Raw genomic sequence first — 115343 nt, 5'->3', positions numbered from 1 at the left:
CCAACCGGGCTGGTCGGCGCTGGCTGGCCCTAGTGCCAGCCGTCACCGGCTATCTCCCCTTGATCGTTCCGCCTCTGGTACTGGGGACCGGGCTTTTTATTCTGTTAAGGCCGCAATTGGGGAACACCATGCAGGGCTGGTTCCTGGTGGCACTGATCAACGGGCTGATGGCCGTGCCGTTTGTGCTACAGATACTGCGCGGACCTCTCGCAAGCCTGGACGCCGGATCACTCAAACAGGCAGACCAACTGGGCCTCCTGGGCTGGTATCGATGGCGATGGCTGTATTGGCCGCATCTGCGCCGTCCAGTTGCTCTGGCCCTGGCGTATGGTGTGGCATTATCTCTGGGTGACTTCGGTGTTATCGCCCTGTTCGGCAGCCCGGGCAAACCCACGCTCCCGGTTTTGCTTTATCAGCAACTGGGCAGTTACCGGTTGGCGGAAGCTGCAGGTACCGGGCTCTGGCTGTTGGCGCTACTGGTACTGATCTTTGTATCGCTCTCCCGTGTTCCCGGCGTTAAGTCCGGAACAACTTCCGCTGCGAGCCAACCACTGCCGGAGCCTGAACATGCTTGAGATCAAAGATCTGGCCTTCGAGTATGGGCCTGACGGCCGTCTCTGGCGATTCGATTTTTCCGTGCCTGCCGGCGAATGTCTGGCCATCCAGGGCCCCAGCGGTTCCGGCAAATCAACCCTGCTCAGTCTGATTGCAGGTTTTCTCCCGCCAGCCAGCGGCCGGATTCTCTGGTGGGACAAGCCGATCCACTTGCTAAAGCCCTGGCAGCGCCCGGTCACGAGCGTGTTCCAGGAACACAACCTGTTCGAGCACCTGGATGTATTTACCAATATTGGCCTTGGCATTCACCCCGGCCTCAAGCTGGATGAATCTCAACGCCACGCCATTGAAGCCGGACTGGAACGCACCGGGTTAGCAGGTTTCGGTCCCAGAATGCCTGGCGAGCTTTCCGGTGGCCAACGCCAGCGCGTTGCCTTGCTGCGAGCCATCCTGCGGCGCCAACCATTGCTCTTGCTGGATGAGCCGATGACTGGCCTGGACACCGAGACCCGGAAGATTCTGTACGCCATGCTGCTGGAAGAGAAAGCCCGGGGCATCACCATGCTACTGGCCAGTCACGATGAAGAAGAACGCAGAATACTGGCAGACAGCCACTGGAATCTTTAAGCTTTCAGAGAACTCAAACAGGGACTCCGTGACTCCGTGGCAAATGAACCAGGCCTATCTCAGCCACTTGGCGCCCACACTCCCGGTAACGCCGAATTCGGTGGCCATACGCTGAAGTTTTCCGGCGACTGGACTTTGTCCCACTATTCCGTCCTGAATCGGCAAACAACTGCCCTGAAACCTCGCGCAGCAGGCTGCAATCCGGATTTTTCCGGCCTGGGCCGCCTGGACACCGCCGGCGCCTCGTTGATGGTGAAATTGCTTGGCAGCGACGCTCTGATCAGCGCTCTGGAACGAGCCGAATTACCGGATGAACAGCGTGCCCTGATACACGCCGTCGCAGAAGCCATGAATCAGCCATCGGCGGATGTCGCAACCGTTAACCCTGCCGTGGCGTTCCTGGCGGAGATCGGAAAGAAGGTGACCACGCTGTGGCAACTTGTCTGGTTGCTGGCGGGGTTTATTGGTCAGACGCTGGGCACCCTGTTCTACATCCTGCCCCGGCCTACTCGCTGGCGTATAACACCCTTTGTGGCGGCACTACACGACACCGGCCTGAACGCCCTGCCCATTGTTGCCCTGCTTACCTTTCTCGTTGGCGCCGTGGTTGCGTTTCTTGGCGCGACAGTTCTTGAAGACTTTGGCGCGACCATTTACACAGTGGATCTGGTGGCGTTCTCGTTCCTGCGGGAGTTCGGCGTACTTCTGGCAGCCATCCTGCTGGCCGGCCGAACCGCCAGTGCCTTCACCGCACAGATTGGCGCTATGAAAGTCAATGAAGAACTCGACGCTATTCGCACCCTGGGGCTCAATCCGGTGGAACTGCTGGTCGTTCCCCGGGTTTTGGCGATGATGTTCAGCCTCCCCATTCTCACGTTTATCGGCATGATCTCGGGCATGGTCGGAGGGGCTGTGGTCTGCGCGGTGGCTCTGGACATTCCGCCCAGCCAGTTCATTGCCATTGTCGAACGGGATATTGCCCTGAAGCACTTCCTGGTCGGCCTTGGCAAGGCGCCGGTGTTCGCATTTCTGATTGCCGTCATTGGTTGCCTGGAAGGCTTCAAAGTGGCCGGCAGTGCTCAGTCTGTCGGGGAACACACCACCTCCAGCGTGGTGCAGTCTATCTTTATGGTGATACTGCTGGATTCCGTGGCAGCGCTGTTTTTCATGGAAATGGGTTGGTAAAGCATGGCGGATCATCCGGTCATACAGGTACGCGCACTCGACAACCGGTTCGGCAGCCACATCGTTCATGAGAAACTCGATCTGGATCTGTATCCCCGGGAAATTCTTGGAGTGGTCGGCGGCTCCGGCACCGGCAAGTCCGTTCTACTGCGCAGTATTGTTGGCCTGAATCCACCATCCGGCGGGCACATCACCGTTTTTGGTGAAGATTTGACGGAACTATCCGCCACCGAACGCTCTCGCTATGAGCAACGTTTCGGGGTTCTGTTTCAGGGCGGCGCCTTGTTCACGTCGCTGGACCTTGAGCAGAACATCGCGCTGCCGCTGATTGAACACGCCCGGCTGTCGCGGGCCGAAGCGGAGGAACTGGCCCGAATGAAACTGGCCTTGACCGGCCTGCCACCAGAAGCCGCCACGAAATACCCGGCCGAACTCTCCGGCGGTATGGTCAAGCGGGCGGCCCTGGCCCGGGCGCTGGCGCTGGACCCGGAAATCCTGTTTCTGGATGAACCAACCGCCGGTCTGGACCCGATCGGCGCTGCCGCCTTTGACGAGCTGATTGTCACCCTTCGCAACGCACTGGGCCTTACGGTATTTCTTGTTACCCACGATCTGGATACCCTGTACACCACCTGTGACCGTGTTGCGGTTCTGTCTCAACGCAGGGTGCTGGTTGCCGATACTCTGGAAAAGGTGGCACAAACCGACGATCGCTGGATTCAGGACTACTTCCATGGTCCCCGTGGCCGCGCGGCGATTACAGCCCACAACAGGCTAACCAAACAGGAGCCCGGTTAATGGAGCCCAAGGCCCATCACGTTATCATCGGATTCTTCACGCTTGCGGCAGTCAGCGCTGCCTTGCTGTTTGCTCTGTGGCTGGGCAAATCATCTACCGACACTAACTGGGCCTATTACCGGATCGGGTTTGATCACCCGGTTGGCGGGCTGGCCAAGGGTAACCCGGTCCTCTATACCGGCGTCCCGGTGGGCGACGTGCTGGATCTTACCCTGGCGCCGGACAACCCCGCCCATGTGCGGGTACTGGTGAGGGTGAATCAGGATATTCCGGTACGGGAGAATACCCGCGCGGGCCTGGTACTGGCCAACATAACCGGCAGCATGAGCATACAGTTTACCGGAGGCACACCAGACAGCCCCATTCTTGAAGGCCACAAAGACAATCCACCGCTGATAACCGCCGAGCCTTCGGCCTTCAGTAACCTGCTGACCAACGGCGAGGCCATGCTCGGCAAAGCAGAGCAGTTGCTGGAGAATGCCAACCGGCTGATGTCCGAAGACAACCTGAGCAACATTGCCGAAATTCTTGAGAACACCCGCCAGGCCAGTGAATCGCTGCTGGCCAGCCGCGGCGAGCTTGAGGCGCTGATGACCCGGTTCGATGAAGCCGGCATCCGTGCCGAAGAAGCTGCCATCAAGGTGTCTGCCGCGGCAGACAGGTCCCGAGAGGTACTGGATGAGCGGGTGGAACCGGTTCTCCTGGCCATGTCCAGGGCGCTGACCACCCTTCAACCTACCCTGGATCGACTGGACACCCTCACCGGCGACAATGAACTGGCGCTGGACGCTGGGCTTCAGGGTCTGGGAGAAATAACCCCTGCATTGCGGGAGCTGCGTAGCACCTTGCGCAACCTGAACTCGTTTACCCGCAGGCTGGAGCAGGACCCCACCGGAACCTTGTGGGGCGGCACCGGCATCAAGGAGTACGAACAATGAAAGTGCTATCCGCTCTCGCCTTGGGCCTGGTTCTGGCTGGCTGCACGGTCTTCCCGGTGCCCGAATCCCCTCGCCTGATGGAGCTGGCACCAGCGAGCGACTTGCCAGCATTTGACCAGGCGCTGTCGGTCAGCCTTCGGGTAGATACGCCACTGGCTTCTGACCCGCTGGACAGCGCTCGTATTCTGATTAAACCGTCGGCTTACGAATACCGGGCCCTGGCAGGCGCCCGATGGCGAGAGAGTATTCCCGTGGTCGTTCGCGATCACCTGCTGGAAACCTTCCGGGCAAGCGGCGCGTTCGCGAATGTGATGACCGACACCAGCCCGGCAACGTCGCAGTTAACCCTGGTCTCCGAGCTGACCGGATTTCATGCTGAGAATAGTGAAACTGGCACACGGGTGGTGATCAGGCAGCATCAGCAACTCATGGATAATCGCACCAGACGGAGCTTGTGTGTGAGGAGTTATGAAGCCAGGGCGAACGCACAAAGCACCGCGCTGGGGGAGTTGATGGAGGCCTTCAGTAATGCCAGTGCACATTCATCCGTGACCACAGTCACCTGGGCACACCAGTGTATGGCCCAGGAACCTCCGGCCAATTAACCTGCCTCTTTCGGAAACAAGTCAGCCCAGGCGGCACGAAGGTAAAGAATCATGGACCACAGGGTCAGCACTGCTGCGATGTATAGCAGACCGATGGCCACATAAGCCCAGAAATTACCCGGCGGAAACGCCAGCAATCCGACAATGGCCGCCATCTGAGCGGTGGTCTTGATCTTACCGATATAGGACACGGCAACACTGGCGCGGCTGCCCATTTCGGCCATCCATTCACGCAACGCCGAGATCACAATCTCGCGACCGATAATCACGGTGGCGGGAATAGTCAGTAGTACCGCCGAATACTCTTCAATCAAGACAGCCAGCGCCACTGCCACCATGAGTTTGTCAGCCACCGGATCCAGGAAAGCGCCGAACGGCGTGCTCTGGTTCAATTTGCGGGCCAGGTACCCGTCCAGCCAGTCCGTCAGACCTGCCAGAGCAAATATGATGGCGCTAACCAGGTAACTCCATTGCATGGGCAGGTAAAAGATCACAACGAATACCGGAATCATCACGATACGGGACATGGTCAGTATGTTCGGTAAATTCATGGTGTTCCTATTGGTCATGCAATGCTGCGTAAATGGTCTCTGCCAATGATTTGCTGATGCCCTGCACTTTCGCCATTTCATCAACACTGGCTTTTCTGAGTTCCTGGATGCCACCAAAATAGCGAATCAGTTCGCGCCGGCGCTTTGGCCCAACCCCTTCGATACCTTCCAGGGTCGACTGGCGCCGCTTTTTATCTCGCCCGGCCCGATGTCCGGATATGGCAAAGCGATGGGATTCATCCCGAATATGCTGTATCAGGTGCAGCGCCGGAGAATCCGCCGGTACTCGGAATACGGCCCCAGTTAAGGCGTCAATCAGCTGCTCCATCCCTGCGCGCCGGGTCACACCCTTGGCGACACCAATCAGAGGGATATCGGAAATTCCTAGCTCTTCAAACACTTCACGAGCAATATTCAACTGGCCCTTACCACCGTCGATAAACACCAGATCTGGCCGCTTGCCCTCGCCGTTCACCATCCGCCGATAACGCCGGGTGAGCACCTGTCGCATGGCGGCATAGTCATCGCCGGCGGTTATGTCCTGGATGTTATACAACCGGTAATCGCTTTTCAGTGGCCCATTCTCGTCGAAAACCACACAGGATGCGACGGTATTTTCCCCATGACTGTGGCTGATATCGAAGCATTCCATACGGGAAGGCGTTTCCGTCAGCTCCAGCAGGTCCCGCAGGGCCAGCAATCGGCGATACACGGTTTCTTTACTGGCGAGATGTGTCAGCAGGGTTTGCCGGGCGTTGGTCATCGCCAGCTCCAGCCAGCGCCGACGCTCGCCCCGCACATTGCCGCGGATGCGGGTTTCCCTGCGCGCCGCTTCCGACAGGGCCTGCGACAATAATTCCTGCCCGTCTACCGCCACCGGCACCAGGATGTCGCGCGGAATCTCCCGCCGGGTGTCGCCACCGAAATAGTACTGGCCCAGAAACGAGGCCAGCAATTCGCCTTCGGTCTGTTCCAGGGAATAGCGAGGAAAATAATCCTTGGTGCCCAGAACCCGCCCGCCACGAACGATGATCACAACGATGCAGACCACACCGGCATCCTGAGCAATGGCGATGACATCTGCATCCCCTCCCTCACCGTCTACGGATTGCTGCTCCTGAACATGGCGAAGGTTGTTGATCTGATCTCTGTACGCCGCGGCTTTCTCAAACTCCAGCGCCCGTGATGCATCCTCCATGGACTGCATCAGGTCCTGAATAATCGCCGGGTTCTTGCCCTCCAGAAACATGCTGGCGTGCCGGATATCCTCCTGGTATTCCTCAGGGCTGATATAGCCGACGCACGGCGCCGTGCAGCGGTTGATCTGGTACTGCAGGCATGGCCGGGTTCTGTTTCTAAAATAACTTTCACTACAAGATCTTATGCGGAAAACCTTTTGTAGAATATTAAGACTTTCCTTGACCGCTCCCGAGCTTGGAAAGGGCCCGAACCAGGTGCCACCACCCTTTTTGGTGCGGCCCCGCCGAAAGGTCAGCGAGGGATAATCCGAATGCGAGGAGAGATAGATATAGGGATAGGACTTATCGTCCCTCAACAGAATATTGTAGGGCGGCCGCAGCGATTTGATCAGATTCTGTTCCAGCAGCAACGCTTCTGTTTCACTGCCGGTAATAGTGACTTCAATGGCCGCAATCTTGCCCGCCAGGGCTTCGGTTTTAGGGGCCAGGCCTGATTTACGGAAATAACTGCTGACGCGCTTGCGAAGGTTGCGGGCTTTACCCACGTAGAGGATGCCACCGGTATCGTCATACATGCGATAGACACCGGGGCGTTCTGTCAGTTGTTTCAGGAAATTCTGGCTGTCGAACTTCCCGGGAGATTGCTCGGGGTCAGACCTTGTCGGCATCCAGCAATCCAAGCCTTACTGCCATCAGCGCCAGTTCCACATCACTGGAAATCTCCAGCTTTTCGAAAATCCGGTAACGGTAACTGTTTACGGTTTTCGGGCTCAGGCACAGCTTGTCGGAGATATCCTGAACCTTCTGGCAATCCACCACCATCATGGCAATCTGCATTTCGCGCTCAGACAGGCGCTCGAACAACGACAGCTCGCCGTCTTCATCCCGCTCACCCCCGAGCTGTTTCAGTGCCATTTTCTGGGCAATTTCGGGGCTGATGTAGCGCTGGCCGGAATGGGCTTTACGAATGGCCCGCACCATTTCCTGAATGTCAGCGCCTTTGGTGACATACGCGGTGGCGCCGCTCTGCATCACACGGGCCGGATAGGGGTCGTCAGCACAGGCGGTAACCACGATAACGCGAATGGAATCATCAATACGAAGAATGCGCCGGGTCGCCTCCAGGCCGCCAATACCGGGCATGCGAATATCCATCAGGACAATATCCGGACGGTTTTCACGCACACAGTCAATCGCCTCTTCGCCAGACGAAGCCTGGCCAATGACGTCTATATCGGGATTGTCAGCCAGCATGCGAGTGATACCCGAGCGTACGAGCTCGTGGTCATCAACAACCAATACCCTGATCAAAACTCACCTCGCCGTCAGGTATGAGGAAACAGGCCGATTGTAACGGTTAGCAGCGTCAGCCGGTAGGCGGCATGAAAAAAAGCTGCCAAAATGGGCACCTTGATCACAGACTATTGCCGGAAGGGGAGCCCAGGCCGGCGGTGTTCTCAACCGGATCGAACCAGACCACCAGTTCTCCCCTACGCACAGCTTCAAGTACGCGCTCCCGCTCTGCCAGAGGACTTTCGGTGTCATTCAACCCGTGATAACGGGTGCAGTATTCCTCGGCCAGGCCCTCGAGCTGATCAGCCGTAAGCAAACCCGTGTCTACTACAAATTTTTCTTCTCGCGGGTCCGGATCGGAAGGCTGCACTGCATCGTTACTCATAGAACCTCCAGTCAGTCGCTGTATGTTACGGTTTTATGAGCCAGACAAGAACCCCCGCAGATGAAGACACATCATCACGTTTCTGGAGAGCGGGTGCGGAAACGGGCAATGAGCTGCTTCATGCCCACCGATTCCTGCCTAAGCGCTTCACTGACAAGGCGGGTATCCTCCACATTCAGAGTCAGGGTCTCAGCACTCTCACCGAGAGCCTCCGCACGACGCCCCACTCTCGCGATTTCACCCCGCTGCAAGGCAACCGCACCCTGCACACTCTCACTCTGACGCTGCAGCTCATGAAACTGAGCCGCCAGACCTTCCAGGTGCGCTCTCAGGGCATGCAGATTAGCGCGATTCATTTCGCCAGCGCCCGCCATATCTTCCAACAGTGAGTCTGCGTTGTTTGCACCCACGACAAGGTCCTGCACCCACTGGCGAATATTGGCGGTGGATTCCGAGGTCCGACGCGAAAGCGTGCGTACCTCGTCTGCCACCACGGCAAATCCCCGGCCGTGTTCGCCCGCCCTGGCTGCTTCAATCGCCGCATTCAGGGCCAGAAGGTTGGTCTGCTCGGCAATATCGGCGATCACGCCGGTGACTTGCTCGATTTTTCCGGTTGCGTCTATCAACGCGGTGATCGACTCAGAAACCCGTCCAATCACCTCAACCGTGTGGTCAGCGCCTTTCTCACTGTTAGCCAGCCCCTCACGGACTTCGCTGTTGGCATTGACTGCATGCATCACCGTTGCTGCAGAGTGCTCGGTGGCCTGTTCGATCTGTGACGCCTGATCCGCGATGGAAGCCATAGACTGAGCCACATCGGAAATCTGGCGACGAGTGCTTTCGGAGGTTTGCTGCAGTGCTTCCGCTCCGCTATCCAGGCTGGCAGAGCGTGCATCAAGGCCTGAAGCCGCTGACCGAACATCCTCAACAAACACCTCAAAGCGCCGGACCAGTTGTTCAATAGCTCCGGCCACGCCGGCAACCTCGTCACGACCTTTTACCGCGAGGATCTTGGTTAGATCAGCGTTCTGCTCCATGGCCGACACATCCCGGGCCATGGCCTGCAAGCGAAGGATCACCGAAGTCCGTAGCCAGAGCGTCATCGCCGCGACCAACGCAAGAAAGACCAGGGCGCCACCAAGCAGGAACCTCTGCTGGTCTGCCAGATAATGCAACAGTTCCGATGCGCTCGCAGTAACGCCATCGCGACTGGCTCTCTGGCGCTCAGTTATCGCCGTCAGCATGGGCTCCAACGCTTGGAACAGTTGAAAATCGACGATTTTTCCCACTTCATAGTAGCTGCGCTGGCCTATTCCCTGTTTCATGTCCGCCATCAGCGCCACGACCCGGTCATATTGCTCGCGATTGTCCCGTGACCAGGTGCCTAACCCGGGATTCTCCTGAATCCTCTGCCAGTGCCGGGGAATTGAGCGCTCCAACTCGGTGAACAAAGGATCGATTTCGTCCCACAGTAAAAGCTGTGCCTTGATCTTGTAAGCCAGATCCTGCAGCAGTCGATGGTCCTGCTCCAGATCAACCAGCATCCAGGATTGCTCGAGACTCTCTCCAACCAGTGCCTGCGAGGTATGCTCGGCTTTCGCTATGATCATCCAGGCAATGAACGTGAGGCCGGCAACAGCAGCCACCGACAGCAACGCAAACGCCAGGATTCTGGCGCGAACAGTGGTCAGCATAAAAACTCCGATCAGGTGTACCCGGTCGGAGGGTATGCCCGTTTTATGACACTTTTATGTATTTGCTTGCGTCATTTTTTCGATACTACGTTTGGCGATCTTCAAAAATAACTGCTAAATCACTATCATCGCTCTTTTATTTCCGTTCGGATGCTAATGAATCACCACGCTTTCAAACTCACTCTGCCGATTTTATTTGGCTACATCCCCCTTGGTATGGCCTTCGGTGTGCTGTTTACCACGCAACTGGATTATCCCTGGTGGATTGCCCCCCTGATGGGCCTGGTTATCTACGCCGGTGCCGGCCAGATTCTGGCGGTCAGCCTGCTGGCTGCCAACGCCGGACTGGTTGAGGTGGCCGTTGCCATGTTCGTACTGAACGCTCGACATCTCTTCTATGGGTTGTCGCTGCTGGGACAATTCCGTGGCGCCGGCTGGCGTAAGGCGTATCTGATTTTCGGTTTGACCGATGAAACCTATTCCCTGCTCACCAGCCGCCCCCGTTCGGCCAATCGCGAACAGGAACAGCATGTGGACTTCCGGATCACGGCCATGAACCAGGGCTACTGGATTGTCGGATGCACCTTGGGTGCGGTACTCGGCAAGACTGTCGCCTTCAACAGTACCGGCATTGAGTTTGCACTCGTGGCGCTGTTTATTGTGCTCACCATCGAACAATTGAAAGCATTGGGGGATTCGTTTCCGGTGTGGGCGGGGGCGGCGGCAGCTGCGTTTGCCATGATGCTGGTGCCGGCAACCCATCAACTGATAGCAGGCATTGTACTGGTTACTGCAGTGCTTCTTCTGCACTACCGGAAGTATCGAACAGACACCATGGCAGGAGACGCAAATCGTGGGTGAAAGTAGCTACCTGGCGGCGTTTATTGCCATCTCCGCCCTGGCCACATTTGCGACCCGGGTGGTGCCTTTCCTGTTCTTTGAAAAGCACACGGAACACCCTCTGGTCAAACACATCGGGCGCTTCCTGCCCGCAGCCGTGATGGCATTACTGGCCACAGTATTTTTGCAGAGGTCTGCGGACTGGCAGGCACAGGCACCTGGCGCAGATGCGCTGATACCCGCATTACTGGTGGTTGCCGTTCACCTGTGGCGCAGAAACGCGCTGCTTTCTATCGCGGCCGGCACTGCAGCCTACATGGCCATTCAGCAATCAGGCATCCTGTAAGGCACCCGAAAATCAGGGGGTGCCCTCAACATTGGCCACCAGCCGGGAATCTTCCAGCGCGGCCGTGCGGTGCTTCACCACGCCCTTGTATTCCGGGCTTTCAATCATCGCCAGAAACGCGTTAATGGAGGGGTAGCGGACCAGCAGCACCTGATCCCAAGATTCATCCGGCGGCGCAATCAGCGAACCGACGGAACGGCCAGACCAGATCACCTCGGCACCAACTTCCGAGACACTGCGGGCAGCCTCTGTCATATAACGCTTGTAAGCATCCCTTCCGGAACAGTCTTCGCTGTCATCCTTGTATGCAGCCTTGTCCCTGAACCGAAGCAGATTCAGCATCACAACAGGCTGATCTTTGGGGATTTCATCAAGAATCTTCTGTAACTCTTCCTGAGATGGATTGACGGTCGCCATAGTTGTCCCTGTTCATTCGTTTGCAGGATGGCTCTTTGATGCCATTCTTTGAATAGGACAGTAAACGAAAATCCCGAAATGTGCATCTCCATCTTCGCCTTTCGGAGGGGTTCCCTTGCATTATTGACCTTCGTCAAGCAAGAATTGAGGCCACACTACGGCTATAAGCACATAACTATCAGTGCTAAAGCGTACTTATTCAGAACAAGAGAGAGACAATCGACCGTGAGCAAACTCCCAGTGATACTGGCCGCAATCGGGCTGGCCACCACGGCAGGTATTGCATCTGCTGCGTTATCTGGCGACCCACAAAACGGCAAGGAGGTCGCCAACCTCTGCGTAGCGTGCCACCAGGCAGATGGCAGCGGCAAACACATCGAAGGTGGAGAATCCTGGCCCAGGCTGGCCGGGCTGAATGCCATCTATCTGGCCAAACAGTTGCATGACATCAAAGATGGCTCCCGGACCAGCCCCACCATGATGCCTTTCGTCAACATGCTGGACGATCAAAAGATTGCCGACGTTGCGGCCTACTACAGCCAGCTTGAACCCACCGCTGGTGAAGGCGGCCAAAAAGCCGATGAAGCACTTCTGACCAGGGGCGAACAATTGGCTCAGCGTGGCGACTGGTCCCAATACGTTGTTTCCTGCAAAAGCTGCCACGGCCCCGGGAACCAGGGTGCTGGCGACGTATTTCCCGGCATTGCAGGCCAGCACGCGGGTTACATCGAGGCACAACTGAAAGCCTGGAAGGAAGGGACCCGCAAGAACGATCCCCAGGATCTTATGGGCTCCATTGCACGCCGCATGAGCGATACCGACATTCACGCGGTCGCCGTCTGGCTTGCCAACCAGAACACCGCCAGCAACTGAGGGACAAAGATCATGATGCGCACACTGCTAACCGTCGCCCTCTCCGGCTGCGTAATACTTCCGGTAACCGCTGCGGCCAATGACGACAGAACCCAGGCCTACATCGATCAGCTCACCGCCATGGGCTTTCCTGCCCCGAACGAAAACCAACTGGTACACATTCCGCCGTCCATGGCAGACCTGGAAGAAGCCGACATCCATCCGGAACTGAAAAAGGTTATCCGCAGGGGCTATGACCTGTTCACCAACACCCAGCAACTGCGTGGCAAGAACGTGTTCAACAATATGAACTGTTCCAGCTGCCATCTGGGCGAAGGCCGGATGCCTTTCAGCGCGCCTATCTGGCCGGCTGCCGTCACCCTGCCCGGCTATCGCGGCAAGAACGGCCATGTAAACAACCTGGAGGAACGGATTGCAGGCTGCTTCACCTATTCCATGAACGGCAAGCCGCTGGAGTACGGCAGTGACGATATGCTGGCACTGTCTGCCTACCATCAGTGGTTGGCGACAGGTGTGGAGATGTACCCCAAACAGCCCATCTATGGCCGGGGTTTCCCGGCGCCCGAGCGGCCGGCTGAACTGAGCTACACCAACGGTGAAAAGCTATATCAGGAAAACTGCGCGGTGTGCCACGCTGAAGATGGGACAGGCCTGCGTATCGACGGCCACACAGTATTCCCGGCCCCCTGGGGAGATATGTCCAACAACTGGGGGGCTGGTATTGTGCGCCTGCATACCGCAGCTGGCTTTATCAAGAACAACATGCCATTGGGGCAGCCCAACTCCCTGACCGATCAGGAAGCCTGGGATATCGCCTTCTACATGGACAGCCAGGAGCGACCACAAGATCCGCGCTACACGGGCGATGTGAAGGAAACCGCTGAAAAATTCGGGCCTACCTTCCACAAACACTCCATGTATGGTCAGGTTCGGGAATCCGATGGCAAGTTACTGGGTGACCACGACAACACCGGAGACAAGCCTTTCCTTAAACCAGACACCGTGCGGTCGAGAACATTCGACTGACAGACGTTATAATTCGGTGTCACAGGCCTCCCTTGCGGAGGCCTTTTTGCTTGCAATCAACGCAAGGAGGAACACGATGACCATCAATCGCTGGCACTTGCTGGTAAGCGGCAAAGTACAAGGCGTTTACTACCGGGCATCCACCGAACAGAAAGCCCGGGAACTGGGCCTCACAGGTTGGGTACGAAATTTACCCGACGGCAGGGTCGAAATCGTGGCAGAGGGCGAGCCACTCCAGCTCAAGGCACTGCATGAATGGTGTCACGAAGGCCCGGAACGCGCGGTGGTCGATGAGGTGGCGGCTCAGGAACTGCCAGCTACTCAGGAATTCACTGACTTCAGGACCACACATTGAGCAGCCTTCTTGGTACCTTTCTGTATACGCTGGAGACCACGCTGCCTGTCTTTGCCATGGTCTTTATCGGCATCGGTCTTCGGCGCATTGGCTGGATTGACCAGGGCTTCATCGCCACCGCCTCTGCCCTGGTTTTCAAGGCCACACTCCCCACCCTGGTTTTCCTGAGCATTATCAGAGCCGACCTGGATACCACCCTCAGCATCAGCATGCTGATCTTTTACTTCCTGGCGACCCTGGCCAGTTTTGCCCTTGTCTGGTTCTGGGCAACAAAGCGGGTCCGGCAAGAGGATCGCGGGGTTTATGTTCAGGGCGCGTTTCGGGGCAATTGTGGCATCGTAGGTCTGGCGTTGGCAGCCAACCTTTACGGAGACTATGGGCTCTCGGCCGGGGGCCTGTTACTGGCTCTGGTGATTGTGGTCTACAACTCGTTATCGGTGATCGTGTTGCTGGCGTATCAGCCCGGTAAAACCATGAGCCTGACCAACACCCTGCGAGACATTGCCAGAAACCCACTGATCATCGGCGTAGTGCTGGCCATTCCTTTCGCAGCCCTTGAAATCAGGCTTCCCGGATGGGTAATGACCAGCGGCGACTACTTTGCTTCGCTAACGCTGCCTCTCGCCCTGCTCTGTATCGGCGCAACGGTCTCACTGAAATCCATACGCAGCGACAGCGGCCCGGCCATGGGTTCATCCATCTGGAAGATGGTGTCTTTGCCGGCACTGTGCACACTTGTCGCCTGGCTGGCCGGCTTTGAAGGGCGGGAGCTCGGGCTCATGTTCCTGTTCTTCGCCAGCCCAACGGCAGCGGCCAGCTTCGTGATGGTGAGGGCCCTGGGCGGCAACGATCGCATGGCCGCGAACATTATTGCACTGACGACATTGCTGGCGAGTGTGACCGTAACTACCGGGGTGTTTGTGCTGCAGTCGATAAGAGTTGCCTAAGAATAGGAGGGATTATTCGGGCCTGCGGCCCTCACCCCTTCGGGGCCGTCGTCGCTTTGCTCCGACGTTCCTGCGGCTGCTGCGCAGCCTTCGGTCGAACCCGCGAGGGTTCTTCTACCCACCCAATCGGCCAATAAAAAACCCCAGCATTTCTGCTGGGGTTTTGTATTGGCGGAGAGGGAGGGATTCGAACCCTCGATACGCTATTAACGTATACACACTTTCCAGGCGTGCGCCTTCAGCCACTCGGCCACCTCTCCAATAAACTGTTTCAAATCAGCGATCTCGTCGCTCATTTGAGGGCGCAAACTTTAATGGTTTTGACGGCGTTTGGCAACTCCATGTTTTGAATTCATCAAAAATTTTTTTCAGAAGAACCTTACGACGGCCTCGGGCATAACAAACCCGGGGTCCATGGCGTATCCTTTCAGGAAACCCGCTCAACACGTCCAGGAGAATGACCATGCTGATGAAAGCCGACCAATCCACCCTGTTACTCATTGACGTTCAGGAACGGCTGATGCCCGCCATCAGCGAGGGCGACGCGGTTGCTGAGCGTTGCATTACACTGGCAACCATTGCGGGACTGCTTGGCGTACCTGCAATTGCAACTGAGCAGATACCTGAAAAACTTGGGCCGAATCTGGAAGGCGTTAAGGAGCTGTGCAACAAAACTCTGGAGAAAACCCATTTCGACGCCTGCCCGGACGGACTCATCGACGAATTGCCCGAAGGCCGGCAACACATTGTCATCGGAGGCTGCGAAACCCACGTATGTATGCTGCAGACCGCCCTGAGCCTCCTGGATGCAGGCTATAAGGTGTGGGTGGTGGCAGATGCCACCGGATCCCGTAGCGAACTTGACCGGGACGTTGCCCTGGATCGACTGCACCAGAGCGGCGCCCGCATTGTTACCACGGAAATGGTGGCCTTCGAGTGGATGGTTCACTGCAAGCATCCACACTTCCGGGACATTCAGGCCCTGATAAAGTGAATGACAGAACGTAGATACACTATGCTCAACATGGACTTTTCCCGGCGCGTTGTTATTCTCACCCACGAACAGCACTGGGTGCCCAGCCCCGCCGCTGGCGTTGAGCGCAAACCACTGGCCCGAGAGGAAGCGGAGCGGGGCCACGCCACCAGCGTTGTACGCTATAAGCCCGGCTCCTCCTTCTCTACCCACGAACACCCTCTGGGCGAAGAAATTCTGGTGCTTGAAGGCGTTTTTTCCGACGAGACCGGCCACTATCCGGCCGGCACCTACATCCGGAACCCTCCGGGCAGCAGTCACGCACCGTTCAGTGAAGAGGGCTGCACCCTGCTGGTCAAACTCCATCAGTTCGACCCGAGAGATACCGCGACGGTCAGAATCGATACCAATTCCGGCCACTGGCTACCCGGCATTGGCGGCTTACAGGTTATGCCTTTGCACGAATTCGAACATGAACACGTTGCCCTGGTGAAGTGGCCGCCAAACGAAACCTTTCAGCCGCATCGTCACTTTGGTGGAGAAGAGATCTTTGTGCTGTCGGGCGAATTCTGTGATGAACACGGCCGGTATCCCGCAGGAAGCTGGATTCGCAGCCCGCATATGAGCGAACATCATCCGTTTGTTGAACAGGAGACGGTCATCTGGGTAAAAACCGGCCACTTACCGGTAAACCACTCCCCTGAAACGTAAAAAGGGCCCCAGATGGGGCCCAAGAGCGCGTGCAACGCTGCTTGCTAGCGATCATATTCAGGACGCGTAACGCCCTTGCCACCCAGCGCCACCCAGCATTTCATCGCCGGCCCGCTCGTGGCCATTACCAGTGAGGTGTAATTCACCTGCCGGCACCGCGAAGACGTGATAGGCCTCAGGGCCGAACGGGTCAAGCGCGGTATCAATGTACTGGAACCGATCGGGAACCGGCTCACCCGACATTGCCACCCGGAACTGCCGTTCCACAGTAGGCGTGGTTACATTCAAAGGCTGCTGTACCCAAAGGAAGACCGCTTTGTGCGGCACCAGATACTCGCAGCGCACCACTTCATAACCCTCTCTCAAGGTCAGGGTGGTAGGCTCTTTACCAGGCTCAAGTCTGAACTTGTGAATCGTTTTCATAGCTGCGCTCCTCTGGATACTGCGGAATACGATTCCATAATGGAGCACTGCAGAATTCGATAAAATAAGTTTTATTAAGCAAAAAACATCGTATTTTTCGATGCTTTAACAGAGTGAAGTCTAGCGCTCAAAGATCCCCTGACGAGCCTCGCAGATTGCCCTCACCCCCTCATGGGCCAGCTTTCGGCTTCGGGAGACCGCAAACAGCTGATCCGTCACCTCATCGAGCGAAGCAATCAGAGCCACCTGATACTGACGGCACACTTCATCCTGAATCATCGTAGGCGCCGCGAACACACCAAGTCCCTCCCGACCAAACACCTTGATAAGGGCGCTGTCATCGACTCGGGCAACCAGGTTCATTCGGACATTATTGAGATTGAACCAGTGCATCAGTTTCTCGAAATACGGCGCATCGGTAGCGTTCGCCAGTAACGGCTGGTGATTGAGCGAGTGAGGAAAGCCGGTTTTGAGCTGCTCCGCCAGTTCGGGTGCAGCAAAGAGACTGATGGTAGACCGGGATAGCGGATGAACCGCGAAACGTTCAGGAGATTCTGCCTGGGGCATTCTATCGGTCAGTACAACGTCGAGCTCCTTCCGCTTGAGGCTGAGAAGAAGATCTTCCGTCCGGCCGGTCCGGCATTCCAGTTGCACGGGCCGGTTCAGCTTCATCGCCGGGTGAAGGAGGTAATAGGCGATCAGTTTGTGGATAGACGCCGATATGCCCGCAGACAAGGAAAGCGGCCTGTGTTCAGGCCCCGCCCTCAGGGTTTCAGACAACTGACCGGTTAGCTCGAAGATCTCATCGGCATAACTGCGAACCATATGGCCGAGTTCTGTGAGCACCAGTTGCCGGCGCTCGCGGCTGAATAACCGGCCACCCACCGCGCCTTCAAAGGTCGCAAGCTGGCCACTGAGGGTCTGGGGTGCCAGGTCGAGCACCTCGCTGGCTCGGGCAATAGAGCCTTCTCGGCTAATAACCCAGAAATAATAGAGATGTCGGAGGTTCAGATTCTCCACATCGGTCCCCTACTCCGCATTGAACAGTTCCCGGCTATTTTTTGCGATAGATGATGCCAGGGTGACACTGGACCATTTCGTAGAGATTGGGAAGCCCGTTCAAAGACTCAGAAGCACCAAGAATCAGATAGCCTCCGGGATTCAGAGCACCATGCAGCCGGGTAAGAATGTCCTTTTTCAGTTCCGCTGAGAAATAGATCAGCACATTCCGGCACATGATGATGTCGAACTTGCCAAGCATGTATCGATCCAGCAGGTTCAATTCCTTGAATTCCACCATGGACTTGATTTGCGGTCGAATCTGCCAACCACCGTTGGCCGAGGGGGTAAAAAAGTGCTTTTGACGCTCCGGCGACAGACCGCGGCCGATGGCGATCATTTCATACTCGCCTCTCCGGGCAACCTCCAGCACGCTTTTGGAAATGTCCGTTGCCGTGATTTTTACATCCCGCAGCTTACCCGGCCGGGTGCGGCGGAATTCGTCAATTACCATGGCGACGGAGTATGGCTCCTGGCCAGTAGAACAGGCGGAAGACCAGATTCTTAACGGCTGGAGTGAACTGCGCTCGGCAAACTCTGGCAAGAGCTTTTCCTGCAGAATCCGGAACGGATGGTTGTCCCTGAACCAAAGTGTCTCGTTGGTCGTCATCGCGTCGATGACCACCTCGCGCAAGCCTGCCCTTCCAGGCCTCTTTAATCGTTCCAGAAGCTCTCCAAGGGAATTCAGGCTGTTTTCTTCGAGAATGCGCCGAAGCCTGCTCTTTACAAGATACTGTTTGTTATCACCCAGCAGGATGCCGCACGCATCCTGCAGGAACTTTTTAAAGGCTTCGTATTCCTGGGGCGTTATGTCCGCTTTCATTGGATCTCTTCGTGGGTGAAACCATCAGCCGAGCATCAGTGCTGATCAATAATTTCCATTACTCGCTCGGCCAGCTCATCCGGGCTGAATTTCGCCATGAAATCGTCTGCGCCCACCTTCTGCACCATCGCCCGGTTGAAGACACCGCTCAGCGAGGTGTGCAGCATTACATACATATCTTTCAGAGCCGGATCTTCTTTGATTCTGGTAACCAGGGTGTAGCCGTCCATTTCCGGCATCTCAACGTCAGAGATAATCAGAGACAGGTGATCATTTGCGCGCGATCCATCCTGAGTTATCTCTTTGAGATACTGCAGTGCTTGCTTGCCATCGTTTTTGGTAACCACTTCCATTCCTATAGCGGTCAGGCAACGCTCGATCTGCCGACGAGCCACCGAAGAGTCATCCACCACCAGCACAGGCAGGTGGCCCGGCACACGTTCGGCACTCCTGGCAACCAACTCCTCCGTAACATCTTCCCTGAGCGGAGAAACTTCTGCAAGAATCTTTTCTACATCTATGATTTCTACCAGCTTATCATCAATCTTCGTCACCGCAGTCAGGTAAACATCCTTTCCCGCACCCTTGGGTGGCGGAAGAATATCCTCCCAATTCATATTCATGATTCTCTCGACACCAGCCACGAGAAAACCCTGCGTTTTACGATTGTATTCCGTAATGATCACAAAGCTTGTAGCTAACTGCTCCTGCGGTATGCCCGCGAGCCCTATCGCCATGCTCAGATCAATAATGGGAATGGTCTCCCCCCGAACATGAGAAACGCCTCTCACCACCGTTTTACTGTTGGGAATCGAGGATAACTTGGGACATTGCAGCACCTCTTTAATCTTGAAGACGTTGATACCGTATAGCTGCTGCCCCCGGAGCCGAAAAAGTAATAATTCCAGCCTGTTCTTACCGACCAGTTGCGTTCGCTGATTAACGCTGTCGAGTACCCCTGTCATGATGCTTTACTCCTGGCGCGCCTTTACCGGCATCAATATTGCTTTGACCTTTGTAAGGTGTTTTCAGGCCTGTCCAAGACAAATCTTTGACGCCTGCAACCTGTTAACGGTTAACGGCCCGAAAACCCGAATCCTTAGCGGATTTCGACAATACACACAGATAAACACAGCATAGGACAAACCGGTGCGTATGCGAATCATCTTTTTGGCTGCATTGTGTCTATCACTGAGCCCAATCACTCTGTCTTCAGAGAGAACCAATGCTGAAGCCATCCGTGACGCTGCCCAGACGTTCCTGGCAGAGTGGTCCAGAACCCTTGCTGCCGAGGGCTACACGAGCCGCTACGAAGTTGGCGCTATCGACAGCCGCATCGCCCTTGCTGCCTGCAACCAGGGGCTGAACGCCGAGTTTGCGGGCGATCCGCTACAGACCACCAGCCCGTCGGTCCTGGTTTCCTGCAGTGGTGAGCGCCCCTGGAGAATGTACGTTACCACCAGCGTCGAGGTTCACGGCCCTGCCCTGATAGCAGCCCGTCCTCTGGCGCGGGGCGAACGCCTGACGCCGGACCTGGTCACCGTAAATTCGGTGCAGATCAATGCCAGTCGTCGAGGCGTCCTCACCCGCAAAGAGTCCGTTTCAGGCATGATGATGCGCCGCCCGGTGAACGCCGGCACGGTAATGACCCCGGATCTCCTTGAAGCTCCCAACGCGATTGAGCGGGGTGACCATGTTATTATCACCGCGCGCTCAGGCTCATTCTCGGTATCATCTCGCGGTAAGGCACTGGCGAGCGCGGGCGTTGGAGAACAGGTACTGGTGGAAAACCTCCGCTCGTCCCGGACAGTCAAAGCTCGTGCCGTCGGCCCCGGGCGGGTCGAAATTCCGATGTAAGGCGGCAAACAGCAAGAGCGGCAAATGTTTTCCGTTTTGTAACTAAAGTATGGCGCGGATTTGCCGTTAAGCAGATATAAACCCGAATACGCCACTTTCTTGTGGCCCCAGGCAAGCAGGTATTGATATGTCAGTTGACTTAAATGGAATTGGCCCCGGCCAGGTCAACACCACGCGCACCACGGCCGACAAAGCCTCAGGCAATCAAACGTCACAGGCGCCCACAGGCGAGCAAGCCAAGGCCCAGAGCCCCGCTGCCCGTGGCGAAAACGTGAACCTGAGCAATCAGGCGAAAAACCTGAAGCAACTTGAGCAGAAGCTGGGGGACTACCCCGAAATGGACGATGATCGCATCGAACAGATTCGTTCTGCTCTTGAGAACGGCACCTACAAGGTAGATGCCCAGAAACTGGCCCAGAAAATGCTTGAGATGGATAAAAGCATTTTCGGGTGAGTAAAGCATGACTGCACATGAACAGTTGAAAGCGATTCTTCAGGAAGATATCCGCCAGCTTGAGTCGCTGGCGGAAGTACTCCACCAGGAAAAATCCGTGCTCTCCTCTGCGGATATCCAACCCCTCCAGGAAATGACCAGCCGGAAAAACCAGATTCTTGAGGGCATACGCGAACGCGCCAAAAAGAAGATTCACCTGCTGGTGAATATGGGCTACAAGCCCAATGCCGGAGAGCCATCACGCTTCATTCGCGCCGCTGGTATGGATGAGCTGTACCAACTCTGGAAAGACGCCGACACCCGTTTGCGCGAATGCCAGGCCGTGAACCAGAACAACGGCCGAATTCTTGGCCACCTGCAAAAGCGCCTGTCACGCCTTACCGACATCTTCCGAGGTGCTTCCGCTCAGCAGAAGCTCTATGGTGCCAAAGGCCAGCAGACCAACGTCTCAAGCACCAACATTCTGGCCAGCGCCTGATACGCCCATCGCTCACAGACAACGAAATGCCCGGAGATCTTCCGGGCATTTTTCGTTTCAGGGCAAGATTTTCAACGCGTATAGATGGTCATCTGGGAATCCGGGTGAAAGCGGATATCGCGAATGCTGACATTGCCCATGGGTGGAGTCTGGCCGCCCACCACGCGAATATTATCCATCCGGATTTCCTCGATACGCTCCGGAAATGCCAGCCTCAGGCCTCCGTCTTCCTGTAGCGAGTAGCGAGGCTCTGAGTCCCGGTAATGCACACCCGTAATTGTAAGGTCTGAATCCAGAAAACTGAGCACCGGCACGAATACATTTGCCGCCAGTCTGATCCCTTCCACCACATCGACATCGGGAGATTCTCCTGAGAGATCGTCCCGGGCGCTGGCGGGCATGGAAGACACGGCCTCCAGACGCTCCATCAGGCCAATACCGCTTTGTGCAGACACCCCTGACATTTCCTCTTCCGAGAGGGGGGTGAGTCCGCTCCGCTCGTAGAGTTCGCCCGCTCCGGCGCCTATCTGCGCTGCATTGGTGTTGCTGGACGCCAGTGACACCAAGGGCTGAAATGGCAAGGTGACCATGGTAACCAGCGCTGCTGCATTGCGGTAACGCGACTGATGCTTGAGTACGCGGTGGAGTTCCCTCTCTGAGATCCAGCCGGCAGCAATTAACACCTCACCGAGGCGCTGCCCGGTTTCCCTCTGCGCACGAAGCCCTTCTTCCAGCTGACCTTCAGACAGGTAGCCACGATTGATCAGCAACCGGCCAAGCCGGGATTTCTCTTCAAAACCCTGACGGATTCTCACCAGATTCCTCCTGCAGTATCAGTGATCACCGTACAACCCGGCCCGGTATTCAACAGTCAAGTGAAGCGTAGCCCACAACCTCTGAGCGTGCTGTTCTGATTTGCCCTTAATGGCGTAATGATCTGTTAAGATCTGCACAAACTACGTAATAACCGGATTATCTCAGTATTCTGGTCACCACCTGTAACAGAGAGCTGCCTTGAAATGACAAATCCCGTAAAACTCGTCCCGATTGTGATGTCTGTCCTGTTTGCCTTCGTTGCCACTCTGCTGACCACCTCACCAGCCGTGGCGCAGAACGAGGAACCGGCACTTCCTGAGGTCCGTTTTGTCACGACGGAGGGCTCTTTCGTGCTTCAGCTTCGGCCCGATGTTGCGCCCAAAACCGTGGAAAACTTTCTGGCTTACGTAAACAGCGGTTTTTACGATGGCACCATCTTTCACCGGGTTATTCCCGGCTTCATGGTTCAGGCCGGCGGATTCGATGAGAACCTGGGGCGTAAACAGACCCGAGCTCCCATCGTGAACGAAGCTACCAGCACCCTGCCCAACCTTCGCGGCACCATCGCCATGGCCCGAACCAATGCGCCGGATTCTGCCACCAGCCAGTTTTTCATCAATGTGGCCAATAATGATTTCCTGAACGCCGGAGTTCGGGGCCCGGGCTATGCGGTTTTCGGCAAGGTGACCGATGGCATGGGTGTGATTGATCGTATCGCAGGGGTCCAGACCGGCTACCAGCGCGGAATGGCCGATGTTCCGGTGAGCCCGGTCATCATCGAGTCCGCCGAAGAAATCACAAAAGACAACTAAGCCCCATGATTAACGACCTTCGTCCGCCGGCAATGGAACCGGCGGAGCTGATATGGCGAGACGGAGTGCCTGAATCAGCGCGCTTTGGCGACGTTTACTTCAGCAGAGATGACGGTCTGGCCGAAACCCGTTACGTGTTCATCGAAAAAAATGGACTACCCGGGCGCTTCGCCGAACTGGACAGGAACAGCCACTTTGTGATCGCCGAGACAGGTTTCGGAACCGGGCTCAACTTCCTGGCGACCTGGGCCGAGTGGCTGGCTCAACGACCTGACGATAAAGACCACGCAATTCTTCACTTCATCTCGGTGGAACGTTACCCCCTGTCTCTGGCCGATCTGGAAAAGGCCCTGGAGAGCTGGCCGGGGCTGCAGCCCCTGGCTCGGGAGCTGATTGAGAACTACCCACCGCTGATCAAAGGAACGCACCGCCTGGTACTTGGCGGTGGCGCTATCAGGCTTACCCTCTGTTTTGGCGATGTACTGGACGCCTGGAACGAACTGGAATTCGTAGCCGACGCCTGGTTCCTTGATGGGTTTGCGCCGTCGCTGAACCCGGACATGTGGCTCGAAAAAGCCATTCATCAGATTCGGGCTCACAGCCAACCAGGCACCACCCTGGCCACCTTCACCTCGGTCGGCAGGGTTCGTCGTGCGCTGGCAGATGAAGGCTTCGAGATGGCGAAAGTTCCCGGCTTCGGGCGCAAGCGGGAAATGCTGACCGGCAGACTGCCAACCTCGGAAGAGGTCTCTGCCCCCACTGTCGGAACTGACCCCATCGTCATCATTGGTGCCGGGATCGCCGGTGCCGCTCTGGCCCGCAACCTGGCGGAACGGGGCGTTCCGGTGGTGCTTGCCGACCAGGCCAGTGGCCCCGGAGCAGGAGCTTCCGGTAACGACCAGGGGGCCCTGTACGTAAAACTCGGTGTCGAGTACAACGACCAGACAGAGCTCGCAGCCACCGCGCTTTGCTTCAGTCAGCGCTTCTACCAACGCTGGCAGGGCGAGTTCTGGCACCCAAGCGGGTTGCTGCAGCTTGCAGCCACAGACCAGGAGCAGGATCGCCAAAAGCGGTTTCTGGAACGTAGCAGCTACCCCGAAAACCTGCTGGGTGCCGTATCACCCACCGAAGCTAGTCGTATTGCCGGCATACCGGTCCAGCGCGAAGGGCTATGGTTTCCGGGTTCCGGGTGGCTACAACCGGCCCGAGCGTGCAAAACGCTGATTGAGCACCCACTCATCCACACGATTTTCGGGTTCAAGGCCGGTACGCTGAGGTGGGCAGACAACCACTGGGTCATTCAGGCCAGTGACGGAAGATCTCTCAGAGCCGCAAAGGTTGTGGTTGCTGCCGGCCATGAAAGCACTGCCCTCGCTCCAGTACCTGAGGGCCAGTCGCTGCGCCTCAAGCCCATTCGCGGACAGGTCACGCGCATACCCGCAGACGACTGCCAACTTCCAGACGTGGTCATTTGTGGCACCAAATACCTGAACCCCGCTTATGACGGCAGTGCCATAACCGGCGCCACATTTGATCTGCGCGACGATAACCCCGAACCAACGCCCAAGGGACATCAGGAAAACCTGGACCAACTTCGGGAACTGCTGCCCTCCGTAAACATCTCAGAACACATACAGGCAGAACATCTTCAGGGGCGCGTGGGATTTCGCTGTACCACACACGACTATCAGCCGGTGGCTGGTCCGTGCCCCGGCAACAATGAGATATCCCGGACCGGCGTGTATCTGCTCACCGGTTTTGGCAGCAAAGGCCTGGTATGGGCTCCCCTGCTGGCGGAATATCTGGCCGACCGGATCTGCCAGCAACCGGCCTGCCTGAATACCCGGCTCGCCCGTCGTGTGGAAACGGGACGCCTTTACCGGAACCAACTAACCGTATAGTAATAAACTCGAGCTATAGCGAACGGTCCGGCGGCCGATAAACCGTCATAAGGTGGCAGTAGAGGGGGAAATCCCCGGAGAGGTGGAACCATGTCCATTTTCGTCAGTGAACCCGGACGTCCGATCGGAACCCGGTTACCCGAAGCGTTCCGAAGTCGCCGGGTGGGCGATGTCACCGAGCTGTCGGAGTCTGCGTCCATTTCTGCCGAACACAGCGAGGCTACCGACGCCGAGTTCCAGCAGGCGGTGCACAGCGGCGGTGGTGGTAGCAGCTTCCGCGCACTTCAGGAATATGGTGCCGCTGCTGCGGGCGAACGTCGGGAGGAAAGGGTTTACCTGCCAGTCGCCGACATCAGCTCGCCAGCGCAGTTTTCGGTTCCTGCTTCTGCCACCGTCGCAGAGGCGCTGGAGACCATGGAAGAACACGGCGTTCACCATCTGGTCGTGCTCTCGGATAACAATGTCGCAGGCCTGATCGACCTGCGATGGCTTCTTTCGTGGATTCACGAGAACAGTTCGGAAGCTTTGAACCAAAGCCTGATTCACATTGAACTACCGGCTTTTCTGACTGCATCTCCCGAAACCGACGCCCATCAACTGGCACGCCTGATGCTCGCTCACCGGCTGAATGCGGCCCTGGTCATCAATGCTGCCGGACAACCCGCCGGCGTGGTCACCAGCACCGACTACCTGAAGCTCTATGCCAATGCGGGCCGACAGGAAGGGGCGGTCTGACCCACCCCGGACCTGCAACCCGGAGGATTACGGCGTTATCGGTGTCAGTAACTCACCTTCCGGGCTGAAAACAAGCAGCATCCTTTCGCCATTTCGGTTCACCAACGCCACCACTTCATCGTCGCGGTAATTCTCCAGATCGAGAATGTCCAGACCTTCGAATGCCAGTTGCCTACGCCAGTTGCGGAAGGCTACGTCAGATTCGGAGGTATCCACTCTCGCCAGGATACTCTCTGTGCCCGCCACCGGCGCCGCCTGGCCTTCAACAAAGCTCCCGTTGGTGTTGCCCGACACCACAATATCACCGTCAAACCGGACACCACGGGTCAGGAATTCGTTGGATAGATCACCCGCATCATCAACGGTGTACGCGCTCAGAGGTTCGCCTGAAGTATTGAATCCCAAAACAAAGCCGGCCCGATTATCCAGCCGCGTGCGAATAATTTCATCCTCCGCATTTTCGGTACCGGCATCCTCTGGCTGCGCTTCACGGAATCGGTAGCTATAGGGCGCGTCGCCGACCAGCACCACCCCGGCACCACCATACAGACCGTCCCCGAGCGATTCAGAGCTGTCTTCACCCACCTGATACACGGTCGGTGACTCTCCGGTGTTGCCATTGAAGAAATACGGGCCAACATTTCCGAGGCCATCAAGCGTCATTGGCGACGCCCCGAACAGCAGAGCCAGCGAGCCTTGTGAGCTACCACCGACCACGGTCTCATCACCTGATGAGCCAACCTGCCGTGTCCAGGCCAGGGTCGGCTCCAGAGCCCCTGCGTTCTCCGCCGTATCAATGCGGGCCAGGAAACTGTCGGTGCCGCCCTGGTAGGCATCGGTATTCCAGGCACCGCGGGTTTCGCCGCCCACCAACACATAGCCAGTGGTGCCGTTAATGCCCACCCATCGCACCGAATCGTCCGCCGGCGTGCCAATTCTGAAGATATTGTTTCCGATCCAGCTCGGAAGATAGTTCCCCGAAGCACCGTCATAATGAAACAGGGCCGTTACCGCATCAGACCCGCCAACGGGAGCACCCGGTTCTGCCTGGTCAGAGCTGAAAGCAACGGCAATTTCATAACGATTCACACGGTTATTGTTTTCAGTGACCGTTCGTACACCAACGTCCAGGAATACGTCTGAAGGTTGCAGCGTTATCGCCGGGTCTGTCACCTCAACAATCTGCAGCTCCGTACCCGCCTGGTCATAAATGCGGACCTGGATCTGATTGTTCCCGGGAAGGTAACCAGCAACAAACACCCGGCCCTCATGGCCCAGCGACACATCCGTTGCCATAAAGCCATCACTCCAGACCAGCGGTTCAATCAGACGGTTCAGGTTCAACCTCAGCAGTGTTTCAGACTCGCCCCTCGCATATCCGGCCCGGCCAGCCTGGTAATTTACATCGACGCCAATAGGCGCAGCGTTGTCGTCCAACTCATCCTGAAGATTGTTATAAACAAGCGCACGCACACCAAAGGTGATTTCATCCTGCTCCAGCGGGAATACCAGCTCCTCAATTGGGTCATAGGTACCCTGAGCATTCTTCTCAACAATCTCGAAAGTTTCGTCCTCGACAACACCCGTCAGCTCGCCAATTCTTGCCAGCTTGGCTCTGAACAGGGTTTTACGGTCACCCGTGAGAATGGCGCGATACTCACGAGTGGTCTCGGTATTGATCGTATCGCGACTACCGCCATTGACGGTTTCTATGCTGAGTAGCGGCTCGTTATCCTCAATTGAAAGGTTGGCTTTGACCTCAACACTACCATTGCCCAGCGAGGCAATGCCCTGGCGTACTTCGGTCAGAACCATGGTCGCCACTTCTGTTGGCTCGGGAATCAGGTCGTCAACCACTTCAAAGGGAATGTAGCACTCGGTAAGACCGGGCTTCAGTGTCACAACACCGCCGGTTACCGTATCGCCAGTCGTGTCATACTCGACGTACTCGAGGGGGTTACCCTCTTTATCAACGGGGTGATTCAGTTCGTCGCTGAGCGCAACAAGGTCTTCGCCAATAATAATCGCACCGGTGTTGGCGCGGCTATATTTGCAGTCCTGATGGGCGGGATCAGTTTCGTCATTGTCACAGGCAGTTGGGTCGAAATCAGAACGCAACTCAAAGGCGATTTTGACTTCGGTAACCGAGGGTTGATCCAGATTTACTTTTACATACGCGCGCTTGGTTGGGTAGGTGACTGACTCAGTTCCATCCGGCGCGCCCTCATCCGTGAACTTCTGGAGCTCATAAGAATAGGAGCCGGCATCAAGCTCAGGCACCGCACACCGCTCTTCCGACTCGTCTTCGCTCTCCTGGCTTTCACCTTCTTTCAGATTGGCTCCGGCTAAGGTGATAACGTTCCGCTTGACGTCGATATCAAACGGCTGAAAACCCGCCATGCGGCCGTCCGTGGTGACTATCTCGATATTCTCGGTCTGGCCAAGATCAGCTTCACCCCGGTTGCCTCCGGATAGCCCAGGCACACCGCGCATGATAATACCCTGACGCGCCTTATTGCTGGTGTCTTCCAGCGCAAGCCAGGATGGCGCATTGGTCAGCGAGTAATCGAGTATGCTTTCACCGCCATAGGCACCCCAGTTGTAGTAATACTCCACCCCCAGATAGGCGGTGGTCGGTGGCGCCCCCAACAACGTGGGCTGGTCAGGATCTTTTTCGGTCTTGCAGCCGGTTGCTGCCAGGGCAATCAAGGCAACACCAAGGAGGCGGCCCGAGGCGGTTGAGCGGGAGAACAAATCGGCGCGCATGCAAAAATCCGTTTCATGACGTTATTGTTATGGCCGTGCCCGGATGCCTGGCATCCGGTTTACACACCGTTACAGATCAACGCCATGGTAGCCAATTTGAATCCGGAGCGATCTGCGCGAGTTCTCAGATTCTTTGGCCAGCAGCCCTCAGACCTCGATACCATGTTCCCGCAGCAGGTCGGCCAGCCCTGCCTCATCCAACACAGGCACCCCCAACTGCTCAGCCTTGGCCAGTTTAGAGCCGGCGGCCTCGCCTGCGACAACGCAGGCGGTTTTTTTGGAGACACTACCAGCAACCTTGGCACCGAGCTGCTCAAGCTTTTCCTTGGCCTGATCCCGTGTCATGCCTGAGAGAGTGCCAGTCAATACCCAGGTCTGACCACTGAGAGGCTGTTCATCGACCGACAGCACATGCTCTTCCTGCCAGGTGACGCCTGCTTCTTTCAGCGCCGCAAGTGTTTCCTGATTATGGGGCTGATCAAAGAAGCTCCGGATATGACCGGCCACAATAGGCCCGACATCAGGCACCGTCTGGAGAGACTCTTCATCCGCTTCGGAAATCGCTTCCAGCGTGCCGAAATGGGCTGCCAGCCCCTTGGCGGTCGCCTCACCCACTTCACGAATACCAAGTGCATAAAGGAACCGCCAAAGCAGCGGTTCACGGGAGCGATCGATGGCGGCAGTAAGATTTGCCGCAGATTTGTCGCCCATACGCTCCAGACTGGCGATCTGGAATTTCGTCAGCCGGTAAAGATCCGCCACGGTGCTGACCATACCTTCGTCCACCAACATCTCGATCAGCCGGTCCCCAAGGCCCTCAATATCCATGGCCTTCCGGGAGGCATAATGCCGGATCGCTTCCTTGCGCTGAGCCGGGCAATACAGGCCGCCCGAACACCGCGCAACGGCCTCTCCCTCAATCTGGACAATATCCGAGCCGCAGACCGGGCAGTGCTCGGGCATTTCAACCATCGGCGCCATGGCCGGGCGCTTTTCCGGCACCACCTTCACTACCTGCGGGATAACATCCCCGGCCCGGCGAATGAACACCGTATCGCCGATATGAACGTCCAGGCGTCGGATCTCATCCATATTGTGCAGGGTTGCATTTGACACAGTCACACCGCCGACAAACACCGGCTTCAGGCGGGCTACCGGTGTCACTGCTCCGGTTCGACCCACCTGGAATTCCACATCTTCAATGATCGTCAGCTCTTCCTGGGCCGGAAACTTGTGGGCGATCGCCCAACGCGGGGCGCGGGAAACAAAACCCAGCTCCTGCTGAAGATCGAGACGGTTTACCTTGAACACAATGCCATCGATTTCATAGGGCAAGCTGTCGCGCTTGGCCATCAATTCGTGGTAGGCATCCAGACAGGCTTCCACACCCTCGGCCTTGCGCATTTCCGGATTGATCCGGAACCCCCAGTCCCTGACAAGCTGCAAACTGTCCCAATGAGTTTCAGGCAGTACACTTTCATCAGTTACCGCCATACTGTAGGCACACAGTTCCAACGGGCGCCTGGCGGTTACCGTCGATTTCTTCTGGCGCAGGCTTCCGGCAGCAGCGTTGCGGGGATTTACAAAGGTCTTCTCGCCCTGCTCTGCCAGGCGCTCATTCAGCTTCTCGAAACCGGCACGGGGCATGTACACCTCGCCGCGGACCTCAACAAGATCCGGATATCCCGAGCCACGCAGCTTGAGAGGTACCGACGGAATGGTACGAATATTGGCGGTGATATCTTCGCCGGTATAGCCGTCACCCCGGGTCGCGGCACGGGTTAATGTACCGTTTTCGTAGTGCAGGCTGACGGCGAGACCGTCCAGCTTGGGCTCACAGACATACTCAATGGCCCCGTCCTCTCCCAACCGGTCACGAACCCGACGGTCAAAATCCCGTAGCTCGTCCTCACTGAAGGCATTATCCAGCGACAGCATCGGCAGGCGATGGGTAACTTCCTCGAAACTGGTCTCAGCGCTGCTGCCTACCCGGCGGGTCGGCGAATCCTCTGTCGCGAGTTCCGGGTGTTCGGCTTCCAGCTTCTGCAACTCCCGAAACAACCGATCGTACTCGGCGTCGGGGATCCTGGGGTCGTCCTGAACGTAGTAGTAATAATTGTGGTCTTCGAGGGTAGCGCGCAGAGAGTCCACGCGCTTCCGGATAGTTTCGGGAACGTTGGTCATCGGGTCTGGGGTCCGGACGGGCTGCTAGGCTCGCTGGGAGCGTTGTTTGCGTTCAAACTCACGAATGCGCTGGCGACAGTGCTCAATGGTTTGCGGCGTCATTACGCTTCGGCGCTCATCTTTCAGTTCGCCACCAAGGTTTCGGACTACGCACTGGGCAGTTTCAAGCATAAATTCGAAGGCCTGCAACGCATTGGTGGGCCCCGGCAGGCTCATGAAGAAACTGATACCAGGGGTGCTGAGGCCAGCCATGTCCTGCGGGCGGAAGGTACCCGGCTCCACGGCATTGGCGACACTGAATTGCACAGGCGTGGTAGTGTCCTCGGATTCATGGCGGTGGTAAATGTCCATATCGCCATGCTCCAGGCCGCAGGCCTCAAACAGGCTCTTGAGCTTACTGCCCTGGAACTGCTCGCCGCTGCGGGCCAACACGTTGATCACCAGCACTTCCCTGGCCTCGGGGCGATTGGCTCCGGCCAGGGGCTGATTCTTGCGCGGCTTGTTGGGCGTTCGCCTGGCGGTATCTTCCTCAACTTCGGTGGTAACCACCGGCGGCTCTTCCGCTCTGGGTTCGGGTTCGGGTTCGGCTTTGGCCTTTTCAGGACGGGAGGGCCTGGTTTTCGATCTATCCACCGCCGGTGCCGGAGTGCTGACCGCCTCGCACTCAACGGGCTCGGATTCTTCTGTTTCCGGTTTCACGACCCTGGGAGGGCTCAGGATGCCGTCACCCTCATCGTCGTCCCGGGCGCTCCAGCCGGATTCCGGGGTTACATCGTCTTCTTGATCAGCACTTACGGGCGCGGACATATCGCGTTTCAGATAGCCCCGGTCTTCCAGTGTCGAGCGGGAAACCGTGCGAGCACCACCGTTTGGCAATTCCGGGTTGAAGTCATCATCCAGCGGGGAATCCTTGAGCTCGTCAGCCCCCATACCCGACGAAATGGCCATGGATTCCTTCCGGGCACGCCGCATACGGCGCACACCGTCAATCACAATTCCAATAATAACCAGGGTACCTATGGCAATTAACCATTCCCTAAGTGACATAATGCTGCTGTCCTGTTTGCAGTTTGGAACGTTGCTACTCTAAGAAAAGCCCGTAATGAATACAACGCACACCGGGCCCAGATGGCGTTATTGTCATGGTTGGCGAGCATTTCACCAACCACTGCGCCTATCAGGCCTCAGCCAGCGCGGCGGCCTCATCCACATCAACAGATACCAGGCGCGAGCAGCCGGGTTCGTGCATGGTGACCCCCATTAACTGATCCGCCATCTCCATGGCGATCTTGTTATGGGTAATGTAGATGAACTGAACCTGTTTCGACATCTCCTTAACCATATTCGCGTAGCGACCCACGTTGGCGTCGTCCAGCGGCGCGTCCACTTCGTCCAGCATACAGAACGGAGCGGGATTGAGCTGAAAAATCGAGAACACAAGCGCGATGGCTGTCAGCGCCTTCTCACCCCCCGACAACAGGTGGATGGTGCTGTTCTTCTTGCCCGGCGGCCTCGCCATGATGGCCACGCCAGTCTCCAGCAAGTCTTCCCCGGTCAACTCGAGATAGGCATTGCCACCACCGAATACTTTCGGGAAAAGGGCCTGCAGGCCGCCATTCACCTGATCAAACGTCTCTTTGAAGCGCTGCCGGGTTTCCCGGTCAATCTTCCGGATAGCATTGTCCAGGGTTTCCAGCGCTTCCATCAGGTCGTTGTGCTGCTCGTCCAGGTAGGTCTTTCGCTCGCTTTGTACCTGATACTCTTCAATGGCCGCGAGGTTAATTGCTCCCAGACGCTGGATACGGTTACCGATTTTCTCCAGCTCTTCGGCCCAGACCTTTTCTTCAGCATCCTCTGGCAGCTGTTCGAGAACTTCCTGGAGCTTAACGTTGAGCTCCTTGAGCTGCTCAATATGGTTGCCGGAGCGAATTTCCAGGGCCTGGGATTCCATCTTCAGTTTTTCCAGCCGAGCCCGGATTTCCTGAACCTGATGCTCGGTTCGGCTCCGCCCCTGTTCGCGATCACGAACCTGTCGATCAATCTCTTCCAGGGCATCCCGGGCGGCACTGAGCTTTTCTTCTTCGGCCAGTCGTCGTTCCAGCAACCCTTCAAGTTGCAACTGGAGATCCTCAATAGGCTCCTCGGCACTTTCGCGGGATTCCCTGAGTACATCCAGCCGCTCTTCCAGACGCTCTTTCTGCATCTGCATCCGGTCGATGGTTTGCTGCAGTCCGTCGCGCTGGCTCTGGAGTGTCTGCAACTGTAGTTGCAGTTGATGAGCGTGATCACGGTCATGCCGGGCTTCCTGGCGCAGGCGGTCCAGTGTTTCCCTCAGAGAATCCCGTTGCTCCAGCAACTGCTCTTTCTCTTCCTCACTGTCCTCGCTGGATGCGAGTGCAATATCCCACTCTTCACGGGCTTCCTGGAGGTTGGCCTGCTGCTCTTCCAACGCAAGACCCACATCCGCAATGTCTTCCCTGATCCGGGACAGCCGGGCTTCAATCTGCTCTGCCCTGGCTTTCAGACCACTGGCACGTGAGGCCAGAGCCCCAAGCTCCCGCTCAACGTCGCTGTGGCGGGCTTGAGCCTCGTCCCGTTCGGTTTCGGCACGCTCCGCCTTCTCCTGGAGATGCTCAAGCTGCTCGGTTGCCTGCTCGAGCCTGGCTTCTGCTTCCGCCAGCTTTGCCTGCAATTCCGTTACCTTTTTCTGACGCTCAATCACACCAACCTGAGCGGCATCGGAGTCAGGCATCAGCAACCAGTCACGAGAAAGCCAGACACCGTCCCGGGTGATGATGCTCTCGCCAGGCGCCAGACCAGATCGGTTGGCCATGGCTTCAGAAAGGGTATCGGCAGCCTGAACCAAAGAAAGCAGCTGGCTGATCGCCCCAACACCACTCACCTTGGCCGCCAGGCCACGGGTTTCGGAGGCAACGGCACGGTCACTGACCACAGCAAAACCTTTGGGGGCCGATTCCAGGGCTGTAGCCAGTTGATCGAATTCCGGCAACGTCAGGCCCTGAGTGAAGCGGCCAATGACCTGCTCGACGGCAAACTCCCAGCCGTCCTCAATCGACAATTTCGCAGCAAGTCGCGGCGCGTCGGTCAGCCCCTGATCGGCCAGCCACGATTGCAGGGCATTGTCGCCGGCACCCATTTGTTCGTCCAGAAGTGCCTGCTGGGACTCCATCGTGGCTTTGAGGCTCTGTACCGTCTGGCGATATTCAGATGAACTCTGTTCGGCTTCGCGCAAAGCCTGTCTGCTCGAATACACCTGATCCTGCAGTTGCTGAATACGCTCCGCGGTTTCTTCCCTTTTCAGTTCCAGGGTTTCCTGTTCTTCCAGAAGCTGCTCGAGCTCCGAGCGATCCAATTGTCCGTCCAGCAGCGCCTGCTCATCGCGCAATTTCTGTTGTCGGGTTTTCAGCTGTTCGATGGCGTCTTCAAGAGAGCGAATTCGGGATTGCGCCAGTTCGGCCTGCCGGCGGGCATCCGATGAACGGGTACTGAACTCATCCCAGCGGTGCTGCCAGTCACTCATGGCCTCTTCTGCCTGCTGGAGCTTCTCGGCCGATTCCTCTGAACGTATCGCCAATGCCTCCTGCTCAGGCTCGATCATGTCGAGCTCTTCCCGGAGCGTGGCCAGCTTTTCTTCATCCTGTTCCAGTTCGCGGCCTAATTCGCGCTCGTTGGCCAGGGCCTGATCCAGCTCTGCGGCAGTCTGTCGGCTGCGCTCGCGCTGGTGCTCCAGACTTTGCTCAATACGGGCAATGTCGGCCCCGGCCTCATAGTACCGGGCCTGAGCCCGGTTAAAGTGCTCGGTCCGTTCATGGTGGTCTTCCCGGAGCGATTCCAGCGAAGTTTCGAGGTTCACCCTTTCGGTCAGGAACTTCTCAAGTTCCAGCTCGGTATCGCGGATTTTTCCGCGCCAGGTCTGAAGATCGTCATCAAGGGCTTTCCAGCGCAACACCGTTAGCTCGGCTTTCTTTTCGCGCTCTTCCTGTTTGTAGGCTTTGTATTTTTCCGCGGCGGCCGCCTGACGCTCCAGGTGCTGCAGTTGACGTCCAAGCTCTTCGCGAAGGTCTGTCAGCCGCTCCAGGTTCTCCTGAGTACGGCGAATACGGTTCTCCGTTTCCCGCCTCCGTTCCTTGTACTTGGAAATGCCCGCAGCTTCCTCGATGTATACCCGCAATTCTTCGGGCTTCGCCTCAATCAGCCGGGAAATCATGCCCTGCTCGATAATGGCGTAACTGCGCGGCCCGAGACCGGTTCCAAGGAACAGATCGGTAATGTCACGACGACGGCATTTGGAGCCATTCAGGAAATACTCGGATTGCCCTTCCCGGGATACCCGGCGTTTTACCGAAATCTCGTTGAACTTCACAAACTCGCCGGGCGCCGATCCGTCACTGTTGTCAAAAACAAGTTCAATCGACGCCTGTCCCACCGGCTTGCGGGCACTGGAACCGTTGAAGATAACGTCGGTCATCGATTCGCCACGCAGGTACTTCGCGGAACTTTCACCCATTACCCAGCGAACGGCATCGATAATATTGGACTTGCCACAGCCGTTAGGGCCCACCACCGCGGTCATGTTGGAGGGGAAAGGCACCGTAGTGGGATCAACGAAGGATTTGAATCCCGCGAGCTTGATGGACTTCAGCCGCATATCAGGCGGTCTCCTCCGTGAGAATACTCAGAACCTGGTGGCGCTGATGCTCGCCAAAGTCCTGAATAACCCGTTGCAGACGCTCGGAATCGCCCTCAACGGCAGCATCGGCCAGACGACGGAAGAAGGTACCGGTTTCTGCGATCTCACTCCGGAAATGATCCAGCGCCACGTAATAGGTCCGGCTGATGGCGGGACGGAAGTTTTCGAGGGTTTCCTCAAGCAAGGGATTGTCAACCAGACGGTAGGCATACTGCATGACCCCGAACCCCGCTTCAATGACCCGCTCTGCGGCATCGGGCGCATTCGAGTTCAGGGCATCAATAACCGCCTGCATTTCATTAACCTGCCCCATCACGCCGCCGAGCTGTTCACCTGGCCAACGCTCCAGCACCTTGCGAGCCAACATGCACAGCAGATCGATGTAAATATCGTAAAGGGCATTCACCGAGTCTATCGTCAGCTCCGACACCACCGCCCCGCGCCGGGGATAGATCTCAACCAGATGACGCCGCTCCAGAATCAGCAGAGCCTCACGCACGGAGCCGCGGCTGACATTCAGATCGCCGGCGACCTTGAGCTCCTGAATTCGCTCTCCCGGCTTGAGATCGCGAACAACAATGCGCTGCCCCAGATGTTGGGCAATCTGTTCGGATAGGCTTTCCGGTGCCTGAAATCTCATAAATCGACAGCTCGCTTGGTACATTCAAGCGCAGGAGTTTATCACAGGCTTTTGGCAGCCCCACCCCTTTGTCCGACATTTCGATTGCACGTCTTCAGAACCGGCAACCCGCTGCCGGAATTTTGACAACCAGGCAAATATTATCTGCCAGTTTATGGAATCGACTTTAACAGGAGGCACTTTTCTATTGTTTTTATTGGGTTTTTATCTTATGGCATTTTTTCTGCTTGTTGGTACAGCAAATCACTTTGTCACCAGCAGAGCGTCCTACTGTGAAAAACCTGACATCGATCCGGCCAAACACTTCCCGCCCCGCGCGGCTTGCCGCTTTGAAGCAGTCGTTCCAGGACTGGAACAACACCTCCGATGTCATGGCCCGGCTGGCCAGACGCCTGAGCACCACTCTCTCCCTCGAGGCGCAACTGTCGATTCTGGCGGAGGAGATGACAGACATGGTGCCTTTCGACTCACTCAATTACAGGCACCGCATCGCCCGTCAGGACTTCGTTTTTTCCACTGGCATGGGTGGCCCCCATCGCTGCGAGTACCGTCTCTCTCTGGAAGGTCACCAGTATGGCACTCTGACGTTACACCGTCGCCAGCGATTCAGCGAAGAGGAACTGACGGGTATCGAGATGATGCTCTCCGGTGCGATCTGCCATATTCGCAATGCCTGCCAGTTCATTGCCATCGAACAGACCGCACTGACGGATTCCCTGACAGGCATTGGCAACAAACGGGCACTGGATGAGGCGCTCCAGCGCGCCAGCGCCATGGCGGACAGACACGGCGCCCCCTGGAGCCTGATCCTGTGCGATCTGGATCACTTCAAACTGATTAACGACAACCACGGCCACGTGGTTGGCGACCACATTCTCGCTCGCACCGCAGAAAAGCTTGAGCAGGCCCTGCGTAATTCCGACACGGTCTATCGCTTTGGTGGCGAGGAGTTTGCCATTCTCCTGCCTCATACCAACGAGCAGGAAGCCCGTGACGTAGCAGATCGAATTCGGGCTGCCATTGAAAGCATTCGAGTGGACGGCGGTGAAACACCTCTGACGGTTACCGCCAGTTGCGGTGTGGCGATGCACCTGACGGATGAACAGCCCGAGCAATGGCTTGCCCGGGCCGACGAAGCACTCTACCGGGCCAAGGCGGCCGGCAGAAACTGCACACGTGTATTCGCAAGTATTTCCTGAAGAGAAGCCTCAGCGAGCGGGCTTTCTGCCCTTGCCTGCAGACGGCTTCCCGCGGGAATCAGACCGTTTTTTTGGCGGCGCACCATCGGCGACTTGCCAGCTTCCACCTTTACGCGTCCGTTGCAGTGATTTAGCAGGACTCTTGCGGCGCTTGCGATCATGGGCAGCCTGCTCTCCCGGAGTTTTCTGGGGTACAGCAACGCTGCCGAGCCCCACGGCACGGCTCAGCGCATCAACACCCTTCTGATCCAGCTCTTCCCAACGGCCCATGGTCAACCGGCTGGGCAGCAAGATCGGTCCATACCGTACCCGCTTGAGACGGCTCACCCGAACGCCCTGAGATTCCCAAAGGCGACGCACCTCCCGGTTGCGACCTTCCAGCAAGGTTACGTGGAACCACTGGTTCATACCTTTGCCACCCGCCGGGCTGATATCGGTAAACTTGGCCATGCCGTCTTCAAGCAGCACACCTTCCTTCAGGCGCTCAATCATGGCGTCATCCACTTCACCGAATACCCGAACCGCGTATTCCCGGTCAATCTGACTGGAGGGATGCATCAAGCGATTCGCCAACTCACCGTCGGTGGTAAACAACACCAGACCGGTAGTGTTGATATCCAGACGCCCAATGGAGATCCAGCGCTGGTCCTTGAGCCGCGGCAGGCGGTCAAACACCGTGGGCCGCCCTTCCGGGTCTTTCCGGCTGGTTACTTCGCCCTCTGGCTTGTTGTAAATCAGCACCCGACGCACAACTTCGGCAGCTGAACTCACGTCCAGCAGCTTGCCATCAAGCTCAAAACGATCAGAAGTGGAAGCCTTCTGGCCAGGCTGAACCGGAACACCATTGACCAGCAGTCGACCGGCCTCTATCCAGCCTTCCACTTCCCGCCGGGAGCCAACGCCGGCGCGAGCAAGCAGCTTCTGCACCCGCTCCGGACCTGCACTTAGAGACTGATCGCTACGGGCTGTTTTGTTTTCGGGGCCTTTTGCCGCCATAAGGGTAAATATCCTTGATATACGGGGCTGAAACCTGGGTTTCAGTGAAGTGTCTGATCCGGTTCAGGCGCCTGGGACTCCGCGTCGGAGTCCGGACTGGCACCGGAACCATCAGGAGAGTCGAATTTGATCTCTCCCTGCATGTTCTGCTCTATTTCCCGACCGATCTCCTCAAGGTCACGTACCTCAGAAAGCGGAGGCAGTTCATCCAGCCCGGTCAGGTTGAAATAATCGAGGAACTGGCGTGTGGTGGCATACATGGCAGGCCGCCCAGGGACATCCCGATGACCGACCACGCGCACCCACTCTCGCTCAAGCAGTGTTCGAATGATATTGCTGCTTACCGTAACCCCACGAATATCCTCGATCTCGCCACGGGTGATGGGTTGACGATAGGCAATCAGGGCCAGAGTTTCCAGAAGCGCCCGGGAATAACGCTGGGGCTTTTCCTCATACAGTCGACCAACCCATGGCGCAAACTCTTCCCTGACCTGCAATCGGTACCCGCTGGCAACCTTGCGAAGCTCAAAGCCGCGGCCTTCGCAGGATTGCTCCAGCATCATCAGCGCATGCTCCATCACCTGCCTGGCCGGGCGCTCATCTTCGCCAAACAGCTCGCGCAGCTGCTCCATAGACAACGGCTTGCCGGCCGCCAACAGTGCCGCCTCAGCAATAGCCTGAATACGGGCCAGATGTTCTTCGTTCATAGTGTCACTCGATCCTTCAGCTTGCCGCCCGCGCCCTGACATGAATGGGGCCGAGCACTTCCGCCTGAACGATTTCAATCAGCTGTTCTTTCACCAGTTCCAGTGTGGCAAGAAAGGTCACCACCACGCCAAGCCGGCCCTCTTCAAGGGTAAACAGGCTCTCGAATGTTACGAACCGGTCGCCCTGCAGCACAGAGAGAATGTGGGACATCCGCTCCCTTGTCGATAACCGCTCTTTCTCGACATGGTGGCTGGTAAACAGATCCGCCCTCTGCAAAACACCCTGCAACGCCAGTAACAGCTCCTTCATATCAACGTCCGGATGGGGTTGCGATGACGGAAGCTTGGGTAAAGCAGCGGAAGCCGGATAGGTATCCCGTTCCATGCGCGGGATTTCATCGATATCCTCCGCAGCCTTCTTGAAGCGTTCGTACTGCTGCAGCCGGCGAATCAGCTCTGCCCGGGGGTCAATATCGTCTTCATTGTCACTCTCCTGGCGGGGTAGCAACATACGGGATTTAATCTCCGCCAGGGTCGCAGCCATCACCAGATATTCAGCTGCCAGCTCAAACCGCATCGCTTCCACCGCACCAATGTAATCCATGTACTGGCGTGTGATTTCACTGACATCAATATCGAGGATATTCATGTTCTGGCGGCGAATAAGGTAGAGCAGCAAATCCAGCGGCCCCTCAAAGGCCTCCAGAAAAACCGCGAGGGCATCCGGCGGGATATAAAGATCCTTGGGGATATCCACCAGGGGTTTGCCGGATACGAGCGCCAGCGGCACCTGTTCCGGTGTCGTTGCCTGCGCTTCTTCCGGCTCCCTGGTGTCTTCGGTCATGCCTTTGCCAGCCTTTGACGTTATTGGCGGTCAGGAATCAGCGGTAGCTGAGCCCCATCGCTGCACGGACTTCTTCCAGGGTATCACGTGCGGCATCGCGCGCATGCTCTCGCCCTTCCTGCAGAATGGAATGCACCAGATCCGGATTGCTCTCGTATTCCCGGGCACGCTCATGCAACGGCTTCTGTTCCTCGATGATGGCATCGATCAGCGGCTTTTTGCAGTCCAGGCAGCCAATACCGGCGCTGCGGCAGCCTTCCTGTACCCACTGGCAGGTCTGCTCGTCCGAGTAGACTTTGTGCATACCCCAGACCGGGCACTTCTCCGGCTCGCCCGGGTCTGTCCGTCGCACCCGCTGCGGGTCGGTTTGCATGGTCCGGATCTTTTGCGCAACACTGTCCGGATCTTCACGCAAGCCAATGTAATTGTTGTAGGACTTGGACATCTTCTGTCCGTCCAGCCCCGGCATCTTGGATTCCGGCGTCAGCAACGGCTGCGGCTCCGGCAGTATCACCTTGCCTCCGCCTTCAATGAAACCGTATAACCGCTCGCGGTCACCCAGCGAAATGTTCTGCTGTTCTTTCAGCAGGGCCCGTGCGGTCTCAAGCGCCTCAAAATCGCCTTCTTCCTGATACCGTTTTTTCAGGTTGCGATAGAGTTTCGCGTTCTTTTTGCCCATCTTGACGATAGCGGCCTCGGCCTGCTCTTCAAAACCGGGCTCGCGACCATAGATGTGGTTAAACCGGCGGGCGATTTCACGGGTAATCTCAACGTGGGATACCTGATCAGCACCAACCGGCACCTTGCCGGCACGATACATCAGGATATCCGCAGTCTGGAGCAACGGGTAACCGAGGAAGCCGTAGGTGGCCAGATCCTTTTCCCGCAGCTTTTCCTGCTGATCCTTGTAGGTGGGAATGCGTTCCAGCCAGCCCAGGGGCGTGATCATAGACAACAACAGGTGCAGCTCGGCGTGTTCCGGAACCTGGGACTGGATAAACATGGTGGACGAGCCCGGATTAACTCCGGCCGCCAGCCAGTCGATGACCATATCCCATACGCTTTGCTCAATGCCGGAGGGATCATCGTATTGCGTGGTCAGGGCGTGCCAGTCCGCCACAAAGAAGAAGCACTCATACTCGTGCTGGAGCTTGACCCAGTTTTTCAGCACACCATGGTAGTGGCCGAGGTGCAGCTTGCCGGTCGGACGCATGCCGGACAACACTCTTTGCTGGGAATCGACAGAACTCAAAGCACGAACTCCTTCTTTCTGTTTATAGAGCGCCGGAGATCAGCGCCTAAACCGGCCGCTGAAATCAGGCTGACCGGGCATTATAGTCTTTACACTCGCCGGCGTTAAGCAATGCGGCACAAAACCGGAGCTCTATAACGCAAAACCCCCGGAATTCTCGCGAATCCGGGGGTTTTGGTGAAGCTCAGGGCTGCTTTACCAGCCAGTCACTTCCTTCAGGGCCTTGCCGATTTCGGCCAGGCTGCGCACGGTTTTAACACCGGCGTCTTCCAGGGCGGCAAACTTCTCGTCCGCCGTACCCTTACCACCAGAGATGATGGCGCCAGCATGGCCCATACGCTTGCCCGGAGGTGCAGTGACACCGGCAATGTAGGAAACCACCGGCTTGGTGACGTTCTCTTTGATGAACGCAGCCGCTTCTTCCTCAGCGGTACCACCGATCTCACCAATCATGACGATGGCTTCGGTTTCCGGATCTTCCTGCAGCAGCTTCAGAATGTCGATGAAGTTGGAGCCAGGAATCGGGTCGCCACCGATACCGATACAGGTGGACTGACCGTAGCCGAAGTCCGTGGTCTGCTTGACCGCTTCATAGGTCAGGGTGCCGGAACGGGACACGATACCAACCTTACCCTTCTTGTGGATATGGCCAGGCATGATGCCGATCTTGCACTCGTCCGGAGTGATCACGCCCGGGCAGTTCGGGCCGATCATGCGTACGCCTTTACGATCAACGTATTCTTTGGCGTACAGCATGTCGATGGTCGGAATACCTTCAGTGATACAAACGATCAGCTGAATACCGGCGTCGGCCGCTTCGATGATGGCGTCTTTACAGAACGGAGCCGGAACGTAGATGACGGTCGCTTCAGCGCCGGTCTTTTCTACCGCTTCACGTACGGTGTTGAACACCGGCAGACCCAGATGCTCAGTGCCGCCCTTACCGGGGCTGACACCACCTACCATCTTGGTGCCATAGGCAATGGCCTGCTCAGAGTGGAAGGTACCCTGTGCGCCGGTAAAGCCCTGGCAGATAACCTTGGTGTCTTTGTTGATCAGGATGCTCATTATTTACCCCCTGCGGCTTTAACGACTTGCTCTGCGGCGTCCGCCAGGCTGGTGGCGGCGATGATGTTCAGGCCACTTTCGGCGAGTACCTTGGTACCCAGCTCCGCGTTGTTGCCTTCCAGACGAACCACAACAGGCACTTTAACGCCGACTTCTTTAACCGCACCGATGATGCCCTCTGCGATCATGTCGCAGCGAACAATACCACCGAAGATGTTAACCAGAACGGCCTGTACCGCGTCGTCAGACAGGATGATCTTGAACGCTTCGGATACGCGCTCTTTGGTTGCGCCGCCGCCTACGTCCAGGAAGTTGGCAGGCTGGCCACCGGACAGCTTGATGATGTCCATGGTGCCCATGGCCAGGCCAGCACCGTTAACCATGCAGCCGATGTTGCCTTCCAGCGCAACATAGTTGAGCTCCCACTTGGCCGCTTCCGCTTCCCGGGAGTCTTCCTGGGAGGGATCGTGCATCTCGTGGATTTTCTTCTGACGGTACAGTGCGTTGCCGTCTACACCTACTTTGGCGTCGAGGCAGTGCAGGTCACCAGCCGGGGTGATCACCAGCGGGTTGATCTCAACCAGAGCCAGGTCGCACTCTTCAAACAGTTTGGCCAGGCCCAGGAAAATCTTGGTGAACTGACCGATCTGCTTGCCTTCCAGGCCAAGCTTGAATGCCAGTTCACGACCTTGGTACGGCTGCGCGCCGACCAGCGGATCAATTTCGGCTTTCAGGATCTTTTCCGGAGTTTCTTCGGCAACCTTCTCGATTTCCACGCCACCTTCAGTGGAGGCCATGAAAACGATACGACGGGAACCACGGTCTACCACAGCGCCCAGGTAAAGTTCCTGATCGATGTCGGTGAGGGATTCAACCAGAATCTTGCTGACTGGCTGGCCGTTTTCGTCGGTCTGGTAGGTAACCAGGTTCTTACCCAGCCACTTTTCGGCGAATTCACGGATCTCTTCTTTGCTCTTGACCAGCTTTACACCGCCGGCCTTGCCGCGACCACCGGCGTGAACCTGGGCTTTCACTACCCAGCCGTCACCGCCGATTTCGTCTGCCGCTGCTACGGCTTCCTTGGGAGTATCGCAGGCAATGCCTTTGGATACGGGCAGGCCGTACTCAGCGAACAGCTGCTTGCCCTGATATTCGTGCAAATTCATAGTTAATGTCCCGTCTATTGATGGAGGATAACCACGTACGGAAATGAACCCGTCAGTGCACCGCCATTGGTGCAGCTGGAACGAATTCGTTCTGGCAGGCCAGGGATCGCCTCGGCCTGCCGGTCACGCATGCGAAAAGCCGCCGTTATGATGGCAGCGGGGCGCCCCAGTTGGCGCCCCGTATTCCGACAATGCGTTACTTCTTCTTGCGACGGTTGGCGACGTGAATCGCACCGCCAGCAACGGCCAGGGCCGCTTCGTGCACAGACTCGGACAGAGTCGGGTGCGCGAAACAGGTCAGAGCCAGATCTTCTGCACTGGAACCGAATTCCATGGCGATCACGCCCTGGGCAACGATTTCAGACGCCTGCGGACCCACTACGTGGAAGCCAAGAATACGGTCGGTCTTCGCATCTGCGATGATCTTGACCATACCGGAAGCCGCATTGGCTGCCATGGCACGACCATTCGCCGCAAACGGGAAGGTTCCGACGTTGTATTCTTCGCCTTCAGCTTTCAGCTGCTCTTCGGTCTTGCCGACCCAGGCAACCTCAGGGAAGGTGTAGATGACATTCGGGATGCAGTCGTAATTGACCTGAGGCTTATGCCCGGCAATACGCTCAGCAACCATCACGCCCTCTTCAGACGCTTTGTGGGCCAGCATTGGACCACGAACCACATCACCGATGGCCCAGACACCCGGTGCTTCGGTCTTGCAGTTGTCGTCTACGAAAATAAAGCCCCGCTCATCCATGGTCACGCCGGAGTCTTCAGCCAGTGCACCATCGGTGTACGGACGACGGCCAACAGCCACGATCAGCTTGTCAAACTTGGCGTCTTGCTTACCCTTGGAGTCTTCGTAGCTGACGTTAACCAGCTTGCGCTTGACTTCCGCGCCAGTCATGCGGGCGCCCATCACGATGTTCAGGCCCTGCTTCTGGAACTGCTTCAACGCATCCTTGGCACACTGCTGGTCAACCGCCGGCAGGAAACTGTCCTGCGCTTCGATCACGGTTACTTCTGAACCCAGGCGGGCCCAGACGCTACCCAGCTCCAGACCAATAACACCGGCACCGATCACACCAAGACGCTTGGGAACTTCGGTAAACTCCAGCGCACCCTCGGAATCGACGATGTACTCACCGTCGAACGGCGCCGGCGGAATCTCGATCGGCCGGGAACCGGTGGCGATGATCACGTTGTCGGCTTCATAGGTCTTGGTTTTGCCATCCTTGTCGGTGACTTCCACCTTACGACCGGCCAACAGCTTGCCGTGGCCGTGGATCGAGGTGACGCCATTGGCCTTGAACAGGCCAGCAATGCCACCGGTCAGCTGCTTAACGATACCAGCCTTGCGCTCCATCATCTTGGCAACGTCGATTTTCACGTCCTTGGCCAGGATGCCCATGGAATCGTAATCGTGGCTGGCTTCCTCAAACTTGTGAGTCACTTCCAGCAGGGCCTTGGACGGGATACAGCCTACGTTCAGACAGGTGCCACCGAGCACCTGGCTCTTGCCGTCTTTACCAGTCCAGGACTCTACACAGGCGGTCTTGAGACCCAGCTGAGCGGCTTTAATGGCAGCAACGTAACCACCGGGGCCTGCACCAATGACAATAACGTCGAACTTATCGGACATAATCTTTCCTGTTATCGAATTCGTTGAGTGTCAGATTACACATCCAGCAGGATACGTGCCGGGTCTTCCAGCATTTCCTTGATGGCCACCAGGAACTGCACCGCTTCCTTGCCATCGATCATACGGTGATCGTATGACAGCGCCAGGTACATCATCGGCAGAATCTCAACCTTGCCATTTACCGCCATCGGGCGCTCCTGGATCTTGTGCATACCCAGAATGGCAGTCTGGGGCGGATTCAGGATCGGCGTGGAAATCAGAGACCCGAAAATACCACCGTTGGTGATGGTGAAGGTGCCACCGGTCATATCTTCAATGGCCAGTTTGCCTTCCTTCGCCTTGGTACCGTACTCGACGATCTTCTTCTCGATGTCGGCCAGACCCATAGCGTCGGTGTCACGCAGAACCGGTACCACCAGGCCACGGTCGGTGGATACCGCCACACCTACGTCCTGGTAACCGTGGTACACCATGTCGTTGCCATCAATGGAGGCGTTTACTGCCGGGAAGCGCTTCAAAGCTTCGGTAGCCGCTTTGGTGAAAAACGACATGAAGCCCAGCTTGATGCCGTGGCGCTTCACGAAGCTGTCCTGGTACTGCTTGCGCAGTTCCATGATCGGCGCCATGTTCACCTCGTTAAAGGTGGTCAGCATGGCTGCTGTCTGCTGGGCATCAACCAGACGCTTGGCGATGCTGGCACGCAGGCGGGTCATCGGAACCCGCTTCTCGGCGCGCTCGCCCTGGCCAACATTCACCTCAGGCATCGCTGCCGGCTTGGCGGCAGCCGCTCCACCGGAAGATTTGTTGCTGTCCACGTAGTTCTGAACGTCTTCCTTGGTAACACGGCCATCTTTACCGGTGCCCTTTACCGCGCTCGGGTCAACGTTGTTTTCTTCGGCCAGCTTGCGGGCAGCCGGGCTCAGAATGGCGTCGCCGGAAGCAGCTTCGGATTTCTCCTCGGCTTTCGGTGCTTCGGCTTTCGCTTCAGACTTGCTCTCGGCCGGCTTGGATTCACCTGCTGCGCCTTCCTTGAACTTGCCGATGACCTCACCGCTTTCCACGGTGTCGCCTTCGTTCTTGAGAACTTCTTCGATCACACCATCCGCCGGCGCAACCACTTCGAGCACAACCTTGTCGGTTTCGATATCGACAATCAGCTCGTCACGGGAACAGGCCTCACCCGGCTGCTTGTGCCAGGTCGCGACGGTGCCTTCGGCAACCGACTCAGGGAAAACGGGGGCTTTAATCTCTGTTGACATTACGGATCCTTAGTTCGGTAGCTCGTCAGATTTCAAACGCGTCGTTAACCAGTTTCTTCTGCTCTTCAATGTGAACAGACATGTGTCCACAGGCAGGAGCAGCAGAAGCCTCACGACCGGCATACTGGAGATATAGCTTGGGATTCAGGCGCTGCAGTGCGTTCCGCATGTGATGCTGACTGCAATACCAGGCTCCCTGGTTCATCGGCTCTTCCTGACACCAGACCACATGCTTGAGCTTGCTGTACTGGCTCAGCAGTTCGTCCAGGTCATCGCTCGGGAACGGGTACAATTGTTCGATACGAACAATCGCGACATCGTCCCGCTCATCCGCCTTCTTCTTCTCCAGAAGATCATAGTAGACCTTGCCACTGCAGAGGATCAGGCGAGTCACTTTTTTCGGATCGGACGGCTCTTTCTCCGGCAGAATTGTCTGGAATGTGCCGGATGTCAGGTCGTCCAGACCCGAAATGGCTTCCTTATGGCGCAGCAGGCTCTTGGGCGTAATGGCAACCAACGGCTTGCGCAACGGACGCTTCACCTGCCGACGCAACATGTGGAATACCTGAGACGGTGTAGTCGGCACACAGACCTGAATATTGTGTTCTGCACACAGCTGCAGGAAACGCTCCAGACGGGCGGAACTGTGCTCCGGCCCCTGCCCTTCATAACCGTGCGGCAGCAGCAGTGTCAGGCCACACAGTCGACCCCACTTATGCTCACCACTGGTCAGGAACTGATCAATCACCACCTGTGCACCGTTGGCGAAGTCACCAAACTGGGCTTCCCAGACAATCAGCGCGTTCGGCGTTGTGGTGGAATAACCGTATTCGAACGCCATCACCGCTTCTTCAGACAGCAGTGAGTCATAGATGTCGAACTTCGGCTGATCGTCTTTCAGATTCTGCAGGGAAATATGAGTAGACCCATCTTTCTGGTTATGCAGAACAGCATGACGGTGCGAGAAGGTGCCCCGGCCCACGTCCTGACCAGTCAGGCGGATCGGGTGGCCTTCGTTCAGCAAAGTGGCGTAGGCCATCATTTCGCCGTAGCCCCAGTTCAGGGACAGCGCGCCGGCCGTCATCTTCTCGCGATCATTAACAATCTTGGAAACCTGGCGCTGGATGCTGAACCCTTCCGGCACTTCAGTCAGCTTCTTGCCCAGTTTCTGGACGGTTTTCAGCGCAACGCTGGTCTTGCACTTCGCTGTCCACTCATGGCCCAGATACGGAGCCCAGTCCACGTAAAGCTCTTTGTTAGGCTCTTTAACCAGGGACTTGACTACGTGATCACCCTTGTCCAGGGCGTCCCGGTAATCAGTCTCCATCTGCTTGGCTTCATCTTCGGTGATCACACCGGCTTCAACCAGCTGATCCGCGTAGATCGCACGAGTGGTCTTCAGCTTGCGGATCTTGTCGTACATCAGCGGCTGGGTCGCTGCCGGCTCATCCGCCTCGTTGTGGCCACGACGACGGTAGCAAACCAGATCAATCACTACATCGCGCTTGAATTCGTTGCGGTAGTCCATCGCCATCTGGGTGGCGAACATCACCGCTTCAGGATCGTCGGCGTTCACATGCAGAATCGGCGCCTGAACCATCTTGGCAACGTCGGTGCAATACTCGGTGGAACGAGCATCTTCCTGTTTGCTGGTGGTGAAGCCAACCTGGTTGTTGATCACGATGTGGATGGTACCGCCAACACCAAAGCCCCGGGTCTGGGACATCTGGAAGGTTTCCATCACTACGCCCTGCCCGGCAAACGCAGCGTCGCCGTGCATCACAATGGGTACCACGGTACTGCCATCGGTATCGCCACGACGGTCCTGACGGGCGCGTACCGAGCCTTCCACTACCGGGGATACGATTTCCAGGTGAGACGGGTTGAAGGCCATGGCCAGGTGAACCTCGCCACCTGGCGTCATCACGTTTGAGGAGAAGCCCTGGTGGTATTTCACGTCGCCGGAGCCGGAATCCGCGAGCTTCTTGCCCTCGAATTCATCAAACAGTTCTTTCGGATTTTTGCCCAGGGTGTTGACCAGCACGTTCAGTCGACCACGGTGGGCCATGCCCAGCACGATCTCTTTGGCACCATAGGAGCCCGCACGCTGAATCAGCTCGTCCAGGCAGGGGATCAGACTTTCACCGCCCTCGAGACCAAAACGCTTGACGCCCGGATAACGGGAACCCAGGTATTTTTCCAGCCCTTCAGCAGCCGTCAGGCGCTCAAGGATATGCTTGCGGGTTTCGGTCTCGTATTCCGGACGGGAACGAACAGGCTCCATACGTTGCTGGAACCAACGCTTGATGCGCGTGTCTACCACATGCATGTATTCAGCGCCGATGCTCTCGCAGTAAGTCTGGCGCAGGCCCTGAACAATATCGCCGAGTTTCATGCTCTCGGAACCAAAGTTCAGAGAGCCGGTCTGGAACTCCAGATCAAGATCGGATTCGCCCAATTCGTGGAATCGCGGGTCCAGATCTTCTACCTGAGGACGTTGCCAGACACCCAGAGGATCAAGCTTTGCTTCCTGGTGACCGCGGAAACGAAAAGCGTTGATCAGCTGCAGAACACGGATCTGCTTTTTATCAGCGTCGGACGTAGCACTGGCAGGCACGCCATTGGTCGCCAGAAAACGCTGATTGCGGGAGATGTGCTCAAACTGCTCGCGGATGGTGGAGTGAACGATGTCGCGGCCCTGATAGCCATCGACGCTCGGGAGTTTGTCGAAGTAACTCCGCCACTCTTCTGGAACTGCGTTGGGGTCTGTCAGGTAGGTTTCAAAAAGCTGTTCAACATAGGCAAGATTGCCACCCTGCAGGTGGGAAGTCTGCCATAACTGCTCCATGATGCTTTCGTGCATTTTGAATAGCTCACCTTGGGCTGGTGCGGGGGAGCCAGTATGGTCGGCCAGGGGTAATTCTCAGTCAATACGGGTTATTACGGCATGACTTTGGCCACCACACCCGGCAAGGATGTTTTCCGTCCCCAGTGATTTTTATACTCAGCAATACTGTCCGGTGACTGGATAAGCGCACCGAAACAGCGTGCATAAGTTTGCACCCCGGTAAGACTTTTGACTATAAGCCTTTGGTTGAAGGCCCCGCATATAGCGAGGCCTTCAGGGGTACTAACTGGTGTCAGAACACCAGTATAGCTGGTGCTACGAATTTTGCCGGTCAGGTGGCTCTTTGCAGCAACAGGTTCCGGATATGGCCAATTGCCTTTGTGGGGTTCAGGCCCTTCGGACACACACTGACACAGTTCATGATGCCACGGCAGCGGAACACGCTGAACGGATCGTCCAGGTTCGCCAAACGCTCTGCCTGGGCGGTATCACGGCTGTCGGCCAGGAAGCGATAAGCTTGCAACAGACCAGACGGACCGATGAACTTGTCCGGATTCCACCAGAAAGACGGGCAAGCGGTAGAGCAGCAGGCACAGAGAATACACTCGTACAGGCCGTCCAGCTTCTCACGATCTTCCGGAGACTGCAGACGCTCGATGGCTGGCGCAGGGTTGTCATTCACAAGGTACGGCATCACTTTTTCGTACTGCTTGTAGAACAGACCCATATCAACCACCAGATCACGAATGACCGGAAGACCAGGCAGCGGGCGCAAAACCAGCTTGTTGTTCTTGACCACATCGGAAACCGGTGTGATGCAAGCCAGGCCGTTCTTGCCATTCATGTTCATACCATCTGAGCCGCAAACGCCCTCACGACAGGAACGGCGAAATGCGACAGTCGGGTCCTTTTCCTTGGCCAGCGCCAAAACATCCAGAACCATCAGATCTTTGCCTTCCGGCAACTCAATCTCAACGTCCTGCATGTAAGGGGCGTTGTCAGTTTCCGGGTTATAACGGTACAGACTTACCAACATTTTCAGGATACCCCCTTAGTAGGTCCGGATCTTCGGCTCGAAGGTCGGAACCGTTTTCGGTGCAAAGTTCACGTCACGCTTGCCAACGCGCTTGTCCAGCGGGAAGTACATGGAGTGCTTCAGCCAGTTCTCGTCGTCACGCTCGGTGAAATCGTTACGGGCATGGGCACCGCGACTTTCTTTACGCTCAATCGCAGACTTGGCGGTCGCATAGGCAACTTCGTACAGGTTGTCCAGTTCCAGCGCTTCGATACGGGCGGTGTTGAATGCCTTGCTGGTATCAGTCAGCTTGGTCTTGCGAACCCGCTCACCGATTTCTTCCAGCAGCTTCAGCCCCTTCTCCATGCTTTCGCCGTCACGGAACACGCCGAAGTAGAGCTGCATGCAGTTCTGCAGGTCTTTACGAACCTGAGCCACATCCTCACCCTCACTTGCACTGTCCAGACGCTCCAGACGAGCCATGGCACGCTTGATGTCTTCGTCGCTTGCGCCGTCGACCTCGAAACCACCACGCAGCTGCTCCTCAATGTGCAGACCAGCCGCACGACCAAAGACCACCAGATCCAGCAGAGAGTTGCCACCCAGACGGTTGGCACCGTGTACAGACACACAAGCGGCTTCACCGCAGGCAAACAGGCCCGGAATCGGCTTGTCATTGCCGTTTTCATCCTGAGTCAACGCCTGACCACCAACGTTGGTCGGAATGCCGCCCATCATGTAGTGACAGGTCGGAACCACAGGCACGGGCTCTTTGACCGGATCAACGTGAGCAAAGGTACGGGACAGCTCACAGATACCCGGCAGACGCAGGTTCAGGGTTTCTTCGCCCAGGTGATCCAGCTTCAGCAGTACGTGATCCTTGTCGGGACCACAGCCGCGGCCTTCCAGAATTTCCAGAACCATGGAGCGGGCAACAACGTCACGACCAGCGAGATCTTTGGCGTTCGGAGCATAACGCTCCATGAAACGCTCACCTTCGGAGTTGATCAGGTAACCACCCTCACCCCGGCAACCCTCAGTTACCAGCACACCGGCACCGTGGATACCGGTCGGGTGGAACTGCCACATTTCCATGTCCTGAACCGGGAAGCCGGCACGCAGGGCCATACCGATACCGTCACCGGTGTTGATCAGGGCATTGGTGGTTGACGCATAGATACGACCGGCGCCACCGGTTGCCAGAACGGTCGCCTTGGCCTTGATGTAGCAGACTTCACCGGTCTCAATTTCGATACCGACAACACCGACCACTTCGTCTTTACTGTTCTTGACCAGGTCCACGGCGTACCACTCGTTCAGGAACGAAGTGCCGCCTTTGAGGTTAGCCTGGTATAGCGTGTGCAGCAGAGCATGACCGGTACGGTCGGCTGCGGCACAGGTACGGGCAGCCTGACCGCCCTTACCGTAGTCCTTGGACTGACCACCGAACGGACGCTGATAGATACGACCCTGCTCGGTACGGGAGAACGGGAGGCCCATGTGCTCGAGTTCGAACACTGCCTGCGGACCGACGGAGCACATATACTCAATCGCGTCCTGGTCACCGATGTAGTCAGAACCTTTCACAGTGTCGTACATGTGCCAGCGCCAATCGTCGTTGGGATCAGCGCTTGCGATCGCACAGGTAATACCGCCCTGGGCGGATACCGTGTGCGAACGGGTCGGAAATACTTTCGTGATACACGCGGTATCGAGACCGGATTCGGTCAGCTGGAGGGCGGCTCGCATACCGGCACCGCCACCACCGATAACAATCGCGTCGAACGACATGGTCTTGATGTTAGCCATCGATTAAAGCCCCCAAAGAATCTGAATGCCCCACACGACATATACAAACATTACGAGCACACAGGCTGCCTGAAGCAGAAAACGCGGCATCGCGGATTTGATGTAGTCGGTAGAAACTGTCCACAAGCCAACCCACGCGTGCCCGGCAATGGACAGCAGCGCAAGCAGACTGAAGATCTTGAACCATCCCTGAGCAAACAATGCAGACCACGCCTGGTAGTCAACATCGGTGGTCACAAAGAAGCCAAGCAGGAACAGCGTGTACAGAGCTAATACGTAGGCTGTTACGCGCTGGATGATCCAGTCCTGAATACCGTTACGACCAATATTCGTTACACTGTTCATGCCCATACCCAGACTCCTGCCAGAACGATGAGAACAACGGAAACCGCAATCGTGGCTTTCGCGGCGAGGCGCCCGCTTTCAAGCTCTTCGCCAATACCAGCGTCCATCAACAGGTGTTTGATACCTGCAACCAGGTGGTACAGCAGAGCAGACAGGATGCCCCAGATGATCAGCTTCGCCAGGAAGCTGTCCAGCAGCTCATTCACCCGGTTAAAGCCATCTTCTCCGGAAAGGGAGAGATCCAAGCCGTACATCAGGAAGGCAACACCTACGAAGATGATGATGCCGCTGATGCGATGCAGGATCGAAGTAATGGCTGGCAGCGGGAAATGAAACTTGCCGAGATCGAGATTTACTGGTCGTTTGCTATTCACAGCGCTCTCACACTCTCTCTTGGTTCCGCGGGACCGCAAAACGGTGGCGGATGGTTGGTATGTTGGGACCGGAGAATCGGTACGATACCGATAACCGATTGGTTCAGGAGGGCGGATGACTACCCGGTAGCTTGCTATACTCAAGCCCATAAGCCGGTGCATCCCCGATTCCGGGCTACGGATTATAAGGAGACACCCCGGTAATTACAAACTTGCAATCGCCCTCCAGGCCTTGCAGCTTGCAGCCTCCACCCATCTATAAGGCTTATTGACAAAACCAATTTCCGCCCCAGGGGCCCGATATTCCGGATATCCCTCATTTACAAACGGGAAGAAATTTGCCGTTTTCTCCGCCAGTGCATTGACAAAAAAAGCTGACGCCCTATATTTTGCCGCCAGTTTTGCGATAATACGCGCTTTCTGGCGCATCTACACATGCAGAAAAGCTGTTATAGCTAATCAGACAGGAGAGCACCATGACCGACAGGAAAGCCACGCTCTCGGTGGGAGATAAGTCCATTGAGCTACCGGTTTATTCCGGCACCGTCGGCCCTGACGTTATTGACGTACGCGGCCTGGTACAGGAAGGCGTTTTCACTTACGACCCCGGATTTGTATCCACCGCAGCCTGCGAATCGGCCATCACATACATCGATGGCGCCAACGGTGTGTTGCTGCACCGCGGCTACCCCATTGACCAGCTGGCCGAGCACTCCGACTTCCTGGAAGTCTGCTACCTGCTGTTGAACGGCGAACTGCCCAGCGAAGAAGAAAACAAGCGGTTCCACGACACCATCAAAAACCACACCATGCTGCACGACCAAATGCGCAACTTCTTCAACGGCTTCCGCCGTGACGCGCATCCAATGGCCATCATGTGTGGCGTTGTGGGCGCGCTGTCTGCGTTCTATCACGACCAGATGGACGTTTCCGATCCCAAGCAACGTGAAATCACCGGCCATCGCCTGATCGCGAAAATGCCGACCATTGCGGCATGGTGCTACAAGTATTCCATGGGACAGCCTTTCATGTATCCACGGAACGACCTGTCCTACGCAGAGAACTTCCTGCACATGATGTTTGGCACTCCGTGCGAAGAGTACAAGCCAAATCCTGTTCTGGCCAACGCCATGGACAAGATCTTCATTCTGCACGCTGACCACGAACAGAACGCGTCCACCTCCACCGTTCGCCTTGCAGGCTCTACCGGCGCCAACCCATACGCCTGTATTGCGTCCGGCATTGCCGCACTCTGGGGCCCGGCTCACGGCGGCGCGAACGAAGCGGTACTGGACATGCTGGCCGAGATCGGCGACGAGTCCAACATCGAGAAGTTCATTGCCAAGGCAAAAGACAAGGACGATCCGTTCCGCCTGATGGGCTTCGGCCACCGGGTTTACAAGAACTTCGATCCACGCGCCAAGGTCATGGCCCAGACTGCCCACGAAGTATTGAGCGAACTCGGCCTGGAAAACGATCCGCTGCTGAAAATTGCCCAGCGCCTGGAAAAGATCGCCCTGGAAGACGAGTACTTCGTTCAGCGCCAGCTGTATCCGAACGTCGACTTCTACTCCGGCATCATCCTGAAGGCCATCGGTATTCCGACCTCCATGTTTACCGTTATCTTCGCCATGTCCCGTACCATCGGCTGGTTCTCCCACTGGAACGAAATGGTCAGCGGTGCCAACCGTATCGGCCGCCCGCGCCAGCTGTACACCGGCTCGCCGAAGCGGGACTACCCGAAGAAGTAAGCACACCACTTGCCTTCAACCAGAAAAAAGCCGCTGACTTCAGCGGCTTTTTTTCATTTCCCGGTCAGTCTTTCACCATGCTAACGACAGTCCGCCGGCAGTAGTTTTTCAACAGCGTTCTGACCATAGCAACTCCAGAATAACCCGTTATCGGTGACCTCCGGTTCCAGAACGATGTATTCCGACTCTCCGGTTTCATCAACCCCCATCTCAATGCCGATCACACCACCGTCATAGACATCGATAGTATAGTCTTCACCAGAGCCCCCGAAGGTACCGCCATAACCAAGCTCCGCCATCGAACCGGGCCAGGCCTGGTGTTCACTGACATAGGCATCGACAGAATCCGTAACCCCCAAGCCTTCCAGGTAAGCATCCTGATAACGACTTCTCTCTACGTATTCCTGATACTGAGGAATCGCAACAGCGGCCAGTATGCCGACAATGGCCACCATCACGAGCAAGGACGCAGCCCCTCCCCCAACCCCGAGCCTCGGGACGAACAGAGCGAAAAACCAGGCTAACTTGCTCCGCCCCGGGTGAGATACTTCACGCCCTTCCGACAGGGCAATGGCCGCTGCCATTCGCTTGGTGAGCCAGGGGTAGTCTCCCGTTATTTCGTTGAAGGACATCCAGAAGCCGTTGGTCACAGCCACTTGCCCTACAAATGCGTCCACGTTGATGGTTTGCCAGCGGGTATCGCCAGCAGCGATTGCTGCCAGCGCTGCCTTGATGTCCTCCGGTGACTGACAGCAGGCTACACCGTAGCGATCACACGTGTATTCTTCGGCACGCCGCAACGCCGGCCCGATGACAGGCAGCCAGGCAGCGGGTGCCAGCACCGGCCCCCAGGAAAGATGGCGCCGGTGGATATGACCCAACTCATGACCGATGTAGAAATCAATAGCGTCCGGGCGCTCTTCCAACGCATCAACAACATCAGTGAACAGCACAACAAAATGCCGTCCAAGAAACTTGGTCGCAAGTGCATTGAAAAAGTCCGTCCGCAGGAGGTAGGCTTCCGGCACCTCCTTTACCCCAACCTTTTCGCAACAACGAATAAGCCGGTCATAGAGATCCGGATATTGCTCGCGACTGATTCGCACCCCAGACCCCTTCAGGTGTGAGATGAAAGCCGAATGGGCAAAGAGAAAGAACACGTACCCCACCAACAGATACAGCAATACAATACCGAGCGTGCCCAGTATCAGAGCCAGCCAGATGGCCACAGCAAGCACCGCCGTCACCAGCAGCAACGGTTTTTCATGTTTGTATACCAGATTCATTTACTTCCCTCACGAATAAACTACAGGCGGCATCACTGCCTCCCCCATTCGCTGAACAACAAGGATAAGAAGCACCGGGAGACCCAAAAACTGGTTTCTCACGGCCTGTAAGCATCCATGCGGCTAGCCTGCTAAGTATAAGAAGGCCTGGAAGCGCCTGCTATCGTATGCGCCTGAAATAGGCAGATAGTTTACCGGTCTGTGATTGGCGTCATGCCTGCATTGAGCATTCTGTGAGCCCAGACCAATGGATACCCCGCGAACGGTCGAAAAGGGTTTCAATCCTTTCGGCTCGATTTCATAATCAAAGCACACTGACACTCACCGACTGGAGTAAATCAATGACAACTACGGTAGCGTTTATTGGCCTGGGCGTAATGGGTTATCCCATGGCGGGGCATTTGGCAAACGCAGGACTTTCTGTCCGTGTCTGGAACCGGTCTGGCGAGAAGGCAACACAATGGGCGTCAGAACATTCAGGCGCCGCCTGTGATTCGATCGCGCTCGCCGTCAGAGACGCAGATTTTGTCATAACCTGTGTTGGCGCTGACAAAGATCTGATCGAAGTATTTGAAGGCGACGAGGGAATCATCGCAAACGCTCCAGAGGGCGCCATCCTGATTGACCACACGACGGCATCTGCGGGGATTGCCGAACGCCTGGCCGAGTCCGCTGGCGCCCGCAAACAGGCTTTTATCGATGCGCCGGTTTCGGGTGGTCAGCAAGGCGCCCAGAATGGCGCACTCACCATCATGTGTGGCGGCGCCGAGCAGGCGTTCGAAAAAGCCAGGCCGGTCATGGCGCACTACGCTCGTGCGCTCAACCTGATGGGCCCGGCGGGCAGCGGGCAGAAAACCAAGATGGTGAACCAGATTGCCATTGCCGGGTTGGTTCAGGGGCTTTCAGAGGCGCTGCACTTTGCCGAACAGGCAGAGCTGGATGTACGCAAAGTGGTGGATGTCATTTCCAAAGGCGCGGCGCAGTCCTGGCAGATGGAAAACCGTTCAGGAACCATGATTGACGGTGAGTTCGATCACGGGTTTGCGGTTGATTGGATGCGGAAGGATCTGGGGATCTGCCTGGAGGAGGCAAGAAAAGTGAATGCGTCGCTGCCGGTTACCGCACTGGTAGACCAGTTCTACGCAGACGTGCAATCCATGGGCGGGCGGCGCTGGGACACATCGTCTCTCATACAGAGACTACGCAAGTTCCGTTAACGCGCCAGCGTATACGAGAATAACACACCCTCGCCTTCTCAAAGGCGGGGGTGCGCCCCCATCTGGCCTACTTTTTCTTGTCTCGCGGTACCCAGCGACCATTTTCATACCACGCTGACCACCCCGTCGCCTTGCCGTCTTTCTCCGACATGACGTACTGCTCTTTTGATTTTCGGCTGTAACGGATCACCGTCGGATTGCCTTCGGGGTCCTTTTCCGGGGCATCCATCAGATAATCGTATTTCGGGTCGATTTCCTTTCGGTGCGGTTTGATCTCCATCACCAGTGGCGGCCGGGTTTCCCGATTTTTCGGGAATTTACTGGCCGCCAGAAACAGGCCGGAAGCGCCATCACGCAGTACGTAGGTATCGTCCACCTTATCGCACTTGAGCTCTGGCATCGGCACCGGGTCCATCTTGGGGGGTGCCGGCTCACCATTTTTCAGCAACTTACGGGTGTTCTTGCATTCGCTGTTGGTACAACCGAAGTACTTGCCGAATCGGCCGGTCTTGAGCTGCATCTCGGAGCCACATTTGTCACACTCCAGCGTCGGCCCATCATAACCTTTAATACGGAACGTACCCTCTTCAACCTCGTATCCTGAGCAGTCCGGATTGTTACCACACACGTGTAGCTTGCGCTTCTCGTCGATCAGGTAGCTGTCCATGGCCGTTCCGCATTTCGGACAGCGGCGCTTTTTCCGGAGCAGTCGGGTTTCGCCTTCCCCTTCCACGTCGTCGTCAGCGCTCACCACTTCGTCACCAGACACCAGGTTAATGGTGGTCTTACAGCGCTCCTTGGGTGGCAGCGAATAGCCGGAGCAGCCCAGGAACACCCCGGTACTGGCCACCCGGATCTGCATATTCCGGCCACAGCTCGGGCACGGTATATCGGTTTCCGTGGGAGTATTCGCGCGCATACCGCCATCCGTCTTTTCAGCGCTTTCCAGCTGATTACGGAATTTGGCGTAGAAGTCATTCAGCACTTTTTTCCACTGAACCTCGCCCTCGGCGATCTCGTCCAGCTCATCTTCGAGGCGCGCGGTGAAATCGTAATCCATCAGATTCGGGAAGGATTCCGCCAGTCGCTCGGTGACGATTTCGCCCATCTTCTCCGCGTAGAAGCGGCGATTCTGAAGCTTTACGTAGCCCCGATCCTGAATAGTAGAAATGATGGACGCATAAGTGGACGGCCGGCCGATCCCCTGCTTTTCGAGCTCTTTGACCAGGCTGGCTTCGGTGTACCGGGGCGCCGGCTTGGTAAAATGCTGGGTCGGATCCAGTTTCTTGAGATCCAGGGGCTGATCCACCTTGATATCCGGCAATGCCACGTCTTCATCTTTCTTGGAGGACTGCGGCGCAGCCTTCAGGAAGCCGTCAAACTTGACGATTCGACCCCGGGTGCGCAGCTCGTAGTCGCCGTTGGCCACCACAATAGAGGTACTCAGGAATTCGGCATCTGCCATCTGACAGGCAATAAACTGGCGCCAGATCAGGTCGTAGAGCTTCTCTGCGTCTTTTTCCAGGCCGGTAATATCCGTTGGCCTGCGAGCAACATCGGTCGGGCGAATCGCTTCGTGAGCTTCCTGGGCGCCCTCCTTGCTGCCATAGACCCGCGGCTTCTCAGGCAGATAACGTTCGCCAAACTGCTTCTGGACGAAGTCACGACAGCTGGATACGGCATCCTGGCTCAGATTGGTGGAATCCGTACGCATGTAGGTAATGAAACCGGCCTCGTACAATCGCTGGGCCAGCATCATGGTTTTCTTGACGCTGAAACCCATGCGGTTACTGGCCGCCTGCTGCAGCGTGGAGGTAATAAAGGGTGCAGACGGACGGGATCGGGTCGGCTTGTCTTCGCGCTTGGCCACCTTGAAGCCGCCAGCCTTGAGCCGCTCAACGTGCTCCTTGCTCTGAACTTCGTTGACAGGGCGGTAGGGCTTGTCGTTATAGCGGGTTACTTCGAACCGGACCGGGTCTTTGGTGCCTTCTGCAGCCAGGTCTGCATGCAATTGCCAGAACTCTTCCGGCACAAACTTACGGATCTCCCGCTCCCGTTCCACAATCAGTCGTACGGCGACGGATTGCACACGGCCCGCAGACAGACCGCGGGCAATCTTTGCCCACAACAGCGGCGAGACCATATAACCCACAACGCGGTCCAGGAACCGTCGGGCCTGCTGAGCGTTAACCCGGTTGTTATCGAGGTTGCCCGGATCCTTGAAAGCTTCCTGAATCGCCCGTTTGGTAATCTCGTTGAACACCACACGACGGTATTTGTCCGGCTCGCCGCCAATGGTCTCCTGAAGATGCCAGGCAATCGCCTCCCCTTCTCTATCCAAATCCGTTGCCAGATAGATGTGGTCGGCAGACTTGGCCAAACGCTTGAGCTCGCTGACCACCTTTTCCTTGCCAGGCAGAATCTCGTAACGGGCGCTCCAGTCATGGTCGGGATCAACACCCATGCGGGCTACCAGTTGCTCCCGGGCCTTACGCTTCTTGTGCTCGGCCTTCTCGTCCGGGCTCATCTTGCGCGTGGCCGCCGCCTGTTTCGCCCGTTCTTTTGGGTCTGACTGGCTGCCGCTGCCACTTACGGGCAGGTCACGGATGTGGCCAACACTGGACTTCACGATAAAATCCGAGCCCAGGTACTTGTTGATGGTCTTCGCTTTCGCTGGCGACTCGACAATAACGAGACTTTTACCCATATCGGAGATCTGTATCCTTGGCGATCAATCGGTCAATATCTGAACAGAACCGTAAACTCGCATAAAAATCAGGCAACTGGAAAACACAAAGGCTGCCATTCTGTATAGGCTCACTGTTTTACAGGGTCAAGATTGGCAAGACAACCCATTCTTTGATTTCAATCAGCCTTTTTTCCGGGTTCCGTCGCATTTTGCGCGTCCGGAAACAGGAAGGCCCGGCATATGCCGGGCCTCCTGACTGAGCTCACTAATCAGATACTCCTGATCAGATACGCTCCCACACAGTGGCAATGCCCTGACCAAGACCGATACACATGGTGGATACACCAAGCTTACCGCCTTTGGCCTGCATGATATTCAGCAGTGTGGTAGAGATACGGGCACCGGAGCAGCCCAGCGGATGGCCAAGAGCAATCGCGCCGCCGTTCAGGTTCACCTTCTCTTCCATGACGCCCAGCAGTTTCAGGTCTTTCAGAACCGGCAGGGACTGGCCAGCAAAGGCCTCGTTCAGTTCCCAGAAGTCGATATCTTCAACTTTCAGGCCTGCACGCTTCAGGGCCTTCTTGGTGGCCGGTACCGGGCCGTAACCCATGATCGCGGGATCGCAACCAGCCACGGCCATGCTGCGGATCTTGGCAATCGGGGTCAGACCCAGAGCTTCTGCCCGCTCGGCGGACATCAGCACCATGGCAGACGCACCATCGGTCAACTGGGAAGAGGTACCGGCAGTCACCGTACCATTTTTCGGATCGAACGCCGGGCGCAGCTGGCCAAGGGACTCAGCTGTGGTTTCCGGACGAATGGTCTCGTCTTCTTCGATCACCTTCACAAAGCCGTTCTCGTCGTGACCTTCAATCGGAACGATTTCGTTCTTGAAACGACCTTCCTGAGTGGCTTCATGGGCGAGGCGATGGGAGCGGGCGCCGAACTCGTCCTGCTGCTCACGGGTGATACCGTGCATCTTGGCTAGCATTTCCGCGGTCAGGCCCATCATGTTGGACGCCTTGGCGGAGTACTTGGAAGCAGCCGGGTTGTGGTCGAAACCTTCGGTCATGGGTACGTGGCCCATGTGCTCAACACCACCGACCAGGAACACATCACCGTTACCAGTCTGGATAGCCTGCGCCGCGGTGTGGATAGCGCTCATGGCGGAACCACACAGACGGTTTACGGTCTGGGCAGCAGACTCGTGCGGGATACGGGTCAGCAGGGAAATCTGCCGCGCCACGTTAAAGCCCTGCTCCTTGGTCTGGTTTACACAGCCCCAGATCACATCTTCTACTTCTTTCGGGTCGAGCTTCGGGTTGCGCTCAAACAGTGCTTCAATCAGCGCAGCCGACAAAGTCTCGGCACGTACGTTGCGGAAACAGCCGTTTTTGGCACGACCCATCGGAGTCCGCACGCAATCGACGACGACAACGTCTCTCGGATTAAGGCTCATAGATCTTTCTCCGTTCGGAAATCTCGTTAGGGTTAGCCAAAGAACTTCTTGCCAGTCTTGGCCATTTCACGCAGCTTCTCGGTCGGCGCGTACAGCGGGCCAAGATCTGCGTACTTGTCTGCCAGTTCGACGAACTTGTCGACGCCCATGTCGTCGATGTAGCGCAATGCACCACCACGGAACGGAGGGAAGCCGATACCGTAGATCAGGCCCATGTCTGCATCGGCCGGGTCTTCAACAATGTTGTCTTCCAGGCAGCGAACGGTTTCCAGGCACAGAGGAATCATCATGCGGGCGATGATTTCTTCTTCATCGAAGTCTTTGCTGCCGTCAACCACAGGCTCGATCAGCTTGTAGGTTTCTTCGTCGACAACCTTCTTCGGCTTGCCCTTCTTGTCTTCTTCGTATTTGTAGAAGCCCTTGTCGTTCTTCTGGCCGTAACGGTTGTTCTCGAACATCACGTCAATGGCAGACTTGAAGTCGGCCTTCATGCGCTCGGGGAAACCGTCAGCCATAACTTCGTTGGCGTGCTTGGCGGTATCCATGCCGACAACGTCCAGCAGGTAAGCCGGGCCCATGGGCCAGCCGAACTTTTCCATCACCTTGTCGATCTTCTGGAAATCGGCGCCGTCACGTACCAGCGCGGCAAAGCCACCGAAGTACGGGAACAGAACACGGTTAACCAGGAAGCCCGGGCAGTCGTTGACGACAATCGGGGTCTTGCCCATCGCTTTGGCGTAGGCAACCGTAGTCGCGATAGCCCGGTCACTGGTCTTCTCGCCACGGATAACCTCAACCAGCGGCATCATGTGCACCGGGTTGAAGAAGTGCATGCCACAGAAGTTCTCCGGACGCTTCAGGTTTTTGGCCAGAAGGTTGATGGAGATAGTGGAGGTGTTGGAGGTCAGAATGGTGTCTTCGCGAACTGCATCTTCAGTTTCACGCAGAACAGCATCTTTGACCTTCGGATTCTCAACAACCGCTTCAACCACCAGGTCGACGTTCTTGAAGTCGCCGTAGTTGAGGGTCGGAGTGATCGCGTTCAGCACGTCGCCCATCTGGCCGGCGTCCATCTTGCCTTTGGCAACACGCTTGGACAGCAGCTTCTTGGCTTCATTCAGACCCAGCTTGATGCCGTCCTGATTGATGTCCTTCATAATGATCGGTGTGCCCTTCAGTGCAGACTGGAACGCAACACCGCCACCCATGATTCCGGCACCCAGTACGGCGGCCAGATTCACATCAGAAGCTTCTTTTTCCCAGGCACTGGCTTTCTTCTTCAGGGCCTGGTCGTTCAGGAACAGACCAACCAGACACGCGGCAACGTTGGTCTTGGCCATCTTGGCAAAGCCTTTGGCCTCTACCTCAATCGCCTTGTCGCGGGTCATGCCGGCATGCTTCTGCATGGTCTTGATCGCTTCCACCGGCGCCGGGTAGTTCTTGCCAGCCTTGCCGGCCACGAACGCCTTGGAAATCTCGAATGCCATCATGCTTTCCATGGCATTGAGCTTGATTTTGCCTTTCTTTTCTTCACGGCGAGCCATGTGGTCCAGCTTGCCTTCATTGCACTGCTTGATGATCGCAACGGCAGCTTCAACCAACTTGTCAGCGCCAACAACAGCGTCAACAGCACCGGTTTTCAGAGCGGCATCAGCGCGGTTTTCAGTACCACCAGCAATCCACTCAACCGCATTGTCGACACCAACCAGGCGGGACAGGCGAACCGTACCGCCAAAGCCCGGGAAGATACCCAGCTTCACTTCCGGCAGACCTACCTTGGCCTTGGGAGCCATGACACGATAGTCGGTCGCCAGACACATTTCGAAACCACCGCCCAGAGCGATACCGTTGATAGCGGTAACCGTCGGGAACGGCAGGTCTTCAATGGCGTTGAATACTTCGTTGGCCCTGAGGTTGTTGGCCACGAGGTCTTCCTCGGAACCAGCAAACAGCTCGGTAAACTCGGTGATATCGGCACCGACAATGAAGCTGTCCTTGGAGCTGGTTACTACCAGGCCTTTCAGGTTCTTCTGGGATTTGAGTGCTTCAGCTGCGGCGCCCAGTTCTTCGATGGTGAGACGGTTGAACTTGTTGACTGACTCGCCTTGCAAGTCGAAGTCCAACTGAGCGATCCCGCCTTCGATCTCTTTAACCGTGATGGCTTTACCTTCGTAAATCATCAACTGATCTCCAGTCTGTGTTTGGAACTGCTGACAACCGGCGGGCGTTGGCCACCGTGCCGGCTGTTTGTGCAGCGAGATTTCGGTCACTGCCCGATCTTCCGATCCAAAAATTCATACAGTCGTTTGAATCGTGAGGGCACACGATGAAAAAAAAAGACGCGTTTGTCAATTTGTTTCTGAATGAAACCTGCAGAAAAAAGGGAGCTGACTCTGTAAGCGCCGGAAACTACTTGATTAGCCGGCAGACTTACTTTAACTTCGGGTTACGACTTTAGTCCACAATAATAAAACTGCATTACGGAGACTCATCCGATGAAAGACGCCCGCCTGCGGATCCAGTCGTTGATTGCCGCGCTCATTCTACTCGCCCTGACGGCTTTGAGCGCAAAGGCCCAGGAAACCGGGGCAGAGTTTCTGTCTGACCTCCACGATTTCCGGGTCAATAACTACCTTGCTCTCGATGCCTTTTACAGCTTCAGTGCGATCGGCGATACCGACACACTGAACCGGATCGTTGTCGGAATCAATAACTCCAACGACGCCATGAATTCCGTAGTGGCGAGCACCAGCGGCGTTCTTTCTGAACAGCAGATTGAGGAACTGAACCAGGCCTTCGACCAGTTCAAGAATCTGATGCGCGGCAACATCAATGAGGTACGCGACCGGGGCTATCCGGATCTTCGCCTGATGGCCGACCTGGCAAACCAGGCCCTGAGTATGAATAACCTGGCTACCGAGCTCTATTCGGTAGCACAGGAAAGCAGCGGAATTAAGGCGGATACCCGTATTGAGTCGGCTCGTTCAGCCGCTGTAGTCATGGCCCAGATGATGGCCCGTTATGCCGCCAGAACGCACTCGTCCGTCGCCCAGACCTTCCAGGGCGCCTCCAGCGAAGTTCCGCTCGACGAGCAGGCCAAGACATTCGATCAACTCCTTTCCTCACTCAGGGCCGGCTCAACAAACGGCGAACTCAAGACTGCCCTGGACGATGTCGCTTCCAAATGGCAATTCATCCGCAGCTCGTACATCAACTACAACGAGAACAACGTGGGCTTTGTGATTGATCGCTACTCGAAAGGCATCATTGAAGGCCTGACCAACGCTATTGACCTGCTACGCGCCAGCGCCTGACGCTCTTCCGGGGTGAGCGGCCAGCTCACCCCAGCCAAATCCCTCCCCCGGTTGATACCGGTCAGCATGACAAAACACTTTCCCCGGTATACTCTCGGTACTATTCTGAACATATTCCCCAAGTACGAAGGAGCGCTAAGTTATGTCCACCTATAAGAAAATGCTGGTTGCCATTGATCTGACTGAAGAGGCACCACAGGTTCTGAACAAAGCCAAGGCGATGTGCGATGCCCAGGGAGCCGAGTTGCTGCTGGTTCACGTTGTTGAGCCGGTTGGCTACGCCTATGGTGGCGATATTCCTATGGATCTGTCTGAACTGCAGGATCAGTTGGACAAAGCCGCTCGTGAACAGCTGGGCAAGTATGGGGATGAATATGGTATTGCGGCGGCCAACCAGGTGGTAACCGTCGGCCGGCCAGAATCGGAAATCCACCGGCTGGCCAAGGAGCACAACGTTGACCTGGTGATCGTGGGAAGCCATGGCCGTAAAGGCTTCCAGTTACTGCTTGGCTCAACTGCCAACGGCGTTCTTCACGGCACGGAGTGCGATGTACTGGCCATTCGTATTCATTGATACTCGTGATGGGAGGGGGAAGGCTCTAGCCCTCCCCCTTCATCCTGGCCTGAAGCTTCCTGAGCTGGCTTTCCAGAGAAACGCTGACACTGGAGGCCATTGAGAAAAAGTTGAGCAGTGCCTTCAGATTACTGTCGCCCTTGCAAACAGCATGTATCCGCTGCCAGAGCGCCTGATTCACCAGCTGTAATCGCTGATTACGCTCCACCAGACCTTTCAGTTCCCAGTCCGCTTCCTGCTGATTCCGCTTTGCGAAAAGCTGTTGAAGCAGATAATACCCCACACTGCGCATCACAAATTCATCACTGTTGGCAAACGGCAGGTGGTGGAGCGCCATCGGCTTGAGCTCCGAAAGCACAGGGCAGCCACTGGTAGCCATCTTGAGCCCCAGCAGAGAACGCAACGCCTCTTCCAGCGTCGTCTGCTTGAAATAGGAGCGGCGCTCATCCGTCACGGTTACATCCACTTTCTGATACGCGTCTTCCGCCTGAAACGCCTCTACGACCGGCAGAATCTCGGTTGCCGCCGGGCAATACGGGGTCTCGCCAGGCTTCAGCGGGCAGTTCGAACACTGACAGTGTTCGAGACGAACCCAGGCCGGCAGTGACTGACCCTGCGGCGGCGAGGAGGACTCCCCAGTTACCTTGAACTCGATATCACGGCCATCCTGAAATTTGAAATTGTAATTTATGTTCATTGGTTCGCCTGTTCTTCCAGCTCCAACCACCGTTCAATCACCGACTCCAGGCGAGACTCCGTTTCCGCCAGCTGTTCCAGAGTGGCCGATACATCTTCCGGTGGGCCTGAATAAAAATCCGGTGCAGAAATTTTATCCTGAAGCTCAGCTACCTGCTGCTCCAGTTGTTCGATTTTGCCGGGCAATTGTTCCAGCTCAAGTTTAAGCTTGTAGCTCAGTTTGACGGGCTTTGATTTTGCCGACTGCCCCACAGTACCGCCATCCTGACCTGGCTTTTTAGCGGAACTGTCGGGTTTATCACGCTTATCCTGTTTGTCCAGTCGGCTTCCCGATGTTTCAGAGGGAAAACGACCGCCTTGCCGACGCCAATCGGTGTATCCACCCACGTATTCCATCACCGCCCCGGAACCGTCCAGGAAGATGGTATCGGTCACCACGTTATCGAGAAATTCCCGATCGTGACTGATAACAATCACGGTACCCTTGAACTCTGAAAGCTGTTCTTCCAGCAATTCCAGGGTTTCGACGTCAAGATCGTTGGTAGGTTCGTCCAGTACCAGAATATTGGCTGGCTTACTGAACAATTTGGCCAGCAACAGTCTCGCCCGCTCACCACCGGAGAACACACGCACAGGAGAGCGTGCCCGTTCCGGGGTAAACAGAAATTCCTGCAAATAACCCAAAACATGCTTGCTCTGACCATTGATATCGATGAATTCCCGGCCCTCAGCCAGGTTATCCAACGCATTTCTCTGGAGATCCAGCTCTCCCCGAAGCTGGTCAAAGTAGGCGACCTGAAGATTCGTTCCCAGCCGAATACTTCCCTCAGTGGGTGTCAGCTCACCTAACAACAGGCGCACGAGGGTCGTCTTGCCCGTTCCGTTCTCACCAACCAGTCCGATCTTGTCGCCCCGGAGAATGGTGAGATCCATATTGCGAACCACTGGCTCGCCATCGACATAAGAGAATCCGGCATTGCTCGCTTCCGCAACCAGCTTGCCCGAAATATCCGCCTGCTCTACGGCAAAACTGGCGGTGCCACCCCTCACCCGGCGTTGCCTGTGCTCTTCCCGCATCGCTTTGAGCGCTCTCACCCGCCCCATATTCCGGGTGCGGCGAGCCTTGATACCCTGGCGGATCCAGGCCTCTTCCTGTTTCAGGCGCTTGTCGAAAAGCGCGTTCTGGCGCTCCTCTTCCTCCAGCGCTTTTTCCTTAAGCTCCAGATATCTGTCATAACTGGCCGCAAAACTCACCAGCTGCCCCCGGTCCAGCTCCACGACGCGAGTGGCCATTCGCCGGATAAAGGCACGGTCATGACTGACAAACAACATGGCCCCCCGGAACTGCGATAACGCCTCTTCCAGCCAGGCAATGGCGGGCACATCCAGATGGTTGGTTGGCTCATCCAGCAACAGAATATCCGGGTCTGCCACCAACGCCCTGGCCAGAAGCACTCGCCGCTGCCACCCCCCGGAAAGCGTATTCAGTACCCGATCCGGATCCACTCCATACTGCCCCAGAATCGTGGTTACCTTCTGGTCAAGCCGCCAACCATCCAGAGATTCCAGCCGTTCCTGAACCTTCATCAAACGCTCAAGACTGGATTCGTCCGCCCTTTGAGACAGCCGGTGGAATTCCGCCAACAGGTCACCGGTTTCCGGAAATGCGGAAGCCACCACATCATAGGCCGTACGAGTGTCGTCCGATGGCAAACTCTGAGGCAACACCGACAGCACTGAGCCATCTTCCAGGCGCACCACACCGCCGTCCGGCGTCACTTCCCCGCTGACGATCTTCAGCAGCGTGGATTTCCCCTCACCGTTTCGCCCCAACAGACACACCCGTTCACCGGGCTCGATGGTCAGGCTGGCCTCATCCAGCAATGGATGCATGCCATAGGCGAGCGAAATCCTGTCTAGAGTTAACAGTGGCACTGTATCAATTCTCCTGATTCAAAACGGTTACCTCATCGCCCACAGATATCTCGCCGGGCTTCTGGTGCACGGCATTTTGCCCAAAAATAACGCCGTCCCGGGTCTTTCGATAGCTGGCCAGAGTCTTGAGGGGCTGAGTGGCGGAATCTTTCTCGCCAGTATCCGGGTTGACCGTGGTCATCACACAACGGGAGCAGGGTTTGACAAGATCCAGCCGGCTTTCACCAACGCTGACGCTCCACCAGGAGTCTTCCGCCCAGGCCCCCACCCCCTCAACCACAATGTTCGGCCTGAAGCGACGCATATCAACCGGGGATTCGAGACGGGAATTGAGCTCATCCAGAGACGACTGGTTAACCACCAGCAACGGGAAGCCATCGGCAAAACCCACTCGGCGTTCAGCACTGACACGATCAGGATCCACCCTCCGGAAACAGCTATCAGGCATATAAACCAGCCTGAGCGTTTCTCCGCAATAGCGGCTCAAAGCCTCACCAGCGCGGCCGGCTCCGGCAGTGGCAGCCACCTGATCACGCCAGACCGTCACTTCCACAGCGTCAGAGCCCACCTCGAGAGGGAAAATCCCCTCGCCAGGCACATCAATAACGACCACTCCCTCTTGCAGAGCCGTTGAAACATTGGCGAGCTGAGGCAGCCGACGCTGAGTGACGAAGCGGTTATCCCCATCAACAATCATCCAGCGGCGATCACCTTGCGGGCCGAAATCATCCAAGCTGAAGCGGGACACTTCGATTCCAGCCAACGACTTGACCGGGTAGATATAGAGGGATTTCACCTTCATGGCTTCGCCTTCCTCAGTTGCCGGATTATTCAGGAAATGGCTGCCGAGTATAACTGACGAGACAGAGGTAGTGAGTGATTTTGCGAGGCTATAAACGAAGAAACCCGGCCTGAGGCCGGGTTTCCGAATTCTGGAGCGGGAAACGAGATTCGAACTCGCGACCCCAACCTTGGCAAGGTTGTGCTCTACCAACTGAGCTATTCCCGCTGATTGCTATCGGGCGTTGCCTGACAACGGATGCGTATTCTACTGATAACTCGGGGGCCGTCAACACTTTCGTGAAAAAATCTCACAGCCGCTGATAATCATGGTGCTCGCAGGTCTTCAGGCTCCACCCCTAGGGCCAACTGCACAATTCTGGCCACGGATGCACTCAATACCTCAGCCTCGGTGCCGGGCACTTCCAGCAGCAGATCGTAGCTCATACCCAGCACTACATTGACGATCAGGGTACCGTCCTGACGAGGGCACGGCGAATCCAGTCGTACCAGGAGCTGCTCGAGACCATCAATCCAGGACTGCCGATACCGACGAGCCACCCTGGCCAGACGGCCATCTCTGAGGGCCTCCATCAAAAACACCTGCTCTGCCAGTACCTGCTCCCTCCGGCGTGTAAACTGCTCCTGCATCCAGGCCCGGGCAAAGTCGGTCAGGCGCTGACACAGCTCCGGACGGAACTCAGCGCCGCGGCGCAATTGTTCCGCAGGCACACCATCGAGCACCAGATTCAGGGTGTCGTGGAAGGCTTTCAGTTCCGCACCGGCTTCCTTCGCGTACAGCATGAAGGCGTCGCTGATCAACTCGTTGATGTCTCGGAAATAATAGGTGGTTGCTGCCAGGGGTACGCCTGCTTCCCTGGCGACGGAACGATGCTTGATACCTTTGATACCGTCCTTCGCCGCTACCCGGATGGTTGCCTTCAGAATGGCATGACGCCGGATTTCACTTTTCGCACGAGTGGTTCTGCCACCCCGCCCTGGGGCCCTGTTATTGTTGGAGATAGGTTTATTAGCGCCCGGGTTATCGCTCACCGCCGGGTTGGTAGATGACATCCTGTTCTTGCTCCGCTGCTTTTATTGTTATCGCTGTAAGGGAGTGTGCCCGTTATCGACAGTCAATTCGTTGAACCGATCATCAAACTGGCAAGCTCTACTGGCCAAAGCGCGGCCCGCCCTCAAGATAAGCCTGTTCATCCTGCGACGACGCGCGCTTCAGGGCTTTGTTGCGATGAGGAAATCGGCCAAAACGGGCAATAATATCCCGATGATCGCGAGCCGACTGAAGAAAACTGCCCAGAAAGTCTCCCAGAACGCCATCGGTGGTGGCAGACAATTGCTGATAGCATTCTACCGAAAGATCCTGATCCGCCAGCTTTTCGGAATGTTGTAACGGCATATAGAGGAAAGCACGCTGAACCGGCGGCAACTCCAGATCCTGCCCTCGCTGCATCGCGCCGCGACACAATTGCCGGGCCAGACGGTCGTTATCGAAGGCCATGGCGCCCCCGCGAAAAATATTGCGGGTGAACTGATCCAACAAAAGAATCTCAGCAAGCGAGCCTCCGGCGGCTATGCGCCAGTGATCCAACCCCTGCTCTGAGGCGAACAGCACCAGAGACAGAAACCTGCGCCGGATTTCCTGATCGAAGGCACGGTCACTGCGAAACCAACGGTTGCGATGATCGCGATCAGGAATACCGTTTTCATCTAATTCACCGAACCAGAAATCCAGAAGCTCTTTCCAATCGAACATCTGACAACTCCCTGATACATTGATTGTCAGGATCACTTTAAACGACCCACTGTCGTCAAGTTTACGGTCGCACCGACACAAACGACCAGATCGGAGATGTTATGACCCAACCACACCAGATTATTTTACTGGCCCACGGCAGCAGCGACGCGCGCTGGTGCGAGACCTTCGAGAAACTGGCCGAACCGACCGTAGAGTCAATCGAGAATGCAGCCATTGCCTACATGGAACTGGCAGAACCCTCACTGGATACCATTGTGAACCGGGCCAAAGGGCAAGGCGTGGAGCAATTCACGGTCGTCCCGTTATTTCTCGCTGCGGGCCGCCACTTGCGAAAAGATGTCCCGGCCATGATCGAAAGGCTGGAGGCGGAACACGGCGTTACCATCCGCCTGGCTGAACCAATCGGGAAAAATCCGAGGCTTGGACTGGCCATCCGCGATGTGGTTAAGGAGGAACTCGAGCGCTCTGAACACTGACAAAGAACCAACCACGGATTCCGATCGCAGGAGGGAACCCATGGACAAACGTATATTGGTTACCGGCGCCACAGGGTTTATCGGCCACATACTATGCCGTGAGTTAATTGAACGCGATTATGGGCTAACGGTTCTCAGCCGTCAGAAGCCGGATGCCGTGCGCTCCATCTGCGGCCGGGTAGAAGTCACGGATGATCTGGAAAAGTTGCGCGCACACCCGGGCTTCGATGCAGTTATCAATCTGGCCGGGGAAGGCATTGCCGACAAACGGTGGAGCCATGCCCGCAAGGAACAGCTGCGTGCCAGCCGCATTGATCTCACCCGCACCCTGGTCGGAGTGGTAAGAACCTGGAGCAACATGCCGGAGGTTCTGGTATCCGGCTCTGCCGTTGGCTTTTATGGTAACCAGGGGGATCACCTGGTTACCGAAGACACAGAACCCCATGACGAGTTCACACACCAACTGTGCCGGGACTGGGAACATGAGGCACTGAAACTTGAAGCTGATGGCGTACGCGTTTGCCTGTCCCGCACCGGCGTGGTGGCCGGCCGTAACGGCGGTTTTCTGCAACGCATGGTCCTCCCCTTCAAGCTCGGACTTGGCGGAAAGCTGGGCTCCGGACGGCAATACATGCCCTGGGTTCACAGGGACGACGTGGTTTCCGGCCTGCTCTGGATGCTGGATACGCCAACGGCAAACGGCCCCTACAATATGGTCAGCCCGAACCCGGTCACCAATGCGGAATTCACCAGAACGCTTGCACAGGTTCTACACCGCCCTGCCGTTATACCGGCTCCAGCGCCTGCACTGAAACTGATGCTGGGGGAAATGGCCGGGCTGTTACTGACCGGTCAGAAGGCGATACCGGAACGGCTCAAACGTGAGGGTTTTGAATTCCGGCTTGCGGAACTGGAAGCCGCGTTGAGGGAAAGTGTGGGAACATAATTTTTTTAAGAAAAAGCGTTGACAGCCCCAGGCACCTTACTTAATATACGCGCCACCTCGACGAGGCAAGCTTTTGAAAACGTTGCGTCCCCTTCGTCTAGTGGCCTAGGACTCCGCCCTTTCACGGCGGCAACAGGGGTTCGAACCCCCTAGGGGACGCCAATTTCAAAGCTGTCTGCTCGTCAGCTGCCATGACCACCCTGGTGGTGTTTTCCTCCTTTAGCAGCATGGCTCTTCTGATCCTTCATGACGAAGATGCCGACTCCGACGAAGAAGCCAATCATCAGCAATACTGTGGCGATTCCGGCGATTACAACTGCGTCCATATACATGGCTATGTCTCCTGTACCTGTAAAACTTGATTAAGCTCAGGTTACGCCGGCACCGCCTGCCCCGTATTGATCTGCATCAAGCTCATTTCGTCATTGCAATAATTGCCAAAGTGAGACGCCCTGCCCCATTTCTCTCGGTTTATCCTGAGTTTGCAGCGCATTTGCCGTAAACTGCTGCTATAGTCGTAGGCAAGGGAATACAGGTAACAACGTCAGGGATCGCTTCTGTAATTGCTATGTCCGATACTTCCTTGGATGGTCGAAAAATCAAAGACATGCCAGACATTGCGACGCGTTTGAAACGTTTTCGTGCAGCCTCTCCTTTATCATTCCGGCTGGTGGCATGGATCCTTCTGTTCAGCTCTGCCTTTACATTGCTCGCGTCCGGCATTCAGATCTACTCAGACTACCGCGAGGACCTGTCCAAGATAGAACAGCGGATGCAGGTAATTGAGTCCGGTTACCGCTCCAGTCTTGCCCAGAGTCTGTGGGCGCTGGATCAAAAACACCTGCAAACCCAGATGGACGGCATTCTCAGCCTGCCCGATATCGAACATCTACGGCTCCGAATTGAACCAGACTCCGAACTGGTCATGGGCGAACTCCCACGAGACACCGATACCCTCACCCACAGTTTCGAGCTGATCTACCGGGACGATGCGGAATTCCGGCTGGGCGAGCTCACCATCACCGCCAGTCTGCAACGGGTGTATGATGAACTAAGGCGCCGGGTGGGCTTCATTCTTGCCACTCAGTTCCTGATCATATTTGTTGTTTCCATTCTGATTCTGTGGATATTCCGCCATCTGGTCACTCGCCACCTGGCGGACATGGCCGACTACACCCGGGATCTGTCATTGCGAAATCTTTCACGCCCGCTGGAGCTGGATAGGCCGGATACTCCTGCTTACCAGCGCGATGAGTTGGGTATGGTGACCGAAGCCATCAACCAGATGCGCGAACGGCTCACCGATGACGTTGCAAGGCGGGAACGTGATGAAGCCGAAATCCGGAAATTCTCCAAAGCCATCGACCAGAGCCCATCTTCGGTTCTGATCTGCGACCGGCAATGGCGCATTGAATATGCGAACCGGAAATTCAGCCAACTGACGGGGAACAGCCCGTCTGAAATCATCGGCAAGCATCCCTCGTCACTTATTGACCCCGGTGTGGATTCCCACGAAGCCAGACAACTATGGAAATCCATCAGGCTTCAGGTACAGCGCGTGGGCGTTTGGCAAGGCGAAGTCAATAGCACACGGAAAAATGGCGAGCGCTACTGGGAACAGCTTGTGGTCACCCCTATCAAGGACAATAACGGTGAAACCACCGGTTACCTGATACTCGGGGAAGACATCAGCATCCGAAAACGTTACGAGCAACAGCTGTTGCGGCAAGCGAATTACGACATCCTGACCGGGCTTCCCAACCGCATGCTTGCGCTGGACCGCCTGAAACTGGCGCTGGCCCAGGCAAGGCGTGATGAGTCCAAGGTTGGGGTAATGTTCCTGGATCTGGACAACTTCAAGCACATCAACGATACCCTCGGCCACGACGCCGGTGACACTCTGCTGATTGAAGCCGCACGCCGGATCTCCAGCTGCCTGCGCGGCACCAGTACCGTTGCGCGGCTGGGTGGTGATGAGTTCCTTGTGGTGCTGCCGGGGCTGAACGGGCCGGACGCCTCTTCCCAGGTTGCCGAACGTATTCTGAAAACCTTCGCACCGCCGTTCATGCTCAGCGGCCAGGAAGTGTTTGTCACAACCAGTATTGGCATCGCCACCTTCCCGGACGACTCGGACAACAGCGGCACCCTGCTCCAGCACGCCGATGCGGCCATGTACGAGGCGAAACACAAAGGCAAGAGCGCCTATGCCCGTTTTACTCCGGAGATGAGCGAGGTTTCTCACGAGCGTCTGCAAATGGAATCTCACATGCGCAAGGCCCTGGAGCTGGGTGAATTCGAGCTCTATTTCCAGCCCATTGTCGACACCGCCAGTGGTGGCCTGGTGGCGGCTGAAGCCCTGCTTCGCTGGAACAATCCGGCCATGGGCATGGTGATGCCAGATCGCTTTATTCCGCTGGCCGAGGAAACCGGCCTGATCATTCCGATCGGCGAATGGGTCGTCAAGGAAGCCTGTCAAGCCGCGTACTGCTGGCAGGCGATGACCGGGCGTGAGATCAGCATTGCCGTCAATGTATCACCACGCCAGTTCCGGGACCCCGGGTTTACCGACGCCATCATGCGCGCGCTGAACGACAGCAATTTACGGCCGGAACTGCTGGAACTGGAAATCACGGAACGGCTGATTCTGGACAATTCCATCGAAACCGCTGATATCCTCAAACAACTCGACAAAGTTGGAATCCGCTTGTCGGTCGACGATTTCGGAACTGGCTATTCGGCACTCAGCTATCTGAAAAGCTATCCGTTCGATACCCTGAAAATCGACAAGTCATTTGTTCAGGATGTCCTGAAAGAAAACGAAGATGCTTCCCTTGTCCGCGCGATCATCAACATGGCCCACAGCCTAGGCCTGAAAGTGGTTGCCGAAGGGGTTGAGGAAGAGGACCAGACTCACTTCCTGAAAGCGGAGCATTGCGACTACTCCCAGGGTTACTTCTATAGTCGCCCCCTGCCCGAGCAGGACTTCATTCACTGGCTCGAAACCAATGAGCGGGCCAATCTAAAGTAATCAATACGGCACAACCATGGACGACTCAATCCTGGTCGTAAACTGCGGCAGTTCATCACTGAAACTCGCCCTGTTTGATCACGACCACCAGAAAATCACCTCCGCCCTGGCGGAAAGACTTAATCAATCCGATGCCTTTGCCCGCATCAACGGCGATGAAACACCGGTTCACTTACCTTCCGGTGCCAGCCACAGCCAGGCGCTGGCGGCACTGGTCAACGCATTTAATGACCGGGCTCTGATGACGGGCGAACCCAAGGCTGTTGGCCATCGAGTGGTGCATGGCGGCGAAACCTTCCGTGAAGCTTCGTTGATTGATGATCAAACAGTGTCCGCCATTGAAACCTGCGCAGCGCTGGCCCCCCTGCATAATCCGGTAAACCTCGCGGGCATTCGAGCCATGCAGGCGCTGTTCCCGAACGTTCCACAGATCGCGGTATTCGATACCGCTTACCATCAGACCCTGCCCGAGCGCGCTTACCGATACGCACTACCGGAACGGTTCTACAGCGACTGGGGAGTGCGTCGTTACGGCTTCCACGGCACCAGTCATTATTTCATGGCACACGAGGCCGCTCGTCTGCTGGACAAGACACCGGCCACCACCTCAATTATCTCTGCCCATCTGGGTAACGGTTGTAGCATCACAGCGATCCAGAATGGGCTCAGCGTCGATACCAGCATGGGCCTGACTCCGCTTGAGGGACTCGTGATGGGCACCCGCAGCGGGGATGTCGATCCCGGGCTGTTCGACTACCTCGCAAGTCGGGGTATGAGTGCCGGTGACGTCCACGAGATGCTGAATAGAGAAAGCGGATTACAGGGACTCTCAGGCCAGACAAACGACATGCGAACCTTGTGTGAGCTGGCTGACCATGGCCACGAACCCTCACAGCTGGCAATTGACGTATTCTGCTTCCGCCTGGCGCGGTATATTGGAGCGATGACCGCGTCGCTGACAAAACTGGACGCTCTGGTCTTTACTGGCGGCATCGGTGAAAACAGTGCCCGCATTCGCCAGGACACAACCCGACATCTGCACCTGCTTGGGATTGAGCTGGATCCGGACCTCAACGAGCATCACGGGCGCTGGAGTGATGGCCGCATCAGTTCCCCGGACTCGCGTTATCCGGCGCTGGTCATTCCCACAAATGAAGAACTGGTGATTGCCCGAGAAGCCGCCCGCCTGGCCGCTGCCGGCACCGAACACTCCGAAGAATGAAACCTGGAACAATCATGGCAAAAAGTCTTTTCATAGCCCCAACCTCTCTTGACTCAGGCCTGACATCCGTATGCCTTGGTCTTCTGCGTGCCCTGGAACGGGAAGGAGTGAGCGTCGGCTTTTACAAACCATTCAGTCAGTCCGTACACAGAGGCGAAGCGCTTCATAACGACGGCAAAGATTCTTCGGTGGCCTTTGTGCGTGCCCGCAGCCACCTCGAACCACCCGACCCGATTCCTCTGAAACAAGCCCAGCAACTGTTGAACCACGGCAAAGTCGACCTGCTGATGGAGAACGTAGTCGGTGAATACCAGAAAGTCGCCAACGAAGCGGATGTGGTCATCATTGAAGGATTGGTTCCGGACAGAACCGAAGCCTATATCGCGCGGCTGAACGTGGAAGTCGCCCGCAATCTCGGTTCCGAAGTGATCCTGGTGAGCACACCGAAGAGCTGCACTGCCAGCGAGCTCGATGATGACCTGGATTTCTCCTCGCGCCTGTTTGCTGCACCGTCGGATCCTGACGTGATTGCGGTCATTCTTAACAAGGTGGGAGAACCACAGAAGTCCGGTATGGCACTGGATCATCCGCCGGCAAGTGAAGCCACTGAAACCGATTATCACACCTCCTGCAAAGTATTCGCGAACGGCCGCTTCCAGTTGCTGGCGCAGATTCCCTGGCAACCCCAACTGCTGGCACCCCGGGTCTCTGATGTGGCGCGAGAGCTTGGTGTTCCGGTACTGCACGAAGGGCAAATGCACTCACGGCGGGTGCAGCGGGTATCAGTGTGCGCCAGATCCATCCGCAACATGACCGACACCCTCAAGCCAGGCACTCTGATGGTCACCCCTGGTGATCGCGAGGATATCGTAGTGGCCACGGCCGTTGCCGCCCTCAATGGTGTCCCGCTTGCCGGACTGATGCTGACAGGCGGCCTGATGCCGGACGAACGGGTTATAGAGTTGTGTCGGCGAGCACTGGACACCGGTTTGCCAGTGCTGAGCTCGGAAACCAATACCTACGAGAGCGCCCACCTTTTGGCAAATCTGTCTTCAGCCATTCCCATTGACGATCCGGAGCGTATTGAAGAAGCCATGGAATCTGTGGCCCGGCGAATCAACACCCGGTGGCTGCAGGAGCACCTGAAAGTTCAGCGCCAACGTCGGCTCTCGCCTCCGGCATTCCGTTATCAGCTATCGGAGAGAGCCCGGGCTGCAGCCAAGCGGATCGTCTTGCCAGAAGGCAGTGAACCCAGAACCATTCAGGCAGCCATTATCTGCCATCAACGTAACCTCGCTCATTGCGCGCTGATTGGTGATCCACACGAAATTCGCTCAGTCGCCGCCTCCCAGGGCGTGGAACTGCCAAATGATCTGGAAATCATAGACCCGCAATCGGTGCGCGAGCGTTACGTGGCACCCATGGTGGAGCTGAGAAAGCATAAAGGCCTGACACCGGATATGGCCGAAGCCATGCTGGAGGATAACGTCGTTCTGGGTACCATGATGGTGGCCATGGACGAAGCCGACGGACTGGTATCCGGCGCTATTCATACCACGGCCAACACCGTGCGCCCTGCCCTCCAGTTGATCAAGACCCATGACAACGCCAAGGTGGTGTCATCGGTGTTCTTCATGTTGTTACCGCAACAGGTGCTGGTATATGGCGACTGCGCCATCAACCCAGACCCGAATGCCGAGGAACTGGCCGATATTGCCATACAGAGTGCCGAATCTGCCGAAGCCTTTGGTATTGAACCTGTGGTTGCGATGATCAGCTACAGTACCGGCGAGTCCGGCAGCGGTGAGGATGTCGACAAGGTTCGCGAAGCCACCCGCATTGCCCGGGAACGGCGCCCGGATCTGCTCATTGACGGACCGCTGCAATACGATGCCGCGGCCATTGAGAGCGTGGCAAAATCCAAAGCCCCGGGCAGCAAGGTAGCCGGCAAGGCTACCGTGTTTGTGTTCCCTGACCTGAACACGGGCAACACCACCTACAAGGCGGTGCAGCGCAGTGCCAATGTCGTCAGCGTGGGGCCCATGCTCCAGGGCTTGCGAAAACCGGTAAACGACCTGTCCCGCGGGGCCCTGGTGGAAGATATTGTCTTCACCATTGCCCTGACGGCAGTACAGGCAAAACAGGTCGCCGATGCAGGAGCCGCCTGATCAGGGCTCCTGGCAGGGACTAGCCCCGGCAGATCAGCGTTTAACGCTTTTCTGCCGGGTCTTCTTGATCCGACGGCCTTTCTTCAGGTCGTTGTCTTTCTTGACCTTTTGCCGAGGCGTCAGACGGTCGACCTTGGTTGCAAAGGGGTTCTCGCCTGACTTGAATTCAAACCGTATCGGCGCGCCCACGACTTTCAGCACCTTTCTGAAGGTGTTTTCAAGGTAACGCTTGTAAGCACCGGGCAGTGAATCCACCTGATTACCATGCACCACCACAACCGGCGGGTTGGAGCCACCCTGGTGAGCGTATCGCAGCTTGATGCGGCGACCGTGAACCATCGGCGGCTGATGTTGAGCAATGGCATCCTGAAGGATTGCAGTCAACCGGTTGGTTGGCCACTTTGACATCGCGGATTCATAGCAGGCCTGGACCGACTCATACATGGTTCCCACGCCCGTGCCGTGCAGTGCCGAGATATAATACTTGTCCGCGTAATCCAGGAAATCCAGGCGCCTGGCCACCTGCTCTTTTACCCGGTCACGGTCTTCCGGATCCATGCCGTCCCATTTGTTGATGGCGATCACCAGTGAGCGGCCCGCATCCAGTACAAACCCGATCAGGTGCAGATCCTGGTCTACCAGCCCCTCTCGGGCATCGATCACCAGAATCACGACATGAGCATCATCAATCGCCTGCAGTGTCTTGATAATGGAGAACTTCTCCACCGCCTCGCGAACATTCTTTCGGCGACGAACCCCGGCAGTGTCAATCAAGGTATACTCATGGCCCTGGCGCTCATAGGGAATGTAAACGCTGTCGCGGGTAGTGCCCGGCATGTCGTACACCACCACCCGATCTTCACCGAGCATGCGGTTAACCAGGGTAGACTTGCCCACATTCGGCCGTCCCACCACACCAATCCGGATACCCGGATAACGATCCGCCCGGTCCTGGTCTTCCGGATTTTCCGGTTCCGGCAGCAGCGCTTCCAGCAAAGACAGGATGCCGCGGTTATGGGCCGCCGCAATCAGAAACGTGGATTCAAACCCCAGACTGTAGAAGTCCGCTGCCGCCACGTCCGGATCCTGACCATCGGTCTTGTTAACCACCAGATGAGCCTGTTTGCCCGATTTGCGCAGATAATCCGCGATCATTTCATCGCCGGCGGTCAGTCCTGCCCGACCGTCCACAAGAAACAGGACAATGTCCGCTTCTTCTACCGCCTGCATTGACTGGCGAGCCATTTCGGCGTCAATACCGGCTTCGTCACCGGTCAGGCCGCCCGTATCGATAACGATGAACTTCTGGCCTTCGTAGTTGCCCTCACCGTATTTACGGTCCCGGGTCAGCCCGGGGAAGTCCGCTACGAGAGCATCCCTGGAGCGGGTCATCTGGTTAAACAACGTGGACTTACCAACGTTGGGGCGGCCTACAAGGGCGATAACTGGGGTCATATTGATCTGCTATTCAAGAAACCAGAAACCCGGCACGCAGGCTGAAGCCTGGGCCGGGCATAAACTTGTCGGGGCGTACTCAGTCGTCCTGTTCAATTCTCAGGACGGCCATCTTTCCGCCATTTCCATAAACCAGCAGGTTACCATCTTCGATCACCTGAACTGGTACGCGGATACCGTCACTATCGAACTCACGCTGGCCCTGCAGACTGCCATCGGAGGTCGACAGCACGTGCAGGTAGCCTTCAAAGTCGCCTACCACGAGGTAATCACCGGAGACAGCCGGCCGGGTCAGCTGGCGCCAGGACAGGCTATCCTGAACCCAAAGCTCTCGCCGGTCGCTGCCACGGAGCGCTACGATATCGCCATTGGCGGAGGACAGAAAGATATTGCCGTTACCAATCGCAGGCGAGTAGAAGCTAGATGCCCGGCGGCTCCAGATTTCCTGCCCGGAACGAATATCCACCAGTGCCAGCTTACCCTGATAACCGACGACCATAATGGCCGAATCCAGAACCAGCGGCTGGCCGCCGATATCCACCAGGCGTTCCAGTTCGGTACGACCCTGGGGCTGACCGACCTCATACTGCCACACTGGCTGCCCGTCCGAGGCGGTGAGTGCAATGACACGACCGTTGGCAAACGAGGAGATCACAATGTCGCCGCCCACCAACGGTGCAGCCGCGGTGCGCACGGTCAGTACCGGCACTTGAGCCTCGTATTGCCAGCGGCGTTCTCCGGTCTCTGCGTCGTGGGCAATCACACGACCATCGGTGGTTTGCACCACCACGAGGTTACCGTTGGATTGAGGCGCAGCCAGAACCTCGGTGGGCAGAGGTACCCGCCAGGCCTCGGTACCGTCCTCCGACGACACGGCCACCAGTTCCGCATCCCGGGTGACCAGGTAAAGGTGCCGGGCATCAGCGCCCGGTCCGGCAAAAAACCGTTCATCGTAGTCTTTCTGCCAGATAACCTCACCATCCGCCGGCCTGACCGTCGCAACAATCCCGTCTGCGGAAGCCGCGTAAATCACGTCGCCGGCGTAAAGAGGCGCGATCTGAAGCAGCTGATCGTCATGACCATCACCAACAGACATGCTCCATACCGTATCCAGCTCAACGGTTTCGGTGATTTCAGGTACCGGAGCGGGTTGCTCAAAAGTGTCTGTACTACTGCACCCGGCGATTCCGACCAACAGACCACAAAAAACCGAGCCAAGCCCGACCTTGAGCGCGCGCCCAACGAACATCAAGCGTCCTCCCCGACACCGAGGTCTGACAGCTTCAGTTCAAGAACACCGCTACGACCCTGCTGGCTCTGCTCACGTGCCGCCAGGTACGCCTCACGCGCACCGTCCCGGTCGCCCTTGGCCAACAGAACATCGCCTTTCAGCTCGGAGAAGATGGCCGCGAAGGCATCCGCGTCTGTGGCATTGTCCAGGGTGGCAAGCGCGGCATCGTGTTCGCCAGCGGCAAACTGGGCTCGGGCAAGACGGTTACGAATCACCAGCTCCAGAGCCGGATGACCGGCCGATTTTTCCAGCGCCCAGTTCAGTGATTCAACAGCGGCCGCGGGATCCTCACCTTCAACCATCTGCTGCCGTGCCAGAACCAGATTACCATAGATGGCATAGGCGCTGTCGCCGTGTTCATCTCGCAGTGTCTCCGCCACAAAACCTACAGTGTCGGCCGACTCATCGCCTGCAGAGGAGAACGCGTTCAGCAGGTTGGCAAACTGATTAGCGGCTTCGGCGCGTTGTTGCGCCTGATGGTTCTGCCAGGCCTGCCATCCAAAGACGATGGCCAGAGCCGCACCAATACCGATGAGCAGCGAGCTTCCGTTATTTTTCCACCAGTCCTTGATTGCCTGGACCTGTTCTTCTTCGGTGCGCAACTCCGCCATGAAAACTCCTGTTATTCGTTAAAACTGCCTGTTTATATAGACTCTGCTTACAACAAACCGGCAAGCACAGCTGCCAGGTCTGCCTGAGCGATTTCCTGCTGGGGCTGATCGTCACGTAACGGCTTGAGCCCCGCCGTTGCCTGAGCGACTTCGTTTTCACCCAGAATCACCGCAAAGCGTGCGCCACTGCGGTCTGCCTTTTTCATCTGACTCTTGAAGCTGCCGCCACCGCAGTGTGAGACGACAATCCGGCCCGGCAATTCATTTCGTAGCGTTTCTGCCAACGCCATCGCCGGTGCTACCGCCTGGTCCCCCATGGCTGTAACGTAAACATCGGCTTGATTGTTCACATGTTCGGGGACCAGTTCCAGGGTTTCAAGTAACAGAATCAGTCGCTCCAGCCCCATGGCGAAGCCCACCGCTACGGTGGGTTTGCCTCCAAGTTGCTCCACCAGACCATCGTAACGGCCACCGGCACAGATCGTGCCCTGGGCACCCAGGCTGTCGGTAATCCACTCGAACACGGTTTTGCCGTAATAGTCCAGTCCGCGTACCAGGGCCGGGTTTACCGTGTAGGCAACGCCCGCCGCATCCAGCATCGCTTTCAGTTGTTCAAAATGCTGGCGCGATTCATCATCCAGATAGTCGTCCAGGCTCGGTGCGCCCTGCAAAATCTCCCGCGTGGCCGGATCCTTGCTGTCCAGTATCCGCAAAGGATTCGTGGTTAACCGGCGTTTGCTGTCATCGTCGAGCTTATCCTGATATTGCTCCAGATAGGCAACCAGGGCCTGACGGTAGACTTTCCGGGAGTCGCTGGTACCGATGGAGTTGATCTCGAGTCTGGCATGGTCGGACAACCCCAGGGCGCTCCACAGGCGCGCCGTCAGGATCAACAGCTCAGCATCAATGTCAGGGCCGGCCATACCGAAGCATTCCACACCAATCTGATGAAACTGGCGGTAACGGCCTTTCTGTGGCCGCTCATGCCGGAACATCGGACCGGTGTACCAAAGCCGCCGGGTCTGATTAAAGAGCAGCCCATGCTCTTCCGCTGCACGCACGCACCCGGCCGTACCTTCGGGCCGCAGTGTAAGGCTATCGCCGTTGCGGTCTTCAAAGGTATACATCTCTTTTTCGACGATGTCAGTGACTTCACCGATCGATCGTTTGAACAACTCGGTATGTTCGACCACTGGCATACGGATTTCCTGATAGCCGTACTGCCCGAGAACCCGTCGAACGGTGGATTCAACGTACTGCCAGACCGGTGTCTGGTCCGGGAGAATATCGTTCATCCCCCGGATTGCCTGAATCTTTGCCAAAATAATATCCTGATAGGTTTCTGAAATCGGTTCTGATCAGTCTGAGGACTTGGCGATGACTGCGCTGTCCTGGTCCTCGCGCCGTGACACTTCCTCGCGAATCAGGCGTTCAAGGTCGTCCACCAGCGTCGCGTTGTCCAGCTTCTGGTTTGGCTTTCCGGCCATATAGAACAGATTTTTCGGTGTGCCACCGGTCAGACCGATATCCGCTACCTTTGCCTCACCGGGACCATTAACAATACAGCCAATAATGGCCACATCCATGGAGGTGTTCACATCCTCAAGCCGGGCCTCCAGATCATTCATGGTCTGGATAACATCGAAGTTCTGACGGGAACAGCTTGGGCAGGCTATAAAGTTAATGCCGCGGCTGCGTAACCGAAGACTTTTGAGAATGTCGAAGCCGACTTTGATTTCCTGAACCGGGTCGGCGGCAAGGGAAACCCGAATGGTGTCCCCAATGCCATCCATCAACAGCATGCCCAGGCCAATGGAGGACTTGACCGTACCAGAGCGGAATCCACCGGCCTCAGTGATACCCAGGTGCAGCGGTTGCTCAATCTGGGAGGCGATAAGGCGGTAGGCCGCGACGGTCATGAACACTTCAGACGCTTTCAGGCTGACCTTGAAGTCCTGAAAATCGTGTTTGTCCAGGATGTCGATATGACGCATGGCCGACTCTACCAGCGCTTCCGGCGTGGGCTCGCCGTATTTGCGTTGAAGCGCTTTTTCCAGTGAACCCGCGTTTACGCCGATCCTGATCGGAATGTTGCGGTCCCGGGCAGCACTGATTACCGCACTGACCCGATCGTCCCGGCCAATGTTACCGGGATTGATGCGCAGGCAGTCCACACCAAGCTCTGCAACTCGGAGCGCTATCTTGTAGTCAAAATGGATATCGGCCACCAACGGTAACGAGACCTGCTGGCGAATCTTGCCAAAGGCCTCAGCCGCCTCCATGGACGGAACCGACACCCGCACGATATCCGCACCGGCCTCCTGGATAGCCTTGATCTGTGTCACTGTTGCGTCTACGTCGCAGGTATTGGTATTGGTCATGCTCTGCACCGCAATGGGCGCATCGCCGCCAACGGGAACATTACCTACCATGATCTGACGGGATTTACGTCTTTTGATCGGAGACTCTTGTTTCATGGGATTCAACCAGAAATCTTTGGGAAGAAAATTCTGCTCAGGGCTCGAGCGTAAACTCTGACCGGTTATTTACGACGCGAAAATTACCAAGATCCATTGGTTCGCCCTGAAATTCCAGGGACTCCACCGCGCTCATGGCGCCCACCACAACTCTGAGCGGTGGCTGTCCGCTCACGTCCAGGGCATCGCCCTCTCGGCGTAATGCACTGGCCAGTCGATTGCCCGCACCATCTGTGACCTGAATCCAGCAGTCGTCGCTGAACGTCATGGCCAACCTCACGGTTTCAACCGGGTCCTCCATCACTTCAGACTCGGTCAGAGCGGGATCCGGGGATTGCGCAACAGCGGGCGGCTGTTCCACCGAAGGCTGCTCTGACAGCAACTCTTCCTGGCCGAGGCCTCCACTGGCGGTCGGTTCGCTCAGAGCTTCAGTATCCGTCACGGCGCCGTTCTCTGTTTCAACGTTTCCGACTGAACCGGTGCCGGAATCCATCTGTTCCGGTTCGGCCGGCTGTTCAGCCTCTTCGATAACGGAGGGCGCATCTTCCGGTCCAGCACTGGCATCGCTAACGGCCTCGCCACTCCGTGCTTCCAGAGACTCCGAGATACCGTCGGCATTACTTTGAACCGGCTCCGACACCGGTTTTACGAGATAGCTATACGCCAGAAAGCCAACTACCCCGAGGAATGCCAGCAACACAACCAGTTTGGCAATCTGCCGCTTTCGTTTTTTCTTGCGCTCGATATCAACCAGAGGATTGGACTGGTGCTCCTGCTCCCGCTGCTGACGCAGGGGCTCAAGTTCCGAGTCGAGCGCTGCAATCAGGGCGTCTGCATTCAGTTGCACCTGGCGGGCATAGGTTCGAACATACCCTTTGAGAAACAACTCGGTATCAACCTTGCTGTAATCACCTTCCTCGATGGACTGGATTACCGAAGGGCGCAGGTGTTGCTGATCTGCAATGTCTGAAACGCTGAGCCCGAGCTTTTCCCGGGCGCGCCTTAGCTGCTGGCCAACCGAGGCCTCGGAAGCTGGCTGTGACTGCTCCTCACCGGTCATTGGCAATCAGTACCTTATATTGTTGATATTCGACAGATTCCGGATACTCGTTTCTGAGCAATAGTGCCAGGCTCGCTTCCTGATCCCTGTCCTGGAAATGCCGGGCAATCCGGATACCGGTATACAGACTCTCCGGTGAATGCGTCAACCGGGTATTGCGCTGTATCATGGTCTGAAGACGGCTGTAGTATCGAGAGGCCTGAGAAAAGTTATCCTGCTCAACCAGCACCCGAGAGAGGGACAACAGGGTGCGGGCTTCGCCCCGCGTAAGCTCCACGGCACGCCGATAGGCAGCTTCGGCCGATTCCAGCGACCCAAGCCGTTCTTCTGTCAGCCCGAGGTTATAAAAAACGGCTCCCCGGTCTTTGTACTCCGTATCACGTGAGGCTATCCGGAACTGGTCCCGGGCCTCCTCAAACCGTTTGAGGCTATACAGGAAAGCACCGTAATACACTCGTCCGCGGGTATAGTCTCCATCTGAGGCAATGGCATCCCGGAAGCTTTTTTCCGCCAGGCTTTCCTCACCCTCCGCGCTCAGCACCAGGCCCCGGGCAGCAAGTGCCGGTGCGCTTCGGCTGTCGATTTCTAACGCCCGCTCCAGGTGGTCACGGGCACGATCCAGATTCCCCTGACCAATGTAGGCAGTCGCCAGTTGAACATAATTGTTGAGGGCTTTCTGTCGGTCGGCTTCACGGCTGAACCGGCTATCGGTGGTGGTGACACAGCCCGATAACATGACCCCGATAACCAGAACCACAGCGGAAACGAGTTTCACGGTAACGTCCTTTGCCATCAACAAACACCTTCTCCTGTTGTCTCCACCCGACGGTTATCAGGGGTTGACCTGTTGTACTGCGATATAACGTTGGCTTCTGCGCGTCCGGTCTTCGACCCGCCCTACCAACTGACCGCAGGCGGCATCGATATCGTCTCCGCGGGTGGTGCGGATCGTCGTGACATAACCGGCCTCGTTGAGCACGGTCTGGAACCTCCGGGTTGCGTTCATGCTTGGCCGGCGGAAATCACTTTCCGGAAACGGATTGAATGGAATCAGGTTGATCTTGCAGGGCAACCCTTTTAACAACACCACCAGCTCCCGGGCATGTTCCGGTTGATCATTCACTCCTTCAATCACCGTGTACTCAATCGTGGCTTTGCGCTTGTCCGGCAGTCGTGAAAGGTAGCGCCGGGTCGCGGCCAGCAGTTCGGCAATCGGGTATTTCTTGTTCAGGGGAACCAACTGGTTTCTCAATTCATCATTAGGTGCATGGAGTGAGATGGCCAGTGAAACATCGGTAACTTCGCCGAGACGATCCAGTGCTGGCACCACTCCGGATGTACTGAGCGTCACCCGACGCTTTGAGATGCCGTAAGCGAGATCTTCCATCATGAGATTCATGGCATCGACCACGTTCTCAAAATTAAGCAGGGGCTCGCCCATCCCCATCATCACCACGTTGGTGATAGGCCGGTCATTGGGATCGAACGGCATGAACGCCCGTCGTGCAACCCACACCTGGCCAATGATCTCGGCGGCCGTCAGATTGCGGTTAAAACCACGCTTGCCGGTGGAGCAGAAGGTACAGTCGAGACTGCAACCGATTTGCGAGGACACGCAGAGGGTTCCACGCTCGCCATCCGGAATCAGGACGGTTTCAACGCTGTTGCCGTTATCCATGCGCATGACCCATTTCCGGGTACCGTCTTTTGATGTCTCATCATAGACGACCTCGGGGCCACGAATCTCGGCAACTTCCTTGAGCTGTTCGCGCAGCGACTTGCTCATATTGGTCATTTGATCGAAGTCATCAACACCACGCTGATGCATCCACTGGAGAACCTGCTGGGCACGGAAACGCTTTTCCCCCAGGGTTTCAAAAAACGCCTCCAGTTTTGCCTTGGGCATTCCCAGAAGATTGACTTTTTCGGCGGCGCCCGTCATCACATAACCTCGATCAGATAACCAATTCAGGGGCACCCTGCCGGGCACCCCTGAAACAACAACCTCAGCCGCGCGGGCAGATTTCGTTGTCGTTGAAGAAATAAGCCACTTCACGCTCAGCGGAGGCAGCAGAGTCAGAACCATGGACAGCGTTGGCGTCGATGGAGGAAGCAAAATCCGCACGAATGGTGCCAGCTTCCGCTTCTTTAGGGTTGGTAGCACCCATCAGCTCACGATTCTTCAGGATAGCGCCCTCGCCTTCCAGCACCTGAACCACAACCGGGCCAGAGGTCATGAATGCAACCAGATCATTAAAGAACGGGCGCTCTTTGTGCTCGGCGTAAAAGCCCTCAGCCTGCTCCTGAGTAAGGTGCATCATCTTGGCAGCAACGATTTTCAGGTCCGCCTTCTCGAAACGGCTGTAGATTTCGCCGATCACGTTCTTGGCGACTGCGTCGGGCTTGATAATGGAGAGCGTGCGCTCGTTTGCCATGGTATTTCTCCAGTTAGTTCAGGGTTGAAAATTCAGAGGTGGGATTATACGCAGTCAGGGTGCAACTGCCTACCGCACCGAGCGAAGTCGCTCCACAACTTCAATAATCTGGGAACAGGCAAATGCAACCTCCTCTTCGGTGGTGAACCTGCCAAAGGAGAACCTGAGCGCCCGGTGAGCCAGCTCATCGCTGACGCCTATTCCTCGCAATACATAAGAAGGCTCGACCGTTGCTGAAGCGCAGGCGGAGCCCGAGGACACCGCAAGGTTGCGAAGGCCGAGCATCAACGACTCGGCTTCAACACCCTCAAACGACAGATTGACAATACCCGGCACACGATGTTCCCGACTGCCATTAAAGTGAACTCCGTCAAGCCCCTCAAGCCCGTCCAGGAACGCCGCGCGCATCTGTTCCAGTTTACTTATTTCGGCATCAAGCCCGGTACGTGCCAGCTCGAAGGCCCGCCCCATGCCCACGATCTGATGCGTGGCCAGTGTGCCCGATCGCATGCCGCGCTCATGTCCGCCGCCATGCATCTGTGCTGCAATGCGAACCTCCGGCGCTCGCCGGACATACAGCGCCCCTACGCCTTTCGGGCCATAAACCTTGTGAGCCGAAAGAGAGAGCAAATCCACCTCAAGATCCGCAACATCCACTGGCAGCTTGCCGGCGGCCTGGGCGGCATCAACATGAAACAGCACGCCACGCTTTCTCAAGCACCGGCCGATTGCGCGGATGTCGGTCAGCGACCCAAGCTCATTGTTGACCATCATCAGGCTGACCAGGGCCGTATTATCCCGAAGGGCGGATTCGACAGACTCAACGGACACCCTGCCATCAACTCCCGGCTCCAGCCAGGTAACCTCAATGCCCTGCTGCTCCAGCCACTTACAGGTATCAATGACAGCCTTGTGCTCAATGCGGGATGTCACGATATGGGGATTATCGCGTAGCTCCGCCACACCCTTGATGGCAAGATTGTCAGATTCTGTGGCTCCGGAAGTCCAGACAATCTCCCGGGGGTCTGCGTGGATCAGATCCGCCACCTGTCGACGAGCATTTTCAACGGCGGCTTCGGCCTGCCAGCCATAACCATGAGAGCGGGAAGCCGGATTGCCAAACACCCCATCCAGGGTCAGGTACTTCATCATGTCTTCAGCAACGGCGGGATCAACGGGCGTCGTCGCCGCATAGTCCAGATAGACGGGCTTTTTCATAGGCAAAAGAGGTCGGGTTATCAGGCCGTGGCCTGGTCAGTCAGTCTTTGGGTATTGATAGCGTCGGCACTTTCATCAGACTGCTTGCGGTTCTGACGATCAGCCACTTGCCGGATTTCGTGTTTGCGCATCAGATCCCCGAGACTGATTTCACTCAGGAATTGATGAATCTGGTCACTGAGATCAGACCAGAGATGGTGGGTAAGGCATTTCTCGCCGTTCTGGCAGTCACCTTTGTTACCGCAACGCGTAGTATCAAGGGACTCACTCACAGCGTCGACCACTTCGGCCACGAAAACCTCATCTGCGGAGCGGCTCAGGCGATAACCGCCACCGGGGCCGCGTACACTTACCACCAATTTCTGCCTGCGCAGTCGAGAGAACAGCTGCTCCAGGTAAGAAAGGGATATTTCCTGTCGGGCTGAAATATCCGCCAGACTCACCGGCCCCTGCCCTGCATGCAGCGCAAGATCCAGCATTGCCGTAACGGCATAGCGGCCTTTCGTGGTCAGTTTCATAACCTCAGCCCCAATGATGGGATTGAATCTCGATTCACTGGAGCGAGTATGAATTGACCAACTAAAACAGTCAAGTATTCAGCCACGCTCCCGCTCATCAGACTCATCGCGAACGCAGTCGAAATCCTCATCATGCAAGGGAGGCAGCTCGCCATTCTGATACTCGGCGTTCACCTTGCGAAGCGCCTTGCACATATTCTCAATCCGATCATCCACCGCATGCATGTGGTCCAGCAATGCCCTGACCGATCTTGCGACCGGGTCCGGCATTTCCTCGGTTACGCCGTAGGCGTCGAAGCCCATACGCTCCTCCATCTCCTTGCGGCGCACGTCGTCTTCACCTTTACGCTTGACGATGACCCTTCCCGGGATGCCTACCACGGTTGCGCCAGGCGGAACCGCCTTAGTTACCACAGAGTTGGAGCCGATCTTCGCACCCTCACCCACTTCAAATGGCCCAAGAATCTTTGCGCCGGCACCCACTACCACACCATTACCGATGGTTGGATGCCGCTTGCCCTTGTTCCAGCTGGTGCCGCCAAGCGTCACGCCCTGGTAGAGCGTGACATCGTCTCCAATCACCGTGGTTTCACCAATCACCACACCCATGCCATGGTCGATAAAGAAGCGGCGACCAATGGTTGCGCCAGGATGAATCTCGATACCGGTAAACCATCTCGCCAGCGTAGAAATCGTCCGCGCCAGCCACTTCAGCCCCATGCTCCACAGCCAGTGGGAGAAGCGATGAAACAACAGCGCGTGCAATCCCGGGTAGTTGGTTAACACCTCAAAGGTGTTCCTGGCCGCCGGATCACGGTGAAATACGCTTTTTACATCTTCCCGTAAACGCTCAAACATGACGTTATTCCTGCCCCTCATCCACGGCACCAGCCGCTGTCGTGTTCCTGCCAACCCCTTCGCGGGCAACGGTGGCCTTCTGAACCGATGTCAGAATACCCCGGAGAATATTGATTTCCATCTGGTCCAGCTTTGCCCGCTGAAACAACCGGCGCAACCGTGTCATCAACTGCCTGGGATTCTCCCGGCGGTGAAAATCCACATCCTGCAATACCTGCTCGAGATGACCGAAAAATCCTTCAACATCATTCACCGTTGCGGGCGGCACATCCCATCCGCGGTCCCCGGGTTCGACCATGGACTCAAGGTAGGGACTGCTTTCCACCTCTTCAAGCCCACGAAGATAATGCATCCGCAATTCATAACAAACCACCTGCACCGCCATTGCCAGATTCAGTGAGCTGTAGTCCGGGTTCGAGGGGATATGGATGTGATAATGGCAGCGCTGAAGCTCTTCATTGGACAACCCATTGCTCTCACGCCCAAACACCAGGGCGACAGGACCACGAGCACTGTTTTCCGCCGCGGTGACGGCAGCCTGGGGCGGGGAAATAACGGGCCAGGGAACCTTCCGCCCGCGTGCGCTGGTACCCATCACGAGGACACAGTCTGACAACGCCTCGTCAAGACTGGAAACCACCTGAGCCCGATCCAGCACATCCGACGCCGATGAAGCCCGGGCATAAGAGGCTTCGTCCGGAAACGACTTTGGGTTAACCAGCCATAGATTTCCAAGCCCCATGTTTTTCATGGCGCGGGCGACGGCGCCAATATTGCCCGAGTGGGTAGTTTCCACCAGGACGATGCGAACCTGATCATGGTAGGTATCAGTGCTTTCCACCGGCAGCGCGGGCTTGTTCATGGTCATCGGGCCTGTTACTTCAAGAAAAGTGATAAAAGAGTGGCATGATACCAGAATTACCGGCCAACCTGCTCTCCGGAAATGCCGCAACCCCGTGGTATCCGTGCTTTTGCTAAGCCAAAAAACGTACAAGGCGGGGCAGTTTTTGCTATCATGGCCGGCCTTCACACACCCGGATAATGAACACTCAGATGCAACCAGCAATTAAAATGGCCCTGCGCGTTGCCCGCCAGGGATCTGACTACCTGAAAGCCCATTTCGAGCGCCAGGAGCCTAACGGTAAGGATGAGTCCGAACGCCACCGGCAACTGGAGCGAGTGGAGCAGTCCATTTACGACAACTTCACCGAACAACTGGAAAAGGCCTACAAGGATCATGTGATCGCGCCTCTGGGCGAGTCCGACGCCGGCAACCACGATAAAAGCTGGCACATATTCCCGGTTCTCGGCCGCGACAATTTTGTGCGAGGCATTCCCGAATTTGTTCTTGCCCTGGCCCAGAAAAAGAACAACCGCACCGAAAACCTGCTGCTGGTTAACCCGATTACCGGCGAAGAGTACTCTGCCAGCCGAGGCCACGGCGCTGTCCTGAACAGCCGCCGCGTGCGCACGTCCGAAGTAAAAGTGCCCGCCAAGGCAGCACTGGCCACCAACCTCCTCGACCAGGCCCGCCAGGGCGATGACCCCATGATCTGGGGCGAGATGGCAGCCGTCCTGGCTCGCGACACCGCCATGTTCCGCACCTCGGGCTGCGTGACACTCGATATCGCGCGAGTGTCTGCTGGCCTGCTGGATGCGGCCGTGATCTTCCGACCACAGGCAGCAGATTTTGATCTCGGCGTAACACTGGCCATGGAGTCCGGCGCCCTGACCGGTGACTTCTCCGGCAACCCCGCGGTTGGAGCCGCCAGACAACTGGTCGTCGCCAATCCAAAGCTGTTCCGGGAACTGCTCAAAACGCTGCACCCCTTCCGGGGTCGACTGCCGCGTTAAGAAAGACAGGGCCACAAAAAAACCGCCACTCCTCACGGATGGCGGTTTTTTTTGTGGCCTGGAAAAGACCCGGAGCTTACATCCGGTTCAACCACTCCGGCGGCTGCTCCTCTTCTTCCTCACCGGTACCCTCTTTCGCGGGAACCATCAGATCTTCGCGGGTCACGCCCATCACCATCAACATATTCGCGGACACGTAGATGGACGAATAGGTACCGACAACGACACCGATAATCAGGGCAAGCGCAAAGTTATTGATCGCTTCGCCACCCAGGAAATACAGCGCCAACAATACAACCAGCGTGGTACCAGAAGTATTAATGGTTCGGGTAATGGTCTCGTGGATCGACTGGTTGATAATGTCCCAGGCCTCACCTACGCGCATTTTTCTGAAATTCTCCCGAATCCGGTCAGCAACAACGATGGTATCGTTCAGGGAATACCCGATAACCGCCAGCAACGCCGCCAGCACCGTCAGGTCGAAGGTCCACTGAAACAGCGCGAACACCCCCAGAACAATGATGACGTCGTGCGCCAGAGGAATCACCGAGGCGATACCAAACTTGAACTGGAAGCGCATACCCACGTAGATCAGTACCACCGCGAGGGCGATCAGCAGCCCCAGCCCACTGTCTTCTTTGAGCTCTTCGCCCACCTGAGAACCGACAAATTCAGAGCTGACCAACTCAAGGTCAGCTCCGTCCGCCGCCAGCACGCCGGCCACTTCCAGCGCCAGTTCGTCATTCCCGGCCTCTGCCATCCGGATCAGTACCGTAGTATCGGCTCCGAAATTCTGAACCGCAAACTGCTCGTACCCCGCCTCGGTAAGGGTGTTTCTGATTCCGTCCAGGCTAGGAGCTTCAGCGTATTCGAGCTCCACCGAGGTTCCCCCGGTAAAGTCCATACCCAGATTCAGGCCACGCACCCCCAACAGCGCAATGGAGGCCACCACCAAAACAATAGAAAGTACGGAAGCTATCTTCCGCAAGCCCATGAAATCAAACGGCTGCTTTTCCATATCAGGCATTTTCAAGCTTCCCCCCGATGGACAATTTCTCGACCCTGCGACCGCCATAAACCAGATTCACTATGCCGCGGCTCACCATCAGGCCCGAGAACATGGAAGTGAGAATACCGATACACAGGGTAACTGCGAAGCCCTTCACCGGTCCGGAGCCCATGGCAAACAGAATGACGGCAACCAGAAGGGTTGTGATATTGGCATCGAAAATCGACACAAAGGCGCGACCATAACCGGCATTAATGGCGCTTTGTGGCGGCACCCCCGCCTTCAGCTCTTCCTTGATACGCTCAAAGATCAGAACGTTCGCATCAACGGCCATACCCACCGTAAGAACGATACCCGCGATACCCGGCAACGTCAGCGTGGCAGATAGGATTGACATGCATGCAACCAGCAACATCAGGTTAAGCGTCAGCGCAACATTGGCCACCAATCCGAAGCCGCGGTAGAACACCAGCATGTAAAGCAACACCAGCCCGAAGCCGAGCATCACCGACATCATCCCGGCATCGATATTCTTCTGCCCCAGGCTTGGCCCGATGGTGCGCTCCTGCACAAAGTACATGGGCGCAGCCAGAGCACCGGCCCTCAGCAGCAGTGCGAGCTCAGCCGCTTCGGGGATGGAATCCAGACCAGTAATCCGGAAGCTGCTCCCCAGCGCTGACTGCACTGTCGCCAGGCTGATAATGCCTTTTTCCACGACCCGGTTTTCAGTTTCAACGATTTCTCCGTTAACTTCCCGGGTCTCGGTTTCGGTGCGGTATTCAATGAACAACACTGCCATACGGCGGCCGATGCTATTGCGTGTCGCCCGATTCATCAGGTCACCACCAACGGAGTCCATGGTGATATTGACCTGCGGCTGGCCATTCTCATCGAACGCCTGCTGGGCATTGGCAACGTTGTTACCAGTGGCAATCACATCCCGCTCAAGACGTGCGGTACGCTGTGAATTATCCCGGAAAGGAAACTGTTCGGTCTCGGCGGACGGCGCATCCTGCCGAGCTTCCATCCGGAATTCCAGGTTAGCCGTCGCGCCAAGTACACGCTTGGCCTGAGCGGTATCCTGCACACCTGGCAGCTCTACAATAATGCGGTCTGCCCCCTGACGCTGAACCAGCGGCTCGGCCACGCCCAGTTCATTCACCCGGTTGCGGATGGTGGTCAGGTTCTGTTCAAGAGCGTATTCCTGGATGTTCCGAACTTCTGCTTCGGACAGTGTCAGCGTCAGCAGAAACTCTTCACCTTCTGTTGTCTCATCCAACAGGAACTCGTTGTACTGATCGCGAACCAGCTCAAACGCCTCGCTACGTGCAGCTTCGTCACGGAAGCTCAGTACAATGCGGGCCTGATCCTCAATGTCGCCACCGCGGTAGCGGATGCGCTCTTCCCTCAGCTCTCGCTTGATCTGACCAGACAACGCTTCCAGACGCTGATTCAAAGCCGTTTCCATATCCACCTCCAACAGGAAGTGAACACCACCACGTAAATCCAGCCCCAGTTTCATTGGGCCTGCTCCAAGGCTACGCAGCCAGCCCGGCGTTGACGGCGCCATATTCAGGGCCACCAGGTATTCGTTGCCAAGAGCCGCCTGAACAGCGGGGCGTGCCCGCAGCTGGTCATCGGAGCTGGTGAGGCGGATCAGCGCGTCTCGCTCTTCCAACAGGCTTGATTTGACTTCGATGCCTTCCTGCTCAAGCTTGGCAAGGGCGCGATCAAGCACTCGCTGCTCAACTTCGGTGCTGCCACGGGCGCCGGTGATCTGGATAGCGTAATCGTCAGGGAAAAAGTTCGGTAAGGCATAGATAAAACCAATCACCAGTGCGAACACGATGACCAGGTTTTTCCAGAGAGGATACTTGTTCAGCATGAGAATCCTTCGAGCCGGCAGACGTGCCGGTCTTGGTGTTTCAGCCAGTCAGAAAATGAACAGGCGCATCATGGATGCGCCTGGAAACCAGCTCAGATGTCCTTGAGAGTGCCTTTCGGCAGAGCCGCAGCAACGGCAACTTTCTGAACCTTCATTTCAACGTTATCTGCAACTTCCAGAACAATGAAGTCGTCGGTCACTTTGGTAATCTTGCCAGCAACGCCGCCAGAGGTAACCACTTCATCACCCTTGTTCAGGCCGGACATCAAGGCCTTATGCTCTTTTGCACGCTTGGACTGCGGACGCCAGATCAGGAAATAGAAAATCAGGATGAAGCCGGCGAAGAAGATGATCTGACCCATCACGCTCATTCCCTGGGCACCCGCTTCCTGAGCCGAGGCCAGAGCAGGCATCAGAGACAGCAGACCAGCGATGAGCAATTTGACTGATTTCATTCAGGTTCTCCGTTTATTGACTGATTTAAAGCAAAATTTGTTCAGGAATCGCCCAGAGGCGGAACGGTTTCGCCCCGTAAGGCATAGAATTCGCTTACAAAGTCCGACAATGTACCTGCTTCAATGGCCCCACGCAATCCACTCATCAGGTTCTGATAGAACCTCAGGTTATGAATGGTATTGAGCTGTGACCCGAGCATTTCTCCGCACTTATCAAGGTGATGCAGGTAGCTCCTGGAAAAATGCTTACAGGTATAGCAATCGCAACGCTCGTCCAGCGGGCCGGTGTCGTGGCGGTTCTTGGCATTGCGGATTTTGACAATACCGGTGGAGGTAAACAGATAGCCATTGCGTGCATTGCGGGTTGGCATCACACAGTCGAACATATCGACACCTCGGCGCACCGCTTCAACGATATCCTCAGGGCGACCAACGCCCATCAGGTAGCGTGGTTTGTCGTCCGGCATCTTCGGCGGCAGGTGATCCAGGATCCGGATCATGTCTTCTTTCGGCTCGCCCACCGACAGGCCGCCAATGGCATAGCCATCGAAACCAATCTTTTCCAGGCCCTCCAGGGACTGATCCCGGAGCGACTCATACATACCGCCCTGTACGATGCCAAACAGCGCCGCCGGATTGCCCTCGTGGGCTCTCTTACTGCGCTCGGCCCAGCGCAGCGAGAGTTCCATGGACTCTTTCGCCTGCTTTTCCGTTGCCGGATACGGCGTGCATTCGTCGAAAATCATCACGATGTCAGAGCCCAGATCACGCTGAACCTGAATCGCGATTTCCGGTGACAGCTCGACTTTGGAACCATCAACCGGAGACCGGAAAGTCACACCCTGCTCGGTAATCTTGCGCATCTCGCCCAGGCTAAAAACCTGGAAACCGCCGGAATCCGTCAGAATTGGCCCCTGCCACTGGGTGAAGTCGTGCAGGTCGCCGTGGGCTTTGACCACTTCCGTGCCGGGGCGCAGCATCAGGTGAAACGTATTGCCCAGAATAATATGGGCACCGATTTCCTCGATGTCCCGGGGCAGCATTCCCTTTACAGTGCCATAGGTGCCTACCGGCATGAATGCCGGAGTCTCCACTACGCCTCGGGGAAACGTCAGTCGGCCACGACGGGCCTTGCCATCTTCTCCGAGTTTCTCGAAGGACATAAAACAGGATTCACTCACTGTGATTCTCCACGGGATTCGGTTTGATGTGGCTCGGCGGAATCCGTTCCCAGCATCATGCCCCGGCTGGGCTCCTGAGCGGTAAGAAACATGGCATCGCCGTAGCTGAAAAACCGGTACTTTTGCTCCACCGCCTCGCGATACGCAGACATGATGTTGTTATAGCCTGCAAACGCACTGACCAGCATGATCAGTGTGGACTCCGGCAAATGGAAGTTGGTGATCATGGCGTCCACGGTCTGGAAACGGTAACCAGGGTAGATGAAGATATCCGTATCGCCCCGGAACTCCTGCAAACGCCCTGCCCGGCTGGCCGACTCCAGAGAGCGGACGGAAGTGGTACCCACGGCAACGACCCGGCCACCCCGAGCGCGGGCCTCATTGACGGCGTTTACCGTCTCTTCCGGCACATGGGCGATTTCACTGTGCATGACATGATCTTCGATCTTGTCGACCCGTACCGGCTGAAAGGTGCCAGCGCCAACGTGCAACGTAACGTATGCAAACTCAATGCCCTTCGCTTTCAGGGCAGACAACACGACATCATCAAAGTGCAGCCCGGCAGTGGGTGCAGCCACGGCGCCCGCCTCCTTGGCATAGACGGTCTGATAGCGCTCACGATCCGACTGCTCATCTTCCCGTTCCATGTAAGGCGGTAAAGGCATGTGACCGATACGCTCGAGCACATCCAGAAACGCCTCATCCCCTTCATAGACAAAATGAAAGAGCGCATCTTCCCGCGCCAGCATTCGCAGTGCGGTTCCATCTTCCAGCAATAGTCTCTGGCCTTCCTTGGGAGATTTGGAAGAACGGGTATGGGCGAGCAATTCCTTTTCACCCAGTAAACGCTCAACCAGTATTTCAACTTTGCCACCGGTTTCCTTCTGGCCAAACAACCGGGCCGGAATAACACGGGTATTGTTGAATACCAGGAGGTCCCCGGGCTGGAGCAGATCCGGAAGGTCAGTAAATTTCAGATGACTGGTCTGGCCGGAAAGGCCGTCAAGACTGAGCAGGCGTGAGGCACTGCGTTCTTTAAGCGGATAACGGGCGATAAGCTCGTCCGGCAGATCAAAATGAAAATCGGAGACGTTCATGGGCCGGGCTATTCACGATGCCGCAGGTTGCGGCCTATAAGTGGTAGCGGCGGGCGGACTCGAACCGCCACGGGTTTTACCCCAACGGATTTTGAATCCGTCGTGTCTACCAATTTCACCACGCCGCCATCGGAGAGTGGGAGGGATTATACTGAGCCAGAGCCCGAAAGCAACCAGCCGGCAGGCAAAAATCACCCGCCGGCACAGTGAATTAGAGTCGATCGAACAGGGACAGCTGGGAAACCTGTGCAAACGACTGCTGAGCAGCCTGCAATACGAAGCTCTGGAAACTGAGGTTGCTGATGGCCTCGGCGTAATCGACATCCTGTAGCTGGGAACGAATCTCTTTGGTGTAGAGTTCCGAATCCTCAAGAAACGCGGTGGTGGATTCCACAGCGTTGAGCCGGCCACCAAGCTCGGTTTGCTTGAGAATGATCGACTCCTGGGCGTTATCGAGATTGACCAGGGTTTCGGCGATCAGCGCATCGTACTCGGCACTGCTCTTGGGCGTTGTTTTGGAAATTCCGTCCAGGCCGGCAATCAGGTTCTCGATGGTACCAAAGACAGATTGTTTATCATTCACGCCCAGCGTAAACGTATCGCCATCCTGCGCATCGTTGATTGTTAATTTCACCCCTGCAACCTGAAACTCGTCGCCAACCAGGGCGCCCGCTGGCTCAACGGCCAAAGGATAGGTGGTTCCACCTCGTGTATAGGAGGCTGATATTTCCAGGTCGCCCGCTCCATTGGCGGTGACGGCGATATCAAAATCGTCAGGCACCCTGGGGCTGAAAGCGTCTGTCATATCCTTGGGTGCAACAAACTCGAGATCGGATATATATCCATCCACAGAGGTTGATCCTTTAGCGAAAACCCCTTTGGCTACGTCTACGAAGATGCCTTTACCGTGATCACTGATGGGAACGGTCACACCGTCATCAATTTCCAGAACCCGCTGCCCTTCGTCTCCCTGGTAAACCCATTTGCCATCGTCATTCTGGGCAAAGGCGGGAGTGCTACCCTGGAAGCCACTGAAGATATACTCTCCTGACGCATCCCGGGTATTCGCAATATTGGCGAGCTGACCCAGACGCTCCTTGAGTTCGGCAGAGATGGACTGCCGATCATTGGCAGACAGAGAACCATTACCGGCCTGAACCGTCAGCTCCCTCACCCTCTGGATAATGTCCACGGCGCTGGCCAGGGTGCTTTCTTCCTGCTTCAGGCGGTTATCGGCAAGATTGGCATTCCGACCATAGGTTTCCGAACGCTGAAGCTCCTGGTCAAGCTTCAGAATGCGAGCGGCCGCCACCGGATCATCCGACGGCTTGTTCACTTTCTTACCGGTCGATAGCTGTTGCTGCGTATCAATCAGGTTGCTGTTGATGTCCTGCAGACGATTAATGCCGCCGGAGAAAATCTGTTGTGATGATATTCTGATCATGTGACATCACCTCGCCTTAACGGAAGCTCTGCAGCAACGTGTTAAAAAGATCCTGCGCCACAGACATAACCTGGGCCGATGCATTGTACGCAGCCTGGTACTGAATCAGCTTGCCAGCCTCTTCGTCCAGATTGACGCCCGAGACCGATTCTCGCTGATTGGTGGACTGCTCCAGCAGCGTTGCACCGGCATCTTTATCCAACTGGCTCTGACGGGTTTTCACCCCGATATCCTCTACCAGGCCGGCATAGCCCTCGGTAAAGTTCTGGGAACCGCCATTCAGGGTATTCTTGGTTCCAAGGGCCGCCATCAGCTCGGCGTTTCGGTTATCAGAAACGCCATTGCGGTTGAAGTCGATGGTGAATACATCACCGTCTGCGGGCTCACCTGTTATCTCGAAAACGAACCCCCGATACTGACCATTGGATTCGTCTTCCGGACGAGTACTGAAAATCTGATTGATCTTCTGGGGATCATAGACATCCGGTGTTCCATCCCCATCGTTGTCCACCGCGGCACTGGTAAACAGTACGCCGCTATCGTTGGCAACTTCATAGGTAATATTGCCCGCACCATCATTACTGAAGGTTACGGTAATCGGACCATCTGCAAACTGACCGGAATTCTGGAAGTCATCCAGCAAAGCACCGGTATTGGGATTCCGGACATTAAGCATGTTGCCCTGGTTGATCGTGCCGGTGCCCAGATTGCCATCATCGGAACTCGCACGAACGGGGCTGGCAAAAGCAAGATCCTCCTCCCGCCGAATGTTCAATTGCATGTTTTCGGCAGCATTGCGACTGGGCTGAATCAGGTACTTGTCACCTGCATTGAATTCGCCACCTTCAACACGAATGTTAAAGCCCGGCATGTTGATTTCAGACTGCACCGGATCTGGAAGCCGGCCCTGTTTGACCGTGTCGCCCGAGATGGTATCGATCAACTCGTAGCTGCGCCCATCACCACTGAACTGCAGCTCCCAGGTACCCGCCGGCAACTGGGAACTGTCGGTAATCTCAACGGCCAGTTGGCCGGTGGTGGTGCGGTCGTTATTGCCGTTCGGCACCACCCGGCTGCGTTGTACGGCGAGGCTGTTCACATCGCTGAAGAAGTTACCGCCGAGATCGCCTTCGAGGTCCATCCCGATCTCATGCTGATGGTTTATGGCCGAGGAGATGGCAATCGCCAGCCGGCCGAGCTCATCGAAGGCGGGCTTCAGGGCCATTTCATCAAAGGCACGCAAGCCACCCAGTTTTCCGCCCTGAATCTGTTCATCCACCAGCAGGGTGCGCCCACCACTGGAGAGCGTAAATTCCAGCCGCGTGGGATCTTCCGCACTGCTTCGGGTCGCAAATTCTGCGGCATTGGCGCCGGTAACCAAAGCCAGACCGTTAGACAGGGACACATTCACCTGGCTGCCTTCAACTTCCGTTACCCGAATGCTCACCAGCTCAGACAACTGGCGCAACTTCTCGTCCCGCTTATCCATCAGCTCCAGGGGCTCCTTGCCCTGGGCCAGGCCCGGAGATTCAGAAATAGCCAGGTTCAGTTCAGCGATACTCTTCAGCAGAGTATTGGCATCTTTCACGCCCTGCTGCATCTGGGTTTTTACCGATTCGCGCTGCTGGATGAACTCCTGGTTCAAGCCCTGAAAGCGATTCACCAGTTGCTGGGCTTCGCTCAGCACCAGCTGGCGTTGTGGTAACGACGTAGGGTCTTCCGCGGCATTCTGCATAGCCGAGAAAAAGTTGTTCAGAGCTTTGTTCAAACCGGTGTCTTCGCCGCCTAACAGGTTATCCAGCCGCGTGAGTTCGGCGTTGAAAGCATTCTGCTCGCCAAACAGTGTGCTGTCCTCACGTAACTGCTGACTCAGATAGGCATCTGCCAGCCGGCGGATATTAGCGACGGATACGCCACTGCCGATGGTCCCTGCACCTGTACGCCGCCCTTCCTGGGTCTCGAACTGGACCTCCTGGCGACTGTAACCCGGAGTGTTTGCGTTGGTTATGTTATTTGCAGTGGTGTTGAGCGCCGCCTGGTGCCCCAATACCCCACTCAGACCAATACCGATCAAGCCCGCCATGATCTGTTACTCCTTTACTCTGTCACTGCTCATCGACAGTGTCATCAGAGAATCACGATTCATGATCCGACGGATCTTGGCTCCGTATTCCGGATCGGTTGCATAACCCGCTTCCTGCAGTTTCTCGGCAAATACTTCTGGCTGATCTGCCGATGACAGAACATCGCGGTAACGGGGATTGTTTTGCAGGAAGTCAACGTAGTCCCGGAAGCTGGCTTCATAGTCCGGATAGGCCCGGAAATCTGCCCGTTCCTTCATCGCCACGCCACCCCGGAATTCGGTAGTGGTAATGCTCACAGCGTCACCGCTCCAACGACTGTCTGCCTTGATGCCAAACAGGTTGAAACTCGGCTGCGAACCATCACCTTTGATCATGTGTTTGCCCCAACCGGTTTCGAGCGCCGCCTGGGCAATCATCAGGCGCGGATCAATGCCGGTCTCCTTTCCGATCTGCTCTGCGAACGGCATCAGTTGCTCAACAAAATGCTCTGGCGACTCAAATACCTCCGGCAGCTTGCCGGGTTTCTGCGCTGGCTCTGCTTTTACCTTCGCAGCTACATCCGCCACCTCTGCCATTCGCTCCGGCAACTCTCTGGAAATCGCCGGCATACTGCGGTCGTAATCGGTAATGACACCCTTGTGACCCGCCAGTTTCTCTCCATCCTCACCGAGCCCCGGAATCTGTTGACTCAGTTGCCGGACCAGCGCTTCCGCCAGCCCGGTACCGGTACCACCGGCCATACTTAAGCTGATCTGGCTGTCGAACATATCCCGGTACATCTGGCTTTCATTGCTGTTCAGGTAGTTTCCCTCGGCAAATACCTCGCCTGCCTTGCGCATGGATTTGAGCATCTCTGACAGGAACAGGCTCTCGAACTGCTTCGCAACCTGCTCCAGTGCAGCCTGTTTGTCAGTTCGAGCCTGGGTCTTCAGCGCATTCAGACCACTGAAATCGGTGTAGACCTGGGCTTGCTGTAGTCTTGGATCCTGCATGGCGATACCTAGATCACAATCAATTCGGCACGAAGCGCGCCAGCCTGTTTGAGTGCTTCAAGCACCGCCATCACATCGCCTGGCGCTGCCCCTACCTGGTTTACAGCCTGAACAATTTCGTTAAGCGTGGTTGCCGGGCCGAACTGGAACATCCGTGCCGGGTCTTCCGTCACAGCGATCTGGGTATTCTGCTGAACGGCTGTATCACCCTGAGCCAGAGGATTGGGCTGCACCACCTCGGGGTTTTCCTGAATAGTCACGGTCAGGTTGCCATGGGTAATGGCAGCCGGGCTCACTTTTACATTCTGGCCGACCACGATGGTGCCGGTGCGGCTATTGATCACCACTCTTGCGGCTTCCTGAGCCGGATCGACCTCAATGTTCTCCAGAATGGACAGAAAACTGACTCTCTGTGATGGGTCCCTGGGTGCCCGCACCGATATAGAAGTGGCATCGTGTGCATAAGCCATGTCCGGGCCCAGACGACCATTGATCGCCTCAACCACACGGCGGGCCGTGGTAAAGTCGGAACGCAGCAGATTGAAGGTGATGGTATCGCCCCGGTTGAACGGCGATTCCACCTCTCGCTCAATGGTAGCGCCGTTGGGAATTCTGCCGACGCTGGGTACGTTCACGGTAATCCGGGAACCATCCTGGCCCTGGGCGCCAAAACCGCCCACCACCAGGCTGCCTTGTGCCATGGCATATACCTGACCGTCTGCGCCTTTCAACGGTGTCATCAACAAGGTTCCACCACGCAGGCTATCGGCATTTCCGATGGATGAAACCGTGATGTCCAGCTCCTGCCCGGCTTTGGCAAAGGCTGGCAAAGTCGCGCTTACGGTTACGGCCGCCACATTGGCCAGATTCGGGTTCACGCCATCCGGCAAGGTTATTCCGAACTGGTTCATCATGTTGCGGAAAGTCTGGTTGGTAAACGGCGCTTTGTCGCCGGTACCGTCAAGACCGACCACCAGGCCATAACCAATCAATTGGTTATTGCGCACACCTTTCACCTTGGCCAGGTCTTTCAGGCGGTCAGCCATCACCGGCGCCACACACAGGGCCGTAAGGGCAAAAACAGCAATCAGTTTGCGGATCATAGCGGCCACCACTCACTGTTAAAGAAGCGAGCCAGCCAGCCCATCTGGTTGGCCTGGTCAAAATCACCGGTACCGCCGTAGGCAAACCGGGCATCTGCAACACGATTGGAGGCAACGGTATTATCCGGCTGGATATCCTGTGGCCGAACCAGACCGGTCAACCGGATGTATTCATCCCCATTGGTGAGAGACAACCACTTCTCGCCGCGGACACGAAGCACACCATTAGGCAGAACCTCGGTGACTGTTACGGTAATACTGCCAGCCAGGCTGTTGCTCTGGTCTGCTTCGGCGGAGCCTTCAAAGTCCCGCTCAAAATTGGCAGAAGCGTTCAGGCCGATATTTGTCTTTCCAAAGATGCTCGGTTCAGGAATGCTCAGTTCCTGATCCTTGGTAATGGAGGTTTCAGCGTTCTTGCTGGCGCTGGTGGATTCCTGCAGCAATACCGTGAGCACGTCACCCACGTTTAGTGCCTTGGTATCGCCGTACAGATTGTAATTCCTGGACACCTGGTAAATTGCCCCGGAATCCGGGTCGCGCTGCATCATTGATTGAGCACGAACCGGAGCGTAGGCCGGATCGTCCGGCATAGCCCGGGGGCGAGACATGGCGGTGCATCCCTGCAGCACAATCAGCACACCCGCCAGTGCCAGGGTGGCCAGCCGTTCAGTGTGTAAACTGCGTTGAATGCGTTTCATGGCTTAACCGATATTGTTGGTGATGAACTGAAGCATCTGGTCTGTGGTCGAAACCACCTTGGAGTTCATTTCATAGGCACGCTGGGTCGTAATCATGTTCACCAGTTCTTCCACCACCTCTACGTTGGAGGATTCAATGGTGCCCTGTTCAATGGACCCGAGACCTGCAAGTCCGGCTTCACCTTCAGCCGGATCACCACTGGCATTGGTCTGCTTGAACAGATTATTACCGATGGCCTGCAAGCCCTGCGGGTTGATGAAGTCCACCAGGGTGATCTGCCCGAGGTTGACGGGCGCAGCCTGGTCATCGGTAATAGCGGTGACCGTCCCATCTTTGCCAATGGTCATATTGGTGGCGTTCTCCGGCACATTGATATTCGGCTGAAGCGGAAAACCATCCGGTGTGACCACATCGCCGTCGGAGTTCAGTTGAAACTGGCCATCCCGGGTATAGGCGATCTGTCCGTCCGGCATCTGAATCTGAAAGAATCCCCGACCATTCACCGCCATATCCAGAGGCTGTTCAGTTATCTGCAGGTTGCCCTGGCTGAATTGCTTGGCAGTGCCAACAATCCGGACCCCGGTCCCCAGCTGCAAACCAGAGGGCAACTGCGTGTTCTCAGTGCTCTGCCCGCCGGGCTGACGGTTTATCTGATACAGCAGATCCTGGAACACCGCCCGATCCCGCTTGAAGCCGGTGGTGTTCACATTGGCCAGGTTGTTGGAAATGGTGGACATGTTGGTGTCCTGCGCGCTCAACCCGGTTTTACTGACCCAAAGTGCTGGATGCATGGTTTTACTCCTTGCCTGCCGGTGGCCGATGCGGCGATCTTTTGCCGCTCTCCGCCAACCGATGGCGTTTGATCATCGTTATCAGAGGTTCTGCAACAGTCGTGCCGTAGCCTCGGAATTTTCATTGGCGGTCGACATCACCTTTACCTGCATCTCGTATTGCCTAGATAACTGCAGGTTGGAGATCATTTCCTCCACCGCATTCACGTTTGAACTTTCGAGAAAACCGGTGGCGACACGCATGGCTGCATCCGGTGGCTCTGGACCATCCAGAGCCTGATCCGGCTTGCGTCGAATGAACCCATCCAGACCTTTCTCAAGTGCATCTGCCGGTGGGTTGACAAGCTTCAGTCGGTCAACTTCCACTAGCTGATCCGGCGGCCCACCTACCGGCACAATGGAGATGGTGCCGTCCGAGCCAACCTGAAGATTGTCAAAAGGAGGAAGAGCCACCGGCCCACCGTTACCCAGAACCAGCTCGCCACTCGCCAGCCGCACAAGCCCGTTCACGTCGACCTGTAAGCTACCGGTACGGGTGAATACCTCTTCGCCCAGGTTGTTTTGAACGGCGAGCCAGCCACCGCCGTCTACCGCCACATCCAGCTTGCGGCCGGTCTCCATTAAAGCGCCGGGCGAGAGATCAGTGCCGGGCCGCTCGGTCATGGCGTAGGCGCGGGTGGGATGGTGCTCACCGAACACGGGCATACTGCGGGCCTGGGCAAAATCCTTCTTGAACCCGGTGGTATTGACGTTAGCCAGGTTGTTGGCATGGGCACGCTGGGCCAGCATGTTCTGCTTGGCGCCAGACATTCCAATATAGAGGGCTTTGTCCATGGGCAAACTCCTGCCGGAATTTTGACTGTTTCCAGTCTTCCTGCAGGAGTCATGCCATGTTCGCTAGGGCGCGAAATTATCGGAGGTTGATGATGGTCTGGGTGACCGCATCGGAGGTTTCAATGGTTTTGGCGTTGGCCTGGTAGTTGCGCTGGGCAATGATCAGGTTCACCAGCTCTGCCGAAAGATCCACATTGGAATCCTCTACGGAGCTGGCCTTGATGGAACCAAGCGTGCCGGTATCCGGAGCACCAATCACCGGCTGGCCGGATTCAAAGGTTTCCACCCATGTGGTGTCACCCACCGGAGAAAGACCGTCAGTGTTATTGAACGCAGCCAGGGCCACCTGACCCAGAGACTTGGACTGACCATTGGTATACCGGGCGAAGATCACGCCTTGGTCGGACACATCGAGGCCTGAAAGACGGCCGGTGGTGTAGCCGTTCTGCTGCTGATCGTTAACACCAAATGCCGCGCCATACTGGGTGGTATTGGCCAGATTGACAACGAACGCAGAACTGGTGGCCGGCTCAGGAATCGGGCTGACCACATCACCGGGATTCGCCGGCGGGCCGTCAGCACCGTTCGGATCACCGCTTGGATCCTTAGGCACCCAGTCGGTGATAATCAACTCACCGTTCGGATCACCGTTGATGGATTCCAGCTGGCCATCCTGGTCAAACAAGGCAGTGTATGGCGTCTGGTCGGTACCACCCACCAGTTCACCGTCAATCTGGAGGTAGATAGACCACTGGCTCTGACCCACCCCGTTACCCGGAGATGGCTCTTTTACATAGAACTGGGTCAATTCGTGGGAATTGCCCAGGCTGTCAAAAATGGTGGTCGACGTTGCGTGGTTGTAAGTACGCTGGTCGATGGGATTGAATTCGTTGGTTACGGTAAACGGTGTCGCATTGAAGGCGACTTCAAACGCGTTGCTACCTGAATCAGTGGTCACCTGCTCAACATTGCGATCGGTGGTAACGAACACCTCACCGTCATATTGCTGGTTGTTGGTGAGCGGAGTACCTGTGGGAGCATCGCCGTAGGCTACCTCCAGCGGCTGCCCACCACTGTGGATGATTCGCAAAACATCGGGGGTTGAGGGGTCTTCGTCATCATCGACAACCGAGGCCGAGATCGCATTGTCGCTGGTGTCGTTAATGGCTTCCGCCACATCTTCCAGGGAGGATACATTTTCCAGATTCAGCGGGATCGGTGCAGATCCGTCTATCCGGATTTCAAGCCGGAAATTGGTGGCGCTGCTCACATCGCTATCGGTCAAACCGGTCAGGGAAGCTGCGGTTCTGGCAGTGGCCGTTACTCCCGGCGCAGCATTAATGGCAATGGCAGCATCACTTGCAGAAGCCGTGGCATCAATCTGCGGTACCGTGTAATCACTGGTGCCGTCGGAGTAGCCGAAGGTAAAGCCGGAACCTTGAAGATCTGCAAGCGCGATCGGATCAAAATCCCGGATGCGACGCTCAAGCACAGTCTCTCGGGAATCCAGATTCAGATCGGTCTGGAGATTCGTTGTGCGACGGGGCGCCAGGTTGTCGGTTTCAATCTGAAGGTCACCACGGATGCCAGACAGGTTGCCATCATCATCAGCGGTATAACCCTGCACCCTCATATTCTGGTTATTAACAACATAGCCTTCTTTATCAATCCCGAACTGGCCAGCCCGGGAGTAACGGATTTCACCGCCATTATTCAGAATAAAGAAGCCATCACCACTGATAGCCATATCCAGGCCGTTATCGGTAAAGCTGATATTGCCCTGACCGAATGACTGCTTTACGTCCTGCACCCGCACGCCATCGCCAATCGGATTGGTACCGGCACTCAGGAAACCACTGGCGTACAAATCACCGAACTGTACCTTGCTGCTTTTGAAGCCGACGGTACTGGCGTTGGCGATGTTGTTACCGGTGACATCCAGATCCACCGAAGCGGCGCGCAGACCACTCAAACCTGTGTTAAATGCCATGACTTATACCTCCTGGTCTGACACCGGATCAGTTGATTTGTTTGACTTCAGACAGCGGAATGGAGCCCATTCCGGCCAGATTCAGAGTAATGGAACCACCCTGCCCCAACGACACACTGTCGACATTGGCGCTCACCATGGTCGCCAACTGCTCCGATCCGGAGGGATAGGAGCCCTGCGCCACAATCGAGTAGGGGCCGGGCGGCAAAGGATTGCCGTTGCCGTCCTGCCCATCCCACTGGAACGACACCACACCAGCCTGGCTGCTGCCCATATCAATCTGGCGAACTAACTCACCGCTTTGATTCATGACCGACAGTCGCAGCCCACCCGTGGAAGCCGGCACCTGAATGGTGCCAGTTATCTCGCCTTCGCTACCCAGAATGCCCACACTGGAGGGTGCCAGAACGGTTTTGCCTACCATCGCCGAGGCCTGCAAGGCCTGGCTGGACCGGAACTGACCAACCACATCGTCGACACTGCCCGACAGATTCTGCATTTCTTCCAGTGAACTGAACTGGGCCAACTGGGCGATAAAATCGCCGTTGTCCTGCGGCTCCAGTGGGTTCTGATTCTTGAGCTGCGCCAGCATCAGCTCCATAAACGCGTCTTTACCCAGCTCGTTGCCACCAGGGGTCTTGCCCTCCTGGTTCAGTTGGTACTGGCTCAGCACGTCTGAGGCGGCTGCGGAATTCACTGCACTCATGGCTTAATCCTCACTTGTTACTGCTGACCCAGTGTCAGAATTCGCTGCATCATGGATTTGGCGGTGTTCATGACATCCACATTCATCTGAAAACTGCGGGACGACGACATCATGTCCGCCATTTCCTCAACCACGTTCACGTTGGGGTAATAAACGTACCCTTCCTCGTTCGCGGCAGGGTGATTCGGCTCATAGCGCATCTGCAGTTCTGCATCGCTCTCGACAATCCCCTCAACGCGAACACCTGCCCCGGCCCCCTCTTCGGAACCCATACCAAATCCCTGCTGATCAGGGTTCAGCATGGCCTGCTGAATAGCGGCAAACACCGGTTTGCGGGCACGGTACGTTGTATCCGTGCTCGAACTGGCGGTTTCTGCGTTGGCAATGTTAGACGCGGTGGTGTTGAGCCGCAGTGACTGTGCGGTCATGCCGGAACCGGCGATGTCGAAAATGTTACCCAGTGACATGACAATCTCCTTAAATCTCGTACGGACTGCGGCTTATTCGCCCTTCAGCGCCTTGGTCAGGCCGGAAAACCGACTACTCAGGAACTGGAAGCTGGCCTGGTAATCCATGGCGTTGCGCATGAAACGGGTCTGCTCGGCCTGCGCATCCACGGTATTGCCATCAATTGATGGCTGGTGCGGGGTACGGTACAGCAGCTCGCCGTCAGCGCCAGGGCTGGAGGTGTCCATATGGCCACTGTGGGTCGTGGTCATACCAAAGCCCGTCATGGAATCCTGCGCCTTCTGCATCATCGCCTGGAAATCCACGTCGCGGGCTTTGTAGCCCGGGGTGTCGGCATTTGCCAGGTTGTTCGCCAGCACTTCGGCCCGCTTGACCCGCGCCTGCAGCGCGTGCTCATGAATACCAAGCGCTTTGTCGAATGTAATAGCCATTACTGCCTCCAGATCTTTGCACCGACCAGGCTGAACCTGTGAACTTGCCGGTTTTGCGTTCTGAAGTGATTAAAGCAAGCAGAGTGCCAGAATTGAAAAAGCCCGCTGTAATGCGGGCTTCGAAGAGGGCTGTCTAATAAATGAGCGGCAAATTCCGGTTAAACGCAACGAGGGCGGCAACGGGTTTCCCCAGGCGGAGTTGCCGCTGATCGAGGCTCAGACTTGCCAAGGGGAAGTGCGCCCTGGCGCGGCCCACCTTGAGACATACTCTTTGGTATCGGGCCGGGGCACCGATGGTTTCTCACTGGCAACGGTACCGGTATAGAGGAAACCGACAATGGACTCGCCCGGCAGCAGCCCAAGACCGTCATGCAGCGACGAATGATAAGCCACAGGCCCGGTTCGCCACATGGCGCCGTAGCCGGCATCATTCAGCGCCAGGGAGATAAAACTCATACCAGCCGCTGCCGACATTACCTGCTCCACCTCCGGCACCTTCGGATGATGACGGGGCGACGCAATACCGACAATAATCATGGGTGCACGAGCCGGAGCATTCCGGGCCTTCTCACGCTCCTTATCAGAAGCCTCCGGCGGGCAGCATTCAGCAAACAGGTCGCCCAGAGCTGCCAGGCCTTCCCCCTCTACCACGAGATAACGCCAGGGCCTCAACAACGCATGATCCGGGGCCCGGGCCGCGCACCGGAAGGCCTGATCAACCACTGACACCGGTGGTGCCGGTGCCTGCAAACGGGGCTCCGAAGCACGATCCAGAATAAAACGGGTTATCGAACTCATACAGTCTCGCTGTTGATTGGTTGCATGATTTTCGGTTGGGCCGGAAGCGGCCCCGATGAATTGTGAGTTCTACGTAATGCTGTTAATCTTTAGTCGTAGTTCAAACCAACAATTATAAAGAACCGGCAACACACAATGAGCGACCAGCGGGCATTTCGCAACTTTGCAGAATTCTACCCGGACCACCTGGATGATCACAGCGGCGCTGACTGCCTCCGCTTTCATTTTATTGAGTGCAAGCTTGCTCTGAGTGTTGTCTTATGGGCTGTTTATCGCCTTATGGGAGACTGGGGAATGTTTCGCGACATACTTATCGGAAGGATCCGGTTCTGAAAATGATGAGCGCACCCGCTGAATTACGCAGCGTAACCGGCAATACCGGCAAGCTGGGGCAAGGCGACATCTACGACCACACGGTGGCGATTCCACCGATGCCCGATTACAACGGTCGGATACTGGCCTACACCGCCACTGCCGCCATTATTGTCACGGGTGTCCTTCAGGGTGTGTTTCCCCAATTGCTTCTCTGGATGGTGGCTGGCGCTCTGATCTGGCCTCATCTCGCGCACGTGCTTACACGGCGAACCTTCCTGCGACGTTCAGCCCGGATTCGGCAAAAAATGCTGTTCCTCGACTGCATAATCGGAGGCAGCTTTATTGGCTTGATCGGATTGATCGCCATTCCGTCGGTATCGGTTGTCCTGATGCTGATGTTCAGCTGTCTGATCGTGGGCGGCGTCAGGCAATGGTTGTTCGGTACAGCGCTCATGTCTGCCGCCATGGCCGCCACAGTGGCGGCAACCGGCACCGCCGCCGATCTGGAAGCCCCCCTGCTCACCAGCATCGTCGCCATCTTGGCCACAGGCACGTACATCTGCGTCACCGCCTATTACTCACACCAGCAGGCCCGGGCCCTGCTGCTGGCAAAGACCCAGATTCAGAACCAGCGGGAACAGTCCATCGCCCTGTCCCACAAGCTCTCGAAATACCTGTCGCCTCAGGTCTGGCAGTCCATCTTTACCGGGGAACGGGATGTTCGGCTTGAAACCCAGCGCAAGAAACTGGCAGTGTTCTTCTCAGACATAAAAGGCTTTACTGAACTGTCGGAGGAGATGGAACCGGAAGCCCTTACCGAGCTTCTGAATCACTACTTCAACGAGATGTCTGAGGTGGCCCTAAAATACGGCGGCACCATCGACAAGTTTGTTGGCGATTCCATCATGGTGTTCTTTGGCGACCCGACCAGCCGAGGACCGCGCGAGGACGCATTTGCCTGCGTGTCTATGGCCATCGAAATGCGCAAGCACATGAAGATCATGCGTCAAAAGTGGCGAAGCCAGGGCATCAAGACGCCCCTGGAAATCCGCATGGGCATCAGTACCGGCTACACCACGGTTGGTAACTTCGGCGCCGAAAACAGGATGGATTACACCATTATCGGCAAGGAAGTGAACCTCGCCAGCCGACTGGAGTCCCTGGCGGAACCAGGCGAGATTCTGGTGTCGTATGAGACCTTCTCGCTGATCAAAGACCGCATTATGTGCCGGGACAAGGGCGAGATTACCGTAAAAGGCTTTGGCAAGCCGGTGCCCATCTACGAGGTGGTGGATTTCCGGCGCGACATGGGGCCTCACCGTAGCTTCCTGGAACACGAACACAGCGGCTTTGCCATGTACCTGGATTCCGATAAGGTCACCGAACGGGAGCGCAAAGCCATACTCAGCGCCCTTGAAGACGCAGCCGACCGACTGCGTCAGGAAGACGATACCGAATAGCCGAGCCTGCTACTGCCTAACCAGCCGCGGCCCCGGACCATCTTCAGCGCATGTGCTGCGCCAGGGGTTGATATCCAGGCCACCACGCCGGGTGTAACGGGCGCACACCATCAAGGATTCCGGCTGACACTTCGACATCAAGTCAGTAAAGATGGTTTCAACGCAATGTTCGTGAAAATCCTGTTTCTGACGGAAGCTCACGACATAGCGCAGCAACCCTGCCCGATCAATCTTCCTCCCGGAATAGCGAATCAGTACCGTGGCCCAGTCGGGTTGGCCGGTCACTGGACAGTTGCTTTTCAGAAGATGTGAACACAAGCCTTCACTGACCACCGGCTCGCTGGTTGTCAGCGACTCAGGCGCATAGTCGTAGGCCACCTGCTCTAGCGTTTCATCATCGATCAACTCGTATCCTTCGGGCCGGCCGATTGCAGGCGCTGAGTCATCCACACTCAGAAGCGTCACATCCACCGCCGCACCACAGGCACTCGAAAGATCCTGGGTAATGGTCTCGGCCACTTGATCCGGAGACGAGAACACCGCCTGATTCAGAGAGTTCAGGTACAGCTTCAGGGATTTGCTCTCAATAATCGCAGGCGATGCCGCAGGAAACCGGATTTCTCCCCAGGCCACGGCCGGTACACCGCCAGGATTCAGCCAAGAGATTTCCCACGCCTGCCACATGTCCTCGCCAAACCAGGGCCAGCGGCCATCGTACAGGCCGATTCGCCGGCGGTTTTCTTCCCGGGCCACCGGGAACAGCAGAGACGGATCGTACTGATCAGGGTATTCACTGGACTTGCCCAGTGGCGCGTTATCAAGAGCCATATCAGTTCCGGAAATGAATCAGTGTCGAATGCCCTTGCCACGGGCAAGCATGCGCAAGGCTACCGCCGCCAGCAAGACGATGAAAACCAGAATCATACCAAGAGACACGAACGGATTAACGTCCGAAACACCCAGTATGCCGAAGCGAAAACCGTTAACCATGTACAGGATCGGATTCGCCATGGACACGCCCTGCCAGAACGACGGCAGCATGTCGATGCTGTAGAACACACCCCCCAGGTACGTTAGCGGAGTAAGCACAAAGGTCGGGACAATGGAAATGTCATCAAACTTGGTCGCCAGCATGGCGTTGATGAAGCCACCCAGAGAGAACAACGCCGATGTGAGAATCACCGTGATAACCACCATCAGCAGGTTATGGATACTCAACTGGGTGAATGCCAGCGACAGCAAGGTGACGATCAGGCCGATACTCAGGCCCCGGGCCATACCACCAGCCACATAGCCCGCCAGGATGGTCCAGTTCGGCACTGGCGACACGAGCAATTCCTCAATACTGCGCTGGAACTTCATAGAGAAAAACGACGACACCACATTGGAGTAGGAATTGGTGATCACCGCCATCATGATCAGGCCCGGCACAATGAACTGCATATAGTCGTAGCCGCCCATTTCACCGATGCGGGAACCAATCAGGTTGCCAAAAATAATAAAATACAGCGTCATCGTGACGGCCGGCGGCAACAGCGTCTGCGGCCAGATCCGGGTAAAGCGCCGAACCTCGCGGGTAACGATGGTTGTAAAGGCTGTCCACAGTGCTTGCGGTGTCATGCTGTTACCTCGCTGGCTTTCTCTGCCTCCCGGGCGTTCTCCTCAACCATGCGAACGAACAGCTCTTCCAGCCGGTTGGCCTTGGTTCGCATGCTCAGCACACGAATACCCAGGTTCTCCAGTTCGATAAACAGAGCGTTCAAACCCTGTCCCTTGGCAACTTCCACTTCAAGCGCACCATCGTCATCCAGGCTGGCTTTGAATGCAGTCAGTTCAGGGGCTTTCTCTAACGGCTGCTCGGTATCCAGTACAAAGGTTTCTACACTGAGCTGTTGCAGCAGTTCCCGCTTGCTGGTGTGCCGGATGATTTCCCCATGATCAATAATGGCAATGTTGCGGCACAGGGCTTCCGCCTCCTCCAGATAGTGGGTGGTCAGAATGATGGTAGTCCCCTGACGATTCATCTCCTCCAGGAATTGCCACATGGAGCGACGCAATTCGATATCCACACCGGCCGTCGGCTCATCAAGAATCAGCAATCTGGGCTCATGTACCAGTGCCCGGGCGATCATCAGGCGGCGTTTCATACCACCGGACAACATCCTGGCCGGTGTGTTGCGCTTGTCCCAGAGCCCGAGCTTCTTCAGATACTTTTCCGCAGACACCCGTGCGGTTTTCAGGGGTATGCCGTAATAACCAGCCTGCGTGGTGACGATATCTTCCACCTTCTCGAACTGGTTAAAATTGAATTCCTGTGGAACCACACCCAGGGAGAGCTTGGCGCTTGAGAGGTCTGTATCGATATCATGGCCGAACACTTTGACCTTGCCGCCCGACTTGTTTACCAGAGAGGAAACAATCCCAAGAGTGGTCGACTTGCCGGCCCCGTTTGGGCCCAGCAAGGCGAAAAAATCGCCTTCCCGAACGTGCAGATCAATGCCTTTGAGGGCCTGAAAACCATCGCTGTAGTTCTTGGTCAGCCCTTCAATGTCCAGTGCGTAGGTCATACACCCCACCGTTGTTCAGAAATCGGGCTCCAGAGGAGCTAAAAAGATAGAGAGCTATTTGATTGAGGCAACGCCGGAAAATTCAAGGGACGAAGCCAATTAAAGCCAGGTGCCCCAAACCCTCAAACTGCGACAGGATTCCCGATATAGCCGAAGTGCCATCCCTATAATGCGGTTACAACAACTTACAAATCGGACACCGGCCACCGGATGCTCCAGGTCAACGCGAAGGGATTGTACGAAACGCCATGAAACTCGTTCACCTCACCCGCTTTATTCTGCCACTCTCTGCAGCCATCGCCCTGACCGGCTGCTTCGATAGTGGCAGCAGCTCCGGATCCGACGATACCCGCACCGGGCGAATTCATTTCCAGGGCGTTGGTGGGCTGACCTACCAGACTGCCAGTCAGTCCGGAAAGACCAACACACGTGGCGAGTTCCGTTACTACCCCGGCGAAACACTCTCGGTCAAAGTCGGCAACCTCCCCATCGCGGAGGGTATTCCGGCCAGGGAATACGTTACCTTCCTGGAATTTCAGGAAGACACACGCACCGCGCTGCAAACGCCGGGCGTAGACGATGAGGGGCTGAGCAGCCACCAGGTTCGTGAACAGCTGCTGTTTGAGAACAGCACACTGATGAACCTGTCCCGTTTCCTTCTGGCCCTGAACTGGACAGAGAACGTAGACGACGATGAGGGCATCGATATCCGCGAGCGGGTCATCAACCAGCTCAATCGGGCGCTCGATAATCCCAACCTGCCGAACACAGTCAACTTCAATGTCAGTACCAGCGAATTTACCGCCGAGAATTCACCGGCCAACCAGATCCTGGCGGAGATCTGCTTCTACCCGGAAGATGACCCGCTGTGCGGTGAGCCGCCAACCCAGGAGGAAATCGACAACGCCGATGACCGCCCTGTGGATGGTGAGCTGGATCCTGATGTCGACTACAAGGAAGACCTGGAGGCGCTTCGGGAACGGATTCTTCAGTCCGTACGCAATATGGATGAATTCGACAACGAGCAGGCCCGCAATTATCTGCGCCGAGAGCTTGCCGCCATCACCCGGGCGTTATCGCGGCAATACTACCTGTCACCGGAAGACGCCACACACCCCGCCGGCGACAACGGTATCAAGTCCGTGAAAGTCAGAAAGATCAGGGGTGACGCTCAACTGGCGCAGCTGCAGGCCCAAAGCACGCGCCCAACCGACGTTTATATCAATGCCGAAAGCTGGCAAGAAGCGGAAGTGGAATACGTGGTCGATGGCCCCAAAGGCGGTGAATCAGAAATTCTGGTGAACTTCCGGCCGGAAGACACCTACCGCTGGGTGCGCAAGCAGATACGCATACTTATCGATTAATCAGTTTACCCAGGGACCAGCGAGACTCGGCACCGGTCACATCGAAGCCGGCCGGGTCCAGGCCCTCGGTGCCGTGA

Annotated in this window: 107 protein-coding genes and 4 tRNA genes (2 of these 111 cut by a window edge); 34 read left to right on the top strand and 77 right to left on the bottom strand. The window is 56.5% G+C overall.

Going from position 1 to position 115343, the window contains the following annotated elements:
• The 6 genes in view from ACAM27_RS10830 to ACAM27_RS10805 are tightly spaced (at most 36 nt apart) and all read left to right on the top strand, a layout consistent with a single transcriptional unit that may run on beyond the window.
• Positions 1-575: the 3' portion of an ABC transporter permease subunit gene (locus ACAM27_RS10830; RefSeq protein ID WP_369611918.1), read on the top strand. It extends 1093 nt beyond the left edge of the window; only the last 575 of its 1668 coding nucleotides appear in the window; the start codon falls outside the window, past its left edge; the stop codon is at positions 573-575.
• The gene (locus ACAM27_RS10825; protein ID WP_369611917.1) at positions 568-1182 is read left to right on the top strand and encodes an ATP-binding cassette domain-containing protein; all 615 of its coding nucleotides are present in this window, start codon (positions 568-570) and stop codon (positions 1180-1182) included. Before ACAM27_RS10830 ends, ACAM27_RS10825 begins: the two co-directional genes overlap by 8 nt.
• Before the next feature lie 36 nt (positions 1183-1218).
• Positions 1219-2367 (top strand): MlaE family ABC transporter permease, encoded by a 1149-nt coding sequence (locus tag ACAM27_RS10820; protein ID WP_374730285.1) that lies wholly within the window; start codon positions 1219-1221, stop codon positions 2365-2367.
• A 3-nt stretch (positions 2368-2370) separates the two neighbouring features.
• Entirely contained in the window at positions 2371-3165 is a 795-nt protein-coding gene (locus ACAM27_RS10815) for an ABC transporter ATP-binding protein (RefSeq protein WP_022992756.1), read from the top strand.
• On the top strand, positions 3165-4103 hold the full coding sequence (locus ACAM27_RS10810) for an MlaD family protein (protein ID WP_022992757.1): 939 nt from the start codon (positions 3165-3167) through the stop codon (positions 4101-4103). The genes ACAM27_RS10815 and ACAM27_RS10810 overlap by 1 nt, the downstream gene beginning before the upstream one ends.
• A complete protein-coding gene (locus tag ACAM27_RS10805) occupies positions 4100-4708 on the top strand; it encodes an ABC-type transport auxiliary lipoprotein family protein (protein WP_022992758.1) in 609 nt (202 codons plus the stop codon). The genes ACAM27_RS10810 and ACAM27_RS10805 overlap by 4 nt, the downstream gene beginning before the upstream one ends.
• Here the strand turns inward: ACAM27_RS10805 and pgsA are convergent.
• The 5 genes from pgsA to ACAM27_RS10780 all read right to left on the bottom strand — a co-directional run bounded on the left by pgsA (position 4705) and on the right by ACAM27_RS10780 (position 9830).
• Positions 4705-5259 carry a CDP-diacylglycerol--glycerol-3-phosphate 3-phosphatidyltransferase gene (gene pgsA / locus ACAM27_RS10800; RefSeq protein WP_011784701.1) on the bottom strand — a complete coding sequence of 185 codons (555 nt, stop codon included), beginning with the start codon at positions 5257-5259 and terminating at the stop codon, positions 4705-4707. The two genes, ACAM27_RS10805 and pgsA, sit on opposite strands and share 4 nt — an antisense overlap.
• A 7-nt stretch (positions 5260-5266) precedes the next feature.
• On the bottom strand, positions 5267-7126 hold the full coding sequence (uvrC, locus tag ACAM27_RS10795) for an excinuclease ABC subunit UvrC (RefSeq protein WP_036149796.1): 1860 nt from the start codon (positions 7124-7126) through the stop codon (positions 5267-5269).
• The gene (uvrY, locus tag ACAM27_RS10790) at positions 7110-7769 is read right to left on the bottom strand and encodes a UvrY/SirA/GacA family response regulator transcription factor (RefSeq protein ID WP_011784699.1); all 660 of its coding nucleotides are present in this window, start codon (positions 7767-7769) and stop codon (positions 7110-7112) included. Before uvrY ends, uvrC begins: the two co-directional genes overlap by 17 nt.
• 103 nt (positions 7770-7872) lie before the next feature.
• The gene (locus ACAM27_RS10785; RefSeq protein WP_014421676.1) at positions 7873-8136 is read right to left on the bottom strand and encodes a hypothetical protein; all 264 of its coding nucleotides are present in this window, start codon (positions 8134-8136) and stop codon (positions 7873-7875) included.
• 74 nt (positions 8137-8210) lie between these two features.
• Positions 8211-9830 carry a methyl-accepting chemotaxis protein gene (locus ACAM27_RS10780; protein ID WP_022992761.1) on the bottom strand — a complete coding sequence of 540 codons (1620 nt, stop codon included), beginning with the start codon at positions 9828-9830 and terminating at the stop codon, positions 8211-8213.
• 156 nt (positions 9831-9986) lie between these two features.
• Between ACAM27_RS10780 and ACAM27_RS10775 the strand changes: the two genes are divergently transcribed.
• Together ACAM27_RS10775 and ACAM27_RS10770 are read left to right on the top strand one after the other, a co-directional pair.
• Positions 9987-10691, top strand: a complete 705-nt coding sequence (locus tag ACAM27_RS10775) for an AzlC family ABC transporter permease (protein WP_023008252.1) — start codon at positions 9987-9989, stop codon at positions 10689-10691.
• Complete coding sequence (locus tag ACAM27_RS10770; RefSeq protein ID WP_014421679.1) at positions 10684-11016, top strand: branched-chain amino acid transporter permease; 333 nt, start codon at positions 10684-10686, stop codon at positions 11014-11016. Before ACAM27_RS10775 ends, ACAM27_RS10770 begins: the two co-directional genes overlap by 8 nt.
• 12 nt (positions 11017-11028) lie before the next feature.
• On the opposite strand, the gene ACAM27_RS10765 is transcribed toward ACAM27_RS10770, so the two are convergent.
• On the bottom strand, positions 11029-11433 hold the full coding sequence (locus ACAM27_RS10765) for a DUF1330 domain-containing protein (RefSeq protein WP_011784694.1): 405 nt from the start codon (positions 11431-11433) through the stop codon (positions 11029-11031).
• 225 nt (positions 11434-11658) lie between these two features.
• Between ACAM27_RS10765 and ACAM27_RS10760 the strand changes: the two genes are divergently transcribed.
• The 4 genes from ACAM27_RS10760 (at position 11659) to ACAM27_RS10745 (ending at position 14634) form a co-directional block, all read left to right on the top strand.
• Positions 11659-12306, top strand: a complete 648-nt coding sequence (locus ACAM27_RS10760; protein WP_222533660.1) for a cytochrome c — start codon at positions 11659-11661, stop codon at positions 12304-12306.
• A 12-nt stretch (positions 12307-12318) separates the two neighbouring features.
• Positions 12319-13332 (top strand): c-type cytochrome, encoded by a 1014-nt coding sequence (locus ACAM27_RS10755; protein ID WP_141067687.1) that lies wholly within the window; start codon positions 12319-12321, stop codon positions 13330-13332.
• A 76-nt stretch (positions 13333-13408) separates the two neighbouring features.
• Positions 13409-13687 carry an acylphosphatase gene (locus tag ACAM27_RS10750; protein ID WP_011784691.1) on the top strand — a complete coding sequence of 93 codons (279 nt, stop codon included), beginning with the start codon at positions 13409-13411 and terminating at the stop codon, positions 13685-13687.
• A complete protein-coding gene (locus ACAM27_RS10745; RefSeq protein WP_222533659.1) occupies positions 13684-14634 on the top strand; it encodes an AEC family transporter in 951 nt (316 codons plus the stop codon). Before ACAM27_RS10750 ends, ACAM27_RS10745 begins: the two co-directional genes overlap by 4 nt.
• Before the next feature lie 169 nt (positions 14635-14803).
• Here the strand turns inward: ACAM27_RS10745 and ACAM27_RS10740 are convergent.
• Positions 14804-14894 (bottom strand) — tRNA-Ser (locus ACAM27_RS10740).
• Positions 14895-15097: 203 nt separating this feature from the next.
• Here ACAM27_RS10740 and ACAM27_RS10735 point away from each other — a divergent pair.
• A complete protein-coding gene (locus ACAM27_RS10735) occupies positions 15098-15628 on the top strand; it encodes an isochorismatase family protein (protein ID WP_141067685.1) in 531 nt (176 codons plus the stop codon).
• 21 nt (positions 15629-15649) lie between these two features.
• Positions 15650-16318, top strand: a complete 669-nt coding sequence (locus tag ACAM27_RS10730) for a cupin domain-containing protein (protein WP_222533826.1) — start codon at positions 15650-15652, stop codon at positions 16316-16318.
• Between the two features lie 57 nt (positions 16319-16375).
• Here the strand turns inward: ACAM27_RS10730 and ACAM27_RS10725 are convergent, their stop codons facing one another.
• From ACAM27_RS10725 to ACAM27_RS10710, 4 genes are all read right to left on the bottom strand, one after another.
• Positions 16376-16741: a hypothetical protein gene (locus ACAM27_RS10725; RefSeq protein ID WP_014421698.1), complete on the bottom strand. Its 366-nt coding sequence runs from the start codon at positions 16739-16741 to the stop codon at positions 16376-16378.
• Positions 16742-16861: 120 nt separating this feature from the next.
• On the bottom strand, positions 16862-17761 hold the full coding sequence (locus ACAM27_RS10720; RefSeq protein ID WP_014421700.1) for a LysR family transcriptional regulator: 900 nt from the start codon (positions 17759-17761) through the stop codon (positions 16862-16864).
• 34 nt (positions 17762-17795) lie between these two features.
• Positions 17796-18623: a protein-glutamate O-methyltransferase CheR gene (locus ACAM27_RS10715; protein ID WP_023008233.1), complete on the bottom strand. Its 828-nt coding sequence runs from the start codon at positions 18621-18623 to the stop codon at positions 17796-17798.
• A gap of 35 nt (positions 18624-18658) precedes the next feature.
• Entirely contained in the window at positions 18659-19588 is a 930-nt protein-coding gene (locus ACAM27_RS10710; RefSeq protein ID WP_121206373.1) for a chemotaxis protein CheV, read from the bottom strand.
• Between the two features lie 184 nt (positions 19589-19772).
• On the opposite strand from ACAM27_RS10710, the gene flgA reads away from it, so the two are divergent.
• The 3 genes from flgA (at position 19773) to ACAM27_RS10695 (ending at position 21412) form a co-directional block, all read left to right on the top strand.
• Complete coding sequence (gene flgA / locus ACAM27_RS10705) at positions 19773-20480, top strand: flagellar basal body P-ring formation chaperone FlgA (RefSeq protein WP_222197819.1); 708 nt, start codon at positions 19773-19775, stop codon at positions 20478-20480.
• Between the two features lie 127 nt (positions 20481-20607).
• Positions 20608-20934 (top strand): flagellar biosynthesis anti-sigma factor FlgM, encoded by a 327-nt coding sequence (gene flgM, locus ACAM27_RS10700; RefSeq protein ID WP_011784682.1) that lies wholly within the window; start codon positions 20608-20610, stop codon positions 20932-20934.
• A 7-nt stretch (positions 20935-20941) separates the two neighbouring features.
• Positions 20942-21412 (top strand): flagella synthesis protein FlgN, encoded by a 471-nt coding sequence (locus tag ACAM27_RS10695; protein WP_222197820.1) that lies wholly within the window; start codon positions 20942-20944, stop codon positions 21410-21412.
• A gap of 71 nt (positions 21413-21483) precedes the next feature.
• On the opposite strand, the gene ACAM27_RS10690 is transcribed toward ACAM27_RS10695, so the two are convergent.
• The gene (locus ACAM27_RS10690) at positions 21484-22227 is read right to left on the bottom strand and encodes a pilus assembly protein PilB (RefSeq protein ID WP_222197821.1); all 744 of its coding nucleotides are present in this window, start codon (positions 22225-22227) and stop codon (positions 21484-21486) included.
• Between the two features lie 204 nt (positions 22228-22431).
• Here ACAM27_RS10690 and ACAM27_RS10685 point away from each other — a divergent pair, with 204 nt between their 5' ends.
• The 3 genes from ACAM27_RS10685 to ACAM27_RS10675 all read left to right on the top strand — a co-directional run bounded on the left by ACAM27_RS10685 (position 22432) and on the right by ACAM27_RS10675 (position 25676).
• On the top strand, positions 22432-23040 hold the full coding sequence (locus tag ACAM27_RS10685) for a peptidylprolyl isomerase (RefSeq protein WP_199453160.1): 609 nt from the start codon (positions 22432-22434) through the stop codon (positions 23038-23040).
• Positions 23041-23045: 5 nt separating this feature from the next.
• Entirely contained in the window at positions 23046-24941 is a 1896-nt protein-coding gene (gene mnmC / locus ACAM27_RS10680; RefSeq protein ID WP_222197822.1) for a bifunctional tRNA (5-methylaminomethyl-2-thiouridine)(34)-methyltransferase MnmD/FAD-dependent 5-carboxymethylaminomethyl-2-thiouridine(34) oxidoreductase MnmC, read from the top strand.
• A gap of 90 nt (positions 24942-25031) precedes the next feature.
• Complete coding sequence (locus ACAM27_RS10675) at positions 25032-25676, top strand: CBS domain-containing protein (protein ID WP_014421707.1); 645 nt, start codon at positions 25032-25034, stop codon at positions 25674-25676.
• Between the two features lie 27 nt (positions 25677-25703).
• On the opposite strand, the gene ACAM27_RS10670 is transcribed toward ACAM27_RS10675, so the two are convergent.
• From ACAM27_RS10670 to ACAM27_RS10650, 5 genes are all read right to left on the bottom strand, one after another.
• Positions 25704-28442, bottom strand: coding sequence for a hypothetical protein (locus ACAM27_RS10670; protein ID WP_222197823.1), 2739 nt, complete (start codon positions 28440-28442; stop codon positions 25704-25706).
• A 147-nt stretch (positions 28443-28589) separates the two neighbouring features.
• Entirely contained in the window at positions 28590-30626 is a 2037-nt protein-coding gene (ligA, locus tag ACAM27_RS10665; RefSeq protein WP_222197824.1) for an NAD-dependent DNA ligase LigA, read from the bottom strand.
• A 24-nt stretch (positions 30627-30650) separates the two neighbouring features.
• Complete coding sequence (zipA, locus tag ACAM27_RS10660; protein WP_222197825.1) at positions 30651-31673, bottom strand: cell division protein ZipA; 1023 nt, start codon at positions 31671-31673, stop codon at positions 30651-30653.
• Positions 31674-31803: 130 nt separating this feature from the next.
• Positions 31804-35295 carry a chromosome segregation protein SMC gene (gene smc, locus ACAM27_RS10655; RefSeq protein WP_222197826.1) on the bottom strand — a complete coding sequence of 1164 codons (3492 nt, stop codon included), beginning with the start codon at positions 35293-35295 and terminating at the stop codon, positions 31804-31806.
• Between the two features lies 1 nt (position 35296).
• A complete protein-coding gene (locus ACAM27_RS10650; protein ID WP_222197827.1) occupies positions 35297-35977 on the bottom strand; it encodes a GntR family transcriptional regulator in 681 nt (226 codons plus the stop codon).
• 272 nt (positions 35978-36249) lie between these two features.
• On the opposite strand from ACAM27_RS10650, the gene ACAM27_RS10645 reads away from it, so the two are divergent.
• Positions 36250-37176, top strand: coding sequence for a GGDEF domain-containing protein (locus ACAM27_RS10645; RefSeq protein WP_022992465.1), 927 nt, complete (start codon positions 36250-36252; stop codon positions 37174-37176).
• A 9-nt stretch (positions 37177-37185) separates the two neighbouring features.
• On the opposite strand, the gene rluB is transcribed toward ACAM27_RS10645, so the two are convergent.
• The 14 genes from rluB to ACAM27_RS10575 all read right to left on the bottom strand — a co-directional run bounded on the left by rluB (position 37186) and on the right by ACAM27_RS10575 (position 52927).
• Complete coding sequence (gene rluB / locus ACAM27_RS10640; protein ID WP_222197828.1) at positions 37186-38172, bottom strand: 23S rRNA pseudouridine(2605) synthase RluB; 987 nt, start codon at positions 38170-38172, stop codon at positions 37186-37188.
• A gap of 41 nt (positions 38173-38213) precedes the next feature.
• On the bottom strand, positions 38214-38879 hold the full coding sequence (scpB, locus tag ACAM27_RS10635) for an SMC-Scp complex subunit ScpB (RefSeq protein ID WP_199453150.1): 666 nt from the start codon (positions 38877-38879) through the stop codon (positions 38214-38216).
• A gap of 16 nt (positions 38880-38895) precedes the next feature.
• Positions 38896-39723 carry a ScpA family protein gene (locus ACAM27_RS10630; RefSeq protein WP_222197829.1) on the bottom strand — a complete coding sequence of 276 codons (828 nt, stop codon included), beginning with the start codon at positions 39721-39723 and terminating at the stop codon, positions 38896-38898.
• A gap of 37 nt (positions 39724-39760) precedes the next feature.
• On the bottom strand, positions 39761-40975 hold the full coding sequence (locus tag ACAM27_RS10625) for a tryptophan--tRNA ligase (RefSeq protein WP_011784667.1): 1215 nt from the start codon (positions 40973-40975) through the stop codon (positions 39761-39763).
• Positions 40976-41170: 195 nt separating this feature from the next.
• On the bottom strand, positions 41171-42043 hold the full coding sequence (gene sucD / locus ACAM27_RS10620) for a succinate--CoA ligase subunit alpha (RefSeq protein ID WP_011784666.1): 873 nt from the start codon (positions 42041-42043) through the stop codon (positions 41171-41173).
• Positions 42043-43209, bottom strand: coding sequence for an ADP-forming succinate--CoA ligase subunit beta (sucC, locus tag ACAM27_RS10615; RefSeq protein ID WP_011784665.1), 1167 nt, complete (start codon positions 43207-43209; stop codon positions 42043-42045). Before sucC ends, sucD begins: the two co-directional genes overlap by 1 nt.
• Positions 43210-43405: 196 nt before the next feature.
• Positions 43406-44848, bottom strand: coding sequence for a dihydrolipoyl dehydrogenase (gene lpdA / locus ACAM27_RS10610; protein WP_011784664.1), 1443 nt, complete (start codon positions 44846-44848; stop codon positions 43406-43408).
• A 35-nt stretch (positions 44849-44883) separates the two neighbouring features.
• Positions 44884-46107 (bottom strand): 2-oxoglutarate dehydrogenase complex dihydrolipoyllysine-residue succinyltransferase, encoded by a 1224-nt coding sequence (gene odhB / locus ACAM27_RS10605; protein ID WP_011784663.1) that lies wholly within the window; start codon positions 46105-46107, stop codon positions 44884-44886.
• 25 nt (positions 46108-46132) lie between these two features.
• Complete coding sequence (locus ACAM27_RS10600) at positions 46133-48970, bottom strand: 2-oxoglutarate dehydrogenase E1 component (RefSeq protein ID WP_011784662.1); 2838 nt, start codon at positions 48968-48970, stop codon at positions 46133-46135.
• A 316-nt stretch (positions 48971-49286) separates the two neighbouring features.
• The gene (locus ACAM27_RS10595) at positions 49287-49991 is read right to left on the bottom strand and encodes a succinate dehydrogenase iron-sulfur subunit (protein WP_011784661.1); all 705 of its coding nucleotides are present in this window, start codon (positions 49989-49991) and stop codon (positions 49287-49289) included.
• A gap of 15 nt (positions 49992-50006) precedes the next feature.
• Entirely contained in the window at positions 50007-51779 is a 1773-nt protein-coding gene (sdhA, locus tag ACAM27_RS10590) for a succinate dehydrogenase flavoprotein subunit (protein ID WP_011784660.1), read from the bottom strand.
• Between the two features lie 3 nt (positions 51780-51782).
• The gene (gene sdhD, locus ACAM27_RS10585; RefSeq protein WP_011784659.1) at positions 51783-52124 is read right to left on the bottom strand and encodes a succinate dehydrogenase, hydrophobic membrane anchor protein; all 342 of its coding nucleotides are present in this window, start codon (positions 52122-52124) and stop codon (positions 51783-51785) included.
• Positions 52121-52498: a succinate dehydrogenase, cytochrome b556 subunit gene (gene sdhC, locus ACAM27_RS10580; RefSeq protein ID WP_011784658.1), complete on the bottom strand. Its 378-nt coding sequence runs from the start codon at positions 52496-52498 to the stop codon at positions 52121-52123. Before sdhC ends, sdhD begins: the two co-directional genes overlap by 4 nt.
• 204 nt (positions 52499-52702) lie before the next feature.
• Complete coding sequence (locus tag ACAM27_RS10575) at positions 52703-52927, bottom strand: hypothetical protein (RefSeq protein WP_014421719.1); 225 nt, start codon at positions 52925-52927, stop codon at positions 52703-52705.
• 47 nt (positions 52928-52974) lie between these two features.
• Between ACAM27_RS10575 and gltA the strand changes: the two genes are divergently transcribed.
• On the top strand, positions 52975-54249 hold the full coding sequence (gltA, locus tag ACAM27_RS10570) for a citrate synthase (RefSeq protein ID WP_011784657.1): 1275 nt from the start codon (positions 52975-52977) through the stop codon (positions 54247-54249).
• A gap of 80 nt (positions 54250-54329) precedes the next feature.
• On the opposite strand, the gene ACAM27_RS10565 is transcribed toward gltA, so the two are convergent.
• Positions 54330-55535 carry a M48 family metalloprotease gene (locus ACAM27_RS10565; RefSeq protein WP_141067678.1) on the bottom strand — a complete coding sequence of 402 codons (1206 nt, stop codon included), beginning with the start codon at positions 55533-55535 and terminating at the stop codon, positions 54330-54332.
• A 341-nt stretch (positions 55536-55876) separates the two neighbouring features.
• Between ACAM27_RS10565 and ACAM27_RS10560 the strand changes: the two genes are divergently transcribed.
• The gene (locus tag ACAM27_RS10560; protein ID WP_011784656.1) at positions 55877-56752 is read left to right on the top strand and encodes an NAD(P)-dependent oxidoreductase; all 876 of its coding nucleotides are present in this window, start codon (positions 55877-55879) and stop codon (positions 56750-56752) included.
• Between the two features lie 67 nt (positions 56753-56819).
• On the opposite strand, the gene topA is transcribed toward ACAM27_RS10560, so the two are convergent.
• The 3 genes from topA to fadB all read right to left on the bottom strand — a co-directional run bounded on the left by topA (position 56820) and on the right by fadB (position 63080).
• Entirely contained in the window at positions 56820-59459 is a 2640-nt protein-coding gene (topA, locus tag ACAM27_RS10555; protein ID WP_222197831.1) for a type I DNA topoisomerase, read from the bottom strand.
• A 265-nt stretch (positions 59460-59724) separates the two neighbouring features.
• Positions 59725-60900, bottom strand: coding sequence for an acetyl-CoA C-acyltransferase FadA (gene fadA, locus ACAM27_RS10550; RefSeq protein ID WP_369611916.1), 1176 nt, complete (start codon positions 60898-60900; stop codon positions 59725-59727).
• 32 nt (positions 60901-60932) lie between these two features.
• The gene (fadB, locus tag ACAM27_RS10545) at positions 60933-63080 is read right to left on the bottom strand and encodes a fatty acid oxidation complex subunit alpha FadB (RefSeq protein WP_014421724.1); all 2148 of its coding nucleotides are present in this window, start codon (positions 63078-63080) and stop codon (positions 60933-60935) included.
• Between the two features lie 315 nt (positions 63081-63395).
• Between fadB and ACAM27_RS10540 the strand changes: the two genes are divergently transcribed.
• Positions 63396-64214, top strand: a complete 819-nt coding sequence (locus ACAM27_RS10540) for a hypothetical protein (RefSeq protein ID WP_222197832.1) — start codon at positions 63396-63398, stop codon at positions 64212-64214.
• Between the two features lie 142 nt (positions 64215-64356).
• Positions 64357-64788 carry a universal stress protein gene (locus tag ACAM27_RS10535; protein ID WP_011784651.1) on the top strand — a complete coding sequence of 144 codons (432 nt, stop codon included), beginning with the start codon at positions 64357-64359 and terminating at the stop codon, positions 64786-64788.
• Between the two features lie 25 nt (positions 64789-64813).
• On the opposite strand, the gene ACAM27_RS10530 is transcribed toward ACAM27_RS10535, so the two are convergent.
• The 6 genes from ACAM27_RS10530 to ACAM27_RS10505 all read right to left on the bottom strand — a co-directional run bounded on the left by ACAM27_RS10530 (position 64814) and on the right by ACAM27_RS10505 (position 69973).
• The gene (locus ACAM27_RS10530) at positions 64814-65485 is read right to left on the bottom strand and encodes a DUF6901 family protein (RefSeq protein ID WP_022992475.1); all 672 of its coding nucleotides are present in this window, start codon (positions 65483-65485) and stop codon (positions 64814-64816) included.
• Positions 65482-67419 (bottom strand): ATP-binding cassette domain-containing protein, encoded by a 1938-nt coding sequence (locus tag ACAM27_RS10525; RefSeq protein ID WP_369611915.1) that lies wholly within the window; start codon positions 67417-67419, stop codon positions 65482-65484. Before ACAM27_RS10525 ends, ACAM27_RS10530 begins: the two co-directional genes overlap by 4 nt.
• Positions 67420-67423: 4 nt before the next feature.
• Complete coding sequence (locus ACAM27_RS10520; RefSeq protein ID WP_369611914.1) at positions 67424-68221, bottom strand: MOSC domain-containing protein; 798 nt, start codon at positions 68219-68221, stop codon at positions 67424-67426.
• Between the two features lie 131 nt (positions 68222-68352).
• A tRNA-Gly gene (locus tag ACAM27_RS10515) sits at positions 68353-68428 on the bottom strand.
• 98 nt (positions 68429-68526) lie between these two features.
• Positions 68527-69273 (bottom strand): TetR/AcrR family transcriptional regulator, encoded by a 747-nt coding sequence (locus ACAM27_RS10510; RefSeq protein WP_014421728.1) that lies wholly within the window; start codon positions 69271-69273, stop codon positions 68527-68529.
• A gap of 97 nt (positions 69274-69370) precedes the next feature.
• Entirely contained in the window at positions 69371-69973 is a 603-nt protein-coding gene (locus ACAM27_RS10505) for a DUF924 family protein (protein ID WP_369611913.1), read from the bottom strand.
• A gap of 101 nt (positions 69974-70074) precedes the next feature.
• Between ACAM27_RS10505 and ACAM27_RS10500 the strand changes: the two genes are divergently transcribed.
• The 3 genes from ACAM27_RS10500 to ACAM27_RS10490 all read left to right on the top strand — a co-directional run bounded on the left by ACAM27_RS10500 (position 70075) and on the right by ACAM27_RS10490 (position 71560).
• Positions 70075-70452: a sirohydrochlorin chelatase gene (locus tag ACAM27_RS10500; protein ID WP_011784645.1), complete on the top strand. Its 378-nt coding sequence runs from the start codon at positions 70075-70077 to the stop codon at positions 70450-70452.
• A gap of 40 nt (positions 70453-70492) precedes the next feature.
• Positions 70493-71398 (top strand): TIGR01777 family oxidoreductase, encoded by a 906-nt coding sequence (locus ACAM27_RS10495; RefSeq protein WP_369611912.1) that lies wholly within the window; start codon positions 70493-70495, stop codon positions 71396-71398.
• Between the two features lie 86 nt (positions 71399-71484).
• A tRNA-Glu gene (locus ACAM27_RS10490) sits at positions 71485-71560 on the top strand.
• Positions 71561-71580: 20 nt separating this feature from the next.
• Here the strand turns inward: ACAM27_RS10490 and ccoM are convergent.
• The gene (gene ccoM / locus ACAM27_RS17525) at positions 71581-71730 is read right to left on the bottom strand and encodes a cytochrome c oxidase subunit CcoM (RefSeq protein WP_022992482.1); all 150 of its coding nucleotides are present in this window, start codon (positions 71728-71730) and stop codon (positions 71581-71583) included.
• 236 nt (positions 71731-71966) lie between these two features.
• Between ccoM and ACAM27_RS10480 the strand changes: the two genes are divergently transcribed.
• Genes ACAM27_RS10480 through pta form a run of 3 tightly spaced genes read left to right on the top strand, consistent with a single transcriptional unit; the run spans position 71967 to position 77816 of the window.
• A complete protein-coding gene (locus ACAM27_RS10480) occupies positions 71967-74426 on the top strand; it encodes an EAL domain-containing protein (protein WP_014421733.1) in 2460 nt (819 codons plus the stop codon).
• A 16-nt stretch (positions 74427-74442) separates the two neighbouring features.
• A complete protein-coding gene (locus ACAM27_RS10475) occupies positions 74443-75648 on the top strand; it encodes an acetate/propionate family kinase (RefSeq protein ID WP_369611911.1) in 1206 nt (401 codons plus the stop codon).
• Positions 75649-75662: 14 nt separating this feature from the next.
• Positions 75663-77816, top strand: a complete 2154-nt coding sequence (pta, locus tag ACAM27_RS10470) for a phosphate acetyltransferase (RefSeq protein ID WP_369611910.1) — start codon at positions 75663-75665, stop codon at positions 77814-77816.
• 33 nt (positions 77817-77849) lie between these two features.
• Here the strand turns inward: pta and der are convergent, their stop codons facing one another.
• The 13 genes from der to trmJ form a co-directional block, all read right to left on the bottom strand.
• Positions 77850-79271, bottom strand: a complete 1422-nt coding sequence (gene der, locus ACAM27_RS10465; RefSeq protein WP_369611909.1) for a ribosome biogenesis GTPase Der — start codon at positions 79269-79271, stop codon at positions 77850-77852.
• A 79-nt stretch (positions 79272-79350) separates the two neighbouring features.
• Positions 79351-80520, bottom strand: coding sequence for an outer membrane protein assembly factor BamB (gene bamB, locus ACAM27_RS10460; RefSeq protein WP_022992487.1), 1170 nt, complete (start codon positions 80518-80520; stop codon positions 79351-79353).
• Entirely contained in the window at positions 80520-81173 is a 654-nt protein-coding gene (locus tag ACAM27_RS10455) for a YfgM family protein (protein ID WP_369611908.1), read from the bottom strand. The genes bamB and ACAM27_RS10455 overlap by 1 nt, the downstream gene beginning before the upstream one ends.
• Positions 81174-81220: 47 nt before the next feature.
• A complete protein-coding gene (gene hisS / locus ACAM27_RS10450; RefSeq protein ID WP_197536004.1) occupies positions 81221-82498 on the bottom strand; it encodes a histidine--tRNA ligase in 1278 nt (425 codons plus the stop codon).
• 33 nt (positions 82499-82531) lie between these two features.
• Complete coding sequence (gene ispG / locus ACAM27_RS10445) at positions 82532-83650, bottom strand: flavodoxin-dependent (E)-4-hydroxy-3-methylbut-2-enyl-diphosphate synthase (RefSeq protein WP_011784636.1); 1119 nt, start codon at positions 83648-83650, stop codon at positions 82532-82534.
• 37 nt (positions 83651-83687) lie between these two features.
• Positions 83688-84710 (bottom strand): RodZ domain-containing protein, encoded by a 1023-nt coding sequence (locus ACAM27_RS10440; protein ID WP_369611907.1) that lies wholly within the window; start codon positions 84708-84710, stop codon positions 83688-83690.
• On the bottom strand, positions 84700-85503 hold the full coding sequence (pilW, locus tag ACAM27_RS10435; protein WP_023011061.1) for a type IV pilus biogenesis/stability protein PilW: 804 nt from the start codon (positions 85501-85503) through the stop codon (positions 84700-84702). The genes ACAM27_RS10440 and pilW overlap by 11 nt, the downstream gene beginning before the upstream one ends.
• Positions 85504-85542: 39 nt before the next feature.
• Positions 85543-86652: a 23S rRNA (adenine(2503)-C(2))-methyltransferase RlmN gene (gene rlmN / locus ACAM27_RS10430; protein WP_011784633.1), complete on the bottom strand. Its 1110-nt coding sequence runs from the start codon at positions 86650-86652 to the stop codon at positions 85543-85545.
• Between the two features lie 64 nt (positions 86653-86716).
• Entirely contained in the window at positions 86717-87145 is a 429-nt protein-coding gene (ndk, locus tag ACAM27_RS10425; protein ID WP_011784632.1) for a nucleoside-diphosphate kinase, read from the bottom strand.
• 69 nt (positions 87146-87214) lie between these two features.
• Complete coding sequence (locus ACAM27_RS10420; protein WP_222197841.1) at positions 87215-88363, bottom strand: IscS subfamily cysteine desulfurase; 1149 nt, start codon at positions 88361-88363, stop codon at positions 87215-87217.
• 20 nt (positions 88364-88383) lie between these two features.
• The gene (gene iscR, locus ACAM27_RS10415; RefSeq protein WP_011784630.1) at positions 88384-88881 is read right to left on the bottom strand and encodes a Fe-S cluster assembly transcriptional regulator IscR; all 498 of its coding nucleotides are present in this window, start codon (positions 88879-88881) and stop codon (positions 88384-88386) included.
• Positions 88882-88959: 78 nt separating this feature from the next.
• A complete protein-coding gene (gene cysE, locus ACAM27_RS10410) occupies positions 88960-89739 on the bottom strand; it encodes a serine O-acetyltransferase (RefSeq protein ID WP_014421741.1) in 780 nt (259 codons plus the stop codon).
• 4 nt (positions 89740-89743) lie between these two features.
• Complete coding sequence (trmJ, locus tag ACAM27_RS10405; protein WP_049756923.1) at positions 89744-90601, bottom strand: tRNA (cytosine(32)/uridine(32)-2'-O)-methyltransferase TrmJ; 858 nt, start codon at positions 90599-90601, stop codon at positions 89744-89746.
• Between the two features lie 191 nt (positions 90602-90792).
• Here trmJ and ACAM27_RS10400 point away from each other — a divergent pair, with 191 nt between their 5' ends.
• Positions 90793-91593 carry an inositol monophosphatase family protein gene (locus ACAM27_RS10400; RefSeq protein WP_041654773.1) on the top strand — a complete coding sequence of 267 codons (801 nt, stop codon included), beginning with the start codon at positions 90793-90795 and terminating at the stop codon, positions 91591-91593.
• A gap of 76 nt (positions 91594-91669) precedes the next feature.
• On the opposite strand, the gene secF is transcribed toward ACAM27_RS10400, so the two are convergent.
• The 18 genes from secF to ACAM27_RS10310 all read right to left on the bottom strand — a co-directional run bounded on the left by secF (position 91670) and on the right by ACAM27_RS10310 (position 109560).
• A complete protein-coding gene (secF, locus tag ACAM27_RS10395) occupies positions 91670-92620 on the bottom strand; it encodes a protein translocase subunit SecF (RefSeq protein ID WP_041654775.1) in 951 nt (316 codons plus the stop codon).
• On the bottom strand, positions 92613-94487 hold the full coding sequence (secD, locus tag ACAM27_RS10390) for a protein translocase subunit SecD (protein ID WP_369611906.1): 1875 nt from the start codon (positions 94485-94487) through the stop codon (positions 92613-92615). The genes secF and secD overlap by 8 nt, the downstream gene beginning before the upstream one ends.
• Before the next feature lie 92 nt (positions 94488-94579).
• Entirely contained in the window at positions 94580-94942 is a 363-nt protein-coding gene (gene yajC / locus ACAM27_RS10385; protein ID WP_011784624.1) for a preprotein translocase subunit YajC, read from the bottom strand.
• Positions 94943-94983: 41 nt separating this feature from the next.
• Positions 94984-96105 carry a tRNA guanosine(34) transglycosylase Tgt gene (tgt, locus tag ACAM27_RS10380; RefSeq protein WP_031209823.1) on the bottom strand — a complete coding sequence of 374 codons (1122 nt, stop codon included), beginning with the start codon at positions 96103-96105 and terminating at the stop codon, positions 94984-94986.
• 14 nt (positions 96106-96119) lie between these two features.
• Positions 96120-97220 carry a tRNA preQ1(34) S-adenosylmethionine ribosyltransferase-isomerase QueA gene (gene queA, locus ACAM27_RS10375; protein WP_014421746.1) on the bottom strand — a complete coding sequence of 367 codons (1101 nt, stop codon included), beginning with the start codon at positions 97218-97220 and terminating at the stop codon, positions 96120-96122.
• Between the two features lie 41 nt (positions 97221-97261).
• Positions 97262-97348 (bottom strand) — tRNA-Leu (locus ACAM27_RS10370).
• A gap of 83 nt (positions 97349-97431) precedes the next feature.
• Entirely contained in the window at positions 97432-98664 is a 1233-nt protein-coding gene (flgL, locus tag ACAM27_RS10365; RefSeq protein WP_014421747.1) for a flagellar hook-associated protein FlgL, read from the bottom strand.
• Between the two features lie 16 nt (positions 98665-98680).
• The gene (gene flgK, locus ACAM27_RS10360; protein ID WP_113879654.1) at positions 98681-100747 is read right to left on the bottom strand and encodes a flagellar hook-associated protein FlgK; all 2067 of its coding nucleotides are present in this window, start codon (positions 100745-100747) and stop codon (positions 98681-98683) included.
• Positions 100748-100753: 6 nt separating this feature from the next.
• Positions 100754-101740 (bottom strand): flagellar assembly peptidoglycan hydrolase FlgJ, encoded by a 987-nt coding sequence (gene flgJ / locus ACAM27_RS10355; RefSeq protein ID WP_014421749.1) that lies wholly within the window; start codon positions 101738-101740, stop codon positions 100754-100756.
• A gap of 8 nt (positions 101741-101748) precedes the next feature.
• Complete coding sequence (locus ACAM27_RS10350) at positions 101749-102843, bottom strand: flagellar basal body P-ring protein FlgI (protein ID WP_014421750.1); 1095 nt, start codon at positions 102841-102843, stop codon at positions 101749-101751.
• A complete protein-coding gene (gene flgH, locus ACAM27_RS10345) occupies positions 102840-103541 on the bottom strand; it encodes a flagellar basal body L-ring protein FlgH (RefSeq protein ID WP_222533645.1) in 702 nt (233 codons plus the stop codon). The genes ACAM27_RS10350 and flgH overlap by 4 nt, the downstream gene beginning before the upstream one ends.
• Positions 103542-103544: 3 nt before the next feature.
• Positions 103545-104333, bottom strand: coding sequence for a flagellar basal-body rod protein FlgG (gene flgG / locus ACAM27_RS10340; protein WP_022992504.1), 789 nt, complete (start codon positions 104331-104333; stop codon positions 103545-103547).
• An 81-nt stretch (positions 104334-104414) separates the two neighbouring features.
• Positions 104415-105167 carry a flagellar basal body rod protein FlgF gene (locus ACAM27_RS10335; protein ID WP_023008193.1) on the bottom strand — a complete coding sequence of 251 codons (753 nt, stop codon included), beginning with the start codon at positions 105165-105167 and terminating at the stop codon, positions 104415-104417.
• Positions 105168-105243: 76 nt separating this feature from the next.
• Entirely contained in the window at positions 105244-107157 is a 1914-nt protein-coding gene (locus ACAM27_RS10330; RefSeq protein WP_014421755.1) for a flagellar hook protein FlgE, read from the bottom strand.
• A gap of 28 nt (positions 107158-107185) precedes the next feature.
• Positions 107186-107863 carry a flagellar hook assembly protein FlgD gene (locus ACAM27_RS10325; RefSeq protein WP_011784613.1) on the bottom strand — a complete coding sequence of 226 codons (678 nt, stop codon included), beginning with the start codon at positions 107861-107863 and terminating at the stop codon, positions 107186-107188.
• 17 nt (positions 107864-107880) lie between these two features.
• Positions 107881-108330: a flagellar basal body rod protein FlgC gene (flgC, locus tag ACAM27_RS10320; protein WP_222533644.1), complete on the bottom strand. Its 450-nt coding sequence runs from the start codon at positions 108328-108330 to the stop codon at positions 107881-107883.
• A 33-nt stretch (positions 108331-108363) separates the two neighbouring features.
• Complete coding sequence (gene flgB, locus ACAM27_RS10315; protein WP_011784611.1) at positions 108364-108762, bottom strand: flagellar basal body rod protein FlgB; 399 nt, start codon at positions 108760-108762, stop codon at positions 108364-108366.
• A gap of 216 nt (positions 108763-108978) precedes the next feature.
• A complete protein-coding gene (locus ACAM27_RS10310; RefSeq protein WP_022992508.1) occupies positions 108979-109560 on the bottom strand; it encodes a nitroreductase in 582 nt (193 codons plus the stop codon).
• A gap of 335 nt (positions 109561-109895) precedes the next feature.
• Between ACAM27_RS10310 and ACAM27_RS10305 the strand changes: the two genes are divergently transcribed.
• The gene (locus ACAM27_RS10305; RefSeq protein WP_222197847.1) at positions 109896-111335 is read left to right on the top strand and encodes an adenylate/guanylate cyclase domain-containing protein; all 1440 of its coding nucleotides are present in this window, start codon (positions 109896-109898) and stop codon (positions 111333-111335) included.
• Between the two features lie 9 nt (positions 111336-111344).
• Here ACAM27_RS10305 and queF read toward each other — a convergent pair whose 3' ends face one another.
• The 3 genes from queF to ACAM27_RS10290 are packed head-to-tail and all read right to left on the bottom strand — an operon-like array spanning position 111345 to position 113902.
• Entirely contained in the window at positions 111345-112163 is an 819-nt protein-coding gene (gene queF / locus ACAM27_RS10300; RefSeq protein ID WP_222197848.1) for an NADPH-dependent 7-cyano-7-deazaguanine reductase QueF, read from the bottom strand.
• Between the two features lie 18 nt (positions 112164-112181).
• Positions 112182-112955, bottom strand: a complete 774-nt coding sequence (locus ACAM27_RS10295; RefSeq protein ID WP_011784607.1) for an ABC transporter permease — start codon at positions 112953-112955, stop codon at positions 112182-112184.
• Positions 112952-113902, bottom strand: coding sequence for an ABC transporter ATP-binding protein (locus ACAM27_RS10290; RefSeq protein ID WP_222197849.1), 951 nt, complete (start codon positions 113900-113902; stop codon positions 112952-112954). The genes ACAM27_RS10295 and ACAM27_RS10290 overlap by 4 nt, the downstream gene beginning before the upstream one ends.
• Before the next feature lie 248 nt (positions 113903-114150).
• On the opposite strand from ACAM27_RS10290, the gene ACAM27_RS10285 reads away from it, so the two are divergent.
• On the top strand, positions 114151-115266 hold the full coding sequence (locus ACAM27_RS10285; protein WP_222533643.1) for an organic solvent ABC transporter permease: 1116 nt from the start codon (positions 114151-114153) through the stop codon (positions 115264-115266).
• Here ACAM27_RS10285 and ACAM27_RS10280 read toward each other — a convergent pair.
• Positions 115256-115343: the final stretch of an HD-GYP domain-containing protein gene (locus ACAM27_RS10280; protein WP_222533642.1), read on the bottom strand. It continues 1220 nt past the right edge of the window; only the last 88 of its 1308 coding nucleotides appear in the window; the start codon falls outside the window, past its right edge — the gene reads right to left on this strand; the stop codon is at positions 115256-115258. The genes ACAM27_RS10285 and ACAM27_RS10280 overlap by 11 nt on opposite strands.

This window comes from Marinobacter sp. RI1, from assembly GCF_041155085.1.
GTDB lineage: Bacteria > Pseudomonadota > Gammaproteobacteria > Pseudomonadales > Oleiphilaceae > Marinobacter > Marinobacter nauticus.
The sequence above is the reverse complement of the archived record's forward strand: the minus strand, read 5'-3'. Positions and strand labels throughout refer to the sequence as shown.

Coding starts and splice junctions, on each gene's coding strand:
- ACAM27_RS10400 (WP_041654773.1), top strand. CDS start 90,793: ATGCAACCAGCAATTAAAATGGCCCTGCGCGTTGCCCGCCAGGGATCT.
- ACAM27_RS10755 (WP_141067687.1), top strand. CDS start 12,319: ATGATGCGCACACTGCTAACCGTCGCCCTCTCCGGCTGCGTAATACTT.
- rluB (WP_222197828.1), bottom strand. CDS start 38,172: ATGGCGGCAAAAGGCCCCGAAAACAAAACAGCCCGTAGCGATCAGTCT.
- flgM (WP_011784682.1), top strand. CDS start 20,608: ATGTCAGTTGACTTAAATGGAATTGGCCCCGGCCAGGTCAACACCACG.
- ACAM27_RS10560 (WP_011784656.1), top strand. CDS start 55,877: ATGACAACTACGGTAGCGTTTATTGGCCTGGGCGTAATGGGTTATCCC.
- ACAM27_RS10510 (WP_014421728.1), bottom strand. CDS start 69,273: ATGTCATCTACCAACCCGGCGGTGAGCGATAACCCGGGCGCTAATAAA.
- yajC (WP_011784624.1), bottom strand. CDS start 94,942: ATGAAATCAGTCAAATTGCTCATCGCTGGTCTGCTGTCTCTGATGCCT.
- ACAM27_RS10455 (WP_369611908.1), bottom strand. CDS start 81,173: ATGGCGGAGTTGCGCACCGAAGAAGAACAGGTCCAGGCAATCAAGGAC.
- ACAM27_RS10420 (WP_222197841.1), bottom strand. CDS start 88,363: ATGAAAAAGCCCGTCTATCTGGACTATGCGGCGACGACGCCCGTTGAT.
- ACAM27_RS10495 (WP_369611912.1), top strand. CDS start 70,493: ATGGACAAACGTATATTGGTTACCGGCGCCACAGGGTTTATCGGCCAC.
- ACAM27_RS10565 (WP_141067678.1), bottom strand. CDS start 55,535: ATGAATCTGGTATACAAACATGAAAAACCGTTGCTGCTGGTGACGGCG.
- flgJ (WP_014421749.1), bottom strand. CDS start 101,740: ATGCAGGATCCAAGACTACAGCAAGCCCAGGTCTACACCGATTTCAGT.
- ACAM27_RS10600 (WP_011784662.1), bottom strand. CDS start 48,970: ATGCACGAAAGCATCATGGAGCAGTTATGGCAGACTTCCCACCTGCAG.
- ispG (WP_011784636.1), bottom strand. CDS start 83,650: ATGAAACAAGAGTCTCCGATCAAAAGACGTAAATCCCGTCAGATCATG.
- ACAM27_RS10480 (WP_014421733.1), top strand. CDS start 71,967: ATGTCCGATACTTCCTTGGATGGTCGAAAAATCAAAGACATGCCAGAC.
- ACAM27_RS10735 (WP_141067685.1), top strand. CDS start 15,098: ATGCTGATGAAAGCCGACCAATCCACCCTGTTACTCATTGACGTTCAG.
- pgsA (WP_011784701.1), bottom strand. CDS start 5,259: ATGAATTTACCGAACATACTGACCATGTCCCGTATCGTGATGATTCCG.
- ACAM27_RS10330 (WP_014421755.1), bottom strand. CDS start 107,157: ATGGCATTTAACACAGGTTTGAGTGGTCTGCGCGCCGCTTCGGTGGAT.
- rlmN (WP_011784633.1), bottom strand. CDS start 86,652: ATGACGGGCGCCGCCGAAAAAGTCAATCTTCTGGGAATGCCCAAGGCA.
- odhB (WP_011784663.1), bottom strand. CDS start 46,107: ATGTCAACAGAGATTAAAGCCCCCGTTTTCCCTGAGTCGGTTGCCGAA.
- ACAM27_RS10725 (WP_014421698.1), bottom strand. CDS start 16,741: ATGAAAACGATTCACAAGTTCAGACTTGAGCCTGGTAAAGAGCCTACC.
- ACAM27_RS10440 (WP_369611907.1), bottom strand. CDS start 84,710: ATGACCGGTGAGGAGCAGTCACAGCCAGCTTCCGAGGCCTCGGTTGGC.
- flgB (WP_011784611.1), bottom strand. CDS start 108,762: ATGGCTATTACATTCGACAAAGCGCTTGGTATTCATGAGCACGCGCTG.
- sdhA (WP_011784660.1), bottom strand. CDS start 51,779: ATGGCTAACATCAAGACCATGTCGTTCGACGCGATTGTTATCGGTGGT.
- ACAM27_RS10685 (WP_199453160.1), top strand. CDS start 22,432: ATGACAAATCCCGTAAAACTCGTCCCGATTGTGATGTCTGTCCTGTTT.
- scpB (WP_199453150.1), bottom strand. CDS start 38,879: ATGAACGAAGAACATCTGGCCCGTATTCAGGCTATTGCTGAGGCGGCA.
- ACAM27_RS10750 (WP_011784691.1), top strand. CDS start 13,409: ATGACCATCAATCGCTGGCACTTGCTGGTAAGCGGCAAAGTACAAGGC.
- ACAM27_RS10310 (WP_022992508.1), bottom strand. CDS start 109,560: ATGAGTTCGATAACCCGTTTTATTCTGGATCGTGCTTCGGAGCCCCGT.
- pta (WP_369611910.1), top strand. CDS start 75,663: ATGGCAAAAAGTCTTTTCATAGCCCCAACCTCTCTTGACTCAGGCCTG.
- fadB (WP_014421724.1), bottom strand. CDS start 63,080: ATGATTTACGAAGGTAAAGCCATCACGGTTAAAGAGATCGAAGGCGGG.
- zipA (WP_222197825.1), bottom strand. CDS start 31,673: ATGTCACTTAGGGAATGGTTAATTGCCATAGGTACCCTGGTTATTATT.
- secD (WP_369611906.1), bottom strand. CDS start 94,487: ATGCTGAACAAGTATCCTCTCTGGAAAAACCTGGTCATCGTGTTCGCA.
- trmJ (WP_049756923.1), bottom strand. CDS start 90,601: ATGAACAAGCCCGCGCTGCCGGTGGAAAGCACTGATACCTACCATGAT.
- uvrC (WP_036149796.1), bottom strand. CDS start 7,126: ATGCCGACAAGGTCTGACCCCGAGCAATCTCCCGGGAAGTTCGACAGC.
- ACAM27_RS10695 (WP_222197820.1), top strand. CDS start 20,942: ATGACTGCACATGAACAGTTGAAAGCGATTCTTCAGGAAGATATCCGC.
- ACAM27_RS10785 (WP_014421676.1), bottom strand. CDS start 8,136: ATGAGTAACGATGCAGTGCAGCCTTCCGATCCGGACCCGCGAGAAGAA.
- ACAM27_RS10650 (WP_222197827.1), bottom strand. CDS start 35,977: ATGAGATTTCAGGCACCGGAAAGCCTATCCGAACAGATTGCCCAACAT.
- ACAM27_RS10335 (WP_023008193.1), bottom strand. CDS start 105,167: ATGGACAAAGCCCTCTATATTGGAATGTCTGGCGCCAAGCAGAACATG.
- ACAM27_RS10715 (WP_023008233.1), bottom strand. CDS start 18,623: ATGAAAGCGGACATAACGCCCCAGGAATACGAAGCCTTTAAAAAGTTC.
- tgt (WP_031209823.1), bottom strand. CDS start 96,105: ATGTCCTTCGAGAAACTCGGAGAAGATGGCAAGGCCCGTCGTGGCCGA.
- ligA (WP_222197824.1), bottom strand. CDS start 30,626: ATGACCAACGTTCCCGAAACTATCCGGAAGCGCGTGGACTCTCTGCGC.
- ACAM27_RS10630 (WP_222197829.1), bottom strand. CDS start 39,723: ATGACCGAAGACACCAGGGAGCCGGAAGAAGCGCAGGCAACGACACCG.
- queF (WP_222197848.1), bottom strand. CDS start 112,163: ATGGCTCTTGATAACGCGCCACTGGGCAAGTCCAGTGAATACCCTGAT.
- ACAM27_RS10295 (WP_011784607.1), bottom strand. CDS start 112,955: ATGACACCGCAAGCACTGTGGACAGCCTTTACAACCATCGTTACCCGC.
- ACAM27_RS10775 (WP_023008252.1), top strand. CDS start 9,987: ATGAATCACCACGCTTTCAAACTCACTCTGCCGATTTTATTTGGCTAC.
- topA (WP_222197831.1), bottom strand. CDS start 59,459: ATGGGTAAAAGTCTCGTTATTGTCGAGTCGCCAGCGAAAGCGAAGACC.
- sucD (WP_011784666.1), bottom strand. CDS start 42,043: ATGAGCATCCTGATCAACAAAGACACCAAGGTTATCTGCCAGGGCTTT.
- ACAM27_RS10290 (WP_222197849.1), bottom strand. CDS start 113,902: ATGACCTACGCACTGGACATTGAAGGGCTGACCAAGAACTACAGCGAT.
- ACAM27_RS10780 (WP_022992761.1), bottom strand. CDS start 9,830: ATGCTGACCACTGTTCGCGCCAGAATCCTGGCGTTTGCGTTGCTGTCG.
- ACAM27_RS10595 (WP_011784661.1), bottom strand. CDS start 49,991: ATGTTGGTAAGTCTGTACCGTTATAACCCGGAAACTGACAACGCCCCT.
- ccoM (WP_022992482.1), bottom strand. CDS start 71,730: ATGTATATGGACGCAGTTGTAATCGCCGGAATCGCCACAGTATTGCTG.
- ACAM27_RS10500 (WP_011784645.1), top strand. CDS start 70,075: ATGACCCAACCACACCAGATTATTTTACTGGCCCACGGCAGCAGCGAC.
- pilW (WP_023011061.1), bottom strand. CDS start 85,503: ATGGCAAAGGACGTTACCGTGAAACTCGTTTCCGCTGTGGTTCTGGTT.
- ACAM27_RS10825 (WP_369611917.1), top strand. CDS start 568: ATGCTTGAGATCAAAGATCTGGCCTTCGAGTATGGGCCTGACGGCCGT.
- ACAM27_RS10765 (WP_011784694.1), bottom strand. CDS start 11,433: ATGGCGACCGTCAATCCATCTCAGGAAGAGTTACAGAAGATTCTTGAT.
- secF (WP_041654775.1), bottom strand. CDS start 92,620: ATGCCTGATATGGAAAAGCAGCCGTTTGATTTCATGGGCTTGCGGAAG.
- mnmC (WP_222197822.1), top strand. CDS start 23,046: ATGATTAACGACCTTCGTCCGCCGGCAATGGAACCGGCGGAGCTGATA.
- sucC (WP_011784665.1), bottom strand. CDS start 43,209: ATGAATTTGCACGAATATCAGGGCAAGCAGCTGTTCGCTGAGTACGGC.
- flgC (WP_222533644.1), bottom strand. CDS start 108,330: ATGTCACTGGGTAACATTTTCGACATCGCCGGTTCCGGCATGACCGCA.
- ACAM27_RS10805 (WP_022992758.1), top strand. CDS start 4,100: ATGAAAGTGCTATCCGCTCTCGCCTTGGGCCTGGTTCTGGCTGGCTGC.
- gltA (WP_011784657.1), top strand. CDS start 52,975: ATGACCGACAGGAAAGCCACGCTCTCGGTGGGAGATAAGTCCATTGAG.
- ACAM27_RS10710 (WP_121206373.1), bottom strand. CDS start 19,588: ATGACAGGGGTACTCGACAGCGTTAATCAGCGAACGCAACTGGTCGGT.
- queA (WP_014421746.1), bottom strand. CDS start 97,220: ATGAACGTCTCCGATTTTCATTTTGATCTGCCGGACGAGCTTATCGCC.
- ACAM27_RS10730 (WP_222533826.1), top strand. CDS start 15,650: ATGCTCAACATGGACTTTTCCCGGCGCGTTGTTATTCTCACCCACGAA.
- ACAM27_RS10350 (WP_014421750.1), bottom strand. CDS start 102,843: ATGATCCGCAAACTGATTGCTGTTTTTGCCCTTACGGCCCTGTGTGTG.
- bamB (WP_022992487.1), bottom strand. CDS start 80,520: ATGTTCGTTGGGCGCGCGCTCAAGGTCGGGCTTGGCTCGGTTTTTTGT.
- ACAM27_RS10505 (WP_369611913.1), bottom strand. CDS start 69,973: ATGTTCGATTGGAAAGAGCTTCTGGATTTCTGGTTCGGTGAATTAGAT.
- fadA (WP_369611916.1), bottom strand. CDS start 60,900: ATGAGCCTTAATCCGAGAGACGTTGTCGTCGTCGATTGCGTGCGGACT.
- ACAM27_RS10815 (WP_022992756.1), top strand. CDS start 2,371: ATGGCGGATCATCCGGTCATACAGGTACGCGCACTCGACAACCGGTTC.
- ACAM27_RS10540 (WP_222197832.1), top strand. CDS start 63,396: ATGAAAGACGCCCGCCTGCGGATCCAGTCGTTGATTGCCGCGCTCATT.
- ACAM27_RS10285 (WP_222533643.1), top strand. CDS start 114,151: ATGAAACTCGTTCACCTCACCCGCTTTATTCTGCCACTCTCTGCAGCC.
- ACAM27_RS10675 (WP_014421707.1), top strand. CDS start 25,032: ATGTCCATTTTCGTCAGTGAACCCGGACGTCCGATCGGAACCCGGTTA.
- iscR (WP_011784630.1), bottom strand. CDS start 88,881: ATGAAACTGACCACGAAAGGCCGCTATGCCGTTACGGCAATGCTGGAT.
- flgH (WP_222533645.1), bottom strand. CDS start 103,541: ATGAAACGCATTCAACGCAGTTTACACACTGAACGGCTGGCCACCCTG.
- smc (WP_222197826.1), bottom strand. CDS start 35,295: ATGCGGCTGAAGTCCATCAAGCTCGCGGGATTCAAATCCTTCGTTGAT.
- sdhD (WP_011784659.1), bottom strand. CDS start 52,124: ATGAACAGTGTAACGAATATTGGTCGTAACGGTATTCAGGACTGGATC.
- flgK (WP_113879654.1), bottom strand. CDS start 100,747: ATGGCGGGCTTGATCGGTATTGGTCTGAGTGGGGTATTGGGGCACCAG.
- ACAM27_RS10535 (WP_011784651.1), top strand. CDS start 64,357: ATGTCCACCTATAAGAAAATGCTGGTTGCCATTGATCTGACTGAAGAG.
- der (WP_369611909.1), bottom strand. CDS start 79,271: ATGACCCCAGTTATCGCCCTTGTAGGCCGCCCCAACGTTGGTAAGTCC.
- ACAM27_RS10575 (WP_014421719.1), bottom strand. CDS start 52,927: ATGCGCCAGAAAGCGCGTATTATCGCAAAACTGGCGGCAAAATATAGG.
- cysE (WP_014421741.1), bottom strand. CDS start 89,739: ATGTTTGAGCGTTTACGGGAAGATGTAAAAAGCGTATTTCACCGTGAT.
- ACAM27_RS10305 (WP_222197847.1), top strand. CDS start 109,896: ATGATGAGCGCACCCGCTGAATTACGCAGCGTAACCGGCAATACCGGC.
- ACAM27_RS10325 (WP_011784613.1), bottom strand. CDS start 107,863: ATGAGTGCAGTGAATTCCGCAGCCGCCTCAGACGTGCTGAGCCAGTAC.
- ACAM27_RS10810 (WP_022992757.1), top strand. CDS start 3,165: ATGGAGCCCAAGGCCCATCACGTTATCATCGGATTCTTCACGCTTGCG.
- ACAM27_RS10475 (WP_369611911.1), top strand. CDS start 74,443: ATGGACGACTCAATCCTGGTCGTAAACTGCGGCAGTTCATCACTGAAA.
- lpdA (WP_011784664.1), bottom strand. CDS start 44,848: ATGTCCGATAAGTTCGACGTTATTGTCATTGGTGCAGGCCCCGGTGGT.
- flgL (WP_014421747.1), bottom strand. CDS start 98,664: ATGATCAGAATATCATCACAACAGATTTTCTCCGGCGGCATTAATCGT.
- flgG (WP_022992504.1), bottom strand. CDS start 104,333: ATGCATCCAGCACTTTGGGTCAGTAAAACCGGGTTGAGCGCGCAGGAC.
- ACAM27_RS10530 (WP_022992475.1), bottom strand. CDS start 65,485: ATGAACATAAATTACAATTTCAAATTTCAGGATGGCCGTGATATCGAG.
- ndk (WP_011784632.1), bottom strand. CDS start 87,145: ATGGCAAACGAGCGCACGCTCTCCATTATCAAGCCCGACGCAGTCGCC.
- ACAM27_RS10520 (WP_369611914.1), bottom strand. CDS start 68,221: ATGAAGGTGAAATCCCTCTATATCTACCCGGTCAAGTCGTTGGCTGGA.
- ACAM27_RS10670 (WP_222197823.1), bottom strand. CDS start 28,442: ATGCGCGCCGATTTGTTCTCCCGCTCAACCGCCTCGGGCCGCCTCCTT.